This window comes from Larkinella sp. VNQ87 (assembly GCF_049445795.1).
Classification (GTDB): domain Bacteria; phylum Bacteroidota; class Bacteroidia; order Cytophagales; family Spirosomataceae; genus Larkinella.
In genome coordinates this window covers 57672-144542 of record NZ_JBMSDT010000018.1, presented here as the reverse complement: position 1 = coordinate 144542, position 86871 = coordinate 57672, and the positions used below count along the sequence as shown (strand labels likewise).

Here is an 86871-nt window from a genome sequence, read left to right as displayed (position 1 = left end):
CTCGTTTCAATCCGTCTTTATCTGGATGATATTCAGCAAGGCGGTTGTCATCACCGTTGCCCTGCTGAGAGTCATAGTTTCAATCCGTCTTTATCTGGATGATATTCAGCAAGTATTGAGGACGATGATTTTGAGATTGAAATTCCTTTGTTTCAATCCGTCTTTATCTGGATGATATTCAGCAAGAATTATGATGGGTCACAACGAGTGGGTTAAGTAAAAAGTTTCAATCCGTCTTTATCTGGATGATATTCAGCAAGGATTTCCCGCAAAATACCATTTGACAAATCCTGAAAAGTTTCAATCCGTCTTTATCTGGATGATATTCAGCAAGAATACCAAATATCCGTCTGCCATCCATCACCCGACCGTTTCAATCCGTCTTTATCTGGATGATATTCAGCAAGATTCATATATCCCAGATTTGATGCAATCCGCAATCGAGTTTCAATCCGTCTTTATCTGGATGATATTCAGCAAGTTTGCTGACCAGACAAACAGCCTTCTTCGGTTGTATCGTTTCAATCCGTCTTTATCTGGATGATATTCAGCAAGTCGTCTGACTTGATAATAAACTGATAAGCAAAGCCTTGCGCGAAAAACGCTTGCTCTCGTTTTGGTTTACACAACATGTCAAATAACGATTTTTAAGCATACAATTTGCCATTTTCCGAAAGCACAACTACTACATAATCAATACATTATAAGCGATTCCAGACAGCGTGAAAATAAATTGCCGCCCGGAAAGACTACCGAATGCAGACATTCCGGTACGTACAAGTTACGCAACGGGCTTTGTATTTGGTCGCTTTCGGGAAAAAATTTTGATCGATAATCCGGTAAATCGCTTCGGCGGCTTCCCGGATTTCGGCCAGATCGGTCGGCCCGATCGGTACTTCCACCACTTTGTTTCGACTCCGCGTATACACCAAATACCCCCGCGTTACCTCCCGGCCAAAATTATCCGCAATCAGCCAGGCGTAACAGTACAACTGCGTCCGGTACGTCTCATAAATCCGGTCCTTGAATTCGGCGAACTTGTAATCCAGCGGAGCCATCGTTCCGTCGGCCAGTTCCAGCACCTCATCAATCCGCCCCCGGATATGATCGTTGGTCAGGTATTGGTCCAGGTGCTTGCCGATAACGCCCAGCCGACGGCGCAGATAGTCCTTGTTCTGCTCCAGTTTCTCGTCGTGCAGGTGACGGCCCCGCATCACTTTGTAGTCTTTTTCCTCGTTCTGCGGAATCTGCAACACGTACTCAAAATACGTAAACCGAGGGCAGAATAGGTATTCGATCAGATGGGACGGTGTTAGGGTCAAGGAGTTAGGAGTTAAGAATTAAGAGTTATGAGTTAGACGCGGGTCAGAAAAAGAGGGCGCGGATTTCGTCGGTCACCAGCTTCTTGTCGAAGGCCTGTCCCAGCAAGTCGGTTTGCTGCAATTCGTCGCGGCTCATCGGAAAAATGTAGACCCGGTCTTTTTCTTCGTTGATCAGGTCTTCCAACTGAAGCCGCAGCGTGTCTTTGGCATTCGGCGTCAGTGAACCCAGAAAGCAGGAGAACTGCACCCGGTACAAACCCGCCTGCTGACAAAGCTTGGCGGCTTTCGTACGCGCCTTGTCTTTTTCAATGTCGTAGAGAACCCAGATGATCATGGTAAATGTGCGAAAGAGTGAGAGAGCGAAAGAGTGAAAGAGTGTGGGAACGGTCCGCCGGGCGGTGAATGCGTGCAAGTCAGGCGACCCGCTCTTTCAGTCTTTCGCTCTTTCACTCTTTTGAATCAATTCGTTGGCAAACTGGTGCGCGTCGAGTTGCATGACGTGGCTGCGGCATAAGTTACGGCCCCGATGCCGGATTGGGTCGTCGTCCATGAACGCATTGAAAGCCGTTACCAATAGCGCCTTTCCCTCCGCGTTCAGCGTAGCCCCCGGCTCGCCATTCCGGTTTGCCAGCGGACTTGTGTGGGTTTTATTCACTTTCTTGGCCGAAAACAACCGGAACACCACCTCATCGGCGTAACACCGGTACGGCTCGATGAAATCATAGACCATGCTCAACTGGTTATAATCGTCACGGTGCAGAAAACCGACATACGGGTCGATCCCGGCGATGATCAGGCTCTTTTCGGTTTTGCTGTACAAAATCCCGTACGCGTAATTCAGAAAGGCGTTGAAAGCATCGCGGGCGGGCCGACTGCTGCGCCCGTTGAACCGGTACTCCGGGGGCAGCACGTAACTGAGCGTCTCGAAATACAGCCGCCCGGCCGTGCCCTCCAGCCCCCGCAGGGTTTCGGCCAGGTCGGCCACGCGCGGGGCATCCAGCGTGTTGACCGAGACGCACAGGGCTTCCAGCCGGGCCAGCTTATCGTTCAGAAAATCCGCGTGTTGCGGCCGATGTTTTTTCAGATCTTTGATAAACTGAAGCTGGTTGTCTATCTTGGTCAGCAACCAGCTTTTGATCCAGCGAACGCCCACCGCCGACAAACTGGCCTCCAGTTGGGCCTTCCGGATCTTGGTCGTACTGCCCAGCTTCGAATGCCAAACCCGGCCAATCGGATCGCCGTCCTGCTCGACAAAAACAATATCGACGTTGTTCTGCATCGCCAGCCGAATGGCGTCCGTGCTGAGCGATGTTCCCGTGGCCATGATGATGTGCGTCACTTTCTGCGCCGAATACGGTGTGCTTTTGATCTGACCGTCTTTTTCCCGCAACCGGATGTCGAACATCTGGTCTTTGACGTGCACATAGGTCCCGTAGGTGTTGATGTGAAGCTGCACGAAGGAGTTATGAATTATGAGTTATGAATTTTACTCGATTCGGCGGAGGGCTCCGAAACCCCGGGCGACCTGCTTGCCCAGCCCCAGCCCGTCGGGCAGGATCACGTTGGCGGTAAACTCCCCGGCGAACGCCAGCATGGTCTGGTTTTTGAACTGGGTGGTCCGCTCCTCGGCCTTCAGGCTGACCAGAATCCGTTCGTGCGGTTCCAGCCACAGGCCAAGGTCTTTGAAGACCATCAAAATCTGGTTGGTCAGGATGCGTTTCAGTTGGGCGTGCTGATCGGCGGGCGAACGGTCGCGGTAGTCGCGGTAATTTTCCTGATTGAGGGCCATCCAGAGCGTCTCGAAACGGTACCGGTGCAGGTCGTCGCTCAGCCCGACGGGTGCCTGCTCGTGGCGGATGTGTTTGCTCAGCACGGGGATATGCGCCCCATCGAGGTCTAACTCCCGGATGCGCAGAAACAACTGCGCCAGCAGCGTCGCGCCTTCCCGCAGCCCCACCAGCGTGGGAACTTTCCGCAGCACCTTGTATTGCACCAGCGGGTACGCATACCGCAGCGTGCCGTCCTCGTAATGGTTGTGCAGAATCGGCGAATGCTCCCGGAACAGCTCACCGAAATACCCCCGAAGCTTATGCCCGTCGCGCGTCCGCAGGGCGATTTCCGGAAAGGTGACGGTGGTCAGAGGGAGAAGGGTTTGGGAGAGGGTGGTCATAGCATAACGGTTAGAGGGGTTTCATCTTTTTTTTTGTAGCGCAAGCCACGCTCAAAATCGTAATGGCAGTCAAGATATTTGAACCAATTATGTTTAGGATTAGTATCTATCGAGGTCATACCGTTTTTTTTTGCTTCTTGCCAACGCCAATTCCGAATACTAACTTCATGTTGGCTCTTTTCGAGTATATCTTGAGTCATAAGCATATCTCTAAATTTCATAGGAATTACACTTACAGAATCCAATCCTTCACGGGTGTACGTTTCGTTCATGCCAATGTTGTCTTTGATGTAATGTAGATGGTGTTGTATGTCGGCATATGCATTCAAGCCTTTTTCATAGTTTTTATCGGTTTCAATCTCAGCATCGGCATATACCTCATCTACTAATCTTGTCAACTGACGTTCTGTTAAATGCAAGCCGTGATGCCTTGTCAGCATAACAAACGTATTATTTAATATTTCAGGCGGATATATGTACTTTTCGGTAATTGACTGGTGTTGGAAGACAACGACTACCGACTTTTTATTCGCGTCACGCTTTCTATTGACACGTCCTGCTCGTTGGATAATAGCATCCATTGGAGCATTTTCGGTAAAAAGTATGTCAAAATCTATATCCAAAGACACTTCTACGACCTGGGTTGCGATTAATAACATTGGAATATTTTGCTTCTCAAGTTGTAAAATTTCTTCTTCCTTTTGCAATCTGTCTTTTTGAATAAATCGAGAGTGAAAACAGAACGTATATCGAGTTAAAGAGTGATATTTTTCATAAAGTCCAATAGCTTCATTCACTGTATTGACCACTAATAGAACCTTCTTTTCTGCTTTAATTGCTAATCGTATCTCTTTATCGACCGAATCCACTAAACCGCTTCTAACTTCAAACCGATTTCGAGCAGAATCAAGCAATTCAGTATCTTGGATGACTTGTTCATGATTGATTGCCAACGTCTTTCTTAGAAGATTTTGTAATTTGAGCGGCATTGTGGCCGTCATTACGTAGAAGCGAGTCTGGAAATTTTGTTTGAGATAAAGAATCGAAGCAATAATTAATCCTAATGTATAAGGTTCATATAAGTGGATTTCGTCAATAATAACGCTGGCTTGAAATAAATGGAAAGTTTTCAGTTCCCAATATCCCAAATTAAATCCCTGTGTTAGTAATTGGTCGACGGTGCATACGTTGACGTTTTTGAAAAAAGATTTGTCACGCAAATATTCCTTTTTATCAAAAGCGTCATCAATCTCCTTTCTGTATAAGAAGGCAGACGAATGGACGACCGCACAGTGTTCTGCTCCAAAGTAGTATTGCAGTCGTTTAAAAATTGCGTTTGAGGTAACACGAGTAGGCAACAGATAGATTATCTTATCAAAAGGCTTTTTTTGACTTGCCCAAAGTAGAGATGCTTCCGTTTTGCCGCTGCCTGTGGGAGCAATTGCCAATACGGAACCTGTCCGCTGGCTGTTTAATTGAAACTGTCGAAACGAAAAATCATTAGCAATGGTAATTTTTCCATCTTCGTATAGTTTCTCTCTGATTTTCTGTTGTAGAAAATTCATTTGATAACTAAGGCCTTTAGGCAGCGACTCGTGACCGGAAGCTGTCCAGTCTGAAATATTTAAAATAGCCTTGTAGAATATATAGCTGGTTCTGTCATGCGGCTTTAAGTTAGCTGACGTACTTTTTATAAATTGTTCAAATCTGATGTACAGCCCTCTCATCGATACACGGACGAAGTAATCATTTACTGACTGCGGAAATGAAATGGCATAACTGGCTTTTTGAGTGCGATTCACAACAAAAAGAGCTAAGTCTTTAAAGTCAGCATCTTCAATGCGTAGTTCTTTGAGCGCGTCATCCTGAAACAGCGTATCTGTTAACGGTTTATGGTGGCTAAATACCGCATAAAGCGGTAGGGTGTTCAATAAATAAAATTTTGGTTTTAGCGCAAAAAGAACCATACCCGACAAAAACTCATGCCGGATATGGTTATCATAGTTTTTAACTCGCTTGTGAATAGTGTCTTGAAAATTAACGCATACTTTACCAAAATCATGGAAAAGTACAGACAAGAATGACTGTTCCCAAAATGAATCTGGTAAGCCAAAAACGGACTGATATCGTATCTTTACTGCGTTCCAAACGGCAAGAGCATTGTTAGTATGAACAACAAGCGTTTCTTCATCCGGGGCCGATTTTGCCAAAATATGTTCAAGCATAGCATTACATTTTTAAGTCGAAAACCGGGACAAAAATCTCCCCAATCTGAATCCCTTCGACACGGTAATTTAACTGCATTTGTTCGCCAATAAATGATAGCTTTTGCCGCCGGACTACCTGCCGTGCACCATAATCCGAATCATAAGTAAAACGAGTAGGCAAATCAAAAGCAATTGGATCAGAGGTCGTGTAAATAGAGAATGACAATGTTGAACTATTTACATTTTCTAGAACATCAGCAACTACATCGCCAGCCACTAGACAGTTTACAACTTGGTTATTTTGACTAGTTTCTGAAATAATCGTTACTCCAACGATTTTTGCCAGCGAATCGCTATTCCCCATTGTCAAACAGTAAATAGGATTAAGAAAAGCGGCCTGTAATTCAGCAATGCAGGCAAAGTCGTCTGTTCCAAAGGCAATTAGAAAATGGCTATCGTAAAGTAGTTCCCGCAGAACTATACTTCCCAGTCCGTCAAACGTGTTGTACTTCCATAAATCTGTTGCCATTCCTTCGGATTGCCCAAATACACCCAGTCGAAAATTCCGCCCCTCAAAGTAAGTCTGTGCTGCTTTAGGACTAAGGCCCAACGCGGCACCTGCCAATCCAATCAGCGTGGTAGGCGGAGGGAGTGGCAGAGACTTATGAAAGTTCTGAAAATCAGGATTACGGAACGATGCCGTTAGAGTAAGTATATCAACAACACAATATCTCATGAAACTTTTGATGTTGAATAGTAATCCTCAACCCATTTTTCAATAGCAGAGAAGCCATCTTTTAGGCTATTTATTTTTAAGTCTGGTACGTTATTAGCCAGTGGGAAAACCGCATCTTGTTTAGCAAAGACGTGTTGAACGATAAACGGTTCGTAATCATTAACCACACTAGTTAGTTTCTCGTATTGGATATTGCCATCGAATGTTACGTTGACAGCTTCCAAGAAAATGGGATTTTTGACTCGCATACAAGCCGCAGCAATAAATTTTGGCGAAATGTCAGCCAGAAATCTAGTTTGTCGACCACTGCTCCACAGGTTACGAAATGCGTTCAGGAATGCCAGCACGCGTTCTTTATTTTTATCATTATCCGATACTCCTTTCTCAAAACCCTGACCACTTCCTACGCGGTCTAATTCGATTAATATAGTACCTCGATAAATTCCAGAATGAATCTCAGTTTCAAAAATGTTTGGATCAGCCCCAACACTCTTACCCATGTAGTTGGTAGCATAGTCCAAGTCACCTTTGTATTCTGAGAGAGCGACTAACGATTCTACCCTAATTGGTGAGGTACGGATAGTAGACGTGCCTTTCCCCTTTTCCTCTTTGGATGGAGCCGCGTCCATATACCCGAACAAATCATCGTCGATAAAATCGGCCGGTTGAATTTGAGTTTTAGGTGCCCCTTTTTTCGCACTAGCTTCCTGAACTGGTGATAGTTTATGACCCATCTCACCTAAGCGGTCGCGTAACGCCCGACGTATGGCCTGCGAGGACACATAGGGGAGTTCATGGCCGTTACTCAACGTGATTTTTTTGATGGGATTGATATTGTCTACCTCTTTGTCTGCTCCGTTCAAACTGGCAAACGATACTTTAGACAGATATGTGATGGTGATGCTGTTAGGCTTCTGTTCGGAAGTCATGTGGTTTAATTGTTTTGGGGTTTAATAATTGAATTGACGATATTAAGAGCTGCGATTACTGCAAACTGCTTAACGAAGACAAAATTTTCTTCGCTCAGGCCGTTCAGCAAATCAGCGTTCACAACTAGGCCATATTTTGTCTGGAAACGGATTATGGCTTCACGGAACTGCTCAGAAGTTCGAGCTTTGTGCAGACCGATGATATAACCACGAGCATCCTTAGCATTGCTCTGTGCATCACCTTCATCGTATGTTTTTACACTCATACCAATACTTGAGCCGAGTTTGATGGCTCGTTCTTGAAGGGTTTTGTAATCTGGTTTGTCCATCGTGAGCTGAATGATTGGTTCGTATAGTTCAATAAATAGTTGGAGTTGTTTGTAGTCTTTGAAACCGACCGGTTCAGCCGAGTTTAGATAGATATAGCACTGAAAGAAAAGACTCTCTATTTCGTCAAGTACAGATTTGCCCTTTAGTACCTTATCCAAGACCGCGTTACGAAGCTGCCGCTCTAGGCGATAATGATTCTTGTTCTTTTTCTCAGATGGTTTAAGCAATTTAAGACTTCCCAGCAGATTTCGAAAATTAACTTTATTGACTTCAAGATGGGCCAACAATCGAATGACAAATTTGAAATTATTAAATGTCTCGTAGGCCCCAGGCCGAAGAGTACTGGCGAACTTATCTGCTTGGAATGAAATGAGATTGATAGGAGCTGGTTGCCCGAAGATGTCACTGAAAATATCTTTTATATCGTTTTCATGTTGCAGTTTCTCCAGGCCGCGCCCGAACAAAAAATTTCGATATACGGTGTAAATCAGCATGAATAAAATCTCAGCACGCTCTGTATAATCTTTGCCAGCTGAAAGACGGTCCTCATCAGATTTTGAACCGTATCCAAAATTATATAGGCTAAAGTTTGACTGATAATTTGAATCAATTAATTGTTGCTTGTCTTTGAACAATGATTGATTTTGAGCATATAATTTTTGCAAGTTCAACAATGAGTCAGATTCAAATAAATAGCTTACCATACTGTCTAATCCGCTGATGTATGCATAAAAGCACAATTTGGGCGCAAAACGGCTTATATACACTGCCTTCCAGCCCAGCTGGATAGACGAATCTCCCTTTAAAAACGAATTAAAATTTTTTATTCCTTTAATAAAAGGCGAGGTACACGTTGAATCTATAAGTTTCTCGTAGCCATCGCCTGTAAGTGAACATCGATCCCTACCGGGATTGATATATCGCCAGTCAAACACCAAATCGGTTAGTTTCTTATAACCAGCACCAATGAATATGTTTGAATCTCCGCCTGTGTTTTCTACTATTTTACCGTTGATTTTTTCGTTTTCAACGACACTATTTTCAATGACTGTGTAGAGTTTAAGTTTTTTTCCTTTACTGTGCAAGAATAAAGCCACTTTCTGTGCAAAATCTGGCTCTTCATTAAGCAACGCATTAAACCTTTTGCTTTCTCCTTCTTTGCTTGCGGTTGGTTGTGCGTCGTTTGTAATTAACTCCGCCAAGCCATATGTTTTCATTTTAGCGAATGGAACGGCTTCAAATGGCTGACGGATAAAATAGTATTTATCAATCTTTTCTAAAGCATTCTTACCGCTTGTGTCATACACCTCTCGCCCCATACGCCAGTAAATAGCTTCCAGTACAGAAAGTAGGTCAACATGCTCAACTGAAAGCAAATCAGCGGACAATTTAAACTCAAGTGTATTGTCAATATCTGCCTTGTAGCGTTCGAGATACTGATATAAAGCTACTATACCCACATTGAGCAAAACATTGGAAGATCGGTTAAATGTAATTGATTGCATACCTTGTTTGTTTTACGTCAGCAAAGCAAATTTGATTCTGTGACAAATGCCGTCACTTAATTTTATCCAATACCTTTAGTTAAAACTCAATTGCCCGATGAACAGGAAATCAAAAGATTTTGGTGCGGTTAAGAATGAAATCACCGGCAAAACTATCCGCGAAATGACCTGGGAGGAAATCCTGAGTCTCCCCACCGAGCGGCTTTCCCGCGAGGAAGCCCTGCGCCGGATCGCCAAAGCCAGACGGGCCGCGAAAAGCAACAAGTAAATTCCATTGTCTTCTTCCATTTCGGTCCGGGCTGTCTTTTTGTTCATAGAAACCTTTCCGCACTTATTTTCGTATTTTTGGTAGGTTAACTTCTTCGTCACATGACTCCGCAGCAACCGACTATTATTGAAACACCTGACGCTTTCATTGTCAACGGCATTGTCGTTGCCAAACTGAAAAAAGGGCAATCGATCAGCTACGATCCGGCGGTCATTAAAGCCATTGGCGCTGACCTATTCTTCGATCTGGTGGGGCCCAAACAATCCCTGCCCATTCCCGATCTCGGCTTTACCGATGCCGAATGGGACGACATGGAAAGACAAATCCGTGAGGATCAATGATTTTTGACACCAACCTCATTCTCCGCCATATCCGCACCCGGACGCTGCTCCCGGTTCGCACGATCATTCCCATCATCGTAGCCGGAGAACTTGAAGCCCTGGCTTTACGCAATGACTGGGGGTATCAAAAGGTCAAATTTCTGCAACATCTGCTCGATACGTACCCTACTGCGGAGCCTAATCGCGCCGTAGCCCGGCTTTATGGCGAAGTGGAAGCCTACAGCCAGGGGCGGTTCAGCAGTCACCCACTTCCGCCCGGGATTAGCGCTCGCAATATGGGAAAGAACGATTTGTGGATTGCCGTGCTTGGCCTCTACCTGGACATGGAAGTCCACACAAGCGACCATGATTTTGACCATTTACCAACATTTGGTTTAAAACTCGTTAAGCATCCAGTTTAAACTCACTAATCCTCCTCTTCAGATACGCCCAAAACTCCTTTTAGTGCCGGGTTCTGCTTGCCTTCTCTTTTGCGGAAACTTTTCCCGCCTACTTATTAGTATCTTTAATCACCAAACGAGTCGATCATGACACTACTCCAACTTCCTGTTCCCGAAGAAACCGCTCAACGGTTTCGCACCTTATCGGAGCAACAACAGATACTGCTTTCTCAGTTGGTGACCGATTGTCTGGCCGAATCAGGCAACCTGCTGGAAGTAATGGATTACATTAGCTTCAAAGCCACTCAACGCGGACTGACGCCCGACCTGTTGCAACGGTATTCTAATTTTAAGCCCATCTGATTTTTTGAGTTGGTTAACTACCGTTGGCTGACTGCATTACAATCCTTCAAACTCCCCGATTCGCCCCCGCAAATACGCCCGCAAGCCCTCCGGCTCCACGACCCTGACTTCCCCCGGCAACCCCAGAATAAACCGCCCGATGCCCCGAAAATCGCGGACTTCACCTCGGAAGCCGTACGGAAAACCGGCATCATGACGGGCATACGTATACGCCCTCGCAGGCGGGAAGTCTTCAATGAATAGACGATAGGCCCGATTGGTGAATAGCAGATCGACACGTATTTTTTCCGGCCCCGCAAAACCGAATAAATCCAGCGGCTCATCTACGCTCCGGTAGTGTCCGGGCATCTCCAGCGTTTCCACATCCTCGATGCGCCGGATTTTGAACGTCTTTACCTGCCCGTCGGCGGGTTCGTAGGCATTGAGCACCCGGTAATCCTCCGTGAACGAGAGCGGTTCGACCAGCCGGTCGGCCACGGTATTCGAATTTGTCGACTGGTACCGGATCAGCCGAACCTGCCGCTGGTCCCGCAGGGCTTCCGCCAGGCGCTCCACGATCCGGCCCTGGTGCAGGTCTACCAGACCATCCGCCAGCGGCTGTAAGGTCGACGCCAAAAACAGCTTTTGCCAAATCCCCGGCAGCAACGGATGCGTTGGGGCCACGCTGGCCATCGCGTGCCGGATCACCTGCGTTTCCTCCTCCGTAAACCGGGCCTGGCGGACGGTTTCGTCCTCGAAGATAAAATAGCGGGGCGGTTTTCCGTCGCGGTCCACCTCGTAGCCGACCGACTCCAGAAAGATCAAATACCGGTACACCGACCGGGTCGTCGTCTCCAGCGATTGAGCCAGTTGGCCGATGGTTTTGCCGGGCCGCTGTTTGAGCAACCGAATCAATTTAAATACCCGTAAAAGCTTCTGTTGCTCCGTCATAGGTGAGAACGTCGAGTGCGCTAATTAAGAAAACTGCCTGAGTATTGTTACTTAATTTTATTTTTCGGTAGTAAAAAAAGAGAACATTCGTCGCCCCATTCCTATCTTCCGCTTTTCCCCTAAATCCCGACGGTTTTCTTGCCAAATGGCCGCGCTTTTTCCTAACTTCCCCGGTCATTCATCCAACCCAGTCATGGAAAATCGCATTCTAGGCATTCACCACATCACGGCCATTGCCGGTACGGCAAAGCGCAATTTCAATTTTTACACCAACGTACTCGGTCTGCGGTTTGTCAAAAAAACCGTCAATTTCGATGACCCGGAAACGTACCATTTCTACTTCGGCAACGAAACCGGCTCACCGGGCACCATCCTGACGTTCTTTCCCTGGGAAGGTACCGCGCCGGGCCGACGCGGTACGGGCATGGCGACCGAAATTGGCTATTCGGTGCCCGCCGGAAGTCTGGATTTCTGGCTGACACGGTTCCAGGAGCGCGGCATTCTGTACAACAAACCCACCGAGCGGTTTGGCGAAACATACCTGCCGTTCCTGGACCCCGACGGTCTGAAGCTGGAGTTGATCGTTTCGAAAACCGCCGACGAGCGCGCGCCCTGGGAAACCGCCGACGTCAACGCCGACGTAGCGACCAAAGGCTTTCACAACGTGACGCTGACGCTCGAATCGATCAAAAACACGGCCGATTTGCTGACGGATATTTTTAGCTACCAACTTGTTGAGCAGCACGTCAATCGCTACCGATTTACTACCGACGCGGTTCCGAATGCGGCTTTGGTGGACCTGGTCGAAGTGCCGGGCGAAAAACGCGGCCAGGTGGCCAGTGGAACGATTCACCACGTCGCGTTCCGGGTCAAAGACGATGCCGCCCAGATGGCGTTCCGGGAGCGGATTGCCGCCCGGGGCTTCAACGTCACCGAGCCCCTCGACCGGAATTATTTCCATTCGATTTACTTCCGCGAACCGGGGGGCGTCCTGTTCGAAATTGCCACCGACAACCCCGGTTTTACCGTCGACGAACCGCTCGGCGAACTGGGAACGAATCTGAAATTACCGCCCCAGTACGAACCCCGCCGGGCGCAGATCGAAAGCCAGTTGCCGGTGCTCTAGTACCCACGGGCTTTAGCCCGTGTGAGCTTTTATGATCTAGTAGTTGATATCAACTTAAAGATGGCCTGGCTCACACGGACTAAAGTCCGTGGGTACTTACAGGTACACTTTGACCATTTGCTGCCAGTCGTCGGCTTTGTGGGCGCGGCCCTCCCAGACGTAGAGGTTGTGCGGAATATGCTTTTCGGTCAGGGAATAACTCAGGGCCCGGTTGTTGTCGAGAAACGGGTCTTCCTGGCCGACGGCGAGCAGAATGTGCATCCGGCGCAGCAAGGCCAGCGTTTCGTCGTCGTGCAGGTTGGGCAGAAAATGCGTCGGCGTGTTGTAATAGATCGTATCGTCGTAGTAGGTATCGAACAGGCCCCGGAAACAGTCGACCGGGGTCGACAGGTCGTAGCGCCCACTCAGGGCCACCACTTTGCCAAACCACTGCGGGTGCCGGAGGGCAATGTTGACGGCGTGAAAAGCGCCAAAGCTACAGCCGAGCGCAATCATGAACGGCTGCGGGTTTTTCAGGCGGGTAAAGGGCAGCACTTCATCGAGCACATACTGCTCGAATTGCAGATGCCGGGTGATGCGCTCCTGCGGGGGAATCCAGCGGCTGTACAACCCCTCGGCATCGACGCTATCGACGCAGAAAAGTTGCAGGTTGCCGCTGTTGACCTTGTCGGCGACGGCATCGACCAGCCCGAACCCTTCAAAATCGAAAAACCGCCCCCGTCGGGTGGGAAATACGAGCACCCGTGCTCCGGTTTGCCCGAAGACCAGCAGCTCCATGTCACGGTTCAGGTGATGGCTAAACCACTTGTGATATTCACGATGCATACAGCCCTGCTATTCTTCAGCAATTTGCACACTTTTCTGTTACCCTGTATGCCTCATCAATTAAAGGATTTGTTAAAAAATTCCCGTATGTTGTAACAAAACCTCCTGCCAAAGCGTGTATCCTTTGCGGCTTAAATGCAAGCCGTCGTGTTCAAACAGGTCTCGCCGGGGCTTGCCGCCCAGATCCAGCATGGGCGTAAACACATCCACGAACTGATAGCCGGGCAACTCCTCAATTTTCTGTCGGATCAGGTGGTTGGTAAACCGGATACGGTCGACGATGTGCCAGCGGGCCGGACTCGGTTTGATGGCAACGTACGAAAACGGCATCTGCGGCAGGTAGAGCTGCATCTTGGCGACCAGAGCACAGAAAAACAGGTAGACTTCTTCGGCATGACGCCCATCGCCCAGGTCGTTGTCACCGGCGTAAAAAACCAGGGAACGGGGCTGGGCCGGGACCACCAGCCGCTCGAAAAACCAGCTACAGGCCGCCAGCGTCGACCCGCCAAACCCGATGTTCAGCACCGGTTTTCCGGAAAAATCCTGTTCCAGCGTCGTCCAGAGCCGAATGGACGAACTGCCGTAAAAAACCGTATTTTCGGCTGGTTGCGGGAGGTTGTGAATCTTTTTTTCGAGTTGCCGAACTTCTTCTTCGTACCAGATCATGGCGGGGTTTAGGACTTATTCAATGGTAAAACCGTACCCACGGACTTTAGTCCGTGTTTTGGGAGCTAGCTACCTGAGTTTATTAGCATAAAACAAAACACGGACTAAAGTCCGTGGGTACGGGGACATTACACCCGTGTCAAATTGCCATCAATGCGTTTGAGTTTAATATTTTCGACCGGCCGGATCACCAGCGGTACTTTTTCAATCTTGACCGAACTCGTATCCAGCCCAAACCAGCGGTCTTCCGAGGTGGTAAACCGTTTGACAAAAAAGTACAGATTCATAATCAACTGCTCCATCCAGGGCAGGTCGTTTTCATAAGACAAAAACTTTTCGAGTACCACAAACCGGAAATCGCCGATGACGTTCTGACGGCCCAGCGATTCGTACCGGCTCGTAATATCCACCTCCTTGTTTTTCACCAGGTCTTCAATGACTTTCCGGAAAAACAGGTTAATGCGCTGTTCGACCCGGAAGCCCAGCCGGAACGTGATTTTGTAAATATCATCCGGGGCAATGGTGTTCACTTTGTATTCCATCGTGTACGGATCATCGGTGGTGTCGACGTGGACAAACCAGAAAATGTCCGCCCGCTTCGGCCGTTTCTGGAAAATGGAGTAAATAATTTTCGACTCGATTTCCGACTGTCGGGCGGCATTGCTCATAAACACCAGGTGCGTGGCATATTTCGGAATGCTGATATCCCGGCTCAGTTCCTTGAGCGGTTGCAGGTAATGATCGATCCGAACGTATTCGGTCAGCCGCAGTTTGATGTAAAACGCCCGCAACCAGGTGTACATCACGGCAGCAATCGAGGCCCCGATGAAAAGCGACACCCAGCCACCGTGCTGAAACTTGATGAGATTGGCCACCAAAAACGCCCCTTCCAGCCCCACGTAGACCACCAGAAACAGGACCACGCCCCAGGCCTTGTACCGATGGCTGTAGAGGTAATAGGTCATCAGGATGGTGGTCATCAACATCGTCAGCGTGATGGCCAATCCGTAAGCGGCTTCCATGTTCGAGGATTCCCGGAAGTACAGCACCACCCCGACGCACCCGATCCACAGCAACAGGTTGATGCTGGGCACGTAAAGTTGCCCTTTTTTAACCGACGGATACCGCAGTACTACTTTGGGCCACAGGTTGAGCCGGATGGCTTCGCTGATGAGCGTGAACGAACCCGTTATCAATGCCTGGCTGGCAATGACCGTCGCGGCCGTGGCGATGGCAATGCCGGCCATCAGAAACCAGTCGGGCATGAGAGCATAAAACGGTTTGTGATCCCCCAGCGACTGGCCTTCCATCGTCAGTAGCCAGGCCCCCTGCCCAAAGTAATTCAGGAGCAAACACGTTTTGACGAAAACCCAGCTCACGCGGATGTTGCCCCGTCCGCAATGGCCCAGGTCGGAGTAAAGCGCTTCTGCTCCGGTGGTACAGAGAAAGACGGAGCCTAACAGCCAGAAACCGCCCGGAAACTCGGTCAGTAGCCACCAGGCATGATAGGGGTTGATCGCCGTCAGAATCTCAGGATCATCGACAATGTGCATCACGCCCAGCGTGCCCAGCATGATAAACCAGAGCAGCATGATCGGCCCGAATGCCGTACCGACCACACTGGTTCCCAATGCCTGAATCAGGAAGAGCACGGTCAGAATACCAATCACAATCGGCACCGTCGGGATGTGCGGGTAAATCAACTCCAGCCCTTCGATGGCCGACGAAACAGAAACCGGGGGCGTAATGATGCCGTCGGCCAGCAGAGCACTGCCGCCAATGATGGCGGGCACGGTGAGCCAATTGGCATGTCGTCGAACCAGCGCATAAAGGGCAAAAATACCGCCTTCGCCCCGGTTATCCGCCCGTAAAATCAGAATGACGTACTTGACAGTGGTCTGGAGGGTCAGCGTCCAGAAAATGCAGGAAATGGCTCCTTTGACGACATCGGCCTGAATGGCTTGAGAAGGGCCGATAATGGCTGAGAGAACATACAGCGGGGACGTACCGATGTCCCCAAAAATAATGCCCATGGCCACCAGCAAACCGGCTGCGGTGACTTTATCCAGGTGCTGTTTATTTTCCATGCGTGGAATCTATTCGGGTGAATAGCTATGGGTATAATTTGGAAATATAGCGATAAAGTTGACCTATTTTTAGAAAACACCCGTATAAGCTCCCTTAAACCGGATTTCGGCTCAATTGTACATGAATTTGCTTGATTTTAAAATACCAGGCAACGGACAAACGTGCCCCTCCAGCCGTCTGACCTTTTCACGGAAAAGGCCAATAGGCGTTGGGGCACAATCAACCTCAACCCATCAGGGAAGGTATTGTTCCGAAGGAATGAAGAGGAAGTTATTTTTGGGGAAGATCAACCCGCATTTGCTGGTGGGCGTGACGAAATTTCGTCAGGCAATCGCCAGCCGGAAGTAAAAAGCCGCCCCCGGTTCCACGTCGTCTTTCAGGCCGATTTCTCCACCCATCGACTGGATAAACTCTTTGGAGATGGCCAGGCCCAGGCCCGTCCCACCCGCCTGCCCGTTCGGACCAGGGGCACGAAAATACCGGTCAAAAACCCGGGGGCGGTGTTCCGGCCGCAGACCGGGACCGAAATCCCGTACCGTAAACTCCACCTGCTGGCCCACCGGCCGGGCCGAAATACGGACGACGTTTTCTTCGGGGCTGTGTCGGATGGCATTCGACAGCAAATTGACCAACACCCAGGTAGCTTTATCCGGATCGGCTTTGATGGCGGGCAAACCCGCCAGACCGGAAATCTCAAACCGCACGTGTCGCTGGTTGGCGGCTACTTCCATCGCTTTCGTCGCGTAATGCACCAGGTCCACCGGATTCACGGCCTTGATCGTCAGCTGAATCTGGCCCGATTCCACCTGCGCCAGATTCAACAGTTCACCCGTGATGTTCAGCAACCGGTCGGCGTCGTTCCGGACGTGATTAACCAACTCTTTTTGTTCCTCATTCAAAGCCCCCACCCGCTCGTCGTCCAGCAGTTTCAGACTCATTTTGATGGCGGCAATGGGCGTTTTCAACTCGTGCGAAACCGTGGCAATGAAGTTGGTTTTGGCCAGATCCCGTTCCTGGTAGGCGGTTATATTTTCCAGAACAATAACCCAACCGGCGGCCACCGGTTTTTCTTCCCCGGTGCGCGTCAGCGTCACCACGTGCGTCTGGCGGTTGAAGTAACTTTCTTTTCCTTCATCGTAGATTTTCAGCAACTTCCGATCGACGTCCGCTTCGGGGGCGGTTTCAGTCAGGTGTTGAATCAACGTCCGGAGCAAATCGTTGGTCAGGGCCACATCCGGCGCATACTGCCCAACCACCTCGGCTTCGTCGACTCCCAGCAACCGGCAGGCTACCGGATTGACAAACCGGATGTTCTTCTTCTCATCGAGCCCAATGATGCCGTTGTCCATCAACTGAATGAGCGTATCGATGCGTTTTTTCTCGAACAGCACATCGGCCAGTTTGGTGTGTTCGTATTCATCGAGTTTGTGGGCCATCGAGTTAAAGGCCCGCGCCAGTTCGCCGAACTCGTCGTTCGACCGAAAGTGAAGTCGTTCTTCAAAGTTGCGGCTGGCTACTTCCTGGATGCCCCGCGTCAGCTCCCGGAGCGGATTGGCGATGTAGCCCGGAAAATTGATGATAAAGGAGAAAAGAATCAGGAAGCAAACCGTGCCCGTAACGGCCAGCCAGATCAGCGCGTCCTTCGCCGTTCGTTCGGCAACGTCGTTTTTCCGAAACATCGCCTGCTGGTTGATATCGCTCAGTTGCAGGAGGTTTTGCTGAATCCGGGCCAGAGTCAGCGAGTCGCTACGGTTTTCCGACTTGAGCCGGTCAAAATCCAGGCGCACAGCGTCGGTCAGGTCTTTCTCGCCTTCTTCCGTCAGGTTCGCTTCCTGCTGACGCAGGGCGGTTTCGAACGTTTCCAGGGCATTCGGATCAGTATTTCGGGTCAGCAACGCCTTTTGCATGCGTCCCACAAACTGCAACGAAGTGTAGTTATCTTTCAGAATCGCCCGCGTATCGTCCGAAAGCTGGTTCAGGTAATAGATTCCCGATCCGCCCAGCAACAACAGAACGGCAAACAGAAAGACCAGGGCCAGCGCTATTTTTAATTTAATTGTCATGACAGAATAACCAGGTCAATATCCGACTCCGATAAGGTATTCAGCAACTGGTTGAAGGCATTGGTGCGCCAAATGACCTGGAGCAGGTTAAAATGCGGTTTACCAATGCAAACGGTCGTAATCTTGCGCTTCCCGCATTCATCCACCAGGGCGTTAAAGATACTCTTGTTTTTCACCTGAATCACCTCCGCTCCGAGCTCCGTCGCCAATTTCAGGTTGTTGATCAAATGCCGTTGCACATCCAGTTTAATGCGGTTCGAACCTTCGGCGGGCGTCTGCACGTACAGCACAAACCAGCGGGCCTGGTAATAAGCCGCCAGCCGGGCGGTTTTGCGGATGACGCGCCGGGCCACCACGTGGTTGCTGCTGATCGACGCCATCAGTCGTTCGTGCTTAAACTGGGTATTGACCGGCAGCATCGTCTCCACTTTCCGCTCCACCGCCGTGGCGACTTCCTTGAGCGCCAATTCGCGCAATTGCAGAATTTTGTCGGCCTGAAAAAAGTTGCGCAGGGCCGTTTCGACCTTGCCTGGTTCGTATATCTTCCCTTCTTTCAGGCGCGTAATCAGCTCATCGGCGGGCAAATCGATATTGACTACCTCATCGGCCATCTGCAAAATCCGGTCGGGCACGCGCTCGGTGACCTCAATACCGGTAATGTCGTGCACCTCATCGTACAGGCTTTCAATGTGCTGAATATTGACGGCACTGACTACGTTGATGCCCGCGTCGAGGATTTCAACCACATCCTGCCAACGCTTTTCGTTTTTAGACCCCGGCAGGTTGGTGTGGGCTAGTTCATCCACAATGACCAGTTCCGGGTGCGTGTTCAAAATGGTCTGCAAATCCATTTCCTCCAGTTCACGGCCCTTATAAAATAGTTTCCGGCGCGGAATCATCGGCAACCCCTCAATCAAAGCATGGGTTTCGGCCCGGTTGTGGGTTTCCACAAAACCGATCTTCACGTCGATGCCTCCGCGGAGCAGGGCGTGGGCCTCCTGTAACATGCGGTAGGTTTTGCCAACGCCTGCGCTCATCCCAATGTAAATCTTGAACTTTCCCCGGCGTGATTCCTGGATGAGTCGGAGGAATTGGTCAGCGGTATGATCACGGTTGGTGTCCATGTTTTGTTGAGACAAAAGATGAGAGACAAGAGAAGTGAGATAAAGGAGTTAAATTTTAAGCCGACAATCTCTTGTCTATCTAAAAACTAACCGCCAGTGAGGTGGTCAGTGCCTGGTTGGTCCGGCGGGCGGGTGTCGCTGCGGTTTCGGTGAAAATCGCGTCTTTGCTCCTGAAAACCCGGTATTCGATTCGCCAGACTGCCGACGGCAAAATGGCGTAATCGTAGTTGACAGAATAGCCCCAGGTCCGAAAACCGTTGGCGCGGCCCGTCGTTCCGGTTCCGGTACTGATGACGACGCCATTCCGGTCGTCGTAATACTCCACCCGCCCGGCCAGCGCGTTTTTCGAACTGATAGCATATTGAGCAATGACGACCGACGAATACCATACGTAACTTCCTTTGCCGACACGCTGCCCGGCGCCGAGCAGCGGTTTTCGGTCGGCCCCGATGTCGAAGCCCAGCGTCAGACCAAACTTCCCGGTCGGATTAATGATCGCGTAAAAATTGTTGAAAAACCGGTTTTGTTTCAACGAATCCGGTCGGTCGGCACCTAGAAACGTACTCCAGTTCAGGGTTAGTTTTGAACTCGGTTTATACTGCACCTGCGTACTGAAAGCCGGTTTGGTATACCCCGGCAACCGATTGATGCGCTGCCAGCCGTTCAGCACCGATCCTAAAACCGTCCATTTACCATTGGGCGAATTGTACGTTACTTTGGCCCCGGCCAGATAATATGGTGAATTCTCAGCCAGCATGCTGCGGGTCAGTGTCCAGCAATCTTTCGAAATGGCGCTTTCAAACCCGATGTGCGACGAGAAAACCCCGGCATCGAGCCACAGATCCTGGTTTTTGGAGAGTTTCACCCCGGCATTTGCTTCGAAAATATTCCGCAACAGGGGCTGTTCGGCGGCATAATTGTACTGTGCATACGTCCCAACCTGAATGGCCAGATTCGCCCGCACCCGTTCGCTCGAATAGGCGGCTTTCAAAAACGCCAGATTCACATTCACCTCGCGGTTTCGCTTGTGGTTATAGATAAAACCGGGTCGTTCGGAAGCTTTCGGGTGGTTGAGATCCTGGACGTAATAGAGTTCGGCGTAGCCGGAAACGGTTAGTTTGGAAACAGAGGACGAATCGGTTTGGCCGAATAGACAATTACTTAAAACCGTGCTTAATACGGCAGTCAGTATTGAAACGTTCTTCATAACTATACACAGCTTTTTACGTACCCACGGACTTTAGTCCGTGTGAGCTAGAATTACCTTTAAGTTGGTATCAACTATTGGATTAGGTAGACTCACACGGACTAAAGTCCGTGGGTACGATCTAACTCGATGTTCAGACGCAGGACATTTACTTTGGCGGGGCCGAATAATCCCAGCAACGGGCCTTCCGTGTGCGCATCCACCAGTTGGTTCAACCGCTCGGCGGAAATACCCCGGATTTTGGCAATGCGGTTGATCTGGATTTTGGCCGCTGCGGGCGACAAATCGGGGTCCAGACCGCTGCCGGAGGCCGTCACCAGCTCGGAAGGAATTTGTTCCTTCGTTACACCAGGATTATGCACCAAGAAGGTGTCAATCCTGGCCTGCACGGTTTTCAGGTAATCGGGGTTAGTGAGCCCTTTGTTTGACCCACCTGACCCAGCTGCGTTGTAATCCACAGCCGACGGACGGCTGTTGAAATAGCGGTCTTCCGTAAAGGATTGCCCGACTCGTTTGTAGCCGACCACTTTACCGTTTACCGTGACGGTTTCGCCCTTGCCCCCGCCGGGAGCGAACGTAGCGATACCCGCTACGACGAGTGGATAGATGACAGAAAGCAACACCAGCAGGACGATCGTTAATCGAATGGCTGGTCCAATATGCGTTTTCATAGTTTTAGTCACTGGTCAATGGTCGTCAGTCATTCGTTAATCTCCGCGCTAGTGACTGACGACTAAATATTTACACAAACAATCCTACAATCAAGTCAAGTAACTTAATACCAACAAACGGCGCTACCAGACCGCCAAGACCGTAAATAAACAGGTTTCGGCGCAGTAAGGCAGAGGCTCCAATGGGCTTGTATTCTACCCCACGCAGGGCCAGCGGAATCAGCACCGGTATGATGATCGCGTTGAAGATGACCGCCGACAGGATCGCCGACTCGGGGCTGTTCAACCGCATGATATTCAGGCTTTGCAGCGCCGGAATCGAGCTGATGAACAGGGCCGGAACGATGGCAAAATACTTCGCAACGTCGTTGGCTATCGAGAAGGTGGTCAGCGTACCTCGGGTGATCAGCAACTGCTTGCCAATCTCAACCACCTCAATCAGTTTGGTCGGGTCGTTGTCGAGGTCCACCATGTTACCGGCCTCCTTGGCCGCCTGCGTACCACTGTTCATGGCCACACCTACGTCGGCCTGGGCCAGCGCGGGTGCGTCGTTGGTACCATCGCCCATCATGGCAACGAGCTTACCACCGGTCTGTTCGTGCCGAATGTAGTTCATTTTGTCTTCCGGCTTGGCCTCGGCAATGAAATCATCAACTCCGGCTTTTTCAGCGATAAACTTGGCTGTCAGCGGGTTGTCGCCCGTTACCATCACCGTTTTTACACCCATCCGGCGCAGCCGCTGGAATCGTTCCTGAATACCCGGTTTGATAATATCCTGCAACTCAACAACGCCTTTCACGATGTCGTTTTCGGCCACTACCAGCGGAGTCCCCCCGTTGGCAGCAATCTCCTTCGCCTTCTTGTCCGTTTCGACCGGAAACACATTGCCCGCCCGCTCGACCATCGCCCGGATAGAGTCAACCGCCCCTTTGCGAATGCGGATTACGTCGGTGGTCTGGGCATTCCCGTTCAGACGGGTTGGCAGGTCAATACCACTCGACCGCGTCTCGGCCGTGAACTTGATGAGCGTCGCTCCCTCAATGGACAGCGACCGCGTAACGTCCGCTCCTGCCAACTCTACAATTGACTTACCTTCCGGTGTTTCATCGGCCAATGAACTCAGCGCACTCGCCCGTACCATATCGGTCTGGTTGATGCCCGGAGCCGGATAGAAGTTGGTCGCCTTTCGGTTACCGATCGTGATCGTACCCGTTTTGTCGAGCAGCAGCGTATCGATGTCGCCCGCCGTTTCGACGGCCCGACCTGACTTGGCGATAACATTGGCCCGGAGCGCCCGGTCCATCCCCGCGATACCGATGGCTGACAGCAGTCCGCCGATGGTTGTCGGAATCAGACAGACGAACAGCGAAATCAGGGCCGCGATGGTGATGGATGTGTTGGCGTACTCGGCGAACGGCTGTAGCGTAACGCAGACGATGATAAAAATCAGCGTAAAGCCTGCCAGCAGAATCGTCAGGGCGATCTCGTTCGGCGTTTTCTGCCGACTGGCCCCTTCCACCAGCGCAATCATCTTGTCTAAGAACGATTCGCCTGGCTGGGTCGTCACCAGCACCTTGATTTTGTCGGAAAGCACTTTCGTACCACCCGTTACCGACGAACGGTCACCGCCCGCTTCCCGGATGACCGGCGCGGATTCCCCCGTGATGGCCGATTCGTCGATGGTAGCTAAACCCTCGATGATTTCGCCGTCCGACGGAATGATATCGCCCGTTTCGCAGACGAAGACATCGCCTTTCTTGAGCCGCGACGACGGAATGACTTCGATTTCATCGAGTTTCATCTGGCCCACCGGGCGAATCACCTTAGCCGGCGTTTCCTCCCGCGTTTTGCGGAGCGATTCGGCCTGGGCTTTCCCCCGCGCTTCGGCAATTGCCTCAGCGAAGTTGGCGAACAGAATAGTAATGAATAAAACCAGGGTAATGATGATGTTGTACCCCAGTGACCCCTGCGTTGTATCACCCGACAGCGCAATGTAAATGGTCACCAGGAGCATCACCACCGTACCGATTTCGACGGTGAACATGACCGGATTTTTGATCAGGACCGCCGGGTTGAGTTTCGTGAATGACTCCCGTATGGCCGTTCCAACGAGCTCGCGCTGGAAGAGCGAAGGAGAAGATTGCTTTGCCATTTTTTTATTCGTTGTGTTCGATACCTGCCTCAGAATGGACAACGTATCGAATCAATTATTTTAAAGAGAAGTATTCGGCCAGCGGCCCCAGGGCCAGCGCCGGGAAGAACGATAGGGCCGCGATGATGAAGATAACGGCGAACGTCACCAGACCAAACGTACCCGTATCCGTAGGCAGCGTACCCGATGACTCCGGCACGTACTTTTTCTGCGCCAGCAGACCCGCAATCGCCACCGGCCCGACAATGGGCAGGTAACGACCCAGAATCAGCACCAGACCACAGGTGAAGTTCCAGAAGAAGTTGTTGTCGCCCAGGCCTTCGAAGCCGGAACCGTTGTTGGCCGCCGATGAGGTGTATTCGTACAGCATCTCCGAGAACCCGTGGAAGCTGGGGTTGTTCAGCCAGTTACCCGGCTTCACTGCCCAGTCCGCATCCGGCATGTTCACCAGCGTGTACGACGATATGGCCGTAAACACCAGAATCAGGAACGGGTGCAGAATGGCGATCAGCGATGCGATTTTCATCTCCCGCGCTTCAACCTTGCGGCCCAGGAACTCCGGCGTCCGGCCGACCATCAGTCCCGAGATGAACACGGCGACGATCAGGAACACGAAGAAGTTCAGAAAGCCGACCCCGACCCCACCGTAGAAGGCGTTGATCATCATGTCGAGCATTTGCATAGCGCCCGAGATCGGCGTCATCGAATCGTGCATGGCGTTAACGGACCCGTTCGAGGTAGCCGTTGTCGTGATGCCCCAGTAGGCCGATGCTGCAGCGCCCAGCCTGATTTCTTTACCTTCCATACTGCCCAGCGGCTGTGATACGCCAAGCTGCGAAATGGCCGGGTTACCGCTTATCTCCGCAAAGAGCGACGGAAAAAAGAGGAGCATGAAGCCGATCGTCATTACGCCGTAGATGACCAGCGCCAGCCGACGTCGGTTAATATAATACCCCAGCGCAAACACCAGCGCAATCGGAATAAGGATAATCGAAATGTCTTCGACCATGTTGGTCAGGTAGTTCGGGTTTTCCAGCGGGTGCGCCGAGTTCACGCCGAACCAGCCACCACCGTTGGTACCCAACTGCTTGATAGCGATCATCCCAGCCGCCGGACCGCGCGAAACCCCAACCGTATCGCCCTGAAGCGTCACGATGGAATCCTTTCCTTCGTAGCTGGCGGGTGTGCCATTGAAGGCGAGAATAAGCGCCACCACCAGCGACAGCGGCAACAGAATGCGCGTAATCGACTTGACGAAATACACGTAGAAATTGCCTAGCTTATCGGTTACCTCCGTGCGTAGCGCGTTGAACACCAGCACCATAGCTGCCATGCCTGTAGCCGCCGTAACAAATTGAAAAAACATAATCACCGCCGTCTGGGTCAGGTACGTCAGGCCCGACTCGCCGGAATAGTGCTGCAGGTTGCAGTTAACAAGGAAGCTAATCGCCGTGTTGAACGCCAGATCCGGCGTCTGCGATGGGTTACCATCAGGGTTCAGCGGCAAGCTGCCCTGAAACAACAGCATGAAGAATCCGTATACGAACCAAAGCAGGTTGATCGTGACCAAGGCCACGAGGTTTTCCTTCCAGTTCATCTGCCGGTTGGGGTCAACTCCCCCCAATCGGTAAATCAGTCGCTCCAGTGGAGCCATAAAATCAAAGGCGTTTGGGTCGCCTTTGTACACCTTGGCAATGAACTTGCCGAGCGGAATTGCCAGCAGCACCGTAAGGGCGTACATGGCGATCACGCCCATTCCATCCGTAAACATAGTGGTAGGTAGGTTAAAACTTTTCGGGTCTGACCAGCACGTAAAACATGTAGCCAAAAACCAGAAGCGAGACAATAAAAAGTAGCGTTAGCATGGTTATCAGATTTTTTCGAACCATTCGATGGCTTTGTAAAAAACGGCGAAGCAGATCAGGGCCGTACCGGCGAGCAGAAGCAGTTCCATTGTCTTGGTCTGTTAGTGATACCTACTCAATGGCAAAAAGAAGTCCGAACGTGGCAGACGAAAGCTAGAATTCTGATAATCAGACTTCTAAATTCAAAAATAATTTTAACAGGAAGCGAAGCGGAGAAAAACCGTATCAAAACGGCAGGGTGCTTTTTCCAGAATGGAAGGGTCGGAGACTATTGGAGGAGAAAAACAAAATATAGATAGGAACACGGCCGGGTCGCCGTTGCGATCGGACAGATTTAACCGATCAAAAACAGATTTATCTGTTTCAATCCGTTACCTCCGTCCAATCCGTGTTCCTATCCCAAAATACTACTTTTCAAACTGGAAAATCTGGTCCATTCGCACCCACTTCTGGCCCGGTTTGGCCCAGGGCAACGGATGCTGAAACTTCCACATAAGCTCTTCCCACCGCTGCACGTGCTCGTTGACGGCATCCATTTCGGCCTTCTTTTCAAAGGTGAAATCGTCGTCGGTTTCCAGAATCATCACCATCCGGTTGCCGGTGCGGTAAATCTGCAAATCGAGCACTCCGGCGGCCAGGTCATTCGCCCGGACTTCCGGCCAACCGTGGCCCGGCGCGTGCCATTGTTCGTATTCAGCAATCAGATCCGGGTCGTCGATCAGGTCGAGGGCAAGGCAAAATCGTTGCATATTGTTGGGGTTTGCGTACCCACGGACTTTAGTCCGTGTGAGTTGATATGACCAATTAGATAAAATAAACTCACACGGACTAAAGTCCGTGGGTACGGGTACGGGGTTTAAAATACTGATTAAAAGCATGAATCGTCTGCCCGGCAGCCTGGTCGGGGTCGGGCCAGGGGAAGGCTTCGGCTGAGATAAAACCGGTGTAGTCGATCTCCCGCAAAGCCGCTACCACTCCGTTCAGTTCGGTATGTCCGAAGCCGATTGGTCGGCGGTTGCTGTCGGCGAAATGAACGTGACCAAGGTGCGAGCCCGCCCGCCGGATGCTGTCGGCTAGCGACGCTTCCTCGATATTCATGTGAAACAAATCGGCCAGTAACACCACGTTTTCGGTATCCAGCGACCGGATCAATTGAACACCGGTTTCGAGCTGGTTGATCAGGTTGGTTTCGTAGCGGTTCAGCGGTTCGTAAATCAGCCGGACACCGAGCGCTTCGGCCTGCTTCCCGAGTGTATTCAGCCCCTCGGCCAGCCATTCCAGCGCCTGTTCTTTCTCGACGCCCGGCACCGCATTCCCCTGCATGGAACCGATGATGGCCGGAGCCCCGAACAGCGCGCCGAACGCTATCATGTCGGCAATGAATTCCACCGCCTGCACCCGCACTTCCGGATCAGAATCAGTCAGCGTCAGGCCCCGAATCACTTTCCCAGCCCCGGTGCCCACCGCTGCCAGCCGCAGACCATACTCCCCGAGCAAGCTCGACAGCCGGTCGGGCTCGACAGCATCGGCCGAGGCCGTAAATAATTCAACCCCATCGAAGCCCAGGGCGGCTGCTTTCGCCAGGCTGGCCTGGAGGTCGTGCCAGTAAATCCACGGCCCGGTTTTGATTTCTGGCACCAGAGCAATTGTTACGGCGGATTTCATGCGTCAGGAAAGGGAATCAAAATCGACCATTATTTTCGTAATCGGCCCCGGATTCGCCGACCAGTCGGCCAGCGCGGCTCCCGATTCGTCCAGCGACACCACCCGGCTGATGACGGCATCGACCGGGAATCGACCGGCTTCCAGGTACTGAATGACATCCGGAAAATCGCCCAGGCAATTGCGCGATCCCAGGATTTCAATCTCTTTCCGGACAAAGGTGCCGGTGTTGTAATCGACCGGTTTTTTGGCGTACCCGATGTAGACCACGCGCCCGGTATAGGCCACTTCTTCCACGGCGGCCCGGTAGGTTATCGGGTTGCCAACGGCTTCGATGATCACATCGGGGCCGTCGCCGTCGGTGATCTCCAGCAGGGTTTCGTGCAAATCCTGCTTCGTGGTGTTGATGGTGTGGGCCGCACCCGCCAGCCGGGCCGTGTGCATTTTGGCATCATCAATGTCGATGGCAATGACCTCGGCTCCGCGATGCACGGCCGAGGCTACCGCGCCCATGCCGACAATCCCGCAACCGATCACGGCTACCTTCTCGCCTGCCGACACCCGACCGCGCGCAGCCGCGTGGAAACCGACCGTCAGCGGTTCGACCAGGGCCAGTTCCCGGACCGATAACCTGGAAGACGCATGTAATTTCTGCCACGGCACGCTGATAAACCGGGTCATGGCACCCGGCCGCCGGACGCCCATCGTTTTGTTGTCCTGGCAGGCATTCGGGCGACCTTTCCGGCACGACAGACAATGACCGCAGTTCAGGTACGGGTTCAGCGTCACCCGCATCCCCGGCTGAAAATCGGCCGGAACGTCGGCCCCGGTTTCCAGTACCGTCGCGCCGACTTCGTGGCCCAGCACATTCGGGTATTCCTGCAATTCAAACAGTCCGCGAAAACCGTTCAGATCCCCTCCGCAAAAACCGACTTTGTTGACCTGCAACAATACTTCGTCGGGTTGGGGCGTCGGTATAGCAATCTCGCGAACCTCGGTTTTTCCGGGTTCGACCAGCACCAGGGCGGGTTGTTTAGTCATGGTGAATGCTTGCTTTCGGAAGGTTGTTTTCCGGTTTTCCCTCAAACCAGAACTGGTTTTTGACTGGAGCAACCAAGGTATGAATGCGTTGAAGCAACTCGCCGGGAATCTGAATGTCGAGTGCCCGAACGTTCTGTTCAAGCTGCCGTTGTTCGTTCATGCCGACAATCGTGGTCGCAATGACGGGATGACCGACGGCATATTTCAGGGCTACATCGCTCAGCGCCAGGTCGTATTCGCGGCAAAGCGCAATCAGTTTCGGCTGTAACTCTTTCACCGCCTGCGGAGAACTTTGCCAGACCGGAATGGGCGCTTCCGAGAGAATCCGCTGCATGAGCGGGGCCGCATTCAGGAGTCCGAATCCTTTTTCGAGCGAAAGCGGCACCAGTTCGTCGTTGATTTCGTCGGCCAGCAGCGTGTAGTGGCCCCACGACAACACCGTATCGACATCCACCTCGCGCGCGACTTTTGCCAGGTAGCGAACCGGCAAACCCGAAAAACCGATGTAGCGCGCCTTGCCTATTTCCCTGATTTTCAGAGCCGCCGGAATCGCTTCGTTGACTACCTGCTCGTGGTCGCCGAACTCGATGTCGTGGACGGTCAGCAGGTCGACGTAATCGGTTTGCAGCCGTTCGAGCGATTCGTCGATGCTGCGCATGATTCGATCGTGCGAAAAATCGAAAACACCGTTGCCGTAGCGTCCGCATTTGGTGGCCAGATAAACGGAATCGCGTTTGGTTTTCAGCGCTTTACCCAGCCGGGTTTCGGCCAGGGTGTCGCCGTAGAATGGGGCAACATCGAAAAAGTTAATGCCCTGGTCAATGGCGGCATGCACTGCCCGGATGCCTTCTTCTTCGTTGGTTTCGTCAAACACATTGCCCAGGGGCGACGCTCCGAAGCTCAGGAGCGAGACGTTCAGGTCGGTTTTACCTAATTTCCGATACTCCATGAATTGCCGTTCAGAATCCGGTTTCTGTTATAGATGGTTTTCCGGTCCATACCAATGTAAGTATTTCGCTGTTTTTTTCTACTAACATCGTCGTTAAAACCGCGCTGAAAAGTGAGACCGTCCGCCAAACGGTTTTTCGTGTAAACGATTCCCATTTTTATTTGTTATTTTTACACAACCAACTTCGAATTGTTATTCGACCACCGTCATGAAGTGCATTACTGAATCAACGGAAGAACGCATTAAGGAAGCTGCCAAAAAAGTGTTTCTGGAAAAGGGTTTCGACGGGACCACCACCCGCGACATCGCCAAGGAAGCCGGCATCAACAGCGCCCTGATGAATTATTACTTCCGGAGCAAGGAAAAGCTGTTTCAATCGATCTTCAACGATTTGTGCTCGTTGCTCTTCGAAGGACTGCTCGATATTGTCAATCAACCGATTAGTCTGCGGGAGAAGATTTCGCGGCTGATGGACCACGAATTTCAGATGATGATGCAGAACCCGAACCTGACGATCTTCATCATGAACGAGGTGCACAAAAATCCGGAACGCATGTATGGCACGGTCGGGATGGCGAAACAGTTGCCGGAATCCATTTTTAACCAACAGATCGAGGACGCCATTGCCCAGGGTGCCATCACGCCCATCGATCCGGAGCACATTCTGACGATGATCATTGCCAACATCCAGTTTCTATTCGTATCCAAACCCATGACGATGCTGGCCAACAACCTTGACGAAGCGGGCTTCAAGGAATTTGCGACCCGGCACATGGAGTACGTCAAGGAGATGATTTGCGATTATTTATTCAAGCCTGAACCAGCTTCCTAATTTTTTTGTTGGCGCATTAATCAGATGATTAAACCACTCAATTTAATCATTCGTAGAACAGTCACCTAAAAACGCGCGCCAACATATGAAACGACTGAAACCCCGGGACGAAGCTCTCACCTGATTCGAAAAAACTGATTGCCCCACGCAGCCTCCGGGCCTTTGTGCGTATGTAAAGCCGCGTTCCGGAACTCATCCGGTGCCGGGCTTTGCTGACTACTTTCTCCTTTTTTCGATCAACGGCTTAGCTTCCCACTGCCATGACACAAGTTGACTCTCAGGCAATTCCGTTTAAACACGACAACCTATTTAAAGAAGAAATCAACAAAGTATCGGATTTCAAGTTTGGGCCAACCGTCGCGAATGTGTTCGACGACATGGTCAACCGGTCGGTTCCTTTCTACGAAGAAATTCAGCGAATGCTCGGTGAACTGGCAGTCGGGTATGCCCGGCCGGGTACCGACGTCTACGACCTGGGTTGCTCGACCGGCACGACGCTCCTGAACATGGATCGCCGGGTTCCCAACGACATTCGCTTTGTCGGCATCGACGACTCGGCAGAAATGCTGAAAAAATGCGAATTGAAACTCCGGGAACTGGGTGTTTCGCGACCCTACGAACTGCGGCAGGGTGACATTCAACGGGATATCACGATCAGTAACGCGTCGGTTGTTGTGCTCTGCCTGACGCTTCAGTTTATCCGGCCCATTTACCGCCAGAAAGTCTTGAAAAAAATCTACGACGGTCTGGTACCGGGCGGTGCTCTGCTGGTGGTCGAAAAAATCATCACGGAAGACGATCAGTTCAACCGGGATTACATCAATTATTACTACGAGTACAAACGTCGGCAGCATTATAGCGAACTGGAAATTTCGCAGAAACGGGAAGCACTAGAAAACGTGCTGATACCGTACAAGTTGTCCGAAAACCGCCTATTGTTGCAGGAAACAGGCTTTTCCCACATCGAAACCTTCTTTCAATGGTACAATTTCTCCGGAATGATCGCGGTAAAAACCGAAGCAGCGTCATGATCGAAATCGGCAATTTTTTCTTTAAATACCGAAACCTGATTTTCATCTTTCTATACCTGGCGTTGTTTATTCCGTCGCCCCCGATCTTTTCGGTAGCGATTTTCGGCCCGTCTTTTTACATCTGGCCCATCGGACTGGGGTTGTTGATCACCCTCAGCGGGCAATTGATCCGGGGAGCCACCATCGGGCTGGCGTACATTGTTCGGGGCGGGAAGGATAAAAAAGTATTCGCCGAGAACCTGGTGACCGAAGGCATCTTCAACCACTGCCGCAATCCGTTATACGTGGGCAATGTACTGATGCTGCTGGGCGTCGGAATTCTGGCCAATTCATTGCTCTATGTGGCGGTTTTCATGCCGCTCTTTCTGTTCATCTACCAGGCCATCGTGCAGGCAGAGGAGAATTTTCTGCGCACCAAATTTGGTCCGGCCTTCGACCAGTACTGCACCCGCGTCAACCGCTGGTTGCCGGACCTGCGGGGTCTCGGTACTACGTTTGCCGGTATGGCGTTCAACTGGCGCCGGTGGCTGCTGAAAGAGTACAACACCCAGTACGTCTGGCTGACCGGCATCACCCTGATTCTGTTTCTCAACTACCGTTCGTTGGTCACACCCGCGTACCAGTACCCGGTTCTGTTTTTTTTACTGGGGCTTTGGTTGTTGCTCTATCTGTCCGTACGGTATTTGAAAAAGTCGGGCCGGATGCAGGCGTAAAAAAGTCTGGGAATCATCAATTTTACCCCCAACCCCCTGAAGGGGGCTAAATATCCGGATGTTTTAGCCCCCTTCAGGGTAATTTCAACAGGTACGATCCACGACTTTTAACTGTTTCTAAGCGGCCTGGCACTTCAAACACCAATTCCTGGCTACTGCCGTTCAACCCTGGAAAAAAGCCGCTAAGCAAGCATTTTAATCAATTGATTAAAATTTTCAATTAAAATATTTGCTTAGTAATTTTTCGCTTTTACCTTTGAGCCATTAATACACCACTACCATGAAATGTTTGCCAGATTCGACCGAAGAGCGTATCCGGGAAGCGGCAAAAACCGTCTTTCTGGAAAAGGGGTTTGACGGAACAACGATACGGGACATCGCCAAAGCCGCCGGGATCAACAGCGCCCTGATGAATTATTACTTCCGAAGCAAGGAGAAGCTGTTTCAGTCGGTTTTTGACGATCAGTGCAAACTGATGCTGCAAGGAATGACCGACATCCTGAACGAGAAGATAAGCCTGCGGGAGAAGATTTGCCGGATGATGGACCACGAGTTTCAGATGATGATGCAAAACCCCAGCCTGATGATTTTTATCATGAACGAGTTGCACAAAAACCCTGAGCGGCTGTATGCAACCATCGGATTAATCAAAAAAGTGGTCGAATCAAGTTTCACCCAGCAGATCGAAGAAGCCATTGCCGCCGGGCTCATTCCGTCGATTGATGCCAAACACCTTTTGACCATGATCATCGCCAACACACACTTCCTGTCAGTTTCAAAGCCCATGCTCATGCTCTCGCACAACCTGGACGAAGCCGGTTTTCAGGACTTTGCTGCACAGCACCTGGAATACGTCAAGGACATGATCTGTGATTATCTGTTCAAACCCGAACCCGTTCTTTAATTTTTGCTCCTATCTTAATCAATTGATTAAAACAAACAATTTAATCATCTGAAAATCCAGTTTTTTCAAAACCGCATCGCATGAAACGCACACAATGGTATGCAAGTCTGCTCCTGGCTTTTACGAGTCAGATCGCGCTTGCTCAGGAACTTACACTCGAACAGTTGATTGACAAGGCGCTGACAAACAACCTCAGCGTTCAGTCGGCGAAACTGGATGAAACCAAAACAGAAGCCCAGATTGCCGAAGTCAAAGCCGGGGCCCGGCCTTCCGTCAACGTCACCGGCGACTACAAGCGGTATTTGAAAATACCGGGTCAGGTAGTACCCACCTCGGCCTTCGGTGGACCGGAGGGTCAATACCAGGTGCTGGCGTTCGGGCTGCCGTATAACCTCTCAACGTCCGTACAGGCATCACAGGCCCTATACAACCCATCGGTCCTGATCGGGTTGAAAGCCGCTAAAACCAGCCGTGAGCTGTCGGCCCTGCAAACCCGGCAGACCAAGGAAGATGTTGCCTACAACGTGGCCGCGACTTATTACAATCTACAAACCACCGCCCAGCAGATGGCCTTTCTGCGCCGGAACATCGTTTCGTCCGACCGGCTGATTCAGATTACGGACCTTCAGCGGCAGAACCAACTGGCGAAAGGGGTGGATGTGGACCGGCTGCGGCTGAGTAAAACCGCTTCAGAAACGCAGATTGAGTCGCTCCAGGCAACCTACAACCAGTTGCTGAACATGCTCAAATTCCTGACGGGCACTCCGCAAACCGAAACATTGGCGGTTCGGACGGTGATCGACGAAACGGTTCCGGCGGCTAGTCTCAATGCACCGACGATTAACCGCACTGACCTGTTGCTGCTCGATCGCCAGAAAGCCCTGAACAACCTGGAGTTGCAAAACATCAAAGCCGGTTTTCTGCCTACAGTATCGGCTTACGGCGTTGCCAACAGTTCGGTGTATGCCATCGGTGGCGACAACTCGTACATCAGAAACGTACCCGGTTATTGGCTGGGGCTCCAACTGAACTGGAACGTGTTCGACGGACTGGGCCGGAAAGCAAAAGTGGCGCAGAAAAAACTGGACGCCCAGAAGCTCGACACGCAACTTCAGCAAACCCGGGAGTCGATCTCGATGGACATCGAAAACGCCCGGAACAAGCTGCTCGTGGAGCAACGCAACCTCACCACCAACCGCGCCCAGGTTGATCTGGCCGAGAAAATCTATACCCAAACCCAGTTGCAATTCAAAGAAGGCACGGTCAGTATCAGCGAAGTAATCCAGACCGAAGACGAACTGCGTCAGGCTCAAAATAACTACCTCAACACCTTGGTCACGTTCCGTACCGCCGAACTCGACTGGAAGAAAGCCAGTGGTAATCTCATTGTCAATCCATAACATATACCAACCTGCAAACACCATGAAACGCATCATCACCGTGCTCATTCTGGCGGCCACGCTTGGCCTGACCGCCTGGACCCTGCTCGACAACAAGGAAAAAGTCGAAGCCAAAGTGTACAAACCCGAAGCGAACCCGAAAGTGGGCGTCCGGACGGCCGTCGCCGAACTCCGTGATCTGTCAGAAGAAACCCAGTTCCTCGGTTCGTTTACGGCCAACCGTGAGGTCGAAATCCGGCCCCAGGCGGGTGGGCAAATCATCCAGTTACCCATCGAAGAAGGGCAGTCGGTCGGCGCAAACCGCCTGCTGGCCAAGATCGACGACGAGCAGCTCAAATACCAGGTAGAAGCCCTTCAGGTGACGCTGGAAGGCTATCAGAACGACGTTCGCCGGTACGAAGCGCTGGTAAAAGGCGACGCGACGCCCGCCGTGAACCTCGAACGCGCCCAGTTGAACATCCGGGCCACCGAAGCCCAGATCAAGCAGTTGAAGAAGCAGATTGCCAACACCACCATTACGGCCCCCTTTGCGGGCGTTGTTACCCAGAAAATGGCCGAAAAAGGCTCGGTGGTGTCGGTCGGATCGCCGATTGCCAAGATTACGGATATTTCATCGGTGAAGTTGATCATCGATGTACCCGAAAAAGCGATTAATCAGTTCCGCGTCGGACAACCCATTACGGTCCGGACGGAAGTGTACCCCGATGTCCGGTTTACGGGCCGGATTTCCATGATCGGCGTGGAAGGCGATGCCGCCCACAACTACCCGGTTCAGATTACGGTCAGCAACTCGGCCGCTCACCCGCTGAAAGCCGGGATGTACGGATCGATTGCCAACACGAACGAACTGAAAACCAGGACGCTCGCCATTCCGCGTCAGGCCTTGGTCGGCTCGGCCAAGCAGCCGCAGGTGTACGTGGTTGAAAACGGCAAAGCCGTGCTGAAACCGGTCGAAATCGGCGTCACAACCAACCAATACTACGAAATCACGAAGGGCCTGAAAACCGGCGATCAGGTGGTCACCAGCGGTCAGATCAACCTCCAGGACGGCACGATGGTCCGGGCCCAATAAGTGAATTTTGAATGATAGAATGAGTGAATGGAACGATACTCAGCTATCTGCCAACTGTATTCACTCATTCTGTCATTCGCTCATTCAAAATTTCTCAAATATGAACTTTTTCGAAACCATCATCAAACGGCCTTCGATGATCATCGTGCTCTTCGCGATTCTGACCATCGGCGGGCTGTTCTCCTACCAGATGCTGAGCTACGAGTTGTTGCCGGAATTTTCGGTACCAACCATCACCATCACCACGGCGTATCCGGGTGCAGCACCCTCGGAAGTCGAGACGGAAGTCAGCAAGAAAATTGAAGACGCCATTTCCGGACTTGACAACCTCGACGACATCAAGTCCAACTCGTTTGAAAATGCCTCGGTCGTCATCGTTCAGTTTAAGCCCGGTACCGACATCGATGCCTCGCTGGAAGACGCCCAGCGCGCCATCAACCGGATGGTCAGCGACTTACCCGACGATGCCGAAACGCCGTCGATGTCGAAGATCTCGCCCAGCGATCAGCCGATCATGCAATTGCTGGCGACCTCGAACCTGCCCAACGAAGTCTTCTACCAGCAAATGGAAGACAAATACCTGCCGGTTATTCAGCAGATCAAAGGTGTAGCCGAGATTACGATGGTCGGTGGTGACAAACGTGAAATCCGGGTCAACGTAGACGACGACAAGCTGAATTACTACGGGTTGTCGCTGCTCCAGGTGACGCAGGCCATCAACCAGGCCAACCTCGACTTCCCGACCGGAAAAGTGAAAAGCACCTCGGAAAACATGACACTGCGGCTGGCCGGGAAGTTTACTTCGCTCGACGATATCCGGAAGCTGGTGGTGGCTACGCCCCCCAACGGCAGCCCGATCCGTGTTGGCGACGTCGCCAACGTAACGGACGGCCTGACCGAAGCATCGAGCATCAGCCGGTACAACGGGCAGAACGGGATTGGGTTGTTCGTTAAGAAACAATCCGACGCCAACGCGGTCGAGATCAGCCGGTTATTGCAGGAAAGACTGGCGCAGATCGAAAAACAAAACGCCAAAGACAAGGTACATTTCGCCATCGCTTACGACAGCAGCATTTTCACGCTCGACTCAGTGGAAGCCGTTACCCATGACCTCATGCTGGCCGTCGGGCTGGTGGCCGTCGTGATGCTGCTCTTTTTGCACAGCTTCCGGAATGCCTTCATCGTGATGGTGTCCGTACCGGCTTCGTTAATTTCAGCCTTCCTGTTCATGTACGTGATGGGTTACTCGCTGAACCTCATGACGTTGCTGGCCCTGTCGCTCGTGATCGGGATTCTGGTCGATGACTCCATCGTGGTCCTCGAAAACATCCAGCGGCACCTTGAAATGGGCAAAAACCGCTGGCAGGCCACGCTCGACGGGATGAAAGAAATCGGGTTTGCGGCCGTGGCCATCACGCTCGTAATTGTGGTGGTGTTCGTGCCGATCACCTTTGTCGATTCGGTGATTGCCGACCTGCTGCGGCAGTTCTCGCTGACGGTCGCGTTTGCCACGATGGTCAGTTTGCTGGCCAGTTTCACGCTGACGCCCTGGATGACCTCGCGGCTGGCCAAGCTGGAGCATCTGAACCCCAAAAATCCGTTCCAGGCGTTTCTGCTCTGGTTTGAACGCCAACTGACGGGCCTGACCCGCTGGTACCACGGCAGTTTGAAATGGGTCTTGAGCCACAAACTGGCCTTTACCGGCATTCTGATTGCCATCTTCGTCTTCACCGGCTGGGTGATGAGCCTGGGCATCATCGGTTCGCAGTTCGTGGCCGAGGGTGATCAGGGCAAATTCCTGCTGACGATGAAGGTAGACAAAAGCGCGTCGCTGCAACACAATAACCTAACGACCCGGCAAATTGAGGATTACCTGCGCAAAAAACCGGAAGTCCGCAGCATTTTCACGAACGTAGCCGGGGCCAGCACGGGCCTGAACAGCACCGGTCAGGGCGAAACCAACCGCAGCGAATTGACAGTTGAACTGGCCGATGCCAGCCAGCGGCCCGGCCAGCAGCCGACGCAAGCCTACATGATCGGGCTGCGGAAAGAACTGGAAGCGCGCTTCCCGGCCATCGAGTTCAACTCGTCGGTTGTCGGCATTGTCAATTCCGGAACGGCTCCCATCGAAATCTTCCTCAGTGGCGACAACCTGGACGAGTTGCTAACGGCCGCCAACGACCTCGGCAACCGCATCCGGAAAACGCCCGGCGCCAACGACGTCAACGTGTCGATTGAGTCGGGCAACCCGGAAGTGCGCGTGGAAATCGACCGGGAAAAAATGGCCAAACTAGGCCTTAACATTCAAACCGTGGGCGCAACGCTGCAGAATGCCTTTGCCGGAAACGACGACTCGAAATACCGCGACGGCGGGGAAGATTATGACATCCGCGTGATGCTCGATGCTTTCGACCGCAAAAACCCGGATGATGTCAAAAAAATCAACTTTGTGAGCCCCCTGGCGGGTCGGCCCGTTCGGTTGGAAGAGTTTGCCAACGTCAGCCTGAGCAATGGTCCGTCGCTGCTCGAACGCAAAAACCGCCGGTCATCGGTGACCGTGACGGCCAATGTGCTGGGCACCGGTTCGGGAACGTTGACGAGCATCATTCAGGCTGATCTGGCGAAAAATCCGCTCCCGGCCGGTGTAACGGTGAGTTGGGGGGGCGACGCCAAAAACCAGAGCGAAGGTTTCGGTTCGCTCGGGATTGCCATGCTGGCCGCCCTGATGCTCGTGTATTTCATCATGGTCTTGCTCTACGACAGCTTCATTTATCCGCTGGTGGTACTCACTTCGGTACCGGTGGCCGTTATCGGGGCCTTGCTGGCGCTGGCCTTAAGCTCATCGGATATCGGGATTTTCTCGATGCTCGGCATGCTGATGCTGATTGGGTTGGTTGTGAAAAACGCCATCCTGATCGTCGACTTCGCCAACCAGCAGAAAGCCAACGGCGTGCCCTACCGCACGGCCATTCTCCAGGCGGGTGAAGAGCGGTTGCGGCCCATCCTGATGACGACCATCGCGATGGTGATCGGGATGATTCCGATTGCCATCGCCAGCGGGGCCGGTGCCGAATGGAAAAACTCCCTGGCCTGGGTGCTGATCGGCGGATTGACCAGTTCGATGGTGCTGACGGTTTTTCTGGTTCCGATGATGTATTACCTGGTCGATCGGACCCGCGAATGGTTCAGCAACCGTTCCGGCAAGGTCAAAACGAAGCGGGATGTAGCCGAAGTGGCGGTATCCTGAGATGCTGTATCCACCGTCTTTCCCGGTCGGGGCCAGTCTCCGGCGGGAAAGACGTAACCCTTTCACATTTCACCTGAACACTTTTTATCATGATCGTAGAACAAATAGACCACCGTCTGCACGACATTATCAGCAGCATGGGCGTTTCCCCAAGCGCTCTGAAGGACGACACCAACTTTAGCCGGGACCTCGGTCTGGACTCACTGGATATTACGGATTTACTGCTTCAGGTTGAAACGACGTTCGGCGTTCGCATTTCGGATGAAGACTGGTGGCAACTGCAAACGGTCGGGCAACTGAAAGAATACCTGGCGCAGGAAACCCAGTTTGATTAACGCATTGCTCTGTTCACCTACGTATACTGGCTTCCGTTATACCGTTTCAGGCCATTGACGGGAGCCGGTTTTAAAACCAGACCATCCCTATTCTGAACCTGTTCTGCTCCATGGAAACGACCATTGCCCCCCTTTCCCCCGAAACGCTCCTGCTTGATTACACCCAGTGGCTGGACTTTGTGATGGCTTCCCGCCGAACCATCCGCCGGTACGACTACCAACTCGGTCAGCTCGGCAAACGGTACACCGACCTCAGCGACCTGAGCAATTACCTGCGTCGGTGTATGCACCAGCGCAGCCTGTTTCTGGGTGGCCTCATCCTGCAACTGACCGGGAAAGTAGCCCAGCTCCGCGCCGAACCGACCAACCCCGAGCTGATCCGGCACCTGGCGGGCGCGCACTCGACCATCCAGGCCCTGATCACCTACCTGAAAACCGTTCTGACCGAACTGGAAGAATCGTACCGGACCTTATTACCGGGGCAACCTACCATCCGAACCACAACGCTGTTTTAGCAATGTCATCATGAGCACATCCCTGACAATTGTCCAACTGATGAATAGCTGATTCCGACGCATTCCACACGAGTAATTCAGGCGGAGAGCCGGTTTGCACGGTTCTCCTCAACCAACCTATAATTCTCTTTTGCCACCTTTCGTCACCCGGAATTAGCGGTTGGGACATTCGTTCGTCCGGCGCTGTAGTAAGTTTCCGTCTTTTCGTTGGATTTCAATTATAATTGTTTGTTATTCAACACGAATCGGCACTAGACTCGCCCAATTCGTGTTATCATCGACAACAGAGCTTCCGGCTGAAACACGCACCGTTTGCTGCCTCAGTCGTTGCCAGAAAATAAAGTAACATCATGGAGACAACGTCTACCGTTTCTTCGTCCACGGCCTTTCCGGTTCATCCGGTCAGGCTGTCTTTTCAGCCGTTTGTTGGCTTTCTGAAAAACCAGCAGGAGACCAGCCTGGCAAATGACGCCTTGTACGGGCTTTACACGTACCTGGTCGACCAGTTTGAACGGTTGCCCGACCCCGCCGGGGAGCCGTTGGAGGATATTCTCGGTTCCAAACGACTCACTAACCTGTTCCAGTTGGCGTCGCTGGCCGTTTTGCCCATGACCTCAACCAGCCGGGATATTCCCTACGCCTTTGGGTTGCCCATGCCCTTTACGGTTTTTCACCAGTCGGCGGCCTTTCAGCAATTGCTCAACCAGTTTCCGGACCTGCTGACCGAACTGCCGGAGCAAATCTGCGTAGAAGACAAGCTGCGGTTTTTGTACCGGCTGATGCTCGAAAAATGCTACGGTTTTACGCCGGGCAATTACCAGGTTCCGTCATTTCGTTTTCAGCGGGAAATCAACGGCCTGACCCGGTATTTTCAGATCGATGTCAACAATGCGTTCATCGAGCCCCGGAGCCTGGGCGTTCTGCCAACGCTGCAACCTGCCTGGATCGACTTCGGCTACGGAACCGGACCGCTCCCCGCCGACCCGATGCCGATGGACGAATTTGCCTGCGAAGGATTTGCCTTCTTCCGCATCGAGGACATTACGGAAACCGAAACAATGCACCAACTCAAGGAGGTGTTTACGCATTTGCATTCGGATACCGAACCCGCGATTTATCAACAGTTTGAAACCGCCCTGCGCAACCTCTGCGGTGAGCCCGACTTCCAGATCAGCATCGTGCCATTTCAGCAGGTCAACGGGTATTTTGTTCACCAGCCCGAAATGAGCGCCCGCAGCGTGATTCTGCGCAATTCCGGCACCGTCGTCGATGGCCTGAAAGACCCGGAGATTCAGCAACAAATCCGGATGCTGGTCGACAATCCCGCGCCCCAGTTGTACTCTGATCTAAACGATTTGTCGGACCATAAACGGGATAAATTGTACCAGAAAGGCATCCGCAGTTTTATGCTGTATCCGATTGTCAGCGGGAATGAAGCGCTCGGTATCATGGAGTTAGCCAGTCCTTTTCCCAACGCCTTCGATGCGGACGTGCTGCGAAAGTTGGAACAGGTTCTTCCGCTTATCCAGGAATTGCTGCGGTATCAGCTTTACCAGTTTAATCAGACGCTGGAGCAGGTGATTAAGAAGAAGTTTACGACACTGCAACCGGCTGTCGAATGGAAGTTTCGGGAAGCCGCCTGGGAATACGTTCGGCTGGGGCAGAAAGAAGCCTTCAACAGCGAAGCCACGCAGGTCCGGTTTCCGCAGGTGTATCCGTTGTACGGTGCGGTAGACATTCGCAATTCGTCGCACGAACGGCACAAAGCCGTCTGCCGGGATTTTTCCGCCCAGTTGACGGCCGTCCGCGACTTGTTGAGCCAGGCGCATTTGCCGGACGACCTGGCCCTGCCCGATCAGTTTGTCGCCAAATAGTATTACTGGCAGAATAAACAAGCCGACGGTTTCAACCCGGAAGACGAGGCAGGGGTTTCGGCTTTTCTGGCCGACGAAATAAATCCGTACTTCCGGCACCTGCTGCGGCATTACGAGCACCTGACCCAGCCCATTGAGCGGTATTTCCAAAAAACCGATGTCGAAACCGGCTTGTTCAATCAGTCGCTGCTGGCGTACGAACGCAGCGTGGAATGGGTCAATACGGCGGTGAACGAATTTATCGAACAGGAAGAAAAGCGGCTCCAGACCATTTATCCGCACTACTTTGAGCGGTACAGGACCGATGGCACCGAATACACGATCTACGTCGGACAGTCCATTTCGCCCCACAAGCCTTTTGAGCCGGATTACCTCCGCCGGTTTTACGGGTGGCAATTGAAGGCAATGGTCGAAATGGCCCGGCTGACCCGCCAACTTTTGCCCGCGTTGCCGGTGCCGCTGCAAACCACGCAGTTGCTGCTGGCTCACGCCCATCCGGTCGACATCAGTTTCCGGCAGGACGAACACCGGTTCGACGTGGAAGGCTCCTACAGCATTCGGTACGAGGTGCTCAAAAAACGGATCGACAAGGCACTCATCGCCGGAACACAGGAACGCCTGACGCAGCCCGATACACTGGTGCTGGTGTACGCCAATAGCCGGGAAGTGGCGGATTATCTGCCTTTTATCACAAAGTTACAGAAAGAAGGCCATGTGAAACCCGAGATCGAGTATCTGGATCTGGAGCCCTTGCAGGGCGTCACGTACCTGAAAGCCCTGCGGCTGCATTTGAATTATTCGGACTCAATCCATACAAACCCCTGAACAACAAGCCCAAAGCTATCCAGGCCCGACCGTCCTTGTATGACACCCGAAACCCTGCCCACCTATTTCAACCGGGATTTAAGCTGGCTCAGTTTTAACCGGCGGGTGTTGCTGGAAGCGGCTAACCCGGATACGCCCCTTTACGAACGGATTCGGTTTCTGGCCATCTTTTCGTCCAATCTGGACGAGTTTTCCCGCGTCCGGATGCCCGCCCTGCTGGCGCTGGGGTCGCTCGGAACCGCCGAGAACGATGGAGTCGATACGCTGGTGCTGCCCACCGTACAGCACCAGGTGCTTCAGGATCAGGAAGCGTTTGGCCAGCTACTGAGCGGTCAAATTCTACCGGAACTGCGCAGGCAGGGCATTCACCTGTTGTACCGGGAACCCATTCCGGTCGACTGCGAACCGGCGATCACCGACTATTTCTTCGCGCGGGTGCTGGGGTTTCTGCAACCGGTTTGGCTCGATCAGACAGCCACAAATCCGCTGCCGATACCGGATAATGCCCTGTATTTTACAGTCTCCCTGGTCGAGTCTGGATCTCCGAATCCGTTCCGGTATGCGTTGCTCAACATTCCCCGCACGGCGCTCCCCCGTTTTTTCCGGTTGCCTCCGACCGGCGATCAGCAGGTGATTGTCTTTCTGGATGATGTGATCCGCCAGCACCTGCCGACGGTTTTTCCGGGTTACACGATTGCGGGCTGTTACAGCATCAAAATCAATCGAAACGCCGACATTAGTATTGCCGATGAGTTTTCGGGCGATATCGATGAGAAGATTGCCCGGATGCTCGAGCAACGGAAGTCCGGCTTGCCGACCCGGTTTTTATACGATGCTGCGATGCCGCCCGAGTTGCTCGATCATCTGGCCCGCTATTTCGCGCTCACCCGGCACGAACTGATTGCCGGAGGTCGGTATCACACGCTGAGTGATCTGGCCTCGCTGCCCGACCCAACCAGCGGCCGGTTGAATTACCGGCCCCAGCCCCCGCTTCCGCACCCCGATTTGCAGGGAACCGAGTCGATTTTTGCCCGCATCGACCGCCGGGACCACCTCCTGCACCCGCCTTACCAGTCGTATGATGCGGTTTTGCGGTTTTTCAACGAAGCCGCCATCGATCCCTACGTGCAGGAAATTTCCGTGACCCTGTACCGGGTGGCAACCGAATCTCTGCTGGTGAACGCCCTGATCAGCGCGGCCCGAAACGGAAAAAAAGTAACAGCTTTTGTTGAACTCAAAGCCCGCTTCGATGAAGCTAATAACCTAAAGTGGGGCAGCCGGCTGAAAGAAGCGGGCGTCCGGCTGGTGTACAGCATTCCGGCGCTAAAGGTCCACGCCAAAACCGCCCTGGTGGAACGACAGCAAAACGGCCAGATCCAGCGATACGGAATTTTGTCGACGGGTAACTTCAACGAAACAACCGCACGGTTTTATACCGACCACGTCCTGCTGACGGCCCACCCGGCGTTGACCAGCGAACTGGCCATGGTGTTTGAGTACCTGAAAAGCCGTCGGCAACCGGCCCTCTACCCGCCCCTTTCGTTCGAGCACCTGCTGGTGGCCCCCTTCAACCTGATGAACCGTTTTATAGCCTTGATCGACCGTGAAATTGCGCACCAAAAAGCCGGTCGAGCCGCCCGAATCACCGTTAAACTCAACAACCTGCAGGAACGAACGATGATCGACAAGTTGTACGAAGCCAGCCAGGCCGGGGTCCGGATCGAGCTAATCGTTCGGGCCATCTGCACGCTGGTGCCGGGTGTAGCCGGTTTGAGCGAGACAATCACCGTTCGGCGCATCGTCGACCGGTATCTGGAGCACGGTCGGGTGTTTATTTTCCACAACAACGGCCAGCCCGAAACCTACCTGGGCTCCGCCGACTGGATGAACCGCAACCTCTACCGGCGCATCGAAGTTTGTTTCCCGGTCTATAACGCACAGTTCCAAGCCGAAATCCGGAACTTGATCGATTGCCAACTGGCCGATAACACCCAGGCCCGCTTCATCGACCAACATCTCGCCATGCTCCCGGTTTTGAACCAGGAGCAGCCGGTTCGATCTCAGGAAGCGATTTATGCCGGTTTTCAATCCAACTGATCGGCCGCAACCATCGGAACGGAACCACGCTTCGCCGGTTGACCCATCCCCAAATGGGTTTACTATTTTCGACAACTGGTGATCCCGGGCAAAAAAGCCCTGCTTCATTTTATAACTTTGCCGCGATACAACTTCATGACCATGAAACGAGCAATATACGCGCTGTTACTTTTCTTACTTAGCCTGCCAGCCTTCGCCCACCTGGGCAGCATCACCGGCACTGTCGTCGACCAAACCACCAACCAGCCACTAAGGGGCGTCTCGGTGCAGCTAACCGGCTTGGGCAAAGGAACCGTTACGAATGAGCTAGGGCAATACCGCTTTGTAGGGCTGGTGGCCGCTCCCTACAAAATCGAGATTTCGCACCTCGGTTTCAAAACCGCCGTGATAACGGTGACGGTGCAGGACGATCAGGCCGTGGTGGTCAACACTCCGCTCAGCAAATCGTCGATTGAGTTGAGTGAAGTGGTCGTTTCGACCCTTGCTGCCCACGAGGACCAATTGATTAGCCGCCTGGACATTCGGATGCGCCCCATTACCAACTCACAGGAGATTCTGCGGATGGTACCGGGGCTGTTTATCGGACAACACGCGGGCGGGGGTAAGGCCGAACAGATTTTCCTGCGCGGTTTCGACATCGACCACGGCACCGACATCCGGCTGACGGTCGACGGCATGCCGGTGAACATGGTGTCGCACGCCCACGGCCAGGGCTACGCCGATCTTCACTTCGTCATTCCGGAACTGGTCGAAGCTGTCGATTTCCAAAAAGGGCCTTATAGCACCGACAAAGGCAACTTTACGACGGCCGGTTGGGCTAATTTCCGGACGCGTACGGCCCTCGATAAAAGCTTCGTCAAACTCGAAGGCGGGCAGTACGGCACCTTCCGGGCTGTCGCCGGACTGGATTTGCTGGGTCAAAAAGGAAGGCATAAAAATCAGTCGGCCTACCTGGCCTCGGAGTATTCATATTCGGATTCATATTTCGACAACCCGCAGAAATTCAAGCGATTTAATGTGCTGGGCAAGTACCACGGGCACCTGTCGCCGAACACCCACCTGACCCTGACCGGCTCGACGTTCTGGAGCCAATGGAACCATTCGGGCCAGATTCCCGACCGGGCGGTGGCTTCGGGCCTGATCGGTTTTTTCGGCTCCATCGACCCGACGGAAGGGGGCGAAACCAGCCGAACGAATTTCAACGCGGAACTGGTGACGGTGACGCCCGGCAACTATACCCTTAAAAATCAGCTCTTTTACAGTAATTACAACTTCGAACTGTATTCCAACTTCACGTTTTTCCTGAACGATTCACTCAACGGCGATCAGATTCGCCAGAAAGAAAAGCGGAATCTGTTGGGCTACAATGGCAGCATTTCCCGGACCGATTACGCCGGTAGCATCCGTTTCACAACCATGGCGGGGCTGCAATACCGCCAGGATTTCACCCGGGGGTCGGAGCTTTCGCACACCCAAAACCGGGTCGAAACGTTGGAACGGCGGCAATTCGGCAACATCAACGAGCTGAATACCAGCGTCTACCTCGATGAACGAGTTGATTTCTCCGACCGGTTTTCGCTGAACGCCGGACTCCGGTTCGATTATTTCCGGAATCAGTACGAAGACCGGTTGATACAACCCGCCGTAACCAACCGGGCCGATGCCGCCATCGTTTCGCCCAAACTGAATTTATATTACACGGTCAACCCCCGGTTTCAACTGTATCTGAATACCGGTAAGAGTTTTCACTCCAACGACACGCGGGTGGTGGTGCCACAGGACGGCCGTGAAATTCTGCCTCCGGCTTACGGTTCGGATCTGGGCGCGGTTTTCAAGCCGTTTCCTAAACTGCTCATCAATGCTGCAGCCTGGTATCTGTGGTTACAACAGGAATTTGTGTACGTGGGCGACGAAGGCGTAGTCGAACCGAGCGGAAAGACGCGCCGGTACGGGCTCGATCTGTCCGTCCGGTACCAGTTGACCAGGTATCTGTTCGCCGACCTGGATCTGAATACGGCCAAGCCACGCGCCATCGGAGCCGAAGCCGGTCAGGCGTATCTGCCACTGGCACCAACCTTTACGTCCGTGGGCGGTTTGACCCTCCAGAACACCGGGCGGTGGAGCGGTTCGCTGCGCTACCGGTACATGGGCACCCGGCCCGCCAACGAAGACAACTCGATTGTCGCGCAGTCGTATTTTGTTACCGATCTGCAGGTGAACTACAGCCGACCCCGTTACCAAATTGGCCTTTCGGTACAAAACTTGTTAAATACCCGTTGGAAAGAAACGCAATTTGCCACTGAAAGCCGCCTGCGTACCGAAACCGCCCCCGTCGACGAGATTCACTTTACGCCGGGAACACCTTTTTTCGCCCGGGTAAGCTGGACCTGGCTCTGGTAAAAAAGTGATTATAAGGTTACCCGCCCGCCATTTCTGGCCTGATTATTGTTCAAAATAAACCATACCCATTGGGTAGGACAGAATTAATCTACAGCCCGGCCAGTAGCGTCGGGTTTTGTGTTTTTAAACGTTTTTGGTCTCCAGAGACGAAAATAGCAAATGCCGCAGAAAACTCAGCAGGCGGTCATCGTTCCCGGCCGGATGGTTGGGATCGGCTCCGAAGTCGGTCAGCGAAGGCAAATACTGCATAAAAAATGCCTGATAATGAGCCGTTTCGATCAACGAGCTAGCCCGTGACCGGGCGTAGGGGTAGTGAGGGCGGTATTCGTGAATAATGCCCGCAATGCGGCTGCAAAGATCTTTGTACGGTTTGAAAAGCTGCTCTTTATTATCCTGCGTGACGTGGTGGGTCAGATATGCTTTGCTCGACTCCTGGATCACGATGCTGTGCAACGCCATGATATCAATGTCGTCGGACGAAGCAGCCGCCAGACTGAAATCCTTCAGCAACAGCAGCCGCAGCACGCGCTCCAGCTTTTCGCGCGCATCGGTCAGGTTGTTGGTCTGAAACAGAACCTGGTATTCCAGCCACTGCCAGTACCAGGCCACCAGGTAGACCAGCAGCCGGTGCTTGTTTTCAAAATACCGGTAAATACTGGCTTCCGTCGTGCCGATGCGGTCGGCCAGTTTACGAAACGTCATCTCTTCAAATCCGATGTCAGCAATCAGGCGAATGCTCTGCCGAACAATCCGCCGACCCAGTTCCGAACTTTCGGGGTCGCGCAGGAAGAGCTTGGCGTTCATCCGTACCAGAACCGTGTATTCCATTGATCAATCCAATTTACCCTTTGTGTGAAAATTTTCTTACAAAGAAACAAACTTTCAGCCACAAAAGTTATGTTTGCAAAAAAGATAGTAATACTATCAACCAAGAAAGTAGCTACTTATGATCACTGATATTCATCAACAACCGCCCCCGTCGCCCTTACAGCGGTTGCTCCGACTGCTGGGAACCGAGAAAAAAGACATTGGTTATGTCTACCTGTACGCCATCGTAACGGGCTTGATCAGCCTCTCGCTCCCCCTCGGCATTCAGGCCGTTTTCAACCTGGTATCCAGCGGTTTAGTCTTTAGTTCCGTGTACGTTCTGATCGGCCTGGTCGTCCTAGGTGTAGTGATCGGCGGGTTTCTGACGGTCGCCCAGATGACCCTGGTCGAGATTATGCAACAGCGGATTTTTGCCAAGGCGGCTTTTGAATACACCTACCGGCTTCCCCGGATTCAGCCCGAAGCCCTGGCGGCCTATTATCCACCGGAACTGATGAACCGCTTTTTCGATGTGCTGACGGTCCAGAAAGGCCTGCCGAAACTCCTGATCGACCTGACGGCGGCTGCCGTCCAGATTCTGTTCGGCATTATCCTGCTGTCGTTCTACCACCCGGTTTTTTTGATTTTTGGTCTGTTTACCCTGTTGACTATTTACGGCGTTTGCCGGATCAATGGCCCGCGTGGGATCAAGACCAGCCTGACCGAATCGAAGTACAAATACCGGGTGGTGGGTTTTCTGGAAGAATTCGCACGGGATATTCCCCGGTTCCGCCACCAGAGCGATGTCGAGCCCATCGACCGCATGGATGAGCTGGTGGCGGGGTACGTCGCAAACCGCAATGCCCACTTCAGTGTCTTGAAGCGGTTTTTCTACAGCGCCATTGGGTTCAAAACGATCACGACCGGCGGTTTGCTCATTCTCGGCACCTCGCTGGTCGTCGCCCGCCAGATGTCGCTCGGGCAGTTTGTCGCGGCTGAACTGGTCATTGTATTAATTTCCGGTTCGGTCGAAAAACTGATTTCCGGCATCGATACGGTGTTCGACATGCTGACGGCGGTCGAGAAGATTGCGAATGTAACCGATTTACCCCTGGAAACCGACTCTTTCGACCATGCTTAACTTATCGAATCAGCGGGTAGACATAGAACTTTTTACCCATTATCCGCTCAAAACCTTACGAACGCTGCCACAGCCCGACAGTGGCCGGCGGCTCGGACGCTGGCTGATCGCCTTGCTCGTGCTCGGCATCATTGTCCTGCTGCTGCCGTGGCGGCAAAATATCAACGGTGAAGGCACCGTGACGGCCCTGACCCCCCGCGACCGCCCGCAAACCATCCAGAACGCCATCGCTGGCCGGATTGAACGCTGGAAAATTCAGGAAGGACAGTTTGTTAAAAAAAACGACACCCTACTGGTTATTTCCGAAATCAAGGACGAATATTTCGACCCCAATCTCCCCCAGCGGCTCGACGAACAGCTCGACGCCAAGCAGGGAAGCCTGGAAGCGACCGATGCCAAAATTGCGGCTCTCGACGGACAAATCCAGGCGCTGAAAACCGGGTTGCAGGTCAAGCTGGCGTCGGCCCGCAACAAGGTAAAGCAGAGCGCTTTCAAGGTGACGAGTGACAGCACCGACCTGGTGGCCGAACGCAAGAACTATCAGATTGCCCTCGACCGGCTGGATCGGTACGAAAAGGGGTACAAAAACGGCCTGTTTTCGCTGACCGACCTCGAATCCCGTCGGTTGAAGGTGCAACAGGATTACGCCAAGGTCATTGCGCTCGAAAACAAGCTCAACGTGTCGCGGCAGGAACTGGTGAATGCCCGGCTGGACCTGAACACCATTCAGGCGGATTACCAGGAAAAACTGGCCAAAGCCCTCTCCGACCGCAGTTCGGCGGTGTCGTACCGGGCCGAAGCCGACGGCGAAATCTCCAAAATCCAGAATAAAATCAGCAGCGTCGATGTTCGGCGGGGCTTGTACGTCGTGCGGGCTCCGCAGGATGGGTACGTCGTCCGGTCCTACAAATTCGGGATCGGCGAAACCATCAAGGAAGGCGAATCGATCGCGATTCTCCAACCTGCCAACCCCGCCATCGCCGTCGAACTGTACGTGCGGGCGATGGACGTTCCGCTGATTCAGCGCGGGCGGCACGTGCGGCTTCAGTTCGATGGCTGGCCGGCCATTCAGTTTTCAGGCTGGCCGTCGGTAGCTGTCGGTACGTTCGGGGGCAACGTGGCCGTGATCGATGCCGTCAGCAGCGTCAACGGCAAATACCGGCTGCTGGTGCGTCCCGAACTCCGGCAGGGCGATCAGCCCTGGCCCGAGCAGTTGCGGGTCGGGTCGGGTGTATACGGCTGGGTCATGCTCGACGATGTCCCGATCTGGTACGAAATCTGGCGTCAATTGAACGGTTTCCCGCCCAGTTTGCAGGAGGAACCCAAAGCAGAGGACAAGAAAAAATGAAAACGATATTCGTTCGTAGCTGGCTCCTGGTCAGTTGCCTGTTGGGCTACGGAGCCTGGGCACAAACGGCCAGCCTGCAACGTACCGATACCGCTCAAGCGCCCGAAACCGTTTTTTCGGCGGCTGATTTTTACGAAGCGGTGATGCAGCACCACCCCCTTGTCCGGCAGGCGGCTTTGCTGAGCCAGGAGGCTCAGCAGGAGGTTCGGCAGGCTCGGGGTGCTTTTGACCCAAAGCTATTTTCGGTGTACGACCGAAAGGAATTTGGGAAATCGCTGTATTACGACAAGTGGCAGTCCGGCCTGTCGATTCCGGTGTTGCCGGGCGGTATTGACGTGAAGATGACCTACGACCGCAACAGCGGCCAGTACTTGAACCCCGAAAACCGGGTTCCGTCGTCCGGTTTGGCTGCGGTGGGTGTGAGCGTGCCCATCGGGCAGGGCTTACTGATCGACGAACGGCGAAACGCTCTGCGGCAGGCCGAACTCGCCATCAACCTGGCCGAAGCCGACCGGCTGAAGCTGATCAACAAAACGCTGTTCGATGCGGCCAAAACATACTGGGACTGGTATCTGTCGTACCAGCAATACCGGCTCGTTCGTCAGGGTTTTCAACTGGCCGATTTCCGTTTTCAGGGTATCCGGCAACGCGCTCTGCTCGGCGATGCGGCCCCTATCGATACGACCGAAGCCCTGATTACGGCCCAGGATCGGCAGGTACAACTCCAGCAGGCCGAAGTGGAGTTGAACAACGCCCGCTTGCGGCTGGCGACCTTCCTCTGGAGCAGCGATGACTCCGGCACGCTCCCCCGGCCCATCGATCTACCGCCCGTGGTCGTTCCCCAGGTCGATCCGGTGGCGTCTGTGGGTGAAGATTTGTTTCAAAACCTGCTCAGCCGGGCGGCCGAACAGCATCCCGATCTGCTGAAGCTCACGGCCAAAGGCCAGCAACTTGCGATTGAAGAACGATTTCGGCGGTCGTTGCTCCAGCCACAAATCAGCCTGAGTGCCAATTTTCTGAGCCGGACTCCGTCGGCAAACGAGGGCTACGACTGGGCCAGTTATTACGCCTTCCGGGCTGAAAACCACAAAATTGGGGTAGACTTCACGATGCCGCTTTTCCTGCGGAAGGAACGCGGGAAGCTTCGGCAGGTGCAGTTAAAATCGCAGCAACTGAACCTCGAACGGCAACAAACCGGCCGCGACATTGTCAACGGCGTACAGTCGGCCTGGAATGAACTGAAAGCGCTGGAAGGTCAGCTCCGTGTGCAACAGCAAACCGTGGCGAATCAGCAGTTGCTCCTCCAGGCCGAACAGCAGAAGTTCGACATGGGTGAAAGTTCGCTGTTTCTAATCAACAGCCGTGAAACCAAGCTGATTGATTTACAGGTCAAACAAGCCGAACTGCAGGCCAAATACCAGAAAGCGATTGCGGCTCTCTGGTATGCAGCCGGAACGCAGCTCGGAGCGCAGTAACTCTCATTCAGAACGCTCAATCTATCCTGTTAGAAAGGATAGATTGAGCGTTCTGACACTATCCTTTGACCGGAATTTATACAGTCTCAACCGGCTCTTGAACGCCGACGGATACCCTCATGATCCGTTTCCGGTGGTTTTTTCCCCAGTCGCCCAGTGCAAACAATACCTGGTCCAGCGAGCGACCGTAATCCGTCAACCGGTAATCGACGGATACGGGCATTGTAGGATACACCCGCCGTTCAATCAGCTCGTTCTGCTCCAGTTCCTTGAGTTCTTTCGACAGCATTCGGGGTGTGATGTTGGTCACGGCCCGTTGAATTTCGTTGAAGCGCACGGCGGTTTGGCTCTCAAGAAACGTCAGAACCAACAATTTCCATTTGCCCCCGATGATGTCCAGCGTGTCGGCCATCGAACGCAGGTGGGTGGTGCAGTAAGTTGGTTCCATCCTGATTATCAAACGCTATTGTGATGTATAGTACTATACAAAAGTATATCCATATAGTTTGTATAGCAAATTTCGGCACCTTTGTCGCATCATGTAACAGAAATAAATCATGAATACCGACCAAAAACTGAACGTGCTGGTCTACGGTGCCACCGGTTCTCAGGCGGGCACTGTCCCGCAATTGCTGCTGCAAAAAGGCCATCAACCCTACGTCCTGACGCGGACGGCCGACAAAGCCGCTCACCACGCCCGGGCCGGGGCCATCGTTGTGGAAGGAGACCTGACCGATGCCGACCGGTTGCGCCAACTCAGCGATGGCATGGACGCCGTTTCGCTGCTCATCCCGTTCTTTGCCGACCCGACTCAGGTGGTCGATTACGGTCGGCGGGCCATCGATGCTGCCAAAGCCGCCGGGGTGAAGCTGCTCGTCTGGAACACCTCCGGGGCCATTCTGCCCACGCGCACCGGAAACCTGTCGCTCGACGTCCGGATCGACATCCGCGACTACCTTCAGGCGAGTGGATTGCCATTTATCATTCTGCAACCCAGCGTTTATCTGGAAAACCTGTTAGGTCCGTGGACGGCCCCATTCGTTCAAAACGAAAACCGGGTGGCTTACCCGGTTCCCGAGGACATGCCGGTCAGTTGGATTGCGTCGGAAGATGTCAGCAAACTGGTCGTGGCGGCTCTGGAGCGCCCGGATCTGGCCGGTACCAACTGGCCGATCAGCGGTCTGGAAAACCCCAATGGCCGGGCGTTGGCGCAGGCTTTTTCGGAAGGATTGAATCGTTCTATTCAATATTATCCGATGCCTCCGCAGGAATTCGGCGCTATTCTCGACCAGCTCTTCGGCCCCGGAGCCGGTGCGGCTGCCGCCAGCGAATACCAGCGTATGTGGGATTTTCCGGAGCACCGGCCCAATTTCCAGGCGGATATGCAGCCGGTTCTGGCAGAGTTACCCGTCCAGATGACGTTGGTTCACGAATGGGTAGCCAGGCATCAGGCAGTTTTTGAAGCCGTTTTCCCGGCTTGATTTTGTTTTCGTCTTGAAACCGTGTTTGGCGCGGACCGTTGGTCCGCGCCAACGTTATTTTACAACCGGTAATAATTGATTGACCTGCAAACCCTGTCCCTGCACCACCGTCAGAAGCCGTGTCTCGCCCGCTTTTCCGACCAGCCAGACCGACCGCCGGGCGTCGCCGGTTACCAGCAAACCGCTCTCGCGGGGCAGCAACGGCTTGAAGTGCCCCCGACCGTCGCCGAGCAAGACCAGCCCGAACGACGCATCCTGCCGCCCCATATTCACTTCGTTGGGGTAAAAGTTTCCAGTCAAAACCGCATCCAGTTTGCCATCACGGTTCACATCCCGAACCGCGATGCCAAAAACCGGCGCTTGCTGGGCAATCCGGGGCAGGGGCGTCATCCTGAATTTGCCGTTACCCCGGTTTTCAATGTAAACGCTTCGCAACTCCGTCGCTTCGGCCTGATAGGCCCCATCAAGGTCGTCTTTGGTGAGCAAGTCGTCAAACGTTACCCGGGCGTAGTCGGCGTACCGCTGGTATTTTCGCCGGAACTGGATCACCTGCTGGTTCAGCGCATCGCGGGGAATGGCCGGATAACAGATGCCCTTGATGTAATAGCCCATCAGCGGGTCGAACGTTCCGTCGTTGTTAAAATCTTTGGCAACAATCTTAATTGGCTCCGTTGCCGACGCCCGGTAGAGCGTGTTCAGCCCCTCGTTCCCGGCAATGTAATCTAGGTCGCCATCGTTGTCAAAATCGCCTTCCGCCAGACTATTCCACCAGCCGGAAGGGGCGGAGGGCAGAGGGGTAAGGGCAAAGGGCGGAGGGGCGGCCGTCTCGGGTGCCTTCCCCTCTCCCCTCTCCCCTCTGCCCCCTGCCCTCCGCCCTATGCCATTTTTCAGCATCATCACTGGCATCCATTCACCGGCCAGCAGCAGGTCGGGGTAGCCGTCTTTGTCGGGGTCGGTCCAAAGGGCGGTGCAAACCAGACCGGCTTTCAGGAGCGGGGGGCAAAGCTGGGCGGTCACGTCGGTAAACCGGGCTGAACTTTTCGGACCGTCGTTGCGCAACAGGTAACTCCGGGCCGGAAGCGGATACTGACCGGGAATCAGCCGTCCGCCCACAAAAAGATCAAGGTCGCCGTCGCGGTCGTAATCGGCGGCCACCACGCAGGAACCGCTGCCCGACATGTCAGGCAACGTTCCCGCCGGAGCCGGACTAAACTCACCCCGGCCGTTGTTTAGGTATACTTGATCCTGGTAGAAAGCCTTGTCGGTCGCGGGACGCTCGCAGCCACCGGCCACTACGTATAAATCCAAGTCCTTATCGCCGTCGGCATCGAACAGCAGCGCGGCCGTGTCGTCTTTGTTCGGATGAATCGGGAACGGTTTTTTCGTAAAACCGCCGTTCGGCGTTTGCAGCAGAAAACAGGCATCACTGCCTCGGTACGTCCCCCCCACGAAGCAGTCGTCCAAACCGTCGCCGTTCACATCGCCCGTCGCCAGCGCAAAACCGCTGCGCGACAGCATTTTGTGCAAAGCTGCCGTTTGCTTGAAATCGACAAAACCGGACGACCGGTGTTGAAAGTCAAGTGGTATTTCGTTCGTGACCGGGGCAAACAGTGGGTTGGCAAAATCCGACGCGGGTTGCCTGGCCCGATCCGTTGCCTGATCGTAGCGGAAGCTCAGTCGTTGATTGGCACTAACCCGGTAACGCCGTTCCGTCCTTCCCCCCGGCCACTCGACCAGCAGCGAATCCACCCTCACCGATTTCCCGAGTCCGAAATGCAAAACCGGCTCGACCGACGACTGAAAACCGCGCACCACCGACAATTCGGCGTACTGCAATTGCCCCCCGGCCCAAAGGGTAACTTTTGTTCCAAGCCCTTGCCGGTTTCCGGCCTGCCCATCCAGCCTGACCGACAGGTAGTTGCCCGCTTGCTGTTCCCGCGCCCGGTTACGGTAGACGAGCGCTTCGGAGTCGACGGTATTGACGACCAGATCCAGGTCGCCGTCGCCGTCGAGATCGGCATAAGCCGCCCCATTGGAATACGACAGATCGGCCAGCCCCCAGGCCTTGGACACGTCGCTAAACGCCAGATCGCCCGCGTTTCGGTAGGCGTAATTCGGCACCTGCACCTCCGGCACTTTTTTCATCAACTCCTCCCGCTTTTCTTTCTGAAACTCCGCCGTTCCGAACCCGGCAAACTCTTCGGTGAACGAGATAAAATCCCGGTCGGTCACGTCGCGCCGGTAACCGTTGGTGATGTACAAATCCTTCCGCCCATCGAGGTCGTAATCGGCCATCAGCGCGGCCCAACTCCAGTCGGTTTTGGCCACACCCGCCAGCAGCCCGATTTCGCTGAAGAGGGGCAGAGGGGTAAGGGCGTGGGGCAGAGGGCGTGGGGCAGAGGGCTCGGAAGACGCATCATGACTTCCCAGTAGCGCATTCACCCCATGCACCGAACCCTCTGCCCTCTGCCCCATGCCTTCTGCCCCCAGCCCAAGTTGCAACGAATTCCGCATGTACTGCATCTGGTAGCGGTACGGTTCGGCGATGCTGAGTTCCTTGCGGTCGTAATCCTGTCCGGCCAGCATTTTTTTCTGGCGGGCGTTTTCCTCCGGTAGCATGTCGAGTTGAAAAATATCGGGCCAGCCGTCATTGTTAAAGTCGGCCACATCGACGCCCATGCCGTACAGGCTGGTGTGGGCCGTGGCCTGCCGGATCACGTTCGTAAAGGTTGGTTGGCCGGGGGCGGTTTTCCCGTTGTTCAAATACAGCATGTCGCTGCTGATGAAGTCGTTGGAGCAATAGATATCCGGATAACCGTCTTTATTCAAGTCGCTGACGGCCAGGCCCAAACCCAGCCCTTCGTAGACGATCCCGGCCGATTTGGATACGTCTTTGAAAACCGGATGCCCCTGCGCTCCCGGCCCGTCGTTGCGGTAGAGTTTGCCGGTGCTCGGGTACGAACCGTCGTTGATCGTTACCCGCAGGTAGTTCGGATTCTGGAGATCGGGGCCGGTGTTGAGCAGGTACGCATCGAGGTCGCCGTCGAGGTCGTAGTCGAAAAAGGCGGTTTGGGTCGTAAACGATGCATCGGCTAGCCCGTAGTCCGCGGCCATTTCTTTAAAAACCGGCGTCAAGGTTTTGATTTTATTCCACTGATTGATGAACAGCAGGTTTTCGGAATGGGACGAACCGGGATGTTTGGCGACGCTGACGTAAATGTCCAGCCAGCCATCGCCGTTGAGGTCGACCATCGACACGCCCGTACACCAGCGGTCGGTGGTCAGCCCGGCGGCTTGGGTGACATCCTCAAATTTCCACGCGTTCGTGGTGGTGTCGATCTGGTTGAGGTACAAGCGGCAACTGACCTGATTACCCCCGAAAAATACGTCCGGTCGGCCATCGTTATTCACATCGCCCACGGCCACGCCCCCACCGTTGTAAAAATTGGTAAATGTAAACGCATTGAGCTGATCGGTCGGCGTCAGCGCGTTGGCGAAGGTGATCCCGGTCTGCCCGGTCGGAAGCCGCTCAAACAGTGCCGAATCGTCGTTCCGGCAAGCCGCGCAAACCGCCAGCAGGCTACTAATCAGGATGGAAAAAGAGAAAAACCGCATGAGTATTACGCCAAAAAAGCCACTGCCCGAAAGCGAAGAAAGCGAGGGAAAGCGGTGTTCGACCGCTGCCCTCGCTCCTAATTTACTATTTCATCAGGTTAATTAATAGTTGGGAAGTGTACGGTTTTCGGTATTCAGTATTCAATTTTCGGTTTACGGAATATCGAATAATGAACACTGAATAACGAAAACCGTACACTTAATACCCCGGATTCTGGTCCGTCGGTTCGATTTTGGGGTTGTTGTCCACTTCCTGTTGCGGAATGGGCAGCAACTCGTGCTTGTTTTTCTGGAAGTAAGTAAACGGCTCCGTCCGCAGCTTGCCTGCTTTCCGCCAGCGCAGCAGGTCGCGGTTGCGGACTTGCTCCCCGCTCAATTCCACGCGCCGTTCGTGCACGATAGCCGCAAAGACCTGGTCTTTCGTGGTAACCGGGAACGCAGCCGTCGGGTAGGGAGGCATGTTCACGCTCTTCCGGGCGCGCACCTGGTTGAGGTATTTCACGGCTTCGGCCGTATTGCCCAGTTCGTTTTCTACTTCGGCCATTGAGAGCAGCGTTTCGGCGTAACGCATGATCCGCTGGTTGATGCCGCCGGTCTGGTACGACTGATCGGTTTTGTACATCAGCGAGAACTTCCGCCAGCTTACTTTGAGCGTCTGCCCGTCGACCACCGAGGAGTTTCCGTTCTGGGCGGCATCCGTCAGCGTATTGTTGCCGTTGTTGTATTTGTCGCCCGTTACGTAAAACGACTTGGCAAACCGGGGATCACGGCCCGTGGCGGTTTTTTCGAACTCGTTCAACAGGCTGTTCGACGGAATAACGTTCCGCCAGCCGATGGCCGAATACTCCTGCGTCCGCACGGTTTCGGTACCGGCCGTGGCCCCGTTGCCGTCTCCATCCCAGTTGTAGTTCCCCCCGGAAGGCAGGAAGTTGATTTCCCAGATCGACTCCTTGTTGAATTCGGTTTCCTCCAGGAAGTTGTCGCTGTATTCATCCACCAGGGCGTAGGTGCCGGAGGTGATGATTTTCTGCAACTCGGTTTTGGCGTTCGCGTAATCGGCACGTTGCAGATACACCCGGGCCAGCAGCATCTGAGCAGCCCCTTTCGTGGCCCGGCCCAGGTTGTTGGCGTCGTAGGTAGCGGGCAGCGCTTCCTGAGCCGTTTTCAAGTCGGCAATGATGAAGTCGTACACCTCATTTTCGGGCGAGCGGGGCAGCGAGCCTTCTACCGAGGTGACATAGTTTTTATACAAAGGAATGTTTCCCCACATCGTCACCAGATCAAAATAGGCCCAGGCGCGCAGGAAACGAGCTTCGGCCAGCAACCGGTTTTTGGTCTCCGCCGGAATGTCCGCCACTTTGTCGGACAAATCGATGGTGGAGTTGGCCCGGTGAATCAGCCGGTAAAAACCGGTCCAGACGGAACTCATGACGGAGTTACCCGTATCGTGGCTACCGAGCAGCAACTGATTCCGGGGCGTTTCGAGCTGCCCCCCCCCGGCCGCGACATCGTCGCTACGCAGATCATGGACAAAAAACCACTCCCGCGACACCAGCGGATTCGATTTGGCCAGGGCGTAAATAGCATTGACAGCACTCGACAGTTCGGCTCCGTTTTTATAAAACGTGTCGATGGTTACACCGTTGGGGTTCAGTTTGTCCAGATCACTTTCCTGACATCCTACCACCAGGCCCAGAAAGAGTACACCGGATAAAAGAAGTTTATTTTTCATTGAAATGGTTCGTTAATAGGTTCAGCAGATCATCACAGAGGTTCGGATCAGAAGCCGATGTTCAGGCCGATCAACACGGTACGCGGCTGCGGATACTGCCCGTAGTCGATCCCGTTGGTCAGCAGTTTGGTGGCGTCGCCCGAGCTACCGTTCACCCCGATTTCCGGATCAAGACCCGTGTATTTGGTAAACGTCAGCAGGTTCGTCGACGATACATAAATGCGGGCTTTGGTCAGCGTGTTGAGCGTAAATTTGCTCACGACGTTCGTCGGAATCGTGTAGCCAAGGCTGATGTTTTTCACCCGCATGTACGATCCGTTCTCGATAAACCGATCGGACGTCCGGCTGTTGTTGTTCGGATCACCGCTGACGGCCCGGGGGACATCGGTGTTGGTGTTGGTGGGTGTCCAGGCATCCAGTACACCTTTACCGGCGTTAAACAACCGCAGCATCCCTTCCTCGATCACCTTCGTGCCGTTGTAAATCTTGTTACCGGAAACGCCTTGCAGGTAAACCGACAGGTCGAAGTTTTTGTAGTTTGCGCCGAAATTGACACCGTAGCTGAATTTTGGAATGTAGCTTCCCAGATACGTCCGGTCGGCGGCATCGATTTTTCCGTCGCCGTTGAGATCCTTGAACCGAATGTCCCCCGGCGAAGTATGCTTGGTGGCGTCGTAATCCTCCCGCGAATCCGGGCGGTTTTGCCGGGGTGCATTGAAAACCTCCTCAACCGTCTGGAAGATCCCATCGACTTGCCAGCCGTAGAACGACTGTATGGGCTGTCCGGCTTCCGTTTTGGTAATATCGAACCCGCCAAAGTCCTGGTTCAGACCGGAGTAGATCGTGGCACTGGGCGTTGCCAGGCTGGTCACTTCGTTGCGGGTGATGTCCATGTTGGCCGATATATTCCAGCGGAAGTCGCCTTCGTTGTGGTTGTAGCCGACCTGGAATTCGTAACCCCAGTTTTTCATGCTCCCGATATTAGCCAGGGGCGAGGTCGAATAACCGATGGAGTTCGGAATCGGTACGCTCAGCAACAGACCGTCGGTCCGGCGGTTGTAGCCTTCCGCCGTGAAGGTCAGCTTATTCCCAAACAGCCCGAGGTCAATCCCGATGTTGGTCATCTTGGTCGTTTCCCACTTCAGGTCCGTATTGCCCAGGGCGCTGAAGTACGAGCCGAGCACGGTGCTGGTTCCGAAAACGGCGTTGGTGTTGTCGGCTGAGATCAGCGACTGCCAGGCGTAGTTTCCGATGCCGTTGAAACCGGTTTCGCCGTAGCTGGCCCGAATTTTTAGTTCCGAAATCGACGGAATGGCTTTCAGGAACTGCTCTTCGCTCACCCGCCAGCCGACCGACGCCGACGGGAAGGTTCCCCATTTGTTGCCCGGCGCAAACCGCGACGAACCATCCCGGCGAACCGACCCGCTGATGAGGTACTTCCCGGCAAACTCGTAATTGACCCGGCCGATGTACGAAATCAGGCTGCTTTCTTCCAGGCTGCTCGTGACGCCGGGGTTCGATACGCCCTGCAACACGTTGATGTCGTTGTTGGGCCGGAACCCGTTCCCGTTCAGCGTCGACGCGCGGAAGGTCTGTTTTTCGGCCACCACGGTCGCGTTCACGTAGTGTTTGCCGAACGTTTTGTCGAACGTCAACTGGTTTGTCAGGATCGGCGAGTAATATGAAGTCCGGTTGTCCTGAATGTTGTTCTGCACCCGGCTTTTGTAGCCATCGTTGTAGATCGGGAAAATGTTGTTGCCCACGTTCGTGACCACGTCAGCACCGAAGCTAAACCGGTATTTCAGGAAATTCGTAAATTTGATCTCGGTAAACAGCGTGCCGAGCAGTTTGATCCGCTGGTTGTAGCTCTGATCCTGCAAGGCAATCCGCACCGGGTTGTCGGGGTCGGAGCCGTCGGCCGCCGTCGGAGAGCTGTACCCACCCACTTTCGTCGGGTCGGAAACCGGCCAGTAGGGCAGGTTCCGGATCATCTGCATCACCGCCGTACGGCCCCCGCCGAAACCCTGCTCCCCGCGCATTTTATCGTACGAGATCATCAGGGTTTGTCCGAACGACAGGAATTTGTTCAACTGGTGATCGGAGTTCAGCCGGACGTTGGCGCGTTTGTAATTGGTCCCGATCAGAATCCCCTCCTGATCGAAATAACCGGCCGAGGCAAAAAACCGGGAGACGTTATTACCACCCGACACCGAAAGCTGGTGCTGCTGAATCGGGGCGGTTTTGAACATCACGTCCTGCCAACTGGTTTCGGTCTGGGCGAACGTCTGTGAAGCGCCTTCGTAAATCGGCGTGTTCAGGTTGCTCAGCCGGGCCGGCATGGCAATCCCGGCATTGCCCAGCAGGGCGGTGGCGTACTGAATGTACTCCTGCGTGTTGAGCAGATCCAGTTTTTTCCAGGCGCTTTGTGTGCCGAAATACGTGTCGAAGTTGACGTGCAGTTTGCCGTCTTTCGATCCTTTTTTGGTGGAAATAATGACGACCCCGTTCGACGCCCGCGATCCGTAGATGGCGGCTGCACTGGCATCTTTCAGCACTTCCAGCGATTCGATGTCTTTTGGGTCGAGGTTGTTCAGGTCGCCCGATGGCACGCCGTCGATCACGTACAACGGCCCGGAAGCGTAGTTGATCGAGCCGACGCCCCGAATCCGGACAATCGGCGACTGCCCCGGCGCCCCGTTGTTGACGACCCGAACACCCGGCACCCGGCCCTGCATGGCCGACTCGGCGCTGATCACCGGCAAGGCTGTCAGTTCCTTCGGCGTTACCGACGAAACCGCCCCGGTTACCGAAGCCCGTTTCTGCGTACCGTAGCCTACCACGATGACTTCTTCCAGCGCCCGCTCGTCCTGGACCAGCGACACGTTCAGGCTCGTCCGGCCATTCACCGGAATTTCCTGCGTTGTGTACCCCACAAAGCTAAACACCAGCGTAGCATTGGCCGGTACATTCAGGCTGTATTCGCCCTGGCCGTTGGTTGTCGTTCCCCGGGTTGATCCTTTAATGACGACGCTTACGCCCGGAAGGGCCTCGCCGTTGGCATCCGACACTTTTCCCCGGATATCGTCGACCAGTTGATCGGCCGAAACGACCGAGTACCCAATCCGTTCGAGCCGGATCAGGTTCAGATCGGCGGTGGTGGCCAGGTCGTTACCGGTCGGGGTCTCAAAGCCTTTCTTCTCGATCTGGTTGATTTTTCGAAAGTAGCGGCTTCCTTTTTCCTTACTGGCAACAATCACGTAAAAATTCTTCTGAATTTTTTCAAACGTCAGTCCTTTGTCAGACAGGAGACTTGTTAGTGCTTCTTCCACGGTCCGTTCCCGGTGTCCGTTCAGGACAACTTTCGTATCGACCAGATCCGTCCGATAAATGAACGAAACCCGGTATTGTTTCTCCAGCTCCGAAAGCGCAGCCCGAAGTGTTACCACCGGAGCTGCCAGGTCTTTCTCCTGCTGCCACACGCGATGGTTGTTCGCGGCAATCATTTGGGCGTAGGTCGGCATGGCTCCGACACACAACATCCCACACAGCAACACTACTAGTTTTTTCATGCGATAGAGATCAGTTATTCAATCAGGATATGGTTAGCATTACGGGTAATTTTCGCATCAAACAGGCCGGAAAGCCCTTTCAGAATCGTGTCCGCATTTTTCCCGGGAATGGTCCCGCTCACGCGCTGTTGCCGCAACTCCGGATCCCGGATTTCAACCTCCAGTCCGTACGTATCTTTCAAAAGCTGGGCAATCTCTTCGAGCGACGATCCTTCGAAAACCAGTTTATCTGTGCGCCAGGACGACTGGGCCTGTGCATTGACCTGCTTCTTGTAAAAGGAGTTGGTTTGCGCATCGGCGAAGAACATTTCGCCCGGTTTCATTTCGAGGTGATTGTTCGGGTTGTCGGAGACCCGCATCTGAATCCGGCCTTCGTTCAGGACCACTTTGGTGGTGGTTTTCCGGGTGTAGACATTGAAGCGCGTGCCCAGTACCTCCACGTTCATCTGACCGGGTAAATGAACCTGAAACCGCTGGTGATTGGCCTTGTGAACGACTTCAAAGAAGGCTTCTCCTTCCACCCAAACCTCGCGGGGCGCGTCGGTTTGCCAGTTCGCGGCATACCGGATGGAGGTATTCCCATTCAGGGTGACAATGGACTGGTCGGGCAAAACAACCTGCCGGGTCTGGCCAAAATCGGTACGAAGCGTCAATAACTCCGGAGCGGCATACTGTCGGTAAAAGAACAGCGCACCCACGCCCAGCACCAGCAGCGCAACGGCCGCTGCCGCCATCCAGCGCACACCCAACCGCCGGATGGGCGTGTTGGCCGGAATGTCCGAAACCGTTCTTCGCCGGGTCTGGATTTGTTGAAAAACCCGCTGGGCCTCCCGTCGTTCGGATACATCGAGCGGCAACTCGGCCAGGTCGTTCAGCTCTGTGTCCAGCAGGTACTGTAACTGACGTTGCCCATCGGCCGTTGCCAGATACAATAAAACCGCCCGGGCTTCTTCAGGGCTGCACTCGTTTCGTATGTACTTCTGTAGAAGTTGTGTATCCATCGAAAGGGCTTAGGAATAATACTATTCTTCCTAAGTAGATACACATTTGAAACCGGGAAGTATTACTGGTCGGAGAAAAAAAATTAGGAAAGCAGGAAAAAAATCAGCGCGGGCAGAATTCCCTCCAGATCGGCGTGTTTGCTGAGGTAGTCTTTCAGAAATTTGGTCGCCTGCGAAAACTGTACTTTGACGGTATTGACCGAAACCGACAACTGCCGGGCGACCTGCTCGTTGTTCAGTCCGTTGAACACCCGGAGCCGGAACACTTTTTCGCGCTGGGGCGTCAAGGCCTTAAGCCCCTGTTCCAGAATGGCGCTGTATTCCTGCAACTGGAAGGCCTCGCTGGTCGAATCTTCGCCCAGTTTGTCTTCCACCTCGTTCGAAAGGTATTCCCAGATGGCTTCGTGGTGGTCGCGAATCACGTTCAACACGTGATTCTTCATCGAGATGGACAGAAAATTCTTGATGGCGTAGGTTTCGTTGAGCGCTTCCCGATGATCCCAGAGTTTGAGAAAAACGTCCTGCACCGCATCCTCGGCCCGATCCGGATCTTTCAGAAATTTCAGGCCGATGGCGTACAAATGCTTGTAATGCCGGTAGAAAATTTCCTCAAAAGCTTTCTCATCGCCCGCTTTTAACTGCCGGGTAATGTCCTTTTCAGCATCTTGGCTCAACCGAATGGGTAATTTCCGGATACGCATACAGCAAACTCTCGACGGGTCTTCGGTTAATAAAGTAGAGGAATCTGGTAACAAAAAGCTAATGTAAACATTAAAACCGTACGATTCCAATAAAAAATTTTCTTCTATCGGAAAAGTAGCCGGAAAAGTTAAAATTAATCTGCAATATCCGGAAGGGTTTCTTCCTCAATCGGAAGGAGATCGTTGTTTGGAAGGAAGAAAATGACAAAAGCCGGGTAAAGTAGCTCCGGAACAGTCTTTACCTTATCGTAGATACGTTTGCACGAAACCCAGTCCGCTCGTTCCGCCATGAAATCGTTTCCTTTGCTTCTGGTCCTGATTGTCCTTTGCTCGGGCAGCATTTTCCAATCTTCCCGGCCCCTGGCCTCCCTCCAACCGCCCGAACCGGCGAAGAAGCTCCTCCTGAAACAGGATATGAAAACCGGCACGCTGTCGGTCTTCCGGCCGGGCGGCAAAACCCCGATTCTGGTGCAGAACGCCAAAGCGGATTTCCGGCCCTACCTCCACCCCATCGTGGCCCCCGACGGCAAAGGCGTGCTGACCGAGTACAGCCCCGGCCACCACAAGCACCAAACCGGCTTGTACTGGGGCTTTACGCGCGTCAACGGCCGCGACTACTTCCACCACCCCCAGGGCGATTACTGGCGTCGGGTGTCGGCCAAAATTATTCAGGCTACCGGCGCGGAGGTGAAATGGCAAACCGTGTATGAGTTGCTGGACGAAAAAGGCCAGGCGGTTTTGACCGAAACCCAGAACTGGTCGATGCGCGAGAAAGCCGGGAAGTTTCTGCTCGATCTGGAGTGGAAAGGCAAGGCCAACACCGACGTGAGGATTGGCAAATACGACTACGGCGGCTTGTTTCTGCGGATGCCCTGGCGGGAAGGCATCAAAGGCGAGGTGATCAACGCGGCCCGGCAGCGCAACGAGAAAGCCGAAGGCCAGCGCGCCATGTGGGTCGATGTCGGGATGCAGGTGGAAGGCCGCAACGACCTGGCGCACATCGCCATCTTCGATCATCCCGAAAACAAAGGCTACCCCCAGCCCTGGCGCGTCGACGGACAGCTCGGCATTGGTCCGGCGCGGGCGCGGACGGGCGACTGGACCATCAAAAAAGGCGATACCGAGATTATCCGGCATCAGTTGGTGGTCTACACCGGCGACCTCAACGATGTGGAATTGACCAAAACCTGGGGCGAATTTAGTGGTGTCAACTCGACGTATTCGCTCTGGAGCCTGGCCCAGAAAGAAGGGCGGGAAGCCAAATTCCTGACGCCCGAGGAAGCCGTGAAGAGCATGACGGTCAAAGACGGTTTTCAGGTCAACGTCTGGGCGTCGGAACCGATGATTACGCAGCCGATGGCCTTCTGCTGGGACGACCGGGGTCGGCTCTGGGTGGCCGAAAACCGGGATTACGAATCGCGGGGATACGGTTTTTCGAAAGCCGGAAACAGCCGGATTCTAATTCTGGAAGACACCAACCAGGACGGCATGGCCGACAAACAAAAGGTCTTTCTCGACAGCATTCCGTTCCCGGCCGCGATGGCTGTGGGCTTCGACGGGCTCTATCTCGGCGCACCACCAAACCTGCTCTTTGTGCCGGATCGCAACGGCGACGATGTGGCCGACGAGAAAGACATTGAAGTACGGCTGACGGGCTGGGGCATCCGCGACCGGCACGAAACGCTCAACAGCCTGCACTGGGGGCCCGACGGCTGGCTGTACGGCTTGCAGGGATTTGCCACGCCCTCGAAAGTGCGGAAACCGAACGGTAAGGGCAAACTGTACAAACACAACGATCCGTTCCCGGAAGCCGAAATTTTACAGGGCGAGGGCGTCGACATCAACGGGGGCGTCTGGCGGTATCACCCCACGAAAGACCGCTTTGAGGTGGTGGCACACGGTTTTAGCAACCCCTGGGGCATCGACTACAACGCCAAGGGGCAACTCGTGATGACGGCCTGCGTGATTCCGCACCTCTGGCACGTCATTCCGGGCGGCATTTACCACCGGCAGGGTGGGCAGCACTTCAACCCGTACGTTTACAACGACATCAAAACCATCACCGACCACAGCCACCGCTCGGCCCACGGCGGAGCACGGGTGTACCAGTCTGATGCCTTTCCCGAATCCGAACAGGGACGACTTTTCATGGCGAATATTCACGAACACGCGGTTTTGTCGGACATTTTGGAACCGAAAGGCTCGGGTTACGTCGGGCACCACGGCGATGATTTTGTACAGGCCAACAACGCCCAGTGGGTCGGCTTTAGCATGGAAGTCGGGCCGGAAGGGGCGCTGTATGTGCTCGACTGGCACGATGCCGACATTTGCGGCAAGGAGGTCCTGAACGGCGAAACCGGCCGGATTTTCCGGATTACGCCCAAAACCTCGCGGGCCGAAAACTTCGCGAGCCGCTATTCCGACCTCAACAAAATGACCGATGCGCAACTCGTCGGTCTGCAAACCGTCCGGAGCGACTGGCACGCCCGCCGGGCGCGGTTGATCCTGCAAAACCGGGCCACGAAAGGCAAGCTCGACGGCCAGACGCACGCCCAACTGCGGCAAGTATTCGAGACGAATTCAAACCCGGATTACCGGCTGCGGGCGATGTGGGCATTGCACGTTACGGGCGGTTTTGAGGCCAACGCGCTGGTGAATAGTCTGGATGACAAAGACGCCTACGTGCGCGCCTGGACCATTCAGTTGCTGTGCGAAGACCGTGCGGCTTCTCCGACGGCCCGGGACAAATTCGTGCAGATGGCTCAGCAAGATCCCTCGCCGGTGGTGCGGCTGTACCTGGCTTCGGCCCTGCAACGGGTGGATGCCGAAACCGGCTGGAAAATCGCCGAAAACCTGATGCGGCACGGCGAGGACCAGAACGACCACAACCTGCCGAAAATGATCTGGTACGGTTTCGAACCGCTCGTTAAACAAAATCCTGAACGGGCGCTGGACCTGGCCGCCCGCTGCGAGATTCCGATGGTGGCTCGGTTTATTGCCCGCCGGACCGTCGACGCCGACCAAACCAGTGCGCTGGTGGCGGCCCTCGGCAAATCGCCCAAAACACAGGTGAGCCTGCTGGAAGGCATGCGCGACGCGCTGGAAGGCCGCACGGATTTGGAAGCGCCCGCCAACTGGAAAGCGGTTTTGGCCAAACTGAAAACGAATCCGAATGTGGCTCCGCTGTCGCAGCAGGTCGCGCAGCAGTTTGGCGATACCGAAAGCGCCCGGCAATCGCTGGCGACACTGAAAAACCGCAAAGCCCCGCTGGAACAACGGTTGAAAGCGTTACGATCCATTGCGGGTCAGCAGCGGCCCGAATTGTTACCCGAACTCCCGGCGTTGCTAAATGAACCGGCGCTACGCACCGAAACCATCCGGGCCATTGCCGGGTACGACCGCGAATCGCTGGGCGAACTGCTGTTGGCGAAGTACCCGGAGTTCAGTGCTTCCGAAAAATTGCAGGTGGTACAAACGATGTCGTCGCGGCCCAAATACGGCTGGCAACTCACGCAGGCGCTGAAAGCAAACCGGATTCCGAAGCGGGATGTGCCGACCTACGCGGCTCGCCAACTGCTCCGGGTCGTCGGGAGCGGTTTTGTCGAAGTCTGGGGGCCGATTGAGCAGGACGGCATCGATGAAAAAGCCTACGCGCGCTACCAGAAACTGCTCAACGACCGGGCAATGGTCAGCGCGAATACCGCCAAAGGTCGGCTGGTGTTTCAGCGCACCTGCGGTCCCTGCCACAAGCTATACGGCGAAGGCGGTAACATCGGCCCGGACATAACGGGCTCCAACCGCGCCAACCTGGATTATCTGCTGAGCAACATCCTAAATCCGAGTGGTGAAATTCAGGATGATTACAAAATGGTGGTGATCACAACCCGCGATGGTCGGACGTATTCGGGCAATGTCATGGGCGAAAATGAGCGGCAGGTCACCTTGCGCGTGGTGGGTCAGGACCCGGTCAGGCTGAACAAATCCGAAATCCAGTCACGCGAAACCACGCCGGTTTCCCTGATGCCGACCGGTTTGCTGAATAACCTGACAGAAAGCGAAATCATCGACCTGGTGGCCTTCCTGCGCACCCGCGAACCGGTGAAACAGGCGAAGAAATAAACCGGTGCGGTTTTATCGCTGGGATGAAACCGCACCGCCGTTTCCACCCCCGACCCGCCAGTCGGGCAGTTCGTCGCGGGTCAGTACGTCTTTATCTGTAAAAACCGCCTTCAGACGCTCAAGGGGTTGTTTTTTGATGTAATCGGTCCCGGTCCAGACCGCGAACCACGACCACCAGGTGCCAAAATCACGGATTTTACCGGCATCCGGCAGATTCCCGGTTTCCGATAAGGTCACCATTTTTTTGCCGTTGAACCGGCCTTGTGCATCTGCCCAATTGCCGCTCAGGCTGGCGGTTGCGTCGGTGTAAATATCCATGCCGACGATATCGACGTACGCATCGCCGGGGTACCAGTCGGGCTTCACCGAATCGGTGGCGGTGTACACCCAGATCAGGTTGTGGAGTTGATGGTGGTTCGTCAGCCGGTCGTACAGCAGTTGCCAGAGTTTCTTGAACGGCCCCGGTCCTTTGGCCCCCCACCAGAACCAGCCGCCGGAAGCTTCGTGCAGCGGTCGCCAGAGCACGGGCACGTCGGCGAGTTGGAACTTCTTCAGTTCACCGGCAATCACGTCAATGTCGCGCAGCAGCAACTGATACCTTTCTCCCTGTTTATCTGCCAAAACCGCAGCTAGGTCGAAGGTGGTCGCGCGGGTATAAAAACCGCTCCACCAGAGTTTATCGGGTTTTTCATCAATCAAATCTGTCGGCGCGTTCCAGTGCCAGGCCAGGCTGACGATGCCGCGTCCTTCGCCTTTCTTCGCCCAGGCAATGCACGCTTCGCTCGACCGCTGCGGAACGGCTCCGCGCTGCGCCCGGCTGGGTGAGTAATCCATCAGGTCAAACGCGCCGATGGCCGGTTCTTTGCCGGTTTTCTCCAGAATGTATTCGACATCGTCCTGCTGCCCCGACAGCACTTTTTGGCCGTACTGATCGACCAGAAACGAAAACAGCGCCCTGGTCGAAGCCATTGCCTTGGCATCCGTGAGGTTTTTGGGCGGTTTGGCGGGCAGCGCGACGGTGGCTGGCCGGGCCTGCAGGTAATCGATGCTGAAATAGCCCCAACCCCGGAGAATGGTAACGGTGTTCTGGCCGTCGCGCAACCGGAACAGGCCCAGACGGGCGGTTTTGAACCCTGACGGCGTTTGCTTCAGTGTACCGCCCCCCTTCTCGTCGTTGATCTGAAAATCAACACCTTTATCACCCGAGGGCGACGCATAGCCGACCGCCAGTTCGTACAAACCGGCGGGGATGTTGAACGTCAGCGTCAGTTTGTCCGTAGCATCGTCAAAACCGGTCACGTAGCCCGTTCCCGAAAAACCGGGTAAGGCAGTGGCGGTTTGCACGCCGGAAAGCGTTCCGGTTTCCGCTTCGATTTGAACGGTTTCCGGTTTGGCTGGCGTCAACACTGATTCGGGCCCGGAAACCGGCGAGCAACCCAGCAGGGCAAGTAGTAAAAAGGATCGCATCCGAAAAAACGTACCCACGGACTTTAGTCCGTGTTTTGGGAGTTTATTTTACCTAACTGGTCATTTAAACTCACACGGACTAAAGTCCGTGGGTACGGGCGGTTATTTGATCAGGACGATGTCGTCGAAGTAGAACGTTTCATCCTGTTTGTCAGGCCCCTGAATCCGGAAGCCGACCTGCGACAACTTCTTCCCGGCCGACCAGAAATCGATGTCCGACAGCTTGAACTTGAAGTAATTCCAGACCCCGGCTTTTACATTGATCTTGTTCTTCTCGTCAAAACCGCCAAAACCGGCTTTGCTGGCGTCGGTGGTCAGGTACAGCGAGTAGTCGGCCGACGCGCCTTTGATCCAGCCCGCTACATAGGTGTACTCCGGCGAGTAGGAAATGGCCGAGGCCGACCAGTTGGCAAACGCGATCAGGTGCCAGTTGCCTTTCTGGTACGTCTTCCCGACCGATGCGGTTCCCGTCCGGAACTCCTTGGTCGATATGGCTCCGGCATCACCCCAGGAACCATCCTGAAAACCAGCACCGTAGGCATCCGTAAAGATCGAATACGCTTTGTCCAGATTGGTCAACTCCTGGGTGGTCCGGAGCAGGCCTGTGCCGTTGACAATATCCAGCGTGGCCCGGTTGACGGCGGTATTGGCGGGCATTTTAATGACCAGTTTCTTTTTCTCTTTCGAAACAATGGTAGCCGCGTCCGAGGTACCGGTCAATCTGACCGAGGTCACATCGTCCAGGTTGTTGCCGGTCAGCGTAATTTCCGCCCCTTTCGTGAAGTTGTAGTTGGAGACCTCAGCCACCGTCGGATAGGCCAGCACCCGGAATGGCACCGACACCGACCGGCCTTCACTGTTGGTAAACGTGACCTGCTGGACACCACCGACTACCTCGTCGGGCACCCGGAAAATCAGCGCCTGGTCGGTATTCAGGGTCGGCTGGAAACCGGCCGGAACGTTTTCTTTCTCGAAAACAATGCTCCGGATGTCGCCCAGGCCCGTTCCGGTCAGCGTAACGACTGTTCCGCCCGCAGCCGAGTCGGGCATGATGGCGGTGGCCACCGGATTGCCCGGTTTTGACTCCGGCCGGCCATCGGTATCTTCTTCGCAGGAAGTCATCACCAACCCGGTCAGCACGACCGCAAATGACACCCCTGCCAGTTGATTGAATTTCATCTGAACTGTATAGTTTATGGTTTATCGTTTATGGTTAAGGTTCATAGAAGGGAGCAGCCCACTACAAACCTTAAACCATTCACTTTGAACTACTTGTAGTAAGGAACCGGATCTTTGCCCAGCTCGGGGTCCTGCACGATTTCACCGGCCGGAATCGGCAGATACATCTTGTCTTCGGAGAAGTTGGTGATGTAGCTGGCACCCGTTACCGGACCCCGGTTTTGTTTCTCAATGATGGCTTTCGCTTTGGCAAACCCCTGGCGCTGAATGTCATACCAGTAGTCGCCTTCAAAGGCAAACTCCACCCGACGCTCGTGCAGAATCTGATCCAGCGTCAGCGAGGTGCGCGGGGCCAACCCGGCCCGCGTACGGACGGCATTCAACGCTTGCAGGGCTTTCGGATCGTTGGTCGAAGCAGCACCGGCCAGCGTAGCCTCGGCGTAAATCAGCAGGATGTCGGCGTAGCGCAGCAACACTACGTTGTTGCCGGAGTTTTGGCCCAAAACCGGGTCGCCACCGAAGCTTTTGCCCGGACCTGCGAAGTATTTCGCAATGTTCGAGCGGGTTGGACTCAGACTTCCGCCGTCTTCGGTTGGTTGCAGCGTGTCGTACTTAAACCCGTTGGCCATGAAGGCGTTGTACTTGGGCGCATTGACGCGTTGCGGTTTCCACTCGGGTTTGGTCCAGCCGTGTTCCATTACCGACCATTTCCGGCGCAGATCACCAAATTCATATTCGTTCAGCAGATCGAGCGAGGGCACATACATTTCCCAGGCATCGGCTTCGGCGGTCCGCAGGGCGCTGGCTCCGCGGTCGGGGTTTTTGATGTTACCGGTTCCCCAGGGGTCCTGGGCCAGTTGGTGCTGGATCGAGAACAGCGACTCCGGGTTGTTGTTCAGGCTCATTTTCGTGAACATCCCGTTGTAGTCGGCCACCAGGCTGTACTTGCCGGAATTGATCACTTCTTCAGCCTTGGCTTTGGCGTTCGCGTAGTCCTTGTTGTACAGATACAGCTTCGCCATCATCCCTTTCGCCGAATACTTCGTCAACCGGCCCGGCGCATCCGATTCCGGCAACCCGGCTTCGGCCAGTTGCAGTTCTTCCAGCGCAAACCGCAGCACGTCTTTTTGCAGGTAACGCGGAATGTTGAAGTTGCCCGACAGCGCCGTGGCACCCGGATCGGTGATGATCGGAGCCGCGCCCCAGGTCCGGGCGATGTAGAAATACAGCGTTCCCCGGATGAAGTGGCACTCGGCCAGGGCCGGATCGAGGTAGGCAGCCCCACCCCCGGCGGCTTTTTTCTCTTCGAACGTCTTGATCATCACGTTCGCGTAGCCGATGATTTTGTAGAACGCGCCCCAGGCCGCGCCGATCCGCTCGGATGCCGACGAAACCGTGAAGTTCAGGAAATCAACATCGGTATACGTAAACATGTTGCCCGACATCACATCGCCGATGGCGTCCTGCGCCCGGCTTTCGTAGTTCCGCCAGGGCAAACCGCTGTAGAGCGTACTGGTCGCGGCCCGGACTTCCTCCGCGTTATTGTAATAGTTTCCGGTGGTCGTGCCCGACAGCGAGGGCCGCTCGATGAAGTCCTCCTTGCAGGAAGCCAGCAGCAGCGCCGAAAGGGCCAGAGCATATAGGGATTTTCGTTTCATGTTAGTCAAAGATTAAATCTCAAAGAGTGAAAGAGAAAAAGAGCGAAAGAGTGAAACGCGCTGCAAAGTACCCGTCTACGGCAGAGCCTTTCGCTCTTTCGCCCTTTCACTCTTTCGCTTTTAGAATTGTACATTCGCTCCGATCGTGAACGTGCGCGGGTTTGGGTAGTGGCCCATGTCCACGTTCATGAGCTTGATGCTGTTGTTGAAGGCCCCGATTTCCGGGTCGTAACCCGAGTACTTCGTGAAGGTCTTCAGGTTCTGGATGGAACCGTAAATCCGCAGGTTCGTCATTTTGATTTTGCTCAACACCGTAGTCGGAACCCGATACCCCAGCGTCACGTTCTGAATCCGCCAGTAGGAAGCATCTTCCACGTAGCGATCCGACATGGCGGTGTTGTTCTTGTTGGTGGTCGTAAACCGGGGCAGCGTGCCGTCCGTGTTGGTTTCGGTATACCGGTCATTGACCGTCCGGAGCTGGTTCGACCAGGCGTTGTTCAGCCCTTCCAACTGCCAGCGCAGGAAGTTGAACGCCTTGGCGCCCTGGCTCCCTTGCAGGAAAAGCGAGAAATCGAAACCACTGTAGGTCAGCGAGTTGGTCAGCCCCCAGGTAAATTTTGGAAGCGGACTGCCGATGAACGTGTAATCCTGCGCGTCGATTTTGCCGTCGCCGTTGATGTCCTTAAACCGTATGTCGCCCAGCCAGGTTTCGTTTTGATTCACCTTGTAACCAAACTGCGGCAGGCTCTTGTCGAGGTCTTCCTGCGTGCGGTACAACCCATCCGTGACCAGCCCCCAGAACGAACCAACCGGGTTGCCGGGCGTCGTGTGCGTCACGAGGTAGTTGTTGTAATACACTTTCCCGTCGAGCGCCGAAGCCGCACTGGCCGCTTTGTCGTAGGTGTTTTTGAAATGCGTCAACACCGCGCTGGTTTTCCAGGTGAACAGCCCTTTCTTGATGTTTGTGCTCGTGATGCTCAGGTCAACCCCGGTATTGGTCATCTGACCCGCGTTGCCCAGGGGCGCTTTCAGGTCGTCCCACTGATCCCCGACGCCAATCAGGTTCGGTCCGGTCAGGAAGATGATCATGTCGGACGTTATTTTCTTGTACACGTCGATGGTGGCATCGATCCGGCCGTTCAGGAAGCCCAGGTCAACCCCGGCGTTGGTGGTTTTGACCGATTCCCATTTCAGGTCCGGGTTCGGAATCCCGTTGATCATGTTCGATGAACCAAAACCGACCGGCCCGGAGAAGAACTGCACCGCGCCCACATAGGCTGGGTTCGGCGCTCCACCCGGGAAGTTCTGGTTCCCGACGGCCCCGTAACCGGCGCGTACTTTCAGGTAACTCAGCACGTTAGCCACGCTGCCTTTCATGAATTTCTCGTTGGAAACCGTCCAGCCCACCGACACGCCCGGGAAATAGCCCCAGCGGTTGTTCGGCCCGAAGTTCGAAGAGCCATCGGCCCGGAAGCTGGCCGAAACCGAGTAGCGGTCATCGTAGGTATAGTTGGCGCGGGCAAACCACGATTCCATGGCCCAGTGGCCTTTGCCCCCGCTCAGGCCCCAGGTGGTCTGGTCGGAACTACCGGTGTTGAGGTCAAAAATGTTGGCCTGCAAATCCACTTTCGTGCCCGACATCGACTGGTAGTACGAGTTCTGGGCCTGATGACCGAGCGTCGCCTGAATGCCGTGTTTGCCAACGTATTTGTTGTAACTCAGGTAGTTCGTCAGCGACCAGTAGTAGCTGTCCGAACGCGAGTCGATCAGCTTGCTCCGGAACGACGTACCGCCCACGTTTCCGGCTTTCTGGAAGGCCACGTTGTTATCCTGCCCGAGCGAATACGATACTTCGTTCCGCAGGGAGAGGTCTTTCATCAGTTGCAGTTCGAGGTAGGCGCTTCCAAACACGTTGTTCGTCGTTTTGGTATTGCCCCGGTACTGGCTGTTTCCGACGAGGTTGGAGTTGCTGTACTGCACCCCACCAACCGTCTGGCCCCCACCCCACGAACCGTCGAGGTTTTTCACCGGCACCAGCGGGCTCGTCACCGCACCCCACCAGATCGTTCCCTCGGCGGCATCGGCCAGCGATACATTCTGGATGCTGCGGGACACGTTTGCGCTCAACCCTACTTTGGCCCAGCTTTTCAACTGGTTATCAAGGCTAAACCGGGTCGAATACCGCTTAAAATCCGAACCGAGCAATATCCCTTTGTTGTCGAAGTAGTTCAGAGACAGGTAGTAGGTCGTTTTTTCGCGTCCGCCCGAAAAGCTCAACTGGTGGTTGTTAATCCGGCCGCGCTGGAACATGGCGTCCTGCCAGTCGGTTCCCCGACCGAGCAAATCCGGGTTTTTGAATTCGTCGGCTACCGGGTTGCCGATGATCGGCAGCACCTCGTTCTGGTAGCGGGCAAAATCCTGCAAATTCATCAAATCCAGTCGTTTCGCTACTTCCGAAACGCCGGTATACATTTCGTAATTGATCTTGCCTTCGCCCTGCTTGCCTTTTTTCGTCGTCACCAGAATGACACCGTTGGCCGCCTGTGATCCGTAAATAGCCTGGGCCGAGGCATCTTTCAGCACGTCGATGCTCTCAATATCGTTCGGATTCAGCATCGCCATGACGCTGTTGCCGGTTTGCCCGTCGCCCCCGCCCAACCCGGCGTACCCGGTACTGTTGGAGGTGTTTCCGCTCACGAACGGCACGCCGTCGATCACGAACAGCGGGTCGTTGCTGTTGATGGACGTGACCCCACGAACTTTTACCGACACCCCACCGCCCGGCTGACCGCCGTTGCTCGTTACCGTTACCCCGGCCGCTTTTCCCTGAAGTAACTGGTCGACCCCAGCCGCCGGAATGTCTTTCAGTTCGGTGGCTTTGATGGTCGTGATGGACGAGGTTACGTCGGAACGCTTGGCGGTTCCGTACCCGATCACGACGACCTCATCCAGCGACTGGTCGTTTGCCACGAGCGTGATGGTCAGGTTGGTGCGGGTGCCGACCTCTACCTCCTGCGTTTTCATCCCGATGAACGAAATCACCAGCACATTCGAACCCGCAGGCAAGTTGATCGAAAACCGGCCTTCCGCGTCCGTGGTGGTGCCCTGCGTCGTGCCTTTAACAGACACCGTAGCACCCGGCAGCGTGTTGCCTTTGTCGTCGGAAACCACCCCTTTTACCAGGGCGTTCACATCGGATTTACCGACGTTCGCATTTTTCAGTGACGCCATCACCACCGGCGTTTTCCCCGGACTGGCGATGGTCTTGGTTCGGTCCTGGGCATGGACTGCCGTCCAGTAACTCAGGATCAAAACCCCCGAAAGCACATGTTTTATCATACGTTATTGAAAAAAAGGGACAAAAAGGGCCACGCTCCCGAAAAACAAGCTTGGGAGTAAGGCAATCGAAATCCGGTTTTGGTGAAAAATCAAACCGTTGGCGGGTCAGGTGCTCCGGCGATGGAGCAGTCCGCTACGGTCACAAGAGAGCAGTCAATCAGGCATGAACTTTGAAGGTATGCGTTAAGGATTTAGGAATAGTTGTCAGACTGTTATTAATGAGTTTTTGACCAGTTTGTGCATCGGCAGCGAAATCATGACGGAGGTTCCTTTGCCGGGTTCGCTCTGCCACATCACCTGGCCACCGAGGTAGGCAATCCGGGAGTTGATGTTAGCGATTCCGTTGCCTTTAGCCGGATTAACTTCGAAATCTCCGCCCTTGCCGTCGTCGTCCACACTGATCAGTACGGCCTCGTCATTGGTCATCATTTGCACCGTAATCGTTTCGGCTTCCGCGTGTTTCAGTGCGTTGTTCAGCAATTCCTGCACCACCCGGTACATCATCACCGAGGCTTCGTCGCCCAGGGCCGGAACCTCACCGTAGTGTTCAAGTGTCAGGGCGGTTTCGTTCACCAGATTCAACTTCTGCACCAGGTCTTCCAGCGCCGGGATCAGGCCGAACGTCGAGAGCGCATACGGCCGCAAGTCACTCGAAATCAGCCGGGTTTCCGTACAGGCTTCGTCCAGAAACTGGTTCAGCGGTTCTTTCACCGACAGCGGCAACTGCTCCTGATGCGCTTCCACAAACAGCTTGATCCGGGAAAGCTGAATGCCCAGGCCGTCGTGCAGATCGCGGGCAATCCGGCTTCGCTCGCTCTCCTGCCCGTCGATCATGGCCTGTAACGATTTCAGTTCAAGTTCCTGAATCTGCTGCTGCGCAATCACAGTTTGTTGATGATTGATGAGTTTCTGCTGTCGCCGGCCAAAGATTAATGCAAACACGCCTAATACACTGATCACCAGGCCGACCCCCAGCATAATAGTCAGCATGCGCTGGTGCCGGTTTTGCTCCTCGGCCAGTTGTTTTTCCACGGCCAGCGTTTTCACCTGGCTGTCGAGTTCCTGCAGCCGGATGCTTTTCGTCTGTTCGGAATAGTAGAACTGGTTTGTAAAATTCAGCGTCTTCAGGGCACTCTCGTACGCCTTTTTGTAGTCGCCCTTGTGCGAATAACTATCCGCCGAATGCCGCGACAACTCCCGGAGCATGGACACGTTTTTCTCGGATTCGGCCAGTTGGTAGCTCTTCCGGTAGGCGGCAATAGCCTCCTGCGGGCGGTTTTTAAACTGTTCGACGAGGCCTAGATAAAAGTAGTTCAGCGCTATCATCCAGGTGGTATTCAACTGCCGGGCCAGCGTCAGGCTTCGACTGGCAAAATACTGGGCCGAGTCCGGCTGCTTGTTTCGTAAATAGGTGTTAGCCAGCAAGTTTAGCGCAAACGCCTGCGAATGCGTTTGCTTAAACCGGACACTCATCCGCTCGGTTTCCCGCAGTTCCGCAATCAACGTTTTCGGAATCGGATCTTTCCGTTGCGCCAGGTTGGCAAAAGCCAGTCGACACTCGATCACTTTCGGCATGTCCTGCTTCCGCGTGAAATACTGAAGCGCTTTAGTCAGGTACTGCCTGGCGTACGGCTGCATGAACACATCCTGCGAATAATAATCGCCGATCCGGATGTGGACGTTGTAGTACCCCAGCGAATCGCCCCGCAGGTGGTAATACTTCATGCCGTTGAAATATGCATCGAGCGTGTACTTGTTGTAACCATATTGCTGCTGATACAACCAGCCCAGGTGTTCGTAGGCTTTGGCCACCTGCGCAAACTCCCGGTCCTGCACCCACTGCCTAATCTGATTTTTGACACTATCGATCGACGCGGTTTCGGGACTGGCCTGCACCGCCGACATCCCGGCTCCGAAGCCCAGCACCAGCACTGCGCCTAGAAAACCGCTTCGAAAGAGCCGACCGACCCAACCGCTCATCATTAGACTTATAATCAAATGAAAATACAAAGTTATGTTTGTAAACCTAAAGTCTATAAAACCTATTGGAGTATTACTTTATTGTCTTGTCGATGAAAAACCGTTGGTCAGTCGATGCAATGCAATTCCATTGCGGTTTTGATCAGCAGGGCCGTGTTCGGAACACTGAACTTCATGAGCAAACTACTGCGGTGAAATTCAATAGCTTTCACACTCACAAACAACTGGGTCGCCATTTGCTGGGTGGTCAATCCCTGCGAGATCAGCGTCAGTACTTCCGACTCCCGGGGAGTCAGGTTCGGTTTGACGCCGGTTCCGCTGCCCGGTTTTCGGTGGCGGGGTTCATCGTGCAGCAGAATGTTCGTGATGGTTTCGTTGAAATACGGTTTTTCGTCGTGTACGGTCCGAATGGCTTGCAACAGTTCTACTTTGGTCGTGTTTTTCAGCAAATAGCCCCGGGCACCTTTCTTCACCACACGCTTGATCAGGCTGGCGTCGTCGTGCATCGTCAGGGCAATCACGCGCGTGGCTGGGTAACTTTTGGTGATGTATTCACACAGCGCCAGACCATCTTCGATGTGTGGAAAGGAAATGTCCAGCAACACTACATCAATCGGCATCAGACTCAACTGCTCCACCACCGACGACCCATCAAAACAACGCGCGGCCACCTCAATTTCGGACGAACCGGAAATTAGCGACGCAATCCCTTCCACAAACACATTATGGTCGTCCGCAATCAGTACTCGTATCATCTATTCGTATTCTTGACTGGGATACTCCCGCCGGAATCTGGGCAGAATTGCCTTTTATCGTAACACGTCCGGAGTCTTTTAAAGTTACAAAAAGAGCTTTATTTTTTGACTCCCCTCGATTTCAATTGAATATTGTTTAGCAAAAATAGGATAATACAGATAGGTTTTAAAATAGGGGAAACCCCCGTTTTTTGAAAATTAGGGAAAACCCTAGGTACATTTTCCCGCTCCCGGCGCTTTCGGGAAACCAACAAACAGTCCGACAAAACAGAAGATACAGGATGCATGGGCGAATTCTTCATCAGGGCTGTTGCTTATTTCCTCCCAATCCTCTTTAATCCAGCGTCCTGTATCTGGTACCGCATCCCGCAAAATATGTCGTAGGGTTCATCACTTTTCGAGTAATATTGATCATATTTGCCAGACAAACCCTATCCCGATTACCTCATGTCGTTTACTGTCGCTGAACTGGAAGCCTTCCGCTCCCGGCAGGACCCGTTGGCCGACGGCCTGGTGGCCGATTTGATTCAGGACCACGACCTACGGGTGGTAAACCAACTGCTGCAAACCCTAACGCGCAACTATGAACTGAAACCGGATCTGTTTCCCGGCCCCGTGGGTCGGCGCGTCGGCCAGTACCTCGACGCCACGGCTCACCCACCCGCCTGGGCCAACCCGGATGCCATCAAAACCGCGCAGGACCTCTTTGCGTCCCACGGCGTGTTTATTTCGCTGTTGCTCCAGCTTCGCTCGCTGCCCATGACCTATGCCTGCGCCCACGGTGCCCGGGTGTTGTACGAAACCGGGTTGATGACGGCCCGCGGTGGTCAACCCAACCTCGTTCGGCGGCTGATGGAAACCGCTCAGTTTGTCATTTTTGCGATGGAACCGGGCGGACTTAATCCCGGCGGGCGCGGCATCGTGACAGCCCAGAAAGTCCGGCTGATACACGCCTGTATTCGCCATTACCTCCACGCACGGGGCTGGAATCAGGCGGTTTACGGTGCGCCCATCAACCAGGAAGACATGGCCGGAACGCTGCTGGCCTTCAGTGCGCTGGTCCTGGAAGGACTTGAAATGAGCGGTTTTTCATTTACGAAAGACCAAAAAGACGCTTATATTCACTGCTGGAACGTGATCAGCCACTGGAACGGCGTCGAACCAGCGCTGCTGGCTCCCGATTACGCCAGTGCCCTGCAACTCGGTTACACCATTCTGCGCCACCAGCAGGCGGTTTCAACCGCCGGTCAGCAGCTCACGGCGGCCCTGATTGCGGAAGCCCGTCAGCAGGTGGGCGGTTTGTTCAAAGACGCCATTCCGGCGCTGATCCGGTTTTACTGCACCGATGCGATTGGCGATCTGCTGGGCATTCCGGCCGAACCGCTGGCGAAAGAACACCAACTTGCCGACCGAATGAAACTGCTCTGTGCCGGAGTGCAGCAAGTCGAAGAGCGGCATTCGTTTCTGCGCTGGATGATCGGCCGCATGTCCGTCGACTTCCTGCAAACGCTGACGGTGATGTTCAACCAGTTCAAGCAGGTGCAGTTTTACATTCCCACCTACCTCACCGAAAGTGCTTCCGACTACGACGCTTTGCCCCATCACCAATGAAAACACCCTGTACGTTCTCACCCGACGACTGGATTAACTTCTGCGACTACACGCCGGTGCAACTCGGTCTGATTCTGGCCGGAACGCTGCTCTGGAACCTGGCTTATTTTCTAATCATCCGGAACGGTTTTCGGTACCGCTACGTCGAAATGCCGTGCCTGGCGGGTTCGGCCAATTTTGCCTGGGAGTTTGCCTGGGGCTTTCTGATCGTGACCGACATGGGCCAGTTGTTCGTCTGGGGGCTACGCGTCTGGTTTTTCATGGACATTCTGATCTTTGCCCTCCTGCTCCGGTACGGCTACAAACAGATTTCCAGCCCCATCGTCCGGCCGTACCACGCCCTGATTGAGTGGGCGGTTTTTCTGTTCTGGATTCCGGTTTTTTATTTTTTCTACCAGGAAGGCTACGACACGAGCATGGGTGCTACCTCGGCTTACGTCATTACGGTCGTGATGGAAGCCATGTTTATTTATCACTTCCTGCAACATCCGCCGGGCAGTGTGTTCGCGCCCGCCGTGGGCTGGTGTCGGCTGCTGGGCAACGGAGCCATGAGCGTGTTTGTCGGGATCAAGTACCCAACCATGTACTTTCTGCAACTCCTGGCCGTTGCGGTTTTTATTCTGGATCTCATCTACGTTATTCTGCAACATCGTCATGCCGCTTTCAACCGTAATGAAGTCGCTGTGGCTGAGCAGCCTGCTGACTCTCCTCTGGCTCTCTGAAACTCGCGCCGAAACGCCGGTGGTCGTCACCGACGTGAAGCAGGTGTATGCGGTGGCGCCCCACAGCGATTTTGTACAATCGACCGCCGGAATTGGCGATCTGGCGAAGGTCTGGCCGTCCTTCCGGCCTTTCGATTATCACCAGATCCGGCTGGATGTCGACACCAACAATGTGTACTGGTTTCGTTTTACGGTTCGGAACGAAACCGATCAGCACGTTTACGCCGTGGTGCCGACGGTCGGTTTTGCCGGAATTCAACTGTATGAATGGGAACAGGGAAGGGCACGGCTAATTGGCAAAGGCGGTTCGCAGTATTCGCTGACGGAGAAATACCTCTTTACCAACGACGACATCATGCGCCTGTCGCTGCGGAAGCACGAACAGCGAACGTACCTGATGCGCATGAGCCGCTTCACGCGGAAGTTTTTTCCGGTTTTTATTTACCCCGAATACGCGCTGATTCAAAATTCTCACAAACTCAATACCGTCTCCGGAGCGCTGTTCGGCATTATTCTGGCCGTTGTGCTGTACCAACTGCTCACGTATTTCATCACCCGCGAGTGGGACTATCTGCGGCTGTCGGCCTACCTGCTTTTTTTCTGCATCCAGCTTACGATTTACTCGGGCCATTTTTACGAAGCCTTTCCGATGATTCCGTTTGAGTGGAACGAGCGAATTTACTTCGGCCTGCCGATTGTTACCGCCCTGCTTTCCAACACGTTTGCGTATTATTTCCTGCGCATCCGCCAGCAGGGCGACCGGTACATGAAAATCGGCTTCCGGATCTTTTTTGCCCTCTTTTCGCTCACCTTTCTGGCGGCTTGCCTGGGTTTGTCCGGCATTTCGACGCTCTACCAGAATGCGGCTCCGCTCTCGGCGGCTTTTCTGCTGTACGCCGGGATCAAACTTTACTCCCGGGGCTACAAACCGGCGTTTCTGTTTTTGGTGGCGTATACCGTGCCGATTATCGCCATCCTGTTTCTGTCGCTGTACATCTACGGGTTTATCACCTACGCCTGGTCGATTCATAACCTGCTACTGATGAGCGCCGGAGCACACGCCATCCTGTTTTCGGTCGCCGTGGCTAACAAGCTGATTTCGTACCGAAACCAGACCGAACAACTGATCAAAAATCAGAATTTTGAACTGGAGCAGAAAGTGCAGGCCCGCACCCGCGAACTGGCGCAGGACAAGGCCCGCATCGAGCAGCAGTCGCAGCAATTGCGGCTGGTGATGAAGGAGTTGCACCACCGGGTTAAGAACAACCTGAGCATTGTGTCGAGCCTGTTGCACCTGCAATCGAGCCGTCTGACCGACGAGCAGGCCGTCAAAGCCTTTCAGGAAGGCCAGCAGCGCATCGAGGTCATGTCGCTGATTCACCAGCGGTTGTACAAAACCGACCAGATTTCGTCCATCGACATTGGCCCCTACGTGCAGGAACTCACCACGAGCCTGATTCATGCCTACGGTTTTTCGGACCGGCAGCTCTCCTTCCGGTTTCATAGCGATTACGAGCAGATCAGTATCGACCTGGCCATCCCTATTGCGCTGATTTTGAATGAATTACTCACCAATGCCTTCAAATACGCGTATCGCCTGACGGACCAGCCCCGGCTCGAAATCCGGTTGCTCAACGAAGACGGCATGGTGCTGGAAGTGCAGGACAACGGCCCGGGCCTGGACCTGGAGCGGTGGCACAGCCGGGGCGGTTCGTTCGGAAAACGACTCATCGGCGGTTTGACCGACCAGCTTGGGGGGCAGTACACGATGGAAAACCGGCACGGGGCATTGTTTCGCCTGCACATCCCGGTCGACGAAACCAGTGCCGTCTTGCTTCAGGGGTGAGACAGTTTTCCGTTTTCACTATTCGATATTCAGTGTTCGATATTCGCTATTCTGATGTTGAAAAAGGATGAATAATAATGAATATCGAACACTGAATATCGAATAACGAACACCGAAAACGGAATACCGAATACTGTAAAAAACGTCATGGAAAAGCAAATCAATATCCTGATTGTGGAAGACGAAGCGATTCTGGCCATGGCGCTGAGCGACCGGCTGGAAGCGGCCGGGTATTGCGTGGTCGGTATGGCCAACAACGGGACAAAGGCCATTGATCTGTTTCGGAAAAACGAGGTCGATCTGCTGCTCTGCGATATTGCCATCAAAGGCGAATTTGACGGCATCGAAACCGTCCGCCGGATTACCGAATCGAAGCGGGTGCCGGTCATCTACCTCACGGCGTTCTCCGACGACGAAACCATTGCCCGGGCCAAGTCGACCTATCCGGCGGCTTTCATGACCAAACCGTACAACCCCACCGATCTCCGCATTGCCATCGACATGGCAATCCATAACTTTGCCCGTAATCCGTCGGAACCGCCCAAAACCGGACCGGATTTGCCGGACGACGAACCGGACATTACCCGCGACACCATTCTGCAAATCGACGAACAGGTGTTTGTCAAACAGAGCTATCATTACATCAAAGTCAACCTCGGCGACATCATGTTTCTGGCCGCCGAGGATATTTATACCACCTTCATCACGTCCGGCAAAAAATACGCCCTCCGGCTTCCGCTCTCGACGGTTTTGGAAAAGCTGGATTACAAGCGGTTTGTCCGCATCCACCGGTCGTACGCCGTCAACGTCGGGCAGGTCCATACGTTTAGCGAACAGGAGGTCACGGTCGGTACGCACATCATCCCGCTCAGCAAAACCTACCGCAACGATTTTCTGCGCTGTTTTCAGTTAAAGTAACGTTTCCCGACGCCCATCCTGGCAACGCCGGGCCGTCGATCCAATCGACGGCCCTCTCCTAGTTATCCGACAAAAACCGGCTTCCCTACTGCTGGCTTGCCCGAGTAATTATTCTTCCCGAAACCGTTCACCTACACAAAAACCGGTTCTGCCTACACAGAATCCGCCTTCGCCTACATCTCAAATTTTGAGCGAAAAAAGCGCGCTTACTTTGTCCCAGTCGAATTAACCAACAATCTGTTTTCCAAACCAATAACCCTTTTTTCATATGGCATGGATCATCAATTACCACAATCTGTCGTCGCGCAGCGTAGGCATTACCCACTTCGGGGGCGTTACTGAAGCGGTCGTTGGCGAAGTCAATCACCAGCCCGCCAGCCCGCTGGACACCGGCAGCACCGACTACCTCTCGCTGGATCAGAACGCGCTGAAGTTCATTGCCGACGGCGCCATCGACATCTACCAGGGTGTCCGCGTCGATTACCAGACACTCTGGGTCCGAATTCACGTGCCGATTCAGGTGTTCGGCATCGGTTCATCACCCTACTGGTACTACCAGATTAACGACGGCTCCGACCCCGGCCTGGGCTCCCACGCCTGGAACAAGCACGACTCTGACTCGGTCAGCACCACCATCAGCAACCTCAGCGTGAAGCTCAGCCCGACCAAAGACCACTCCAATCTGACGGTCGATGTGACGCTCGATGACCAAAATTAACTCCGCCCGACACCCGGCCGGAAACGTGTTTTTACTGTTCAATTAATTTATCAATTCACTCTTAATCAAGTTACAATCATGGAAGAAGAAGTATTGGAAGACGTACTGACCGACGAGGATGCAATGAGCGTGGCCTCGGATGTTGAAAGCGAAAGCACCTTGTCCGAAGAAGAAGTGGATCAGGAAGAAGTAGCTTCGTTTAAAGAAAAAGCGCTGCAAACCGCTTCGAAATTTAAAGACTACGTACTCGATAAGGTCAAATCGCTGACCATTGAGAAAGTAGTGATGCTCGGAACCGGTATTCTGCTGGTGTACCAACTGATCGAAAAACACGCGGAAGTAGCGGACAAAGGCGGCAAGAAAGTGAAGCTGAGCGCAGCCATCGACGGCACACGGTCGGTTTTGGTCGATAAATACGAAGACACGGTGCGTTCCGTGGCGATTCAGACCAAAAACAACACGGATTTGTGGAATTCGCTCAGCCCGGATATTCAGAAAACGATTGAAGCCGAAATTGCCATGACCGGCGACATTTACTGGCTGACCATCGCTCAGGATATCATGGAACAACTGGCCGAAATGCCCATCTACGACCCGACCAATTCCTGAGTTTCCTTGCCGGGGCGGAGCAATCCGCTCTGCCCCACCCCTCACCCTTACCTTTTACTCCAATGGAAGAAGTCTTTTTTATTGTACTTGAGGTGATCGAAGACGCTGACCTGATTGCCGGCAGCGAACTGATCATCTCCGCCGACATCCTGTCCGAAATGGCGTTCGACATGAGCATGCTCGAAGATGTGTACGCCGAAATTGTCGAATCGCTCGATGTGTTCAAAAGCTGGATGATGAAGACGTTTGAACTGACCAAAGAGGTTGTAAACGCCATGCTCGGTCTGCAATTGATGTACAACATGGTTTACACGCACTACCAGTCCGTTGAAGCCAGCAGCCGGTGCATTTCCGTCGAAACCGCCCTCCAGGACATCGAAGGAACCCTCAAGAAAAACTTCGAAAAGCTCGTGTCCCTGGCGCAGAAAGAAAGGACGTCGCCCCAGTTCAATACGCTGCCGACGGACATTCAGAACCAGATTTCGGCCATCACCAACCAGACGCCGATGGCCTACTGGCTGAGCACCAAACCGACCATTATGAGCGCGCTGAAAAAAATGCCGCTGTATCACAATTGAAGCCCTTAACTCCTTTTCCACTCCCAAACCCCAACCGCCATGGGTTCTTCTACGCTTGAACTGAAACTCGACTCCATCGACCTGACGCTGCCCAACCGCGAACGCAGCCTGTACTTCATCCTCTCGGCCACCACGCCCGACAACCCCGATCACCTGATGGTGACGGTTTTGCCCGACAGCGGTTTTCTGAAACTGGGCAAACACCAATCCAGCTACCACTTTGCCCCGGCCGGGGATGAAGACGGGGGCCTGTTTCTGCTCTCGACGGCCCTGCCCGCCAGCAACACCGTGCTGGCCCGGCTGTGGGTGATGGAGTCGATGGCGGCCGTCAAGGAGATCGGCCAGATTCTGTCGGGAATCACCGGTTTTGTCCAGAACCAGGTGACCGGCAGCAAGCTCTTCCAAACCATCGGTGGACTGAATCCGGTCGTTTTGTCGGGCGTTCAAACCGTCAGCAATGGCCTGGGGCAGATCGGAACAGCCCTGTCGAAACTCGGCGACCGGCAATTGGGCTTCGTGTCGATGGACCAGCATTTCACCGACTCGACACCCCCAACGCTGACCTGTCAGCAAACCATGATGTCGGGCAACGGCTCCCTAACCTGGAGCTGGCTCTCGACCACGACCTCGCCGGTTGCGGCCACGCCGGTGTGAAACCCGATCAGAACGCTCTGGGAAAGAATCCGCATTTTCCGCCAGTTACCAACCAACTTTCGCTGGTTACAAATTCCGGTTTTTGAAATCATCCGCAAGCGGCCATGTTTGTATCGGCCAAGCAAAAAAGCCGCAGGGGACGCCGAAAACCTGATCCAGAGTAGGCATCAAAACACACCATTTACTACCATGAAAAAGCAAATTGCCAAACTGTCACTGAAAACCGACCAAATCATTTCGTTGTCTAAAGCGCAGGCGTCGAACGTCCTGGGTGGCCGTCCTCCCCAAAAAACCGTTTACACCGGCTGTACGACGAAAGGCTATTGCCCCACCGAATTATAATTTCGTACACATCTCGTAATCAGTAGGTTCGAAGCAGCATTTAGTCAAAATGCTGCTTCCTTTATTTCCATTCCTTCGGCGAAAAGTCAGCCACGTAACGCTATACCCCATGAAAATAGGCCTTCTGGAATTTGGAACCGGATGCGTAAGTCCGATGGATATTGTCGAAAATGTGCTGGATTACGCCCAGCGCGCCGACGAACTGGGCTACACCCGGTTTTGGCTGGGCGAACATTACGGCGCTTCGTCGGCCTACAGCAATCCGGAGATGCTGCTGCCCATCATTGCCGGTCTGACCAGCCACATCCGGGTCGGCGTAGCCGGTTTGCTCATGGCGTTTCATAACCCGTACCGCGTCGCGTCGGCGTTCAAAGTACTGAACAACCTGTTTCCCAACCGGATCGACCTGGGCGTGGCCGGTGGGAGTGTTCCGCCGGACATTAAACCGCACCTCGTCCCCGATCTTGATTTTTCAGATTCTTCGGTGAAGGTAAATTTGTTTACCCGGAATTGCGCAGCCCTCTATCAGTATTTACACGCGCCGGAAAACGCGCATCAGATTGTGCCCTTTGGCGGTTTTGTGCCGACGTACTGGTCACTGAGCGCGGGGCTGAAAAACATTTCCGCTTTGGTCGACCAACCAGGTTCCCTGTGCAAATCGTGCTTTCACACCGAAATCACCGATCACCGGCGAGAAGCCGAAAAGCTGCACGAATACCGGACGGTTTTTTACGAAAAGCACGGAAAACGGCCGGAGATCAATTTGGCCATTGCGGGGGTTTGCGCCGAAACGACCCGGCAAGCCCGCCGAATCCGGCGCGAATTGGAGCAACCCGTTGGCGTCTACCAGGAACTGATCGGCTCCCCGACGTACCTGCTGGATCAAGTAGCCCTCCTGGAAGAAATCTATGAAGTGGAAGAGTTTATATTCCTGAACATGGCCGAAAAAACCAGCCACAAACTGAAAAGCCTTGAACTGCTGGCCGATACGCTGCCCCAATACGCCGGTTCGGCTTCCCAACCAGAAGCCTTCGTCCAGACGCTATGAACGCTCCACCGCCGGTTTCGACTTCGCCCACGATTCAGTTGCTCGACCGCATCTATCAGCACATTCATCGCCAGCCGGTTGATGGCGAGGTCGGGTTATTGAGTGGGCAAATGGGGTACGCCCTGCTGGAAGCTTACGCCAACCGGTTTTTCGGACAAACCGACGACAGCCGCATCTGGGAGCGCCTTTCCGCCAGTCTGGAGGCCGTTCAGCAGGGCGGGCTGAGTCATTCCTTCGCCGACGGCATGGCGGGCGTGGCCTGGGGGTTTTTGCACCTTTGTAACCACGGACTG

70 protein-coding genes and 1 CRISPR repeat array (1 of these 71 cut by a window edge) are annotated in these 86871 nt (G+C 53.9%); of the genes, 34 read left to right on the top strand and 36 right to left on the bottom strand.

What is annotated here, in order from left to right; genetic code table 11:
• Nucleotides 1-3: 3 nt before the first annotated feature.
• Nucleotides 4-555: a CRISPR direct-repeat array (repeat unit 37 nt; unit sequence GTTTCAATCCGTCTTTATCTGGATGATATTCAGCAAG).
• 194 nt (nucleotides 556-749) lie between these two features.
• The 8 genes from cas4 to ACO2Q8_RS26390 form a co-directional block, all read right to left on the bottom strand.
• Nucleotides 750-1322 (bottom strand): CRISPR-associated protein Cas4, encoded by a 573-nt coding sequence (gene cas4, locus ACO2Q8_RS26425; RefSeq protein ID WP_423347898.1) that lies wholly within the window; start codon nucleotides 1320-1322, stop codon nucleotides 750-752.
• 43 nt (nucleotides 1323-1365) lie between these two features.
• Nucleotides 1366-1656 carry a CRISPR-associated endonuclease Cas2 gene (gene cas2, locus ACO2Q8_RS26420; RefSeq protein ID WP_423347897.1) on the bottom strand — a complete coding sequence of 97 codons (291 nt, stop codon included), beginning with the start codon at nucleotides 1654-1656 and terminating at the stop codon, nucleotides 1366-1368.
• A 96-nt stretch (nucleotides 1657-1752) separates the two neighbouring features.
• Nucleotides 1753-2778 carry a CRISPR-associated endonuclease Cas1 gene (gene cas1 / locus ACO2Q8_RS26415; protein ID WP_423347896.1) on the bottom strand — a complete coding sequence of 342 codons (1026 nt, stop codon included), beginning with the start codon at nucleotides 2776-2778 and terminating at the stop codon, nucleotides 1753-1755.
• A 30-nt stretch (nucleotides 2779-2808) separates the two neighbouring features.
• Nucleotides 2809-3492, bottom strand: a complete 684-nt coding sequence (locus ACO2Q8_RS26410) for a CRISPR-associated endonuclease Cas6 (RefSeq protein ID WP_423347895.1) — start codon at nucleotides 3490-3492, stop codon at nucleotides 2809-2811.
• The gene (gene cas3, locus ACO2Q8_RS26405) at nucleotides 3489-5717 is read right to left on the bottom strand and encodes a CRISPR-associated helicase Cas3' (protein WP_423347894.1); all 2229 of its coding nucleotides are present in this window, start codon (nucleotides 5715-5717) and stop codon (nucleotides 3489-3491) included. Before cas3 ends, ACO2Q8_RS26410 begins: the two co-directional genes overlap by 4 nt.
• A gap of 4 nt (nucleotides 5718-5721) precedes the next feature.
• Nucleotides 5722-6435 (bottom strand): CRISPR-associated protein Cas5, encoded by a 714-nt coding sequence (gene cas5 / locus ACO2Q8_RS26400; RefSeq protein WP_423347893.1) that lies wholly within the window; start codon nucleotides 6433-6435, stop codon nucleotides 5722-5724.
• On the bottom strand, nucleotides 6432-7364 hold the full coding sequence (gene cas7i / locus ACO2Q8_RS26395; protein ID WP_423347892.1) for a type I-B CRISPR-associated protein Cas7/Cst2/DevR: 933 nt from the start codon (nucleotides 7362-7364) through the stop codon (nucleotides 6432-6434). Before cas7i ends, cas5 begins: the two co-directional genes overlap by 4 nt.
• Before the next feature lie 5 nt (nucleotides 7365-7369).
• On the bottom strand, nucleotides 7370-9199 hold the full coding sequence (locus ACO2Q8_RS26390) for a hypothetical protein (RefSeq protein WP_423347891.1): 1830 nt from the start codon (nucleotides 9197-9199) through the stop codon (nucleotides 7370-7372).
• 97 nt (nucleotides 9200-9296) lie between these two features.
• Between ACO2Q8_RS26390 and ACO2Q8_RS26385 the strand changes: the two genes are divergently transcribed.
• The 4 genes from ACO2Q8_RS26385 to ACO2Q8_RS26370 all read left to right on the top strand — a co-directional run bounded on the left by ACO2Q8_RS26385 (nucleotide 9297) and on the right by ACO2Q8_RS26370 (nucleotide 10551).
• Entirely contained in the window at nucleotides 9297-9467 is a 171-nt protein-coding gene (locus ACO2Q8_RS26385) for a hypothetical protein (RefSeq protein ID WP_423347890.1), read from the top strand.
• A gap of 101 nt (nucleotides 9468-9568) precedes the next feature.
• A complete protein-coding gene (locus ACO2Q8_RS26380; RefSeq protein ID WP_423347889.1) occupies nucleotides 9569-9808 on the top strand; it encodes a hypothetical protein in 240 nt (79 codons plus the stop codon).
• The gene (locus ACO2Q8_RS26375) at nucleotides 9805-10209 is read left to right on the top strand and encodes a hypothetical protein (RefSeq protein WP_423347888.1); all 405 of its coding nucleotides are present in this window, start codon (nucleotides 9805-9807) and stop codon (nucleotides 10207-10209) included. The genes ACO2Q8_RS26380 and ACO2Q8_RS26375 overlap by 4 nt, the downstream gene beginning before the upstream one ends.
• Before the next feature lie 126 nt (nucleotides 10210-10335).
• Nucleotides 10336-10551 (top strand): hypothetical protein, encoded by a 216-nt coding sequence (locus ACO2Q8_RS26370; RefSeq protein ID WP_423347887.1) that lies wholly within the window; start codon nucleotides 10336-10338, stop codon nucleotides 10549-10551.
• Nucleotides 10552-10587: 36 nt separating this feature from the next.
• Here ACO2Q8_RS26370 and ACO2Q8_RS26365 read toward each other — a convergent pair whose 3' ends face one another.
• Nucleotides 10588-11481, bottom strand: a complete 894-nt coding sequence (locus tag ACO2Q8_RS26365; RefSeq protein WP_423347886.1) for a helix-turn-helix transcriptional regulator — start codon at nucleotides 11479-11481, stop codon at nucleotides 10588-10590.
• A gap of 193 nt (nucleotides 11482-11674) precedes the next feature.
• On the opposite strand from ACO2Q8_RS26365, the gene ACO2Q8_RS26360 reads away from it, so the two are divergent.
• The gene (locus ACO2Q8_RS26360; protein ID WP_423347885.1) at nucleotides 11675-12607 is read left to right on the top strand and encodes a ring-cleaving dioxygenase; all 933 of its coding nucleotides are present in this window, start codon (nucleotides 11675-11677) and stop codon (nucleotides 12605-12607) included.
• Nucleotides 12608-12703: 96 nt separating this feature from the next.
• On the opposite strand, the gene ACO2Q8_RS26355 is transcribed toward ACO2Q8_RS26360, so the two are convergent.
• From ACO2Q8_RS26355 to ACO2Q8_RS26290, 14 genes are all read right to left on the bottom strand, one after another.
• On the bottom strand, nucleotides 12704-13432 hold the full coding sequence (locus tag ACO2Q8_RS26355; protein ID WP_423347884.1) for an esterase family protein: 729 nt from the start codon (nucleotides 13430-13432) through the stop codon (nucleotides 12704-12706).
• A 72-nt stretch (nucleotides 13433-13504) separates the two neighbouring features.
• Complete coding sequence (locus tag ACO2Q8_RS26350) at nucleotides 13505-14098, bottom strand: SGNH/GDSL hydrolase family protein (RefSeq protein ID WP_423347883.1); 594 nt, start codon at nucleotides 14096-14098, stop codon at nucleotides 13505-13507.
• A gap of 128 nt (nucleotides 14099-14226) precedes the next feature.
• A complete protein-coding gene (locus tag ACO2Q8_RS26345; RefSeq protein WP_423347882.1) occupies nucleotides 14227-16185 on the bottom strand; it encodes a KUP/HAK/KT family potassium transporter in 1959 nt (652 codons plus the stop codon).
• Between the two features lie 324 nt (nucleotides 16186-16509).
• Nucleotides 16510-18249, bottom strand: coding sequence for an ATP-binding protein (locus ACO2Q8_RS26340; RefSeq protein WP_423347881.1), 1740 nt, complete (start codon nucleotides 18247-18249; stop codon nucleotides 16510-16512).
• Nucleotides 18246-19373 (bottom strand): sensor protein KdpD, encoded by a 1128-nt coding sequence (locus ACO2Q8_RS26335; protein WP_423347880.1) that lies wholly within the window; start codon nucleotides 19371-19373, stop codon nucleotides 18246-18248. Before ACO2Q8_RS26335 ends, ACO2Q8_RS26340 begins: the two co-directional genes overlap by 4 nt.
• 79 nt (nucleotides 19374-19452) lie before the next feature.
• Nucleotides 19453-20580: a porin gene (locus tag ACO2Q8_RS26330; RefSeq protein ID WP_423347879.1), complete on the bottom strand. Its 1128-nt coding sequence runs from the start codon at nucleotides 20578-20580 to the stop codon at nucleotides 19453-19455.
• Between the two features lie 101 nt (nucleotides 20581-20681).
• Nucleotides 20682-21251 (bottom strand): K(+)-transporting ATPase subunit C, encoded by a 570-nt coding sequence (locus tag ACO2Q8_RS26325; protein WP_423347878.1) that lies wholly within the window; start codon nucleotides 21249-21251, stop codon nucleotides 20682-20684.
• Nucleotides 21252-21321: 70 nt separating this feature from the next.
• On the bottom strand, nucleotides 21322-23403 hold the full coding sequence (kdpB, locus tag ACO2Q8_RS26320) for a potassium-transporting ATPase subunit KdpB (RefSeq protein WP_423347877.1): 2082 nt from the start codon (nucleotides 23401-23403) through the stop codon (nucleotides 21322-21324).
• Nucleotides 23404-23458: 55 nt separating this feature from the next.
• Entirely contained in the window at nucleotides 23459-25174 is a 1716-nt protein-coding gene (gene kdpA, locus ACO2Q8_RS26315) for a potassium-transporting ATPase subunit KdpA (RefSeq protein WP_423347876.1), read from the bottom strand.
• Between the two features lie 13 nt (nucleotides 25175-25187).
• Nucleotides 25188-25268, bottom strand: coding sequence for a potassium-transporting ATPase subunit F (locus ACO2Q8_RS26310; RefSeq protein WP_119667659.1), 81 nt, complete (start codon nucleotides 25266-25268; stop codon nucleotides 25188-25190).
• A 407-nt stretch (nucleotides 25269-25675) separates the two neighbouring features.
• Nucleotides 25676-26017, bottom strand: coding sequence for an L-rhamnose mutarotase (locus ACO2Q8_RS26305; protein ID WP_423347875.1), 342 nt, complete (start codon nucleotides 26015-26017; stop codon nucleotides 25676-25678).
• 79 nt (nucleotides 26018-26096) lie between these two features.
• Nucleotides 26097-26933, bottom strand: coding sequence for a TIM barrel protein (locus tag ACO2Q8_RS26300; protein WP_423347874.1), 837 nt, complete (start codon nucleotides 26931-26933; stop codon nucleotides 26097-26099).
• 3 nt (nucleotides 26934-26936) lie between these two features.
• Nucleotides 26937-27971 carry a zinc-binding alcohol dehydrogenase family protein gene (locus tag ACO2Q8_RS26295; RefSeq protein ID WP_423347873.1) on the bottom strand — a complete coding sequence of 345 codons (1035 nt, stop codon included), beginning with the start codon at nucleotides 27969-27971 and terminating at the stop codon, nucleotides 26937-26939.
• Nucleotides 27964-28920 (bottom strand): aldo/keto reductase, encoded by a 957-nt coding sequence (locus tag ACO2Q8_RS26290; RefSeq protein ID WP_423347872.1) that lies wholly within the window; start codon nucleotides 28918-28920, stop codon nucleotides 27964-27966. The genes ACO2Q8_RS26295 and ACO2Q8_RS26290 overlap by 8 nt, the downstream gene beginning before the upstream one ends.
• A gap of 208 nt (nucleotides 28921-29128) precedes the next feature.
• Here ACO2Q8_RS26290 and ACO2Q8_RS26285 point away from each other — a divergent pair, with 208 nt between their 5' ends.
• The 13 genes from ACO2Q8_RS26285 (at nucleotide 29129) to ACO2Q8_RS26225 (ending at nucleotide 46165) form a co-directional block, all read left to right on the top strand.
• A complete protein-coding gene (locus ACO2Q8_RS26285) occupies nucleotides 29129-29752 on the top strand; it encodes a TetR/AcrR family transcriptional regulator (protein WP_423347871.1) in 624 nt (207 codons plus the stop codon).
• A gap of 260 nt (nucleotides 29753-30012) precedes the next feature.
• A complete protein-coding gene (gene cmoA, locus ACO2Q8_RS26280; protein ID WP_423347870.1) occupies nucleotides 30013-30783 on the top strand; it encodes a carboxy-S-adenosyl-L-methionine synthase CmoA in 771 nt (256 codons plus the stop codon).
• Nucleotides 30780-31496 (top strand): methyltransferase family protein, encoded by a 717-nt coding sequence (locus ACO2Q8_RS26275; protein WP_423347869.1) that lies wholly within the window; start codon nucleotides 30780-30782, stop codon nucleotides 31494-31496. Before cmoA ends, ACO2Q8_RS26275 begins: the two co-directional genes overlap by 4 nt.
• A gap of 280 nt (nucleotides 31497-31776) precedes the next feature.
• Nucleotides 31777-32400, top strand: a complete 624-nt coding sequence (locus tag ACO2Q8_RS26270; protein WP_423347868.1) for a TetR/AcrR family transcriptional regulator — start codon at nucleotides 31777-31779, stop codon at nucleotides 32398-32400.
• A gap of 80 nt (nucleotides 32401-32480) precedes the next feature.
• Nucleotides 32481-33800, top strand: a complete 1320-nt coding sequence (locus ACO2Q8_RS26265) for a TolC family protein (RefSeq protein ID WP_423347867.1) — start codon at nucleotides 32481-32483, stop codon at nucleotides 33798-33800.
• 22 nt (nucleotides 33801-33822) lie between these two features.
• On the top strand, nucleotides 33823-34872 hold the full coding sequence (locus ACO2Q8_RS26260) for an efflux RND transporter periplasmic adaptor subunit (RefSeq protein ID WP_423347866.1): 1050 nt from the start codon (nucleotides 33823-33825) through the stop codon (nucleotides 34870-34872).
• Between the two features lie 100 nt (nucleotides 34873-34972).
• Nucleotides 34973-38119: an efflux RND transporter permease subunit gene (locus ACO2Q8_RS26255; protein ID WP_423347865.1), complete on the top strand. Its 3147-nt coding sequence runs from the start codon at nucleotides 34973-34975 to the stop codon at nucleotides 38117-38119.
• An 89-nt stretch (nucleotides 38120-38208) separates the two neighbouring features.
• Nucleotides 38209-38454: an acyl carrier protein gene (locus tag ACO2Q8_RS26250; protein WP_423347864.1), complete on the top strand. Its 246-nt coding sequence runs from the start codon at nucleotides 38209-38211 to the stop codon at nucleotides 38452-38454.
• 110 nt (nucleotides 38455-38564) lie between these two features.
• Entirely contained in the window at nucleotides 38565-38969 is a 405-nt protein-coding gene (locus tag ACO2Q8_RS26245; protein WP_423347863.1) for a hypothetical protein, read from the top strand.
• Nucleotides 38970-39319: 350 nt separating this feature from the next.
• Nucleotides 39320-40843 carry a hypothetical protein gene (locus tag ACO2Q8_RS26240; RefSeq protein WP_423347862.1) on the top strand — a complete coding sequence of 508 codons (1524 nt, stop codon included), beginning with the start codon at nucleotides 39320-39322 and terminating at the stop codon, nucleotides 40841-40843.
• A gap of 171 nt (nucleotides 40844-41014) precedes the next feature.
• Nucleotides 41015-41668, top strand: coding sequence for a hypothetical protein (locus ACO2Q8_RS26235; RefSeq protein WP_423347861.1), 654 nt, complete (start codon nucleotides 41015-41017; stop codon nucleotides 41666-41668).
• Nucleotides 41669-41707: 39 nt separating this feature from the next.
• A complete protein-coding gene (ppk1, locus tag ACO2Q8_RS26230; RefSeq protein WP_423347860.1) occupies nucleotides 41708-43765 on the top strand; it encodes a polyphosphate kinase 1 in 2058 nt (685 codons plus the stop codon).
• 141 nt (nucleotides 43766-43906) lie between these two features.
• Entirely contained in the window at nucleotides 43907-46165 is a 2259-nt protein-coding gene (locus ACO2Q8_RS26225; protein ID WP_423347859.1) for a TonB-dependent receptor, read from the top strand.
• A gap of 123 nt (nucleotides 46166-46288) precedes the next feature.
• Here the strand turns inward: ACO2Q8_RS26225 and ACO2Q8_RS26220 are convergent, their stop codons facing one another.
• Nucleotides 46289-46993, bottom strand: a complete 705-nt coding sequence (locus ACO2Q8_RS26220; protein WP_423347858.1) for a TetR/AcrR family transcriptional regulator — start codon at nucleotides 46991-46993, stop codon at nucleotides 46289-46291.
• 118 nt (nucleotides 46994-47111) lie between these two features.
• Between ACO2Q8_RS26220 and ACO2Q8_RS26215 the strand changes: the two genes are divergently transcribed.
• The 3 genes from ACO2Q8_RS26215 to ACO2Q8_RS26205 are packed head-to-tail and all read left to right on the top strand — an operon-like array spanning nucleotide 47112 to nucleotide 50936.
• Nucleotides 47112-48113, top strand: coding sequence for an ABC transporter ATP-binding protein (locus ACO2Q8_RS26215; protein ID WP_423347857.1), 1002 nt, complete (start codon nucleotides 47112-47114; stop codon nucleotides 48111-48113).
• Nucleotides 48106-49461 carry an HlyD family secretion protein gene (locus ACO2Q8_RS26210; RefSeq protein ID WP_423347856.1) on the top strand — a complete coding sequence of 452 codons (1356 nt, stop codon included), beginning with the start codon at nucleotides 48106-48108 and terminating at the stop codon, nucleotides 49459-49461. Before ACO2Q8_RS26215 ends, ACO2Q8_RS26210 begins: the two co-directional genes overlap by 8 nt.
• Nucleotides 49458-50936, top strand: coding sequence for a TolC family protein (locus ACO2Q8_RS26205; RefSeq protein WP_423347855.1), 1479 nt, complete (start codon nucleotides 49458-49460; stop codon nucleotides 50934-50936). Before ACO2Q8_RS26210 ends, ACO2Q8_RS26205 begins: the two co-directional genes overlap by 4 nt.
• A gap of 76 nt (nucleotides 50937-51012) precedes the next feature.
• Here ACO2Q8_RS26205 and ACO2Q8_RS26200 read toward each other — a convergent pair whose 3' ends face one another.
• Nucleotides 51013-51384 carry a winged helix-turn-helix transcriptional regulator gene (locus tag ACO2Q8_RS26200; protein WP_423347854.1) on the bottom strand — a complete coding sequence of 124 codons (372 nt, stop codon included), beginning with the start codon at nucleotides 51382-51384 and terminating at the stop codon, nucleotides 51013-51015.
• 109 nt (nucleotides 51385-51493) lie between these two features.
• Here ACO2Q8_RS26200 and ACO2Q8_RS26195 point away from each other — a divergent pair, with 109 nt between their 5' ends.
• Nucleotides 51494-52417, top strand: coding sequence for an SDR family oxidoreductase (locus tag ACO2Q8_RS26195; RefSeq protein ID WP_423347853.1), 924 nt, complete (start codon nucleotides 51494-51496; stop codon nucleotides 52415-52417).
• 54 nt (nucleotides 52418-52471) lie between these two features.
• Here the strand turns inward: ACO2Q8_RS26195 and ACO2Q8_RS26190 are convergent, their stop codons facing one another.
• From ACO2Q8_RS26190 to ACO2Q8_RS26170, 5 genes are all read right to left on the bottom strand, one after another.
• Nucleotides 52472-56032 carry a VCBS repeat-containing protein gene (locus ACO2Q8_RS26190; RefSeq protein ID WP_423347852.1) on the bottom strand — a complete coding sequence of 1187 codons (3561 nt, stop codon included), beginning with the start codon at nucleotides 56030-56032 and terminating at the stop codon, nucleotides 52472-52474.
• Between the two features lie 199 nt (nucleotides 56033-56231).
• Nucleotides 56232-57764, bottom strand: coding sequence for a RagB/SusD family nutrient uptake outer membrane protein (locus tag ACO2Q8_RS26185; protein WP_423347851.1), 1533 nt, complete (start codon nucleotides 57762-57764; stop codon nucleotides 56232-56234).
• A 47-nt stretch (nucleotides 57765-57811) separates the two neighbouring features.
• Complete coding sequence (locus ACO2Q8_RS26180; protein ID WP_423347850.1) at nucleotides 57812-61333, bottom strand: SusC/RagA family TonB-linked outer membrane protein; 3522 nt, start codon at nucleotides 61331-61333, stop codon at nucleotides 57812-57814.
• Nucleotides 61334-61347: 14 nt separating this feature from the next.
• Entirely contained in the window at nucleotides 61348-62334 is a 987-nt protein-coding gene (locus ACO2Q8_RS26175; RefSeq protein WP_423347849.1) for a FecR family protein, read from the bottom strand.
• Nucleotides 62335-62417: 83 nt separating this feature from the next.
• Nucleotides 62418-63035: an RNA polymerase sigma-70 factor gene (locus ACO2Q8_RS26170; protein ID WP_423347848.1), complete on the bottom strand. Its 618-nt coding sequence runs from the start codon at nucleotides 63033-63035 to the stop codon at nucleotides 62418-62420.
• A gap of 288 nt (nucleotides 63036-63323) precedes the next feature.
• Here ACO2Q8_RS26170 and ACO2Q8_RS26165 point away from each other — a divergent pair, with 288 nt between their 5' ends.
• Nucleotides 63324-67154: a PVC-type heme-binding CxxCH protein gene (locus ACO2Q8_RS26165; protein WP_423347847.1), complete on the top strand. Its 3831-nt coding sequence runs from the start codon at nucleotides 63324-63326 to the stop codon at nucleotides 67152-67154.
• A gap of 12 nt (nucleotides 67155-67166) precedes the next feature.
• Here ACO2Q8_RS26165 and ACO2Q8_RS26160 read toward each other — a convergent pair whose 3' ends face one another.
• The 6 genes from ACO2Q8_RS26160 to ACO2Q8_RS26135 all read right to left on the bottom strand — a co-directional run bounded on the left by ACO2Q8_RS26160 (nucleotide 67167) and on the right by ACO2Q8_RS26135 (nucleotide 77532).
• Nucleotides 67167-68621, bottom strand: a complete 1455-nt coding sequence (locus tag ACO2Q8_RS26160) for a glycosyl hydrolase (protein ID WP_423347846.1) — start codon at nucleotides 68619-68621, stop codon at nucleotides 67167-67169.
• 102 nt (nucleotides 68622-68723) lie between these two features.
• Nucleotides 68724-69800, bottom strand: coding sequence for a cell shape determination protein CcmA (locus ACO2Q8_RS26155; RefSeq protein WP_423347845.1), 1077 nt, complete (start codon nucleotides 69798-69800; stop codon nucleotides 68724-68726).
• Nucleotides 69801-69889: 89 nt separating this feature from the next.
• Nucleotides 69890-71458: a RagB/SusD family nutrient uptake outer membrane protein gene (locus ACO2Q8_RS26150; RefSeq protein ID WP_423347844.1), complete on the bottom strand. Its 1569-nt coding sequence runs from the start codon at nucleotides 71456-71458 to the stop codon at nucleotides 69890-69892.
• 120 nt (nucleotides 71459-71578) lie between these two features.
• Nucleotides 71579-74797 carry a SusC/RagA family TonB-linked outer membrane protein gene (locus tag ACO2Q8_RS26145; RefSeq protein ID WP_423347843.1) on the bottom strand — a complete coding sequence of 1073 codons (3219 nt, stop codon included), beginning with the start codon at nucleotides 74795-74797 and terminating at the stop codon, nucleotides 71579-71581.
• 204 nt (nucleotides 74798-75001) lie between these two features.
• Nucleotides 75002-76795 (bottom strand): sensor histidine kinase, encoded by a 1794-nt coding sequence (locus ACO2Q8_RS26140; protein WP_423347842.1) that lies wholly within the window; start codon nucleotides 76793-76795, stop codon nucleotides 75002-75004.
• Nucleotides 76796-76884: 89 nt separating this feature from the next.
• Nucleotides 76885-77532: a response regulator transcription factor gene (locus ACO2Q8_RS26135; protein ID WP_423347841.1), complete on the bottom strand. Its 648-nt coding sequence runs from the start codon at nucleotides 77530-77532 to the stop codon at nucleotides 76885-76887.
• A 447-nt stretch (nucleotides 77533-77979) separates the two neighbouring features.
• On the opposite strand from ACO2Q8_RS26135, the gene ACO2Q8_RS26130 reads away from it, so the two are divergent.
• From ACO2Q8_RS26130 to ACO2Q8_RS26080, 11 genes are all read left to right on the top strand, one after another.
• The gene (locus ACO2Q8_RS26130; protein WP_423347840.1) at nucleotides 77980-79143 is read left to right on the top strand and encodes an oxygenase MpaB family protein; all 1164 of its coding nucleotides are present in this window, start codon (nucleotides 77980-77982) and stop codon (nucleotides 79141-79143) included.
• Entirely contained in the window at nucleotides 79140-79865 is a 726-nt protein-coding gene (locus ACO2Q8_RS26125; protein ID WP_423347839.1) for a hypothetical protein, read from the top strand. The genes ACO2Q8_RS26130 and ACO2Q8_RS26125 overlap by 4 nt, the downstream gene beginning before the upstream one ends.
• A complete protein-coding gene (locus ACO2Q8_RS26120) occupies nucleotides 79816-81711 on the top strand; it encodes a 7TM diverse intracellular signaling domain-containing protein (protein WP_423347838.1) in 1896 nt (631 codons plus the stop codon). Before ACO2Q8_RS26125 ends, ACO2Q8_RS26120 begins: the two co-directional genes overlap by 50 nt.
• A 147-nt stretch (nucleotides 81712-81858) precedes the next feature.
• Nucleotides 81859-82629: a response regulator gene (locus ACO2Q8_RS26115; protein ID WP_423347837.1), complete on the top strand. Its 771-nt coding sequence runs from the start codon at nucleotides 81859-81861 to the stop codon at nucleotides 82627-82629.
• Between the two features lie 268 nt (nucleotides 82630-82897).
• The gene (locus tag ACO2Q8_RS26110) at nucleotides 82898-83347 is read left to right on the top strand and encodes a hypothetical protein (RefSeq protein WP_423347836.1); all 450 of its coding nucleotides are present in this window, start codon (nucleotides 82898-82900) and stop codon (nucleotides 83345-83347) included.
• A gap of 78 nt (nucleotides 83348-83425) precedes the next feature.
• The gene (locus ACO2Q8_RS26105) at nucleotides 83426-83956 is read left to right on the top strand and encodes a hypothetical protein (protein ID WP_423347835.1); all 531 of its coding nucleotides are present in this window, start codon (nucleotides 83426-83428) and stop codon (nucleotides 83954-83956) included.
• Nucleotides 83957-84018: 62 nt separating this feature from the next.
• Nucleotides 84019-84534, top strand: a complete 516-nt coding sequence (locus ACO2Q8_RS26100) for a hypothetical protein (protein WP_423347834.1) — start codon at nucleotides 84019-84021, stop codon at nucleotides 84532-84534.
• Nucleotides 84535-84573: 39 nt separating this feature from the next.
• Nucleotides 84574-85188 (top strand): hypothetical protein, encoded by a 615-nt coding sequence (locus ACO2Q8_RS26095; protein ID WP_423347833.1) that lies wholly within the window; start codon nucleotides 84574-84576, stop codon nucleotides 85186-85188.
• Nucleotides 85189-85377: 189 nt separating this feature from the next.
• Nucleotides 85378-85530 (top strand): class I lanthipeptide, encoded by a 153-nt coding sequence (locus ACO2Q8_RS26090; protein WP_423347832.1) that lies wholly within the window; start codon nucleotides 85378-85380, stop codon nucleotides 85528-85530.
• Nucleotides 85531-85639: 109 nt separating this feature from the next.
• Entirely contained in the window at nucleotides 85640-86578 is a 939-nt protein-coding gene (locus ACO2Q8_RS26085) for an LLM class flavin-dependent oxidoreductase (RefSeq protein WP_423347831.1), read from the top strand.
• Nucleotides 86575-86871 carry the 5' end (the start) of a lanthionine synthetase C family protein gene (locus tag ACO2Q8_RS26080; RefSeq protein WP_423347830.1) on the top strand. 909 nt of this gene lie beyond the right edge of the window, so 297 of the gene's 1206 nt are visible here — the first part of the coding sequence; the start codon lies at nucleotides 86575-86577; the stop codon falls past the right edge of the window. The genes ACO2Q8_RS26085 and ACO2Q8_RS26080 overlap by 4 nt, the downstream gene beginning before the upstream one ends.

Coding starts and splice junctions, on each gene's coding strand:
- cas2 (WP_423347897.1), bottom strand. CDS start 1,656: ATGATCATCTGGGTTCTCTACGACATTGAAAAAGACAAGGCGCGTACG.
- ACO2Q8_RS26410 (WP_423347895.1), bottom strand. CDS start 3,492: ATGACCACCCTCTCCCAAACCCTTCTCCCTCTGACCACCGTCACCTTT.
- cas3 (WP_423347894.1), bottom strand. CDS start 5,717: ATGCTTGAACATATTTTGGCAAAATCGGCCCCGGATGAAGAAACGCTT.
- cas5 (WP_423347893.1), bottom strand. CDS start 6,435: ATGAGATATTGTGTTGTTGATATACTTACTCTAACGGCATCGTTCCGT.
- cas7i (WP_423347892.1), bottom strand. CDS start 7,364: ATGACTTCCGAACAGAAGCCTAACAGCATCACCATCACATATCTGTCT.
- ACO2Q8_RS26390 (WP_423347891.1), bottom strand. CDS start 9,199: ATGCAATCAATTACATTTAACCGATCTTCCAATGTTTTGCTCAATGTG.
- ACO2Q8_RS26385 (WP_423347890.1), top strand. CDS start 9,297: ATGAACAGGAAATCAAAAGATTTTGGTGCGGTTAAGAATGAAATCACC.
- ACO2Q8_RS26380 (WP_423347889.1), top strand. CDS start 9,569: ATGACTCCGCAGCAACCGACTATTATTGAAACACCTGACGCTTTCATT.
- ACO2Q8_RS26375 (WP_423347888.1), top strand. CDS start 9,805: ATGATTTTTGACACCAACCTCATTCTCCGCCATATCCGCACCCGGACG.
- ACO2Q8_RS26370 (WP_423347887.1), top strand. CDS start 10,336: ATGACACTACTCCAACTTCCTGTTCCCGAAGAAACCGCTCAACGGTTT.
- ACO2Q8_RS26365 (WP_423347886.1), bottom strand. CDS start 11,481: ATGACGGAGCAACAGAAGCTTTTACGGGTATTTAAATTGATTCGGTTG.
- ACO2Q8_RS26360 (WP_423347885.1), top strand. CDS start 11,675: ATGGAAAATCGCATTCTAGGCATTCACCACATCACGGCCATTGCCGGT.
- ACO2Q8_RS26355 (WP_423347884.1), bottom strand. CDS start 13,432: ATGCATCGTGAATATCACAAGTGGTTTAGCCATCACCTGAACCGTGAC.
- ACO2Q8_RS26350 (WP_423347883.1), bottom strand. CDS start 14,098: ATGATCTGGTACGAAGAAGAAGTTCGGCAACTCGAAAAAAAGATTCAC.
- ACO2Q8_RS26345 (WP_423347882.1), bottom strand. CDS start 16,185: ATGGAAAATAAACAGCACCTGGATAAAGTCACCGCAGCCGGTTTGCTG.
- ACO2Q8_RS26340 (WP_423347881.1), bottom strand. CDS start 18,249: ATGACAATTAAATTAAAAATAGCGCTGGCCCTGGTCTTTCTGTTTGCC.
- ACO2Q8_RS26335 (WP_423347880.1), bottom strand. CDS start 19,373: ATGGACACCAACCGTGATCATACCGCTGACCAATTCCTCCGACTCATC.
- ACO2Q8_RS26330 (WP_423347879.1), bottom strand. CDS start 20,580: ATGAAGAACGTTTCAATACTGACTGCCGTATTAAGCACGGTTTTAAGT.
- ACO2Q8_RS26325 (WP_423347878.1), bottom strand. CDS start 21,251: ATGAAAACGCATATTGGACCAGCCATTCGATTAACGATCGTCCTGCTG.
- kdpB (WP_423347877.1), bottom strand. CDS start 23,403: ATGGCAAAGCAATCTTCTCCTTCGCTCTTCCAGCGCGAGCTCGTTGGA.
- kdpA (WP_423347876.1), bottom strand. CDS start 25,174: ATGTTTACGGATGGAATGGGCGTGATCGCCATGTACGCCCTTACGGTG.
- ACO2Q8_RS26310 (WP_119667659.1), bottom strand. CDS start 25,268: ATGCTAACGCTACTTTTTATTGTCTCGCTTCTGGTTTTTGGCTACATG.
- ACO2Q8_RS26305 (WP_423347875.1), bottom strand. CDS start 26,017: ATGCAACGATTTTGCCTTGCCCTCGACCTGATCGACGACCCGGATCTG.
- ACO2Q8_RS26300 (WP_423347874.1), bottom strand. CDS start 26,933: ATGAAATCCGCCGTAACAATTGCTCTGGTGCCAGAAATCAAAACCGGG.
- ACO2Q8_RS26295 (WP_423347873.1), bottom strand. CDS start 27,971: ATGACTAAACAACCCGCCCTGGTGCTGGTCGAACCCGGAAAAACCGAG.
- ACO2Q8_RS26290 (WP_423347872.1), bottom strand. CDS start 28,920: ATGGAGTATCGGAAATTAGGTAAAACCGACCTGAACGTCTCGCTCCTG.
- ACO2Q8_RS26285 (WP_423347871.1), top strand. CDS start 29,129: ATGAAGTGCATTACTGAATCAACGGAAGAACGCATTAAGGAAGCTGCC.
- cmoA (WP_423347870.1), top strand. CDS start 30,013: ATGACACAAGTTGACTCTCAGGCAATTCCGTTTAAACACGACAACCTA.
- ACO2Q8_RS26275 (WP_423347869.1), top strand. CDS start 30,780: ATGATCGAAATCGGCAATTTTTTCTTTAAATACCGAAACCTGATTTTC.
- ACO2Q8_RS26270 (WP_423347868.1), top strand. CDS start 31,777: ATGAAATGTTTGCCAGATTCGACCGAAGAGCGTATCCGGGAAGCGGCA.
- ACO2Q8_RS26265 (WP_423347867.1), top strand. CDS start 32,481: ATGAAACGCACACAATGGTATGCAAGTCTGCTCCTGGCTTTTACGAGT.
- ACO2Q8_RS26260 (WP_423347866.1), top strand. CDS start 33,823: ATGAAACGCATCATCACCGTGCTCATTCTGGCGGCCACGCTTGGCCTG.
- ACO2Q8_RS26255 (WP_423347865.1), top strand. CDS start 34,973: ATGAACTTTTTCGAAACCATCATCAAACGGCCTTCGATGATCATCGTG.
- ACO2Q8_RS26250 (WP_423347864.1), top strand. CDS start 38,209: ATGATCGTAGAACAAATAGACCACCGTCTGCACGACATTATCAGCAGC.
- ACO2Q8_RS26245 (WP_423347863.1), top strand. CDS start 38,565: ATGGAAACGACCATTGCCCCCCTTTCCCCCGAAACGCTCCTGCTTGAT.
- ACO2Q8_RS26240 (WP_423347862.1), top strand. CDS start 39,320: ATGGAGACAACGTCTACCGTTTCTTCGTCCACGGCCTTTCCGGTTCAT.
- ppk1 (WP_423347860.1), top strand. CDS start 41,708: ATGACACCCGAAACCCTGCCCACCTATTTCAACCGGGATTTAAGCTGG.
- ACO2Q8_RS26225 (WP_423347859.1), top strand. CDS start 43,907: ATGAAACGAGCAATATACGCGCTGTTACTTTTCTTACTTAGCCTGCCA.
- ACO2Q8_RS26220 (WP_423347858.1), bottom strand. CDS start 46,993: ATGGAATACACGGTTCTGGTACGGATGAACGCCAAGCTCTTCCTGCGC.
- ACO2Q8_RS26215 (WP_423347857.1), top strand. CDS start 47,112: ATGATCACTGATATTCATCAACAACCGCCCCCGTCGCCCTTACAGCGG.
- ACO2Q8_RS26210 (WP_423347856.1), top strand. CDS start 48,106: ATGCTTAACTTATCGAATCAGCGGGTAGACATAGAACTTTTTACCCAT.
- ACO2Q8_RS26205 (WP_423347855.1), top strand. CDS start 49,458: ATGAAAACGATATTCGTTCGTAGCTGGCTCCTGGTCAGTTGCCTGTTG.
- ACO2Q8_RS26200 (WP_423347854.1), bottom strand. CDS start 51,384: ATGGAACCAACTTACTGCACCACCCACCTGCGTTCGATGGCCGACACG.
- ACO2Q8_RS26195 (WP_423347853.1), top strand. CDS start 51,494: ATGAATACCGACCAAAAACTGAACGTGCTGGTCTACGGTGCCACCGGT.
- ACO2Q8_RS26190 (WP_423347852.1), bottom strand. CDS start 56,032: ATGCGGTTTTTCTCTTTTTCCATCCTGATTAGTAGCCTGCTGGCGGTT.
- ACO2Q8_RS26185 (WP_423347851.1), bottom strand. CDS start 57,764: ATGAAAAATAAACTTCTTTTATCCGGTGTACTCTTTCTGGGCCTGGTG.
- ACO2Q8_RS26180 (WP_423347850.1), bottom strand. CDS start 61,333: ATGAAAAAACTAGTAGTGTTGCTGTGTGGGATGTTGTGTGTCGGAGCC.
- ACO2Q8_RS26175 (WP_423347849.1), bottom strand. CDS start 62,334: ATGGATACACAACTTCTACAGAAGTACATACGAAACGAGTGCAGCCCT.
- ACO2Q8_RS26170 (WP_423347848.1), bottom strand. CDS start 63,035: ATGCGTATCCGGAAATTACCCATTCGGTTGAGCCAAGATGCTGAAAAG.
- ACO2Q8_RS26165 (WP_423347847.1), top strand. CDS start 63,324: ATGAAATCGTTTCCTTTGCTTCTGGTCCTGATTGTCCTTTGCTCGGGC.
- ACO2Q8_RS26160 (WP_423347846.1), bottom strand. CDS start 68,621: ATGCGATCCTTTTTACTACTTGCCCTGCTGGGTTGCTCGCCGGTTTCC.
- ACO2Q8_RS26155 (WP_423347845.1), bottom strand. CDS start 69,800: ATGAAATTCAATCAACTGGCAGGGGTGTCATTTGCGGTCGTGCTGACC.
- ACO2Q8_RS26150 (WP_423347844.1), bottom strand. CDS start 71,458: ATGAAACGAAAATCCCTATATGCTCTGGCCCTTTCGGCGCTGCTGCTG.
- ACO2Q8_RS26145 (WP_423347843.1), bottom strand. CDS start 74,797: ATGATAAAACATGTGCTTTCGGGGGTTTTGATCCTGAGTTACTGGACG.
- ACO2Q8_RS26135 (WP_423347841.1), bottom strand. CDS start 77,532: ATGATACGAGTACTGATTGCGGACGACCATAATGTGTTTGTGGAAGGG.
- ACO2Q8_RS26130 (WP_423347840.1), top strand. CDS start 77,980: ATGTCGTTTACTGTCGCTGAACTGGAAGCCTTCCGCTCCCGGCAGGAC.
- ACO2Q8_RS26125 (WP_423347839.1), top strand. CDS start 79,140: ATGAAAACACCCTGTACGTTCTCACCCGACGACTGGATTAACTTCTGC.
- ACO2Q8_RS26120 (WP_423347838.1), top strand. CDS start 79,816: ATGAAGTCGCTGTGGCTGAGCAGCCTGCTGACTCTCCTCTGGCTCTCT.
- ACO2Q8_RS26115 (WP_423347837.1), top strand. CDS start 81,859: ATGGAAAAGCAAATCAATATCCTGATTGTGGAAGACGAAGCGATTCTG.
- ACO2Q8_RS26110 (WP_423347836.1), top strand. CDS start 82,898: ATGGCATGGATCATCAATTACCACAATCTGTCGTCGCGCAGCGTAGGC.
- ACO2Q8_RS26105 (WP_423347835.1), top strand. CDS start 83,426: ATGGAAGAAGAAGTATTGGAAGACGTACTGACCGACGAGGATGCAATG.
- ACO2Q8_RS26100 (WP_423347834.1), top strand. CDS start 84,019: ATGGAAGAAGTCTTTTTTATTGTACTTGAGGTGATCGAAGACGCTGAC.
- ACO2Q8_RS26095 (WP_423347833.1), top strand. CDS start 84,574: ATGGGTTCTTCTACGCTTGAACTGAAACTCGACTCCATCGACCTGACG.
- ACO2Q8_RS26090 (WP_423347832.1), top strand. CDS start 85,378: ATGAAAAAGCAAATTGCCAAACTGTCACTGAAAACCGACCAAATCATT.
- ACO2Q8_RS26085 (WP_423347831.1), top strand. CDS start 85,640: ATGAAAATAGGCCTTCTGGAATTTGGAACCGGATGCGTAAGTCCGATG.